A 115343-nucleotide genomic window follows, 5' to 3' on the forward strand; every position below is an offset into this window, starting at 1 on the left:
CTACCAAGCATACAGACAGCCGGGGTCATCCATTAAGCCGCTTCTCGATTACGGACCTTATATTGAACAGACAGGTGCGACAGCAAGCAGCACAATTGATGCCGGCAAATTTTGCAGCAGGGATTACTGTCCGCAAAACTACAATAACCGCACATACGGCACAGTGACGCTTGATACAGCGTTTAAAAACTCGTACAATACACCGGCCATCAGAATGCTGGACCGTGTAGGCATCCAAAAAGCATTCAGCTATATTGAACCGTATCATTTTTCAAAGCTTGTCAACAGCGACTATCTGCTGCCGGCGGCGCTTGGCGGATTTACACACGGCATGACGCCTCTCGAGATGACAAAGGCGTATACAACATTCGGCAACAGCGGCAGCTACACGCCGAGCCACGCGATTACAAAAGTGACGGATTTAAAAGGAAAAACGATTTATAAATGGAATGACAAAGCGACACAAATATTCAGCGTCCGCACAAACATGCAGCTGAAAAAACTGATGTCTTCCGTTGTCAAAAGCGGGACAGGGAAAAAAGCATATTTTAATGCGCCTTATATCGGCGGAAAAACGGGAACCTCAAATGATTATCATGATATGTGGTTCGTCGGCCTGACAGATACGTACACAATGGGTGTCTGGGTTGGAAAAGATACACCGAGCAGCGTTGAATACCTTCACAGTATCAGCCCTCAGCTTTCCATCTGGAAAGGAACGCTGCAAGCGGCTTATTAAAATCGGAGGGGATCTGCAGTGACATCAGAACAAATTCCAAATCGCGTATTACTGTTTGACGGTGTGTGCAATTTATGCAACGGGGCCGTTCAATTTATCATAAAACGTGATCCAAACGGTTTAATTTCATTTGCATCGCTTCAATCGGAAACAGGACAGAGCCTGCTGAAAAAAAGCGGGCTTCCGACTGAGCATTTTGACAGCTTTGTTTTTATTGAAGACGGCCAGGTTTACACTAAGTCAACTGCAGCCATAAAGGTTTTCAGGCATCTGCGGGGCCCATGGCGGCTCTTTGTCCTGTTTCTTGCAGTGCCGAAACCTGTCAGAGATATGCTCTATTCCGTTATCGCCAAAAACCGCTATAAGTGGTTCGGCAAAAAAAATGAATGTATGCTCCCCTCCCCTTCTATAAAAAATAGATTTTTACCATAAACGAAAAAATGGCTAGCTTACACAGGTAAGCTAGCCATTATGCTATTATAAAGCTTGATAAATATGAACAGAATACCGATAACAAAGGTAAACCAAAACAGCAGTTCCATTAGAATGAATCCGACCAATGACATGATAGAAAGTGTTGAATAAATCCTGTAAACAACGAACACAAAGTAAGCAAGTGTAACAACTGCAAACCAGATCACAATCCAGAAGACATTTTGCAATAGCACAAAGGATACGATCCCGCCGCCTAAATAAATGATAGAGCCCATTCTGATTGTTTTCAGGTTGTTTCCTTCAGGATCATTTGCGAAAAACAGCAGTGACAGCTCAGTCACGGTATTCGCAATTAATTTCAGAGCGGACAGAACCATAAAATATAAAAGCGCAAAAGCCGCAAATAACGCTAGTCTGATTCCTTTCTCTGAGAAGTAATCGAGCATTCCATCGTACATTCCAAATGAAGAAAGCATCTTCAATGCATAGAGTGAGGTTGAAATGGATAAAGACGAACTAAAAAGCAGGATCGCAATCAGCGGAAAGTATCCTGTCAAATAAGTATTTTTCATATAAAAAAGTCCCTTTCTATAATCTACCTCATTTATTATGGAGGACTTAAAACACATTGACAAGATAAATTATTCCATTTTTTCTCCTTTTTACGAATTACGGTCCCAAATCTTCACAAAGCGCCATTTTGAGAGTAAAGTAGTACGCAGGAATCATAAAACGTAAGGAAGTTTTATATGAAAAAAACATTAAAACTGCAAACCAGACTCACCATATTTGTCTGTATCGTTGTGTTAATCGCACTGCTCATCACCTTTTTTACCGTTGGTGCCCAAACCTCCAAAAGGATACGTGATCAGGAAAGAGACACAGCGCTGCAAACTGCTGAAATGGTTGCCGACGCACCGATCACTGCCTCCGCTTTGGAGAGCGGAAAAAAACAGAAGGAACTGCTCAGCTATACGCTGGACGTCCAGAAAATTACCGGCACAGAATTTGTCGTCGTCATGGATATGAACGGCATTCGCAGAACCCATCCGGATCGCAGCAAAATCGGAAAAAAATTCAGCGGCGGGGATGAAGCCGAAGTATTAAAAGGACATGTCCATATCAGCACCGCCTCAGGCACGCTTGGGAAATCGCAGAGAGCGTTTGTGCCTGTCTATGCCAAGAATGGAAAACAAGTCGGAGCCGTTGCGGTCGGCATCACAGTGAATGAAATTGACGAAGTCATCAGCCACAGCTTACGGCCGCTCTATTTTATTATTTGCGTCAGTATATTCGTCGGCGTCATCGGGGCTGTTATCGTCGCTCGCACGGTGAAAAATATCATGTACGGACTTGAACCATATGAAATCGCGACACTTCTTCAAGAACGGAGCGCCATGCTTGAATCAACGAAAGAAGGCATACTCGCTGTCGATGAGCACGGCAAAATCAAGCTTGCCAATGCGGAAGCGAAGCGTCTTTTCATTAAAATGGGCATAGAAACAAATCCCGTCGATCAGGATGTCAATGACATCCTGCCAAAAAGCCGTCTGAAAAATGTCATTGAGACCAGAAAACCTCTTCAAGACAGAGATGTGCGCATTAACGGATTAGAGCTTGTATTTAATGAAGTGCCTATCCAGCTGAAAGGACAAACCGTCGGAGCGATTGCGACATTCCGGGACAAAACCGAGGTAAAACATTTAGCTGAACAGCTTTCCGGTGTTAAAATGTATGCAAACGCACTGAGAGCGCAGTCTCATGAATTTATGAACAAACTGCATGTGATATTAGGTCTCGTCCAGCTGAAAGAGTATGACGATCTTGGAGATTATATTAAAGATATTGCCATTCAGCAAAAATCAGAAACAAGTGAAATCATAAATGATGTCAAAAGCTCCGTACTGGCCGGTTTTCTGTTGGGAAAGCAGAGTTACATACGAGAGCAGGGCGCAAATCTCGATATAGAATGCAGCGGGGTTATTCCAAATGCAGCAGATCCTTCAGTCATTCATGAACTGATTACGATTATCGGAAATCTGATCAACAATGCCTTAGATGCTGTTGCCAATATGCCGAAAAAACAAATCACGATGTCCATGCGTTTTCATGACAAAATATTGGACATCGAAATTACCGATACAGGAGCCGGCATGTCTGAAGAAGACCAAGTCAAGGTATTCGAACAAGGCTATTCAACAAAGGGCAAAAACCGGGGATTCGGCCTTTATTTCACCCAGCAAAGCATGGAGAATTTGAAGGGTCAAATGATTATCACCAGCGAAAAAAATGAAGGAACCACATTCAGTCTTCGAATCCCGTACGAACCGAAGGAGGAAAACCATGATTAATGTACTAATAGTTGAAGATGACCCCATGGTGGGTGAATTAAATAAACGATATTTAAGCCAAATAGAAGGCTTTCAGCTGAAAGGAATCGCCTCTTCCTTTCAAAGCGCTCTGCATATTTTAGGCGAGCATCACATCGACCTCATTTTGCTTGATATTTACATGCCGGGTAAAAACGGGCTTGAGCTGCTGACGGAATTAAGAGCCCAAAATGAAGCGGTTGACGTGATTGTTATCTCTGCGGCAAGCGAGCTGGACGTCATCAAAAAAACACTTCGTTACGGAGCTGTGGATTACTTAATCAAACCGTTTGAATTTGAACGTTTTCAGACTGCCCTTTCTGATTACAGACGAAAACAAAAAGTCTATTCCACCCACCGAAACATGAGCCAAAAAGAATTGGACGCGGAACTGTTTCATAAGAAGGAAGCGACAGAAAAAGTGCATCTGCCAAAAGGGCTGACAAAAAGCACGCTGAAGCTGATTTGGTCCAGCATACAATCCTTTGAAAACGAATCCTTTACGACAGAAGACCTGGCGAATCATACTGAAATATCTCAAGTATCCATCCGAAAATACTTAAAATTTCTTGAGGATATACAGGTTCTGAATGTCGAAATGGCGTACGGAACGATCGGGAGACCGGTGTTTCAGTACAATGTCAATACAGGAAACCTTAACGGAATTAAGCAATATTTATAAAAAAACGCACTGTTCATATCGAGCAGTGCGTTTTTCTCTGTCACATCTCTTGCCAAGCTGCTTGAACCTTTCGCCAATAAGCTATACAAAAATAATAAAGGACTTTTCGGCATATTTGAAATACAATTCTAAAAATACATATTTTTTAAAAAATTATGCGTAATTCTATTTATTTCTTGTAAGTAAAATGATAAATTATGATTGGTTAGTTGATCCCTAGACTAAGTCATAAGTCACACTTCAGAAAGAGATGTCACGGTTTTCCGCCCGGAACACCTTCCGCATCCTTCTCTTCCCCGCCTTTCGAAGGACACACCCACATCACACTTACTAAGGGAAGATCAGAACTGTCTCAGCTCATTCTAATTGTTATTATCTGAAAATTTTATCGATTCTAAGAATTGATTGAGGCATCCATCCCATGACTGACCGGATCAGCTCAGGCCAAATTTTTCTGGGGGGTTATATCTTGAAGAAACGCAAAATCGGATTGGCGATGTCACTTGTCATCGCAGCGGGCACCATTTTAGGAGCGTGCGGAAACAGCGAAAAAAGCAGCGGTAACAGTGAAGGCAAAAACAAATTCAGTGTGGCGATGGTCACCGACATTGGCGGGGTGGATGACAAATCTTTTAACCAATCAGCATGGGAAGGCATCCAAGCCTTCGGTAAAGATAATGGTCTGGAAAAAGGAAAAAACGGATACGACTACCTGCAATCTAAATCAGATGCAGATTATACAACAAACTTAAATAAATTAGCGCGTGAGCATTTCGACTTGATCTATGGCGTCGGCTACTTGATGGAAGATTCAATCAGTGAAATCGCTGATCAGCGCAAAAATACAAACTTTGCGATTATTGACGCAGTCGTCGATAAAGACAACGTCGCAAGCATTACGTTTAAAGAGCAGGAAGGCTCATTTCTTGTCGGAGTGGCCGCAGCCTTAACAAGCAAATCAGGAAAAATCGGATTTGTGGGCGGCATGGAATCCGAGTTAATCAAAAAATTCGAAGTCGGCTTCCGTGCAGGGGTTCAGGCCGTAAAACCTGACGCAACTGTCCAGGTGAAGTATGCGGGCGGATTCGATAAAGCGGACGTTGGAAAAGCAACCGCCGAGAGCATGTATAAGTCAGGCGTTGATGTGATTTACCACTCCGCAGGCGCCACCGGCACAGGTGTCTTTACAGAAGCCAAGAACCTGAAAAAAGAAGACCCGAAGCGTGATGTTTGGGTGATCGGAGTCGATAAAGATCAATACGCAGAAGGCCAAGTAGAAGGAACAGACGATAACGTCACCCTTACTTCCATGGTCAAAAAGGTTGATACAGCAGTTGAAGATTTAACGAAGAAAGCAAGCGAAGGCAAATTCCCCGGCGGAGAAACGCTTACATACGGGCTTGATCAAGACGGAGTCGGCATTTCTTCCTCTAAACAAAACCTATCGGATGATGTAATCAAAGCGGTTGATGATTGGAAGAAAAAAATTATCGGCGGACTAGAAGTGCCGGGAACAGAGAAAGAGCTGAAAAATTTCAAAGCTGAATAAGAATCGCGGGGATAAGGAGAAGAGCCCTTATCCCTTGTTTTTCTTTCAGAGCAAAGCTGCACATTTCCTTGCGGCTTTTCTATTGCCAGTCTCTAATTTAAAAGCATGAAAAAAAGGAGCGGTCAATTCTGTGGAATATGTCATTGAAATGCTCAATATACGCAAGGAGTTTCCCGGTATCGTCGCAAATGACAACATTAATCTTCAGGTCAAAAAAGGCGAAATCCACGCGCTGCTCGGTGAAAACGGAGCGGGCAAATCAACTTTGATGAACGTCCTGTTCGGGCTGTATCAACCAGAAAAGGGAGAAATTCGGGTCCGCGGTGAGAAGGTGCACATCAACAGCCCGAACAAAGCGAATGATCTCGGAATCGGCATGGTGCATCAGCATTTTATGCTTGTCGATACATTTACAGTTGCTGAAAATATTATTCTCGGGAAGGAGCCGAAAAAGCTCGGGCGGATTGACCGAAAACGGGCTGTCCGAGAGGTTCAGGACATTTCCGACCGATACGGACTTCAAATTAATCCCGAGGCAAAGGTAGCAGACATATCCGTCGGCATGCAGCAGCGTGCAGAAATATTAAAAACCCTCTACCGCGGGGCTGACATCCTGATTTTTGATGAACCGACAGCTGTGTTGACGCCTCATGAAATCAAAGAGCTCATTCAAATCATGAAGAACCTCGTCAATGAGGGAAAATCAATTATCTTAATCACCCATAAACTGAAAGAAATCATGGAGGTTTGTGACCGCGTTACCATTATCCGCAAAGGAAAAGGCATCAAAACACTGGATGTCCGGGATACACATCAAGACGAGCTCGCCAGTCTGATGGTCGGCCGCGAGGTATTGTTCAAAACAGAAAAAAAAGCGGCTCAGCCGGGATCTGCAGTGCTGGCGATTGACAGAATTACCGTAAAAGATACTCGCGGAGTAGAAGCTGTAAAGGATTTGTCGCTCTCTGTCAATGCCGGAGAAATTGTCGGCATAGCTGGCGTTGACGGAAACGGACAGTCAGAGCTGATTGAAGCGATTACAGGACTCCGAAAAACGGAGTCTGGAACCATTTCCCTAAACGGAAAACAGATACAAAACTTGACGCCGAGAAACGTAACGGAGTCCGGAATCGGGCATATTCCGCAGGACCGCCACAAACACGGTCTCGTCCTGGATTTTCCAATCGGTGAAAATATCTTGCTCCAAAGCTATTACAAAAAGCCTTATTCAGCATTCGGTGTTTTACATAAAGGCGAAATGTATAAGAAAGCCCGCAGCGTGATCAGCGAGTACGATGTCAGAACCCCCGATGAATATACTCACGCGCGGGCATTGTCAGGCGGAAACCAGCAAAAAGCAATTATCGGAAGGGAAATTGACCGAAATCCTGACTTGTTAATCGCAGCCCAGCCGACTCGCGGCCTTGATGTTGGAGCGATTGAATTTGTCCATAAAAAACTCATTGAACAGCGTGATGCCGGAAAAGCCGTTCTTCTTTTATCGTTTGAGCTTGATGAAATCATGAATCTCAGTGACAGAATCGCCGTCATTTTTGAAGGCAGCATTATATCCAGCGTTAATCCGCTGGATACCACTGAACAAGAGCTCGGCCTCTTGATGGCGGGAAGCACGCAAAGGGAAGCGGGGAAAACAAATGGTTAAACGACTCTCTCATTTACTCGTGCCGCTCATTGCGATCATGCTCGGCTTGCTGGCCGGCGCACTTATTATGCTTGCGAGCGGATACAGTGTGACCAGCGGCTATTCCGCTTTATGGAATGGGATATTTGGAGAAACCTATTACATCGGGGAAACCGTCCGGCAGATTACACCTTATATTTTATCCGGATTAGCTGTTGCTTTCGCATTCCGAACCGGACTTTTCAATATCGGGGTAGAGGGACAGCTGCTAGTGGGCTGGACAGCTGCCGTTTGGGTCGGAACGGCGTTTGACGGACCTGCTTATATTCATATGCCGCTTGCACTGCTCACAGCGGCTGCAGCAGGCGGTTTATGGGGATTTATTCCCGGCTTTTTAAAAGCACGGTTCTATGTTCACGAGGTCATTGTCACTATTATGATGAATTATATCGCACTGCATATGACCAATTATTTGATTTCAAAAGTCATGACAGTCAATCAGGATAAGACGGAAAAAATTCACGAATCCGCCTCACTTCGCTCGCCGTTTCTTGAGCAGATTACGGACTATTCAAGGCTTCACTGGGGGATCGTCATCGCCCTTCTCGCAGCTGTTGTTATGTGGTTTATGATTAACAAAACAACGAAAGGCTTTGAGCTTCGGGCAGTCGGATTCAATCAGCACGCGTCCCAGTACGCCGGTATGAGCGTGCGGAAGAATATTATGACCTCCATGCTCATTTCAGGAGCTTTTGCAGGCCTTGCAGGTGCCATGGAAGGTCTGGGAACATTTGAATACGCAGCTGTCAAAGGCGCATTTACCGGCGTCGGCTTTGACGGTATTGCCGTCGCTCTCCTGGGCGGGAACACTGCAGCCGGTGTTGTGCTTGCGGCAGCTTTGCTTGGCGGCCTCAAAATCGGAGCGTTAAATATGCCAATTGAATCAGGCGTACCTTCTGAGGTTGTCGATATTGTGATTGCCATTATCATTCTGTTTGTTGCTTCAAGCTATGCCATTCGTTTTGTCGCGGATAAGTTGAAGAAAAAGGGGGCGAACTAAGTGGACGTTCTGCAGATTTTATCAATCATTGTCCCGGCCACACTCGTATACGCAGCCCCGCTTATTTTAACTGCTCTCGGCGGCGTATTTTCCGAGAGATCAGGCGTTGTCAATATCGGTCTCGAAGGCCTCATGATTATCGGAGCATTCACCAGTGTTTTATCCAATTTATTTTTAGGCCCTGAATTGGGAGCCGCGGCGCCATGGCTCTCACTCGTTGCCGCCATGGCAGCCGGCGCGCTGTTTTCACTGATTCACGCGGCAGCGGCGATATCGTTTCGCGCAGATCAGACAGTCAGCGGCGTCGCCATTAATATGCTGGCGCTTGGGGCTACTTTATTTATCGTAAAGCTGATTTACGGAAAAGCGCAAACAGACAAAATTCCCGAGCCTTTTTATAAAACGAGTATTCCCGGCTTGAGCGACATCCCTGTATTGGGAAAAATCTTCTTTTCAGATGTCTATTATACGTCTATTCTCGCAATTGTCCTGGCCTTTATTTCGTGGTTTATCTTGTTTAAAACGCCGTTCGGCCTCCGTATTCGTTCCGTCGGAGAACATCCGATGGCGGCCGATACTATGGGGATCAATGTCTACAAAATGCGCTATATCGGCGTGATGATCAGCGGATTGTTCGGCGGACTCGGGGGCGGCGTATATGCGTCAACCATTGCGCTCGACTTTACGCATTCTACCATTTCCGGGCAAGGGTTTATCGCACTCGCGGCCCTTGTATTCGGGAAATGGCATCCGATCGGCGCACTCGGCGCCGCCCTGTTTTTCGGATTCGCCCAAAGCTTAAGCATCATCGGCTCTCTGCTCCCTCTTTTTAAGGACATACCGAATGTATATATGCTGATTGCCCCTTACGTATTAACCATTCTGGCCTTAACCGGCTTTATCGGACGCGCAGATGCACCAAAAGCAAACGGTGTGCCTTACATCAAAGGAAAACGGTAAGCACATCTCCCTGGGAAGCGGCTTCTCAGGGATTTTTTTCTGATCCAAAATACCCTCTTAATTTAGTTGTTTATTAATTATTTAACTTAAAAAAATATCCTTTGTTAGCGCTTTCTTGTAGACTGTAACAAACAATACATGGGGGTGTACGACAATGGGAGCAATTCACAAAACAGAGGAAGTTTTACCTGAGCACAAAGACACACAGGAGAAAAGCCTGTTTAAAAAAATATGGACCTGGGAAATCGGCGTGATTCCTCTCCCATTATATACAGCATTAGCTGTCATTATTATTCTTTCGGCTTATTACAACGAGCTGCCCGCAAACATGCTGGGCGGGTTTGCCATCATTATGATTTTAGGTGTCTTTCTTGGCGATATCGGCCAGCGGATCCCGATTTTGAAGGATATTGGCGGTCCTGCTATTCTATCTTTGTTTGTGCCATCTTTTTTAGTTTTTTATAATGTGTTGAATCCATCATCATTAGATGCTGTTACCAATTTAATGAAAACATCTAACTTTCTTTATTTCTATATCGCTTGTCTTGTTGTAGGAAGCATTCTTGGAATGAACAGAACTGTTTTAATACAGGGATTCATCAGAATGTTCGTTCCTTTAGTAGCGGGCACAATTGCGGCGGTTGCGGCTGGCGTGCTCGTCGGATTCATCTTCGGCTACAGTGCCTATGATTCCTTTTTCTTTGTTGTTGTGCCGATTATTGCCGGGGGAATAGGTGAAGGAATTTTGCCTCTCTCGATTGCTTATTCGCAAATATTGGGGTCTTCCGCTGATGTGTATGTGTCGCAGCTGGTTCCTGCCGCTATCATTGGAAACGTTTTCGCTATTATCTGTGCCGCTTTAATGAAAAAACTGGGCGAAAAACGTCCTGATCTAAACGGCAATGGGCGTCTCGTTAAATCTAAGAAAGCAAACGATATTTTCAATCAAAAAGAGGCTGAAGCTAAAATTGACTTTAAACTGATGGGAGCCGGAGTTCTGCTCGCCTGTACGTTCTTTATTTTCGGCGGTTTACTGGAGAAATTTATCTTCATCCCAGGCGCTATTTTAATGATTATTTCAGCAGCCGCAATCAAATATGCAAATATCCTTCCGAAAAAAATGGAGGATGGCGCATATCAGCTTTATAAGTTTATTTCATCAAGCTTTACATGGCCGCTTATGGTAGGCCTCGGGATTCTCTTTATCCCTTTAGATGACGTGGCATCTGTGATTTCTATACCGTTTGTCATCATTTGTATTTCAGTTGTCGTTGCCATGATTTCTTCCGGATATTTTGTAGGCAAACTGATGAACATGTACCCTGTTGAATCCGCAATCGTGACCTGCTGTCACAGCGGTCTCGGCGGAACGGGAGATGTCGCCATTTTGTCCGCTTCAGGAAGAATGGGCCTTATGCCATTCGCCCAAATTTCTACCCGCCTCGGCGGAGCAGGAACTGTCATTTGCGCGACGATTTTACTTCGCTTTTTCACTTCATAATCAGAAAAAGAGTTCCGTTTTAGACGGAACTCTTTTTTATTTGTTCACAATCCGCATATACTCCCTGGACCCAAACGGCCTATCCTTAGATTCCGCCTCACTCATGTTAGTTGACAGGTGGTGCTCCAATAAATACAGTTCCCAATCCTCATTGTCTGCCACACGGGCACGGCCGTCATACTGATTCAGCATGAATGCCCCTGCAAATATCGAGCAGAATAAACCTGAGCACATAAGGACCTTTCTCTTCACATGATCAGCTCCTTACATACAGCTTGATCAGGAGCGATTTTAAATATACAAATGATCTGATTTTTGTTAAACTTATTTTAAGGTCAAAAGAACTCGTAAAATTCAATCGCGGAAGGTTGAAGCATGGCGGCTTCCAAAAAAGTGCGATATAATTTGGACTGGGTCGTTTGACCGTATATTCTAATTATTTATACATAGAACAGGTTTCAACTAGAGAAAAGGAGGTCTTGTCATTGCAGCTCTTACATTTTGCTATTTTATCGCCTTTTGTATTTGCTTTTATCATTCCCTTTCTGGCAAAATACGCAAAAAGAGTGCATACGGGCTGGTTTGTTCTAATCCTGCCCGTCTTGCTGTTTATATACTTTCTTCCAATGATCAGAATGACTCAATCGGGAGAAACATTACGATCGGTATTGGAGTGGATTCCTTCATTAGGCATTAACTTTACCGTTTATGTAGACGGTCTCGGACTGCTATTCGCCTTATTGATAACAGGGATCGGCTCGTTGGTCACTCTTTACAGTATCTTTTATTTATCGAAAGAAAAAGAACAGCTTGGGCCTTTTTATGTCTATTTATTAATGTTCATGGGCGCCATGCTCGGTGTTGTTCTTGTTGACAACGTCATGGTTCTCTACATGTTTTGGGAGCTTACCAGCCTTTCGTCCTTTTTGCTGATTGGATATTGGTACAAGCGTGAAAAATCTCGCTACGGCGCCGCAAAATCGCTCTTGATTACGGTAAGCGGCGGACTGTGTATGCTGGGAGGATTCATACTCCTTTATCTGATCACAGATTCATTCAGTATCAGAGAAATGATCAATCAGGTTCAGTTGATTGCCGGCCATGATTTATTTATTCCGGCGATGATTTTGATTTTACTAGGCGCATTTACAAAGTCCGCCCAGTTTCCTTTTTACATTTGGCTGCCTGATGCCATGGAAGCGCCGACGCCTGTCAGCGCGTATCTCCATTCAGCCACGATGGTCAAAGCGGGAATTTATGTGATTGCACGATTCAGTCCGATTTTCGCCTTTTCAGCTCAGTGGTTTTGGATTGTTTCTCTCGTCGGGATTTTTACCATGGTTTGGGGTTCATTCCATGCCGTCAAACAAACCGACTTAAAATCCATTTTGGCGTTTTCAACGGTCAGCCAGCTCGGCATGATCATCTCGATGCTTGGTGTCAGCGCTGCAGCCCTGCATTACGGCCATACAGAGTATTACACAGTGGCCGCCATGGCTGCCATTTTCCATCTCATCAATCATGCTACCTTTAAAGGAAGCTTGTTTATGGCAGTCGGCATCATTGATCATGAAACAGGCACGCGGGATGTCAGAAAGCTCGGCGGACTGATGGCGATTATGCCGATTACGTTTACGATTTCCTTGATTGGCACATTTTCAATGGCTGGTCTCCCGCCGTTTAACGGATTTTTGAGTAAAGAAATGTTCTTCACCAGCATGCTTCGTGTGACACATGTCGATTTGTTCAACGTCCAGACGTGGGGAGCGCTGTTCCCTGTCCTCGCTTGGGCAGGAAGTGTGTTTACATTTATCTACAGCATGAAACTGCTGTTTAAAACATTTAAAGGCAATTACCAGCCTGAAAAACTCGAAAAACAGGCTCATGAAGCGCCGATTGGAATGCTCATATCACCTGTCATTCTTGTTGCGCTCGCTGTCAGTCTCTTCTTTTTCCCGAATATATTGTCCTACAGCTTGATAGAGCCTGCGATGAATTCGATCTATCCGACACTGCTGGACAGCCATGAGAAGTTTCATGTTCATATTTCGCAGTGGCATGGGTTTACAGCCGAAGTCCTGATGACACTGGGCATCATCGTTGTCGGTACGATCGGATACTTGACGATGAATAGGTGGAAAGCGATCTATAAGCTGTTTCCATCGAAACTCACGCTCAATCGGTTATATGAGAAGCTCCTGACCATCATGGAAAAAGGCTCTTATCGAGTGACAAAACAATATATGACCGGATTTTTACGGGATTATCTTCTGTATATCTTCGCTGGATTTATCATTCTGATGAGCGGGGCTCTCGTTTTGAAAGGCGGATTTTCCTTTACAACTGAGGGGATGGCGAAAATCGGCATATTCGAAATGATTCTGACACTTGTGATGATCAGCGCGACAGCGGCGACTGTATTTGCCAGATCCAGACTGACGGCGATTATTTCACTTGGTGTTGTCGGTTATACACTTGCATTGTTTTTTGTTATTTTCAGAGCGCCCGATTTGGCTTTGACCCAGCTGGTCATTGAGACGATTTCCGTCGCCCTGTTTCTGCTTTGTTTCTATCATTTGCCGAAACTGCGGCTGAAAAAGAAAACGAGAACGTTCCGAATGACAAACTTTATCATCGCTTTAGGAGTCGGCATGATTGTCACCCTGCTCGGTATCGCATCCTCAAGCCAGCGGACAAAAGACAGTATCGCCTCCTACTTTACAAAGCACAGCCATGATCTAGGCGGAGGAGATAATGTCGTCAATGTCATTCTCGTTGATTTCAGGGGTTTTGATACAATGTTTGAAATTACGGTATTAACGATTGCCGCTCTCGGCATCTTCAGCATGATTAAAACAAAAGTAAAAGAGGAGGGGAAAAGCGGTGAATGAACAAAAAACAAATGACCTTATTTTGCAGACCGTTACAAAGCTTGTATCCTTTATCATTTTGCTTTTCTCTTTCTATTTATTTTTATCAGGTCATAACGCGCCTGGAGGAGGATTTGTCGGCGGGCTGATCACATCCTCTTCCATCGTTTTGCTGCTGCTGGCTTATGATTTAAAAACCGTGCGTTCCATTTTGCCGGTTAATTTCATTTACGTCGCGGGAGCCGGTCTTCTGCTCGCTGTCTTAACAGGAGTTGGCTCCTTTGTCTTCGGGACGCCCTTCTTAACCCACACATTCGGTTACTTTCATCTGCCGATTTTAGGGAAAACGGAGCTTGCCACGGCGACGCTTTTTGATTTAGGCGTTTATCTAGTAGTCGTAGGCATTACGATGACCATTATTCAAACGATTGGAGAGGAAGAATAATGGAAATCTTAATGGCTGTTACGGCCGGTATTATATTTATGGCTGCTACCTATTTGCTGCTGTCTAAAAGCCTGCTTCGGGTCATTATCGGAACAGCGCTTTTAAGCCACGGCGTTCATTTAATGCTTTTAACTATGGGTGGATTAAAAAAAGGCGCCGCTCCGATTTTGAGCGAGCATGCCAAGTCATTTGTCGATCCGCTTCCGCAAGCCCTGATTTTGACCGCTATTGTCATTTCTTTTGGGGTTACATCCTTCATTCTCGTTATGGCGTTTCGGGCCTATCAGGAATTGAAATCGGACAATATGGATCAAATGAGGGGAAATGATCAACATGAATAATTTTGTTATATTGCCAATCCTGATCCCGCTGTTGTCGGCCATTCTGCTGATTTTCATGAACAAACACATCATGCTCATGCGGATCTTCAGCACTGCTGCATCCGCACTCGGGATTGTGATCAGTGCTTTACTCGTACAGACCGTTTTTACAAACGGCATTCAGACACTGAATTTGGGCGGCTGGAAAGCCCCCTACGGAATTGTGCTTGTTGCAGATCAATTTGCCAGCCTGCTCGTTCTCACAACGGCAGTTATCGGCTTATTGGTTGTGCTTTATTCCTTCCGTTCTATCGGTGAAAAACGGGAAAGCGCCTTTTATTACTCCGGCGTGCAGTTTTTGCTGGCCGGGGTAAGCGGAGCGTTTTTAACAGGCGATTTATTTAATATGTACGTATTTTTCGAGCTTCTGCTGATCGCTTCTTATATGCTGATTGTATTAGGCGGCACAAAAATTCAGCTCCGGGAATCAATTAAATACATTGTGTTTAATATCGTGTCATCAGCATTGTTTGTCATCGGCGTAGGCTTTTTATACGCTGTGACCGGCACCTTAAACATGGCGGATTTAAGTGTGAGAATCAGCGAATCCGGCCAAACTGGGCTGATTACTGTAATCGGTGTCCTGTTACTCATCGTGTTTGGTATGAAGGGCGGAATCTTCCCTCTCTACTTTTGGCTTCCCGGCTCTTATTACGCTCCTCCGGCAGCCATCTCCGCATTGTTCGGCGCATTGCTGACAAAGGTCGGATTATATGCGATCACAAGAGTGTTCACACTGATTTTCATTCACGATACAGCGTTTACCCACCAGCTGATGATATGGCTCGCGGCTCTCACTGTCATCTTCGGTGTCATCGGTTCACTTGCCTATCAGAATGTCATGAAAATCGTGATCTATAACATTATTACCGCTGTCGGCGTTATTTTGTTCGGTGTTGCAGTTCATACGCCTGCATCCATTCAAGGTGCGATTTACTATCTGATTCACGACATGCTGATTAAAGGCGCATTATTTATGCTGGCAGGCACGCTGATCGCTTTGACTGGAACAGCAAGCCTTCAACGAATGGGCGGGCTGATCAAGCGATACCCCATTCTTGGATGGATGTTCTTCATTTCGGCTATATCTCTTGCCGGCATCCCGCCTCTCAGCGGATTTGTAGGCAAATTTAAAATTGCGGAAGGCGGCTTCGCTGAGGGTGAATTTACGATTTCCATGCTGATCCTGCTTTCAAGCCTGCTCGTCCTGTATTCCGTGTTGAGGATCTTTATTCATGCGTTTTGGGGCGAAGAAAAAGAAACACCAAAGCAAAATCTTAGAACAGCTAAAGGACTTCTATATCCGGCAGCTATTTTTCTCTTCCTGTCTCTTCTCTTCGGATTGGGTACAGAATGGGTGTCACCGTACGTTGATCAAGCGGCCGAGACTTTGCTGAATCCGGAAAAATATATTGAAGCTGTTTTGAAGGAGTAGATCGCATGGCATTTCAACTTTTATTAAATGTGTTTCTTGCTTTTTGCTGGATGTTCCTGAGCAATGATGGAAGCGCCGCCGGATTCATTACAGGCTTTATCCTGGGAATGATCTCCCTCTTTTTCTTCCGGCGCTTCCTTGTTCATCCGTTTTATCTCTGGAAAATGTTTTCGATTATCAAACTTTTTTTGATCTTTATAAGGGAATTATACCTTGCCAACGTCAGTGTGCTGAAAACAGTCCTATCGCCAAAACTGGATATCAAACCAGGCATATTCGCATTTAAAACGGAACTGACAACGGATTGGGAAATTACCCTGCTTTCACTGCTTATTACATTAACACCGGGAACATTGGTAATGGATATTTCCGATGACCGGACCATTCTCTATATTCACGCGATGGATATTGAGGATGCGGAAAAAGCGATTTTTGATATTCGTGAGTCATTTGAAAAAGCCATACAGGAGGTGAGCCGCTGATGTTTACGTTAATCCTTCAAATCGCGCTCGGCATTATGGCGGTGTCCACCCTGTTGTATGTCGTTCGCGTCATCAAAGGGCCGACTGTTCCTGACCGCGTTGTGGCTCTGGATGCAATCGGCATTAATCTGATAGCGATGACAGCGCTTGTCTCCATCCTGCTGAATACGAGTATTTTTCTTGATATCATATTATTGCTGGGTATTTTGTCTTTTATCGGAACCATTGCATTTTCTAAATTCTTAGAGAAAGGAGAGATTATCGAAAATGATCGTGATCGCTAAAATAGCAGTGGCAATATTGATCCTAATGGGGGCGCTAATTTGTCTTGTGGCTTCCTTTGGGACGCTTCGCCTTCCCGATATGTACACACGCTCTCACGCTGCTTCTAAAGGCTCAACGTTAGGCGTCAATATGATTCTGCTCGGTGTCTTCTTCTTTTTGTGGTTTATAACAGGAGAGATATCGGCAAAAATTCTGCTCGGAATTTTCTTTATCTTTATTACGTCGCCGGTCGGGGGACACTTGATCTGCCGAGCTGCATACAACTCTGGCGTCAAGCTGGATGAAAGAAGTGTACAGGATGACTATAACGGAATCAGAAACTTTGTGATTAAACGAAAAGAGGATTCTTACCTATAAAAATGAGCAGCCGGACAGGCAGAGTTCCGGCTGTTTTTTTATTTTGTGATGACAGCCAGCGTGCATCTGGATATACAGATCAGCCTTTCTTGCTCGTCATAAATGTGAATCTGATACACAATGGTCGTTCTGCCTTTATGAACGGGCTCGGCTACGGCCTTTACCGTCCCTTCCTTGACAGATTTCAGATGATTGGCGTTGATCTCCAAACCGAAACATACTTGTGTACTAGAATCGATTAGATGCTGCGCACCCACACTCGCCGCAGTTTCCGCAAGAGCCACTGAAGCGCCTCCATGCAAATAACCAAAGGGCTGGACTGTCCGGTGATCCACCGGCATCACTGCCACGCAGCGTTCCGCTGTGCTTTCTACAATTTCAATTCCCAGCGCGCCAAGCAATGTATGTTTCATATCCATAGTTTACACTCCTTATTTAAAGCACACCGTCTGATTTTGCAATCAACACCGCTTCCGTCCGGGAACCGACATTAAGCTTGTTGAAAATCGACGTCAGGCTGTATTCAATGGACCGCTTGCTTAAATGAAGCGCATCTGCAATTTCTTGGTTGGTAAAACCTTTTTCAACTTCTTGAAGAATCAGGCATTCTCTTGGTGTGAGCACATCTTGTTCTTTTTGAGAGGAAGGGGCCGGCTTTGTTTTTTGCTGAGTCATCAGCTGTTTAAAGTAAGCGAAATCGACTAAAATTTCTCCGTTGAGCACGTGATATATGTATTGGGTGATCTTTTCCTTTGATTCGGTTTTGCTGATGGCGCCGTGCAGACCCGCACGAATCGCTTCCTCAAAATAATCCTCGACCTCATAACCGGTATATACGATAATTTTACAATGAGGATTCTCTTGTAAAATCTGTTTAGAAAGCTCCATCCCATTGACATCGCCGCCTAAGTTCAAATCCATTAAAATGAGATCATATGATGAGAAATCATGCTGGCGTATGAACTGTTCGCTGGGTTCAGGACTGAGACAATCAACAGACAAATTCGAATCCGTTTCCAAAATTGTCTTGGTGCCTTCCATGACAGCCGGATGGTCATCAATCACTAGTATCTTTTTCATGTTTTCCTCCCTTTTACTCACTCATTTCCATTTTATAAAAAAGACTTGGCTTATGCCAAGTCGTTTCCGTTATAAAACCATTACAATTCCATTTCAATATCGGCCTTAAAGCCCTTTCCTTCACTTGTTTCGATTCGAAGGCGTCCATCTAAAGCCCTGACTCGCTCCTTAATGCCAGAAAGACCCATACTCATGGAATGTTCGTTGGTTTTCTCTTGATCAAATCCCACACCATCGTCCTCATAATGAAGAACAATTTTGTTTTGAATGCTAATCAGCATAATAAGCACTTCCGTCGCCTGAGAGTGTTTCACTGCATTCGATAAAAACTCTTGAATGATCCGGTACAAATTCAGCTGCGAATCCAAATCAAGCGACGCCGTAAATCTGCCGGTATTTAAGCGAATATGAAACGGAACCCGCTCCTGCTGCTGCGCCACCAGCTTGGACAACGCCTTCACAAGCTGCGGCCGCAGCTCATGACACGTCTCCCTCGTCATCGAAATCACATCAGACATCTGCTCATTCATCTGCACGAGCTTGTCCTGCACCTCTTCACGGCATGGATCATCATCCTTCTTAAAATCAGCCAAAAACAGCTCACACTGCCGTTTTAATGAAATCAAATCCTGAAGAACGGAATCGTGGAGATCTCGGGCGAGATCAGAGCGTTGTTTTTCTTCGATCGTGTACATGAGTTTTTTGAGCCAGACGGGGTTAGCATCTTCCCTTTTTAAAGCTTGTAAATGATCCATAAGTTCTTCAATTTGCACAACGTTTTCCATGGATACACTAGTATAAAACGATAATGTTTTCAGCCATGAAACTTCATCTCTTGTCAACCTCGGTGTGTTGATACTAGATAAACAAAGCAATACATAAGAACTTGTACCTTTTTCCCCTACCTTGATCAAAAACCCTTGATTAACCTCAACAATTTTCCCTATTTCTTTAGTGACCTTTTCAAATTCTGTTTTATATAGCTTCCAATTGGGTTCAACACTCTGTTTGTCAAAGTATATAATTTCTCTATCAGTACCAACTTCAAAGGTGTATGCTTTACTTACGGGTAGAACTTCTAGTATTGTTGTTTTTAAGTTCTTAAATACTTGATCTAAAGCTGATACACCTTTAATTAATTGCGTATATTTAAAAATACTGTCTTGATAATTATATTTTTCCGAAAATCGTTTTAACCGAAATTTATAGTCTAATAATTCTTTAATATAAAAGACCGACAGAAAAATTATGAACGTACATAACGTAATTAAGATGACATTAAAATCCGCTCTTTTACTATCGAATACAATTGACAACCAAACTATACCAATTGTCGGAATGATAGACAAGAAACTATAATATCTAATTCTTCCTAGGATAAAGTCAATATCATAAATTTTATTTACAACGAATTGATAAACCAATGCTAATGGGATAATAATTAAGAACGGCGCAGTCACTATTGCTGAATAAATATATTGCCCAAATAAAACTTCCGGCAAGATATATAAGACCGAAAAAGGAAAAAAAGCAACAGTATTCGAAATCAATAATACCTTCAATAAATAGTAATGATCCTTTTTTCTATAAATTATCCCATAATAGATTATACAAAAATAAACAACTGTAATCTCTATTAAGAAAGTTACTAAGTTTATATTACTAATATTCGTAGTAATCCCCGATGGAAGATATTTCTCAGTGAACTCTATTATTACATTAATGATTGGTAGCATGTATAACATGTTCACGTTATAACGTGATGAAAATTTGATGCTTAATTCTTTGAAATATTGATATAGAAAATGCAAATACAAGACAGGTACATTTAAAAAGGTAAAAAGATTAATATATCTATTTATTTCATATCCTCTAGTAACGCCTCCAGCACTTAAATATGCTATCGATATAAACAGCAAAAAATTAATCAAAATATAAGCCGAGTACGTATTTTTCACTCGATTGACCCTATAAATATAAAAAGCACATAACAGACTCAAAGCAAAAAATATACAAGGGATAATATAAATGAAAAAGCTATAAGAATTATTTAAAGAGATATACTCCATATTATGTAATTGAATTTCATGATTATCCCTTTTAACTTTTAAATGTTCAGCTTTTGCTAAATAATTTCTTTTAATATTTTCGCTTGTAGGTTTCTTCCCACTTACTTCGAGTATTAAGTCGCCTTCTTTTAATCCCATATATTTTCCATATGTGGATTTAGTCATTTTTTCAACTTTTAACTCATGATTGGCTGTTTCAGAAACATAAGTACCAACTAAAATACCATTCTGAGTGAAATAAACAATATAAGCAAAATATAAGAGACTAAATAATACTAGCACTATAGAAAAATTTCTTTTAAAGTTTTTCAATAGACCACTTCTCTCTGAATTATTGCTCCCAGAAAATTCCCTTGCATTTCTTTGAGAGAGTCATTTTTTTATTGAAAATATCTACAATTGAAGGGATTAGTTTATCTGGAATTCCTATTAAGCTTGCCTCTCCATTTTCTAATTTAGTTAAAACTTGAGGATTCTTCATTAAGTAATCAATCATATCTTGTTTCATAGGTATACCTCTCTTTATAACTTTATATTTATGTTTAATTGATTCATGCTTGCTGTGATTTCTTCCTCATAAAACTTTATCAACATAGATACATATTGATTAAGCCCCGCTTCAAATAATAATTCATCAAATTTAGAGTGATCAGCTATAAGACTATGATAACTTGGTTGGGAATTTATTAACTTTAATATCTTTTCAGAAGCCTCATTAAATTTGCGGTTTAAAAATAAATAAATTAAAGTCTTTCTTTTCTTTCTTATGTCGCTACGCTGATCATTAACTAAACCATAATAGTCATTTTCCAATTGCTTTATTATTCCTATTTTATAAGCATAATCCTCAATAGTTTGATTAAACTCTCCATTTGCAAGCATGGCAGCTAAAACGGCAGACATAGCTGTAAGAGAACCTGATTTTTGTTTCATCATTTGAATGCATTCTTCTTCTGTCTCTGGAAAGTTTATTAAATCGTCATGTTGCCCCTGCATAGCATTTAAAGCATATTTTAAAGTGAGCCGCTGATATTCAGCCTTATCGCTAATAGAACAAATGGTTTCTAACCCTAAAGTATAAAGGGTAGTTGCAGCATTTAGAGAGAGAGAAGAATCTATTTCCATCCATTTTTTTTCAAAGTTGTCCTCATCCTCTAAATCATCAAATATATCGAAGGCTATGATTAAAAGCTCAATTCCTCCAGCCAACGTTAAAATATGCAAATAACTGTTACCTCTTAATGCTACGTAATGCTTATAAGCCAGGATACCAAAAGAAAAGTGGTTTTTCTCATCGATAAAGTTGATTAAATACTTTTTCAAATCCAAATTTCGAATTTTTTCGTGTACAATCTCCTTCATCTTTTTTTTAATCGAAATTTCATCTAAACACATTTCCTTACTAATATTCTTCACCCTCCCATTCCATTTTACTAAATGGGACATTTAAAGGACAGCAGGTTTTTCGTTTTTTAACAATCATATAATACTTTATCCATTTATTGTACGGGAAGAACGAAAAAAAAGACTTGTTTCCAAGTCTTTTTTACGAAATTTTCATTGCGTATGTGAATTTATCGAGCTGATCAATGCTTTTGTTAATGTTTCGTAATGAATCTGTCGTTTCTTTAATATCAAGTTCGAGTCGGAATAACAATTGTTTTACTTCTTCAAGTTTCTTTTCCATCGTTTCCACACTCCTTTTTTTGAAAGATCAATGAATTGTGTATGGTGAACGAGTCCTAGGTATTTGATCTGTTACTAATAGTGTATCTGGTTTCGAGTTATTTTTCACCGAAAAGTATACAAAAAGATCCTGCGTGACACCGCAAATATCAATAGGTCTTTATGCTTAAAGGGATCACAATGAGAACAGGACTATTTTTCTACGTGTGAAAACGGTGATTTCGGATGGAATTGAGAAAGATTCTTAATTCCTTTGATTTTATTGTATTTAACTGTTTCACCAAGTAAGACTATAGTCCCCCTTGCTGCTTTTTCAAAGTTTAATACGCGATTCTTGGCGTATCGTGACCGACAAACACCGAAAAGACCGCAACGCAAAGTTGTGGCCTTTTCGCTTTGTCATATTCGGCACCTGAGTGATCTATACATATAGACATATCCCCTTTTTGCGAGGTGCTTCCATGAGATATCCTTATCCTTGGCTCTACGTCTATCCGTACGACATACGCCGCCCGCCCGCTCCTGCCGCCAATACAGCGACCTTTATCCGTTCCGCACAGGATGCCGCCGGGCTGCTTGCTGATGCTCAGCTTGTACTTAGGCGCATTGCGGGGTCACAGGAGCTTTCGCGCCGCATCATGACCGCAGCGGAGCAGTCAGATAAACAGACAGTAAAACGTCTGATCAAACAGACAGGCGTCCGGCATGATGTGGATTCGGTCTTTAATCCCGATGGCATATACATCAGCCTAATCAGCACGCAAAGCCGAATCATCGTGGCGTTGCGGTGGTCAGAAGACCGCAATTACTTTTCGCCCATGAGCTTATGACACCACTCCAAGGCTTCCAAATAACAGTCGTACGCTTCTTCCTTGTCCAATTCTTTTGCTAATTCTCCGCAAGTGTCCCAATTGTTGGTTTCGATTAACTTCACAAGCTCAAGCATTTGGTAATAGTCATTTTGATGACCTAATAACGCTTGACCTACTTCATCTATTAAAGGCAATTCTTGAATAATCTCTTCTATTTCTCTGTGCAAAAGGGTGTCTATGAGAGAAAACATCCCGATCAGCATATACGAGGCCGGCTGCGGGCGCGCTGTTTTTCTTGCCAACAGTTCACATAGTTTTGCTCTCATTAAAGAAATTTTTATGATTTCGTGTTTGCTGGAATTCCCTTTTCTGCTTAAATCCTTAAAGGATAGGATGTATATCCACCGTTTGATTTCGTTAAACCCAAGAAGCATGATAGCCTGCTTAATGCTGTCGATCTTTTGGGTTAAGCGGTTATGAGAAGAGTTTAAGAATTTTAAAATTTGATATGAAAGCGATAAATCACGTTCTATGTACTCAGTTACACGCTGGATGTTAGGCTGCTCTTTGCTTAATTCGTTGAGCAATTCATAGTAAGAATAAAAATGGGTTGACAGATCATGGCCGCTGATGATACGCGGTTCGCTGAAAAAGTAGCCTTGAAATAACTGAAAGCCATCTTGCACCGCCTGTTCATATTCTTTGCGTGTTTCTACTTTCTCAGCTAAAAAAATCAGGCCGCAGCTGTTGTAGGTTTGCAAAATTTTTCGGCGTTCCATTCGGGTGGTTTTAAGAAAATCAATTTTCAATATATCAATATAGCTCATGAGCTTTTCCAATAATTTTTCATTTTTCGGGTTTATCGCGTAAAAATCATCGAGTGCCAGCGTATACCCCATTTTTTTCAGCTCTCTGCACCTTGAGACGAGAGCCGGAGTGATCGGTATATCTTCAAGGATTTCAATCACAAGCTGTTTTGGATTGAAGGAGGTGGGGAGATCCGAAAACATCAGGCTTTCAGTGAAATTGACAAAACAGCGTTTTCCTTCCGTCAGCTTCTCGATTCCGATGTTTAAAAAGCTGTTAATCACCAAATCTGTTGTAGCCTGATCGCCGTCTGCAGCGGAATACACATTCTCTTCGCTCTCTCTATATAAAAGTTCATAAGCGACAACCTGTTCTTTTCGATTAAATATAGGCTGTCTTGCAACAAACACCCTCATTGATTTATCCTCCTTACAAAACACGCGGCTTTCCACCCTAAGTATATCAAATAATTTGACGAAATTTGTCTAAACATGAAAAATATTATTCCCACAAAAAAACTGGCCTCTTCGCGAACGAAAGGCCAGTTTGCTTTATTCTTCGAGCTCTTCTTCAAGTCTGCTTTTCACTTCATGGATCCGCTGCATTTTGTTGCTCCAGCAGTCCTCGCTTAAATCAACCGGGTATTCTTCAGGTTTGCTGATTCTCTTATATTCCTCCCACAGAAGGCTGAGGTTGTCTTGTACGTATTGCTGAATGTCAGAAATCTCAGGGTTCTGGTAGCATAGGATGCCTTTTTCAAAAATCAGCTCGTGAAGATCCTTCGCATAGAAATTCGTGACGAATTTGCTGATGAAGGTATGAACCGGGTGGAACATTCTCAGCCGCTTCTGGTCATTCACCTGCTCGTCATAAAGCGCAATGTAATCACCTTCAGAATGATGATTTAACTGATTAATAATTCGGTACACTTTCTTTCTGCCAGGTGTCGTCACTTTGTCAGGGTTGGATGAAATTTTGATCGTGTCGACCATTTCTCCGTTTTCTTCGATGGCGACGAGCTTATAAACTGCACCGAGAGCAGGCTGGTCATAGGCTGTAATCAACTTCGTGCCGACACCCCAGACATCTATGCGCGCTCCCTGAGCCTTTAAATTCATAATGGTATGCTCATCCAAGTCACTCGATGCAATGACTTTCGCGTCTGTAAACCCTGCTTCATCAAGCATTTTCCGGGCTTTTTTTGACAGGTACGCCAAATCGCCGCTATCCAGGCGGATGCCAATGAAGTTGATGCGGTCTCCGAATTCCTTGGCCACTTTAATCGCATTCGGCATGCCTGAACGGAGCGTATCATACGTGTCGACTAAGAAGACGCAATCCTTATGCGTTTCCGCGTATTTTTTGAACGCTGTATATTCATCGCGGTAGGCCTGCACAAGCGCATGTGCATGTGTGCCTGATACCGGGATATTAAAACGCTTTCCGGCTCTTACATTGCTTGTCGCGCTGAAGCCGCCGATTAAGGCTGCTCTCGCTCCCCACATAGCCGCATCCATTTCATGCGCCCGTCTTGTTCCGAATTCAAGTGCAATTTCGTCGCCAATGACGCCCTTGATGCGAGCCGCTTTTGTCGCGATTAATGTTTGGTAATTCACAATGTTAAGCAAAGCTGTTTCAATAAGCTGCGCTTCTACAAGGGGAGCTTCCACCCTCATAATCGGCTCATTGTTAAAAACCAGCTCTCCTTCTTTCATGGAATAAAGAGAACCTGTAAAAGATAAACCGCTCAAATAATCAATAAAATCTTCATGATAACCAAGCTCATCTCGTAAATAAGTCAGGTCACTATCGGTAAACTTGAAGTTTTCCAGATATTCAATGGCTTTTTCCAAGCCCGCAAAAACCGCATAGCCATTCTCAAACGGAAGCTTTCTGAAAAAAAGCTCAAAAATCGCTTTCTTTTCATGAATGCCGTCTCTCCAGTAAGTTTCCGCCATATTGATTTGATAAAGGTCTGTATGTAATGACAGGCTGTCATCTTTAAAACCGTACTCTAACACTGTTTTTCCCCTTCCTTACTCTGCCACTTGCGCTCCGATGCTGTTTGCAAAATGGGAAAGAGCCCACGTATGCCCCTCCTGATTAAAGCTGGCAACAGCCTGTTTATGCACAACAATCCGGAAACCTTTGTTGTATGCATCAACCGCTGTATGCAAGACACAGATATCTGTGCAGACGCCGGCTAAATGCAGCTCGTCAATCTGCCGCTCTCTGAGCTTCAGCTCTAAATCAGTACCCGCAAAAGCAGAATATCTCGTTTTTTCCATGTAATATACATTATGATCATGTGCATGTTTCTGATATAGAGGCAAAAGCTTTCCGTACAGGTCTTTTCCTTCCGTACCCTTGATATTATGCGGTGGAAACAGACGGGTTTCAGGGTGATATTGATCCCCTTCATTGTGAGAATCTACTGCAAATACGACGTAATCACCGTTTGTGATAAAGTGTTCTGTCAAATTGACGATCGCCTCTTCAATCATTCTGCCGGGCTCCCCGCAGGTCAATTTTCCGTCACTCGCCACAAAATCATTCGTATAATCAATACAAATAAGTGCTTTTTTCATAGCCGGCCTCCCCGCCATCAGTATGAGAACATTATATCTTATCTCCCGTTGTAAGGGAATTGCCATGAATAAAAAGACAAACGGTCCGTTTGTCTCTTAAGATTTCAGCACCGACCGATTAAAAATGTCGTCCTGAATATATATAGATTCATGATTTACCGCACTGTCCCCCGCAATGACAAGGCCTAAAGGCGTCTGAAACTGAAGATCAGATACGACTTTAAAAGGCACTCCATTTCGGTTCGCCATTTTTACATAAGGGGAATAAGACTGATACTGAAGCTCTCCATTGATAAGAAGAGAGATATGTTTATTACGTTTAAACGTCTGCTCCGCTTCGTCATATGGTTTGCTTCTGAGCACCTGCCCTTTTGTCAGTGCCAAAAGCACTCTTTCCCGCAATGAGCCTAAAAACAAGTGGCGCTCGTCAGGTTTTGTTTCCAGCGGCCCGTACATTCCTTGCTGTAAATAGAGATCCAGCGTTTCATCACTCAAAAGCTCGTCCTCCCGTCTTGTTTGTCTTCATTATCGCCTGATCCTGCGGGGGCTAAACTTTCAACGGCTGTTACATTTCCGTTACCCAGTGAATGATTTTTTTTGCCAGCTCACCAGCAGGCTCTTCCTCTGTATGCCGGCGCAAAGAAGCCTCCAGCCGTTCTGGCAGCGATGATTTTTCTTCCTCGTATGAAATTATCGTGCTCCACTCCAGCTGCGGAACGGCTACGAGCGTATGCAGCTCTTTTCTGTTTTCATGCAGATATACATCAGTGATCATTCCTGTTTGTGTGCTGATATTTGCTTTTCTGATTTTCATAACATGACCTCGCTATTTAAAAGACTATCCATATTATACAATAAAAAAGCAACAGCCTCTCTAGAAAAGGCTGTTACCCGTTAAACGAAACGGTATCATCAATGATATCGGCATCGTTAAAATTTGTTTTACTATATTCGTTATTGATCTTCACAAAATCCCCAAGCTGAAATGTGCCAGACCCAGCACCTGTGTGATCAACGCTTTTCGGCGCAATCGCAAACACATCTCCAAAGCTGGCTGCAGCATCACCTGATATAGACATAATATATATTGGCCCTACAATCGCAGGCATTTCCCCACCTCCGCACTGATTTACAGCATCATATGCGGAAAGGAGCCAATGGTGCCCGCCTATTCAGCAGGACGTTCGTTTTCTTCAAGGCGTGACCGCTGGCGCAGCTTGATCAGCCGCACGATATTCAAGAAAAACGCCTTGACTACCGCATACACCGGCACAGCTAATATCATGCCGAGAATGCCGCCGAAGCTTCCGGCTCCGATCAACAGCAAAATGATGGTAAGCGGGTGCGTATTCAAACGTTTTCCGATAACGAGCGGAGAAAGCAGATTTCCGTCGAGCTGCTGAACGATCACAACCACGATGATCGCAAAAAGCGCTTTGGCCGGTGAATCCATAAAGCCGATAATGACAGCCGGCGCAGCGCCGAGAAAAGGTCCGACATATGGAATGATATTTGTAATGGCCATGACAATTCCAAGAATCAGCGCATATGGCAGCCCTGTTATCAAGTATCCGATAAAGCACGCTGTCCCTACAAAAAGACAGATTAACAGCTGTCCCTGAAAATACGCAGCAAGTGTGTCGGTTAAATCTTTAAAGATTTTTAGACCTTCTGTCCGGTATGAAGCCGGAAGTATTTTGACTGCCAGGTGCGGAAAGCGGTGTCCATCCTTCAGCATATAAAAGAGGATAAACGGAACAGTGATAATGACAAGTGTGATATTAGTCACGACACCAAACACCGCGGATAAACTGGATGTAATATTTTGCGGCAGGTTTTGGAGAAAGCTTGTCAGAGACTGTTCAATTTTTGATATGGATACATAATCCTGTGTCATCATCCAGGTAAACCATTGAGAGTGAGATAAATCCTTTGTCAATGCCTGAATCTGTTTTATATATTCAGGAAGATTGTTAAACAGCCCGGTCACCTGCGATGTAATGACAGGCCCGACTGCCGCAGAAACAAAGGCAAGCAAACCGATAAATACTAAATAGATGAGCAGAATCGATAATGTCCGCGGCATTTTTTTCTCAAGCAGGCGGACGACCGGATTAAAAATAAAATACAGAATTCCTGCGATCAGCATCGGGAAAAACAATGTCGTGATAAACACGATAAACGGCTGAAACACAAATGAAACTTTTGTTGCTACGAAAATAATCAGCAAAACAAATAAAATTTGCAATGTCCAAAAATGGACTTTTGATTTCAACAAGCTTGTTCCTCCTAGTTTTTCTTTGTCTTACAGATAAAAGAACTTGCACCCCATTATTGTAACAAAAATGAACTGATATCAGAACTTTTAATCAGTGAATGGACTGTTGATTATGCAGACTGTGACATACGGCAGGGACGCCGGACTGACTTATGTACATAAGGTGTCTCTGTTTTCAACTATGACGGGGCGTTTCTACAGCGCTTAACTGAAAAATAGGACGTCCCGGTGTACGCCTATTTTTCAAACGCAAGCACTGTTACACCCGTTCACTGTAATCTGGCGTGACGGAAACCATGTGCTGGATACTGATTAAAAAAACAGAATTTCGGGCTGCTTCAATGATGATATGGTCTGGTTTTACATCAATCAGTCTGCCTCTGACCGTGTCTCGTACTGTTTGAATAATGAATTTTGAGCCGATGAGCTTTTTAATGGTCTGATAGACATAAGGATCGACTAATGAGACCAGTTGCGGACTACCTTGGTTGGCCATACTTCAATCCCCTTTATATGTTTTATCTCAGCTTATGCCACGGGTAAGGATAATGACACAGGCTTACCGGATAACACTAGGGGATGCGGAGACGATTGGGGAGTGTGATTCACGAGGGTGTAAGGAAAGGTGATGAAACGGAGACAGCGAAGAAAACAGACGCTGTTCCGAATACAGGCGGGATCTATACAGGCTTTTTGATAGAAGACTGGGCTTGGTCGATTAAGCGGTCCAGCTTTTCTATTTTTTTCAGTGCGATTGCTTCGTCAATTTGTCGGTAATGGTGATGGCCGCCAGGTTCTTCATCAAGTTCGTCCGCTTTTTTGACAATCTGCTGCAGCGTATTTTTATCGAGTTCACCTTCAGGCAGATAGGAATCGGTATGAAGCAAAATGGCAAGGGCAATCTCTTTTGCCGCTTTCGGTTCTTCACCAAGACGAATCAAGAGCTTATGCGCCCGTTCCGCCCCTTTAATGGCATGGATGTCATTTCTTCTGTATTTTTCATAATCCCACTTTCCGTCTGTATACCATTCATAATGGCCGATGTCATGCAGCAATGCCGCTTTTGTGGCTAAATCAGGGCTGATATCAGCCTTTACAGACAGCCTGTATGCATGATAGGCGCAGGCAATCGCATGAGCCACGCCTGAACGCTGTAAATATTTTTGTGCAATTGGATGGGTGAAGACATCCATTAATGTAACCTTTCTCATGGAAACCCCTCCTTTAGATATTTTTAGAATCCTAACATAATTTGAGGAGAAACTCAATTCTTATGTCATATCATTTTCGTTTCGTTTTCATGTTTGTTATACCCTAAAAGCAGAGTTTCAGTCAGTATATGCAGCCGGACTCCAGAACGCTTAAGCTATCGCCTTTTTATATAAAAAAAGAGCAGGTTCACTCTGCTCTATAAAAACTCTTTTATATCATATATGCGCCCGTTTTCCGCGCCTGTCTCTAATAAAGAAAGCAGCGTGCCGGCAATAAAGGCCGGACTGCGAAGGCTTCCTGTTTCATTCAATTTCCGGAACCGCTCGATGTCGTGAAAATCCTTTTTCGATGATGCACGGATGACGGCCTGCATGTCAGTGTCCATGACACCCGGTGAGAAAGAAATCATGTTCATCGGCCGTTCTTCGTCCTCCTGTTCAAATCCGAACGTTCTCGTAAACATATCAAGTCCGGCTTTTGAGCTGCAATACGCGCTCCACCCCTTGTATGGGTTTTTGGCCGCGCCAGAGGTAATATTGACGATTGTTTTTCTGCCGCTGTACAGAGCAAACTGTTTTGTAAACAGCTGGCTTAGGAGCACGGGCGCGGTCAGATTAAGCTGATAATGGTGCTGCAGCTCTTCTAGAGACGCTTCTCCGGCGCGTTTGATCGGCGTTACCATTCCGGCGTTATTGATCAGTGTGATGGCTGAATAATCAGCTGGATTGATGGATGAAAGCAATGTTTTGAATTGCTGTTCAGCCTCTGTGAGATTGATCAGGTCAATCTGATGCTGTGTCAGTTTCTCATGTGAAACATCTGTTGTTGTTCTGGACAGGGCATGGACTTCATGGCCTTTTTCTAAAGCCTGTAATGCAATGGCTTTCCCCAGTCCTTTTGACGCCCCGGTGATGATATAAAGTTCCATTGGAAACCTCCTCCTTCCGTTCTTATTGTACGGACCGCTTTTAAGCAAAACAAGCGCGGGCGCTTACGCCTTTTTATTATCCTGCACGATAACCTTTGGTATGAGAAAAACAATGCCTGCGATTCCCAGCAGAATCAGCACAATATAGATGATCGGAAGCAGGAGTGAAGATGATTCTTTTTCTTCCATTTCCGTTGATGACGCTTTTGTGATCGGTTTCTCGGAAAATGTAATCCCCAGCTGTTTAGATTGAGCCGCGATGGTGTTGGAGCCCTCGGCATCTGTTGTTGTAAACAAATCCTTTATCAGCTCGGCATCCCGATCCTTCGGTTTTTCAAAGGTGATGTCCTTTTGTTCCTCAGGCAGTTCTGTTTTCTCCTCATAGGAAGAATCTTCATGCAAATAATTCGTATCGATTTCAATGTCTTTCTTCTCATATTGGTTTGGCGCGACATCCGTATTTTCTTCGGTTTCGGCAGCAGCGGCAGAGGGTATGAAAAGGGAAAAGGAGAGCATACATATCAAGATCCCCTTTTCCAAGCTGCGATTACGCTTCATACGTTTCATCGCTTTCCGCTGTTTTTTCTGCTATCAAGCGAATGACAAGCGGCAGAGCCGCTGCAATCAACGTAATGATCAGCAGAACCGATATTCCCATTGTAAACAAATGCCCTGTTCCGTACTGGATGTCGATATATACCTTCGACACCGGATCTTCAAATGTGAAGTTCGGCATAATCAAGTCAATAAGCGGCGCAACATAGAATAAAATCATTGCCGCTGAAGCAACCCATCCAGGAATTGATCCGAATCGGAATGCCGCCCGAATAAAGGCAGAGCTTGCGACCAGCAATAATATCGTAAACACAGACCACTTAATCGTCTGATCGTCCGGCAGTGAATAAATATTCAAACCGAACAAGCTGATCATCAATCCCACAAGGATATTCAAAATTCCGAAAAGCGCTCCTTTGACGAGCAGCGGCGCATTCTGGTAATACGAGCTGAAATATCCGATTAACAGACTGCTGATCAAAATAATAACCAGGATGACAACCGGCGGCACCGTCTGAATTTTTTCTTCCGGAACCTGACCGCTGATTTTAAGCGGGTTTGCCAAGTAATCATATACATAGCCGTTGTTTTGGCCATCTACTAATGTATTGCCCAGAATGCCGTATACGTCACTGCGTACAAGCTTCGTGGAGGCAACATTTTTACCCCAGTTGTTATTTAATGTGTCAGCTTTCGTCTGTACATCATTTACGCTTTGCTGCATGTTGGTTGTGTAATCAATAATGCCTGACTGGCGTTCCGATAATGAGCCCATCATGTCTGACATTTGCAGCACTTCCTGGCCGACCGTATCTTGCACGCTCAGTGCCATTGTGCCTGACAGCCCATCATTATTGAACGTTGCAGATTCCTGCGCTGCACCGGTTACAAGCTGTTCTGACGCTTTAGACGCACTCTCAGAGATTTTCGTCAGTTCATCGAGAACACCGGCTTGAGAATCACGGATATAGCTGCCGTAGTTGTCTGCAAACTCGGTCATGCCATTGATGAAATTGTCGATGTCTTCATCGGTTTGCATCGTGTTGTTTTTGAGATCTTCCCAGCTTGCTGATTCTTCCGGTTTGATGGCTAGGACTGATTTGATGTTGCCCTGCTGGCCGTCAATGGCAAAGTTTTTTGCAGTGCTGTCTATCGTTCCGGATAATACAGAGTCATACACAGATAAATATTTATAGTATCTCATTAAATCGGAGATGCTTTCTGTGTTGATTTCCCCCGGGAATTGAAGCTGATCTTTATTCTCCAGCTCGCGAATCGCTCTGTAAATCCCTTCGAACTCCCTCTTCCGTTTCGCTTCAAGATTTTCAAGTTTACCTTCTAGCTTTTTTACTTGGTCTTTCAAGTCATCAATTTCATCATTAAGACCATCCATTTGCTCTTTTAGTTCTTCTAATTTCTTTTTCAGCTCTTCATTATGGGCAGTTTCTTTTTCTTTGAGCTCTTCTTCAATTTGCTTGATTCGCTCAGACGCTTTGCTGAGCTGTTCTTTTGCTTTTGCGATATCAGAAATGTCGTCATTTCCTGGTTGATCTTCATTTCCGGGCTCTGTTGTGTCTCCGACGCTTCCGGTTCCGTCTTCATTTGCCAGCTGGATAAATTGAAGGGCTGAGTCAGATGAAGCAGTCTGTTCGGCAGATGTGCCCGTTTCGGTTTGTCCGCTGTCTGACTTACCATTGGAGGCATCTCCGTTCTGCTCCTGACCGTCTGTTCCCTGCTGCTGGTCTTGATCCTGAGTATTGCCGTCCGTTTGCCCGTCATTCCCGGTATCACTGCTGTTATCATCGTTTCCGGTGTCTCCCTGTGTATCATCGGGAATGGTGCTGCCTCCGTCATCTGGATGATCCGGCTTGTCAGTGGACGGCTCGTCTGTTCCCGGTTTTTCAGTTCCCGGGTCCTCCGGTGTCGGATCCTCTTTTTCAGGCTCCTTCAGATTGTCTGAAATATCTTGAATGTCAGCGGCAATGTTTTTCAATTCTTCACGCTGTTTTTCAAGATCGATTTTCAGTTCTTCAGGATTTTCTTCGTTCGGGTCTTTATCTTCATCATCTGAACCATCATCTCCATCAGGCTGCGGGTCAGCTTTCGCAACAGTGAGCGCCTCGCGCGCTTCAACAAGCAGTCCGTATACTTGGTTTAAAGCTGCCTGTCTTGATGCGGTCTGGTATTGGTTAATTAAATCGCTTTGTATCTTCGCCATACCAAGTTCCTGCTGAGGCACTTGGCCTTCCCTGATTTGCTGGGCGGCTGCCAGAACTGTGCTGGTTTGTCCAAGCTGTGTTTTCACTTGGCTGATACCTGTTGACAGGCCGCTCATCTGCTCGCTGAACTGATTGGCCTTTTGCTGTGCTGAAATGGCATCCAATCCTGTCTGGATTTGCTGCTGAGTTGAATCCTGGGCTGCCAATAGCAGCTTCTTTTGATTTTCTTGATATTCTTTGTATCGTTCCACAGTATCAACGAAGTCTTTCAGGGTGTTTTTTGCTTCCTCCGCTGTCGAAGCTTTTTCTTTTGTCGTGCCTTGGGCTTCATTCATTGATTTCTTCAGCTCATCGATTAGGTCTTTCTGGCGTTTGATTTCACCTGCTAAATCGTTAGAGCTTGGTTTGTAGAAATTGTACATGACATTTTGGAATTCAGATTCTTTATTGACGATTTTGTCAAACTCTCCTCTGATATTGTCCACTTTTTGTGAGACAAAGTTCCAATATAAGGCCGACATTTTTTTGTTCATTGTTTTTTGGGCATCTTCAAGCTCACGCTGCACTTTTTCTTTGTTGACCGCATTCAGGTTATCTTGAATGCTGAACTCAAGCGTGGCTTTTTGAGGACGCTCTTTGTCGTAACTCAAAATATTTTTTGAGAAATCTGAGGGAATGTAGACGATCGCATCGTATTTTTTCGATTTTAGGCCTGTTTCCGCTGCACTTCGGTTCACGACCGTCCAAGAATAATCAGGACGTTCCCCCAGAACGGCAGCTACTTCCTTACCGAACTGGGCGGATTGATCATCTTCATCGTCCGCTTTCACCTCATCACTCAATACGCCTGTGTCTTCATTCACCACTGCAATTTGCCGCGTGGAATTGGCTGCTTTTTTCGTCGGATCTTCCCCGATAAATCGGAAAAACAAAACCGGCAGCAGCAAAATAATGATGACGGCGGATATTAACTTGATTAAGTTTTTTCGTTGTTCTGTCATCTAGCACTCTCCCTTTCAGCAGAACATAAAGGAATTTGAACTTTTTGCTCCTTCCCGTTTTCCACAACATATCCGAAGCCCGGCTGAATCTCCGGCTCCTGTCTTTGGTACGGAAGAGGAATGACATTTTGTTCAGATTTTTTCATCAGCAGGATAGCGTGTCTGATTTGCTTCATCTCAGTCGTCAGGGAATCATAGCCTTTGGAGAACTCACTGTGATTGCCTGCCGGAATAAAGCTGAAGCCAAGATGCGCGTAAGATTTCATAAAGTTCGCCAAGCGGTCTTGAATTCTCGTATCGATCGTCTGTTGGAATCTCGTAATTCCGTCAATCATTAGAACCACTTGAGAGAATCGCAGGCTTTGTGCGTCTCCCTGGCGAACGGCTTCTACATACATTGCTTCTCTTGTTTTAAAAATGTCTTCTGCTGTTTCAATCCACTGCTCAATATCATCTTTTGTTTCCAGATATGCGACATCTGTTTCTTTTGCATATTTGGATAAACCGCGGTCGATCGAGTCAAACAAACCGATCATTTCCGTTTCATCATCAAGCAGATGCTCGAGCATCACTTTTAAGACGTTTGTTTTTCCTCGCTGTGTCTGCCCTAATATCAGGCAATGCTTGTATTTAGCCAAGTCAAAGTACACCGGGCTGACGGTTTCTTCATGAAGCCCGATCGGCACAGATAAAAGCTTGCGTTCCAGCTTGAAGCGGAGAGAAAACTCTCTCGTCGACAGGCTTTCCGGCAGCATCGGAATCGGAGCCGGCTGTTGAAGTGAAGCGTAGCGATCCTGAAGAACCTGCACTTCTGCTTTCAGCTCGTTGAACATGCCAATATCATCCTCTGCTTCAACAGGCAGGAACATTTGGGCGAAATAAAGCTCTTCTTTTTGAATGATCACGCGCCCCGGGATCGGCTCAAGGCTGAACTTCGGCCGTCCGTAAATGGAATATCCCTCGGATTGATCCATCAGGTAATGGACAACCTTTGTTTTCAGGTTGTTCAAGAGCGACTGGCGGACAGCATTTACGCGCGTCGCCGTCAGCATGAAGTAAATCCCCAAGCTTTGTCCGTCTCTGGAAAGCTGGACAAATTCCGATTCAAGCTCATGCATCTCATCCTTGACGATATCAAAGTTGTCGATTGTGATGAAAATGAATGGAAGCTCTTCTTCGCTCAGCGCATTGTACATTTTGATATGGCTGATTTCTTTTTCACGGAACAGACGTTTTCGGCGGTCAATTTCCTCTTTGATCCGGATCATGAACTTTTCAATTTTTCTCGACTGATCCATCAGGAAGTAATCCGCCGTGTGCGGCAGCTTCGCTAATGGCAGAAGCGTTCCGTTCCCGAAATCAAAGATATAGACATGAAGCTCTTCAGGCGTGTAGACGTCTGCAAAGCTCATCAGGAATGTTGCCGCTGCAATCGATTTTCCATAGCCTGAGGAGCCGAAAATGCCGATATTTCCGTCTTCCATCATTTTATAAGCAATCGGTGCCTGTCTTTGCAGATCAGGTTCATCAACATAAGCAAAGTGGAAATGGTCCTTTTCTTCTGATGGGAAAAGGGTGCGCGGGATACGTTCCGCAAGCGGCGGCAGCCAAGGACTCGGCAGCTTCTCGATTCCCATTTCCTCTTGAATGCGTTCGATTTCGTCAACCACTGCTTCGATTTCTGATTGAACTTCTTTTTTCGCCATTTCTTCGGTGTCGACCTCAGAAAGCGGGATCAGGCCGGTATCGGTGACAATTGCGATTTCATCCTCTGTTCCGTAAACTTCCTCTAAGTAAGGGGCCCCGCTCCAGGCGGATTGGAACAGCTCGTACACTTCATTGTTTCCGACCTGCAAATAACCGCGTCCGGTAACAGTGATGTTCGCGGCATCGCTGTTTTTCAAAATCTCTTTACTATCAGTAGCATCCTGAACTTTAAGCGCTACTTTAAAGCGCGAGTTACTCCAGATTTGGTCGTCTATGATACCGCCCGGCTTCTGTGTAGCCAAAATCAAATGTACACCGAGGCTTCGGCCGATACGTGCGGCACTGACAAGCTCTCTGATAAAATCAGGCTCTTCGCTTTTCAGCTCTGCAAATTCATCGGAAATTAAGAATAAGTGCGGCATTGCTACTTCTGCTTTCCCCTGCTTGTACAGCTTTGTATAGTCATTGATGTGATTGACTTGATATTGATCAAACAGACGCTGCCTTTTTTTCAGCTCGCTTTTAATCGAAGCAAGCGCACGCATACTGAAGTTTTGGCTGCCTTCAATATTGGTGATTGTGCCGAGCAGGTGGGGAATATTGCGGAACGGCTGCGCCATTCCTCCGCCTTTATAGTCAATTAATAAGAAAGCCGCCTCATGCGGGTGAAAGTGCACCGCAAGTGACAGGATGTAAGTCTGGAGAAATTCACTTTTCCCCGAACCTGTTGTCCCCGCGAGCAAACCGTGCGGCCCGTGGGCTTTTTCGTGAAGGTTCAAATGTACAATGTCATCCTTCCCTTTATAGCCGATCGGCACCGACAGCGATTTCGACGATTCACTCGTCAGCCATCTTTGCTGGATTCCGATTTCTTTTACTTCCTTCGCATGGAAAAGCTCTAGGAACGAGACCATTTCCGGAATGGAGTTCGTAATGCCCACCTGGTGGTTCAGCGTGCGAAGCGTGCGTGAAAACCGTTCGTTGTCCTCGCGCTGATGTTGATCGAGCCTGAACGGGATTCTTACTGCTTTTTTCTTTTGTATTAAAATGTCGCCTTCATTTTCGTTGATATAGCGGACAAGGGTCGTAATGTTTTCTGATAAACTTTCCTTTGTGTCCGCAGCGACAATGGTAGAGATACCCAGATGCTCATACTGTCCTTCCAGATATTCAAGAATGACGTGCTCTGAAATCAGCTGCTGATTTGTAATGACAAAAACAAAATGCGGTTTAAACTGCACTTTTTCTTTGTCCTCTTCCAAGTCACGCTCTCTTATCAATTCGTAAAGAGAAGACAGGAGCTGGTCACGGGTCTGTTCATTATAAATAAAGCCTTTTGCATAAATATGGGGCATTTGAAATTGCGGAAGCCACTTCATCCACTCCCAGTCTTTATACTCTTCTTCATGAAAAATAAAAACGAAACGCAAATCGTGATAGCTGTTAAAGAACGACAGCTGGCCGATCAGCTGGTGAATCTCATTCTTAACAATCTGAGATTTCCCGACAAGGCCCATCGGCCCCTCCGCCAAATCCACCGTAACCGGCGCATTGCGGATGTCCTTATAGACACGCTGCATGTGCTGCGATTTCTCCATAAGGTCATCAATATCACGGTTCGCCAGGTCTCCGCCGCTCATATTGATTTCATAGCTTGCAGGAACTGTTCCGGTCCCGAGCCGAATCTGGAGATAATCCTTGCTTTCGAGTGATTTTTCCCAAATTCGGTCACTGATTTCACTTGTTAAGTATTTCATTTGTTCAAAAGAAGGAAAATGAAAGTCAAGAACCTGCTTTTGCTTTTCAGCAAGTGCCTGAAGCTCTTTTCTCTTATTATCTAAGTAAAGCTTATACACGCGCTCCCGCTTTTCCTCGCGTTTTTTCCGCTGGTTTTTATCCCGGAAATATTGAACGGTCGAGGTAATAAGGGTCATCATAAACATCGCCAAAGAAACGAGTATAAATATGCCGCGCGGCTGGATGATGGCGACAACGCCCATCACAATCAGCATCACAAGCGGCGGCAGGATGACGAGCCACAGCCCTCTATTGGTTTGATCGCTCTCCTGAGAGGGAAAACTGAAGGACACACGGTCATCTGGCAGGTCGTACACCATCCGCGGCGTTCTTCTGTACTGCGGATATTTTTTCTGCATTTCTGTGCTTGGTTTGACCGTTTTGGTTAACACTGTTTCAAGCGGTGTGTAATGAACGATTTCTAAGAGGTCTTGTTCAGTTACTCTCATTAGCGTAAAATTCCAGAATATTTCATCTCCCGGTTTGAGCGGTGCAGCACTTATTACCTTCTCGCCGTTCAAGAACACATTCCCGCTTTCTGGGAGAATCGACCATTTCTTGCTGATATGCAGTAACGAAAATGTGCTTTGCTCCGCAAAGGCAAAATCATTCGGGTTCAAATAGATATCTGCTTCTGTCTTTTCTGAGGAACATGTCATTTCGTCTCTGTTTCCTGTAAAATAAACGGATTTTTCAGGCTTGCCGGCAATTAAAAACAGACGGATATCCTGCTTGTCCGTTTGAAGAGAAAATGATGCATCAGTTTCAAGACTGCCCAGGCAATCATTTCCCAGGAAAACATCGTACTGGCTGCCGGATTCCTTCCTCTGAAGAGAAATTACTCCGTTCTCAAACGGAATGGTGCCGATGGTAATGGAATCCTTCACATCTGGCCCTATGGTCACCGGCTGGGACGCAGGGAGGTCAGACAGTTTTAGTTTTTGGACGTTTTGCTGGTAGAAAACCCATAATAGACTCAAATGGCGAACCCCCTAACGGCCGAAATACGGCGTGCGATGACCTGAACTTCATGTTTCACTTTATTTGTCATCTTTTTTTTTCTCATCTTTCTTTTCTTTCTCTTTTTTCTCTTGTTCTTCTTTTTTCGCTTTTTCCTCGGCTGCGGCCTTTTCTTCTGCCGCTTTCTCTTCAGCTTGCTGTTTTTCTTTGTCTGATTGTTCTTCAGCGGCTTGGCTGGCTGTATCAGTTTCTGCCGTGTCTGTTATCGCTTCTTCTTTTTGTTCTTTCATTTGTTTGGTAATTTGATCGATCTCGCTTTGTACCGTATCCAGTTCTTTTTGCTTTTCATCATCTTTCATACTGTCATCTGCTAATATTTCAGCCTTATATCGAATCAGCCCCAGCCCTATGTACGGGTTATACTCCAGCTTTCTTCCGATACTAACGGCTTCTTTATTCTTGCCTCTCCCTATGTCTATCCAATAAAGAAAGTGCTGTGGATCTGATTGCAGCGTGACCAAATTATTTTCAATTTGTTTCTTTTGAGTGTCGCCTAATTTTTCAACCTCAACATAAGACATTGCAAGCTGATACTGCACTGAATCAGGCAGGCTTTCCGCATCATATTTAGCCAGCGTGCTGATAACCTCACTGTACTGCTTGTTTAAGAAAGCACGGTTGCTTTCCACAATCGCCTGATGCTTTGGCTGCGCGAAAAATAAAGCATACATCGAATAGATCAGAGCCGGCACAAGCAACACAATGAGTCCCAGGCCGATATATCTTTGGATGTTCCATTTCTTTTTCGGGATATGTATGTATGTTTTGGCTTTGGCTTCGAGCTCATCGATATGTGTCTGAATCAGCTCGAGCAGTTCATCATAGGACTTCGCATCCAATATCGCTTTTGTCTCCGGAGAGAATGTCAGCGTTTCATTGAATTTCAAGTAGTCCTCAAATGCAAAAGCGCCGTCAACTGCCAAAGCCGCTGCAGCTTTCAGTTCCTGCCAGACTCTCTCCTCATCATGCTCGTAAGGAGGAATGCTTTCTTTTACGCCGTAATGAAGAAAATATGGGGTCAGCCCTTTATCGAATACAATGTTTTCCGGGGCCACAATCAAATGCAGCCTTGATAACTTGTGCTGCTGTACAGCCTGAACAAGCTGATAGGCAAACTGCCATTTGCTTTTTTTATCTTTAGCTTTTATCAAGCGAAATTCTTTATAGGAGGGAGGAGGTTGGATTGTGATGATCACTTCGTCTTCCGTCACATCGATCTCTTTATGAAAAAATGGATTTACATCCTTGATCACGTTCGCTTCGAGACCGTCCAGAAGCTTTATTTTTTCCCGTTGAAAGGTAAATGTAAAGCCGTCTTCCGTTTTCTGAGCAGCAGCTTCTAATTGGTTTTCTAAATATGATCTTTGTTCACCTGACATTCAACCAGATCCTTTCATAATATTTCAAGCCGGTCTCCGCTTGTAATGCCGCAATCAGATAGCTTGCATTCTCCGGAAAACACCGTATCCTTATTAACCACTCTGATCCAGTGCCCTTCGCGCGGAGGTATGGAAACGCTTTGGGCCTGCCAAGCGATGTCAATGACTTTTTTCACCGGGTGGTAATCTGACAATCTGAGATCGAAGACACTTCCGTTATAATGTTTCAAATCTATCGTAATATCAATATACATGTTTATTCACCCTTACATAGAAAGAGCGCCGTCTTCTGGTGAATCAGGCGCTCCTTCCCTTTCATACTGTTATCCGCGGATTTGATTTGCGATGTCTTGGTCAGTAGACTCAAGAGTATTTGCTGTTTGATCAAGCTGCTGGTTAACATCTTGAAGCAAATCTGACATTTTGATAAATGAAGGTTTGAGCTGCTCGTATTGATCTGCGAACGCTTCGCTAGAAGCACCTTCCCACATGCTTTTTAAATCAGAGATCATTCGGTTTAAACGATCAACCTGATTTAATACTTCTTGGCTTTCAACGCCATATTGCTTCGCCATCGCTCTTAGCTCTTCGGGTGTGACACGAATTAATCCTGCCATATTCCTCATTACCTCCTGTGCCATCAGCCTAAATATGGGCTAATTCACTTATTTTTAGAACGTAATTATTATAAAAACAGTTTTTCGGTACAGTCAAACAAATATGTTTTAATTTTACAAAATGAGTCCAATGGTTTACCTCTCGCCTCTTAAAAATTACATATTTTGTTAAACAAATAGGTTTATTTTCTCAATCCACGTCGCCTTCTTGGAATAATCCAAAAGACCCAAATGATTCTCTAACTCCCAATTAAAACCTTTCAGAAAATTTGATGCTACAGCACCATCTCTGAAAAGGTTCAGTTTTTCTGAAACACTCATCAGCCTGTTTCTCGCCCAAGACAGAACATGTATCTCATTATATTTAAAAAGTGTTTTTTGACTTTGTTCACTTCTATTATACTGTCATTCTTTGTTGTTGATTTTCACAAACAAGAACAATCATAATAAAAGCAAGACGATTTGATGTCAAAGAGAACAAAGAATACAAGGATGGAAAAGTAGGGATAATGATGACCATGCCAAAGGATCCGTTTAAATACAGTTTTGACAGACTGGAAGATGTGGCTGATCATATCAGTGAAGTGCTGCAATGTCCGATCACCATTGAAGATGTGAACCACAAACTGCTAGCCTACAGCACCCACAGCGATTGTACTGATCCTGCCCGGACGTCTACGATCATTGGCAGAAGAGTGCCGGAGAAGGTTATTAATAAATTGTGGAAAGACGGGACGATTCCCGCGCTGCTAAAAACAGACCAGCCGATCAGAGTGAAGGAAATTGACGAAGTCGGACTAAGCAACCGCGTCGCGATTTCGATTTGGAAGAACAACCAGGTGCTGGGGTTTATTTGGGCGCTTGAAATTCAAAAAACATTGTCGGATGATGATCTGCTGACATTAAAAATGGCGGCTAATGCAGTAAGAAATAAGCTGCTTAAGCTCCAAATCAGAAAAACGAAAAATGAGGAACGCAGCCAAGAGTTTTTCTGGAAAATGCTTACTGGACACATCTATCAAGAACAGGACATGACGGATGGGTTTAACAAGCTTGGAATGGTCGTTCCCTCTGAATTTTCCGTGATGATCATCCGGGTAAACGGCGAGCTGACCGAAAAAACAGAACAGCAGCTTCATTATCTGCAGGAAACGACCCAGCAGGTTCATGCTCTGCTGACGACCGTTGATTCCAATGAACTTATCATTTTAACCGCGCCAAAAACGGATCGTCCTTTTCAAGATTTAAAACAGTTCGCTTTCAGCACGCAAAGACAGCTGAGGGAACGTTATAAAATAGAAGATGCTTCTATTGCATTTGGCGGAATATACAACTCGATTTCGTTTGTCTGCCGTTCATATCAGGAAGCACTGTCCGTATTGAAAGCAAAGGAACGGTTTGCTGAAGAAACCAAGCATCTTTTCAGTTTTTCAGAATTAGGCATTTATCAATACTTGGACGTGTTAGATGAGAAACGGAAGCAAACGGGATATTTCAACTACTCCCTTTCAAAACTCGAGCAGTACGACCGGGATCACCAGTCCAATATGGTCGAAACGCTCGAACGTTTTATTGAAGCCGACAGCAATGTGAATACCGCCTCTAAGGTCTTGAATATTCACGTTAATACATTGAATTACCGGCTGAAGCGAATCAGCCAGATCGCTGGGATCGATTTAAAAAATGTGAATCAAAAGTTTACTATATATTTGGATATCAAACTTCGAAACATGGGTTTGTGAAATTTCACAAACCCATGTTTTTTTATTTTCTGTTTCAAACAAAGAATTTTCCAAAAAATCAAGCTACACTAAACATATCACATATACGGGAGGAAATAGATATGATCATTGGGGTTCCTAAAGAGATAAAAAACAATGAAAACCGTGTCGCTTTGACGCCTGGGGGCGTTTCTCAGCTCGTTTCAAACGGTCACCGCGTGCTGGTTGAATCAGGCGCAGGCCTTGGAAGCGGCTTTGAAAATGAAGCCTATGAGTCAGCAGGAGCGGAAATCATTGCTGATCCGAAACAGGTCTGGGACGCTGAAATGGTCATGAAGGTCAAAGAACCGCTTCCGGAAGAATATGCATACTTCCGAAAAGGGCTTGTACTGTTTACTTACCTCCACTTAGCGGCTGAACCGGAGCTTGCACAGGCACTGAAGGATAAAGGCGTCACAGCGATCGCGTATGAAACGGTAAGTGAGGGACGGGCATTGCCTCTGCTTACACCGATGTCCGAGGTGGCAGGCAGAATGGCAGCGCAGATCGGAGCCCAGTTCCTAGAGAAACCTAAAGGCGGAAAAGGAATCCTCCTTGCCGGAGTGCCTGGCGTTGCCCGAGGAAAAGTAACCATTATCGGTGGGGGCGTAGTCGGAACCAATGCGGCAAAAATGGCTGTCGGCCTAGGTGCAGATGTGACGATCATCGACTTAAACGCGGATCGCCTGCGTCAGCTTGATGATATATTCGGCCATCAAATTAAAACGTTAATTTCTAACCCTGTCAATATCGCCGATTCGGTAGCCGAAGCGGACCTTCTCATTTGCGCCGTGTTAATCCCTGGTGCTAAAGCGCCGACGCTTGTCACAGAGGAAATGGTGAAACAAATGAAGCCTGGTTCAGTGATTGTGGATGTTGCAATTGACCAAGGCGGCATCGTCGAAACTGTCGACCACATTACGACACACGATCAGCCGACATATGAAAAACACGGCGTCGTTCACTATGCTGTTGCGAACATGCCGGGCGCTGTGCCTCGCACTTCAACAATTGCGTTAACGAACGTTACGGTTCCATATGCACTGCAAATCGCAAACAAAGGGGCAGCAAAAGCACTCGAAGACAATGCGGCACTAAGAGCGGGATTAAACACAGCAAACGGCCACGTGACTTATGAGGCTGTTGCCAAAGATTTAGGATACGAATATGTCCCTGCCGAGAAAGCCTTACAGGATGAATCATCTGTGGCCGGCGCTTAATTCATATTGAGCTTGCAGAAAAATTTCTGCAGGCTTTTTTTATCTTTTAAAAAGGAAAAAGGAAATGACGTCTCGAATTAAAACGAAGAACTTGATCATAAAGGAGGATTCATATGGCTGTTCAGCAATATGGCGTGTTAAAAGGCGTTGTCTTAGATATGAAGCGGGAAACAGATGATGACAGTCCTCATTTCCAAGTCAAGATGCTAGGTGAAGAGAATACGTATTACAGGTGCGCCATCAATGTCATGTCCAGTTCCGAGGAATCTGAAGTATTGTATTTGGCAGACGATCAGTTTGATTCGAGCTCCATTACCATCCTTCCGAACATGCCGTATGGATATACGAAGATCAATGACGAAAACCGTGAAGTAGCACTGGATTATGTGCGGGGCAATCTTTTTGATTCACGGGAAATGAAGCCTTTGCCTCATGAAATCACGGGGCCTGATAATGATTTAAATGACTTTATTGAAACGTATATGAAGAAAGCGAAAGAAGAGAAAGCGCCGGTTTATATATTCGGGTCAAAATTTGGACCGGAACAGGCGGCAGATAAAATATTCGGCTTTACCCCGACAAACGGTATGCACAACATCCACATGAATCAAGGCAATGCACTGGATACCCGCTGGAAAAAAGACAACGGCTCTTGGCATGACGGAGGCATTCTGATTCAATTTGCCGATCAGTGGGCCGCTGTGTTTTTGGCGTTTTTATCCCAGTCATGGTGTACGGATGAAAACGGGAACCCCGTCAGAGATTGCGATCATACCCAAACGTCTGCGTAAGATAGAAAAAGAGACTGCCTGCTGCAGTCTCTTTTTTTTACCGTCAATGCATTTAGACATTTTCGACAGGCTTTAAGCTGTTCGGCCTCATATCGCTCCAATGCGATTGGATGTAGTCCAGACAAGCCTCACGCCCTTTTTGTTCATGAACGACTGTCCAGCCGCTCGGCACATCGATAAAGCCGGGCCACAAGGAATATTGGCCCTCTTCATTGATGAGAACAAGGTATATGCCATCCGCATTTTCAAAAGGATTTGCCATTGCTTTTCCTCCTTCATTGATTCATTTCTTCCAATTTAGCTGCCAGAACCCGGCCAATGACTGCGAGCGGTTCCGGCTGACAGAGATCTTTATGGCGGCAGTCAATGTCGATTTGTTCAATTTGTCCATCAATATAAGGCTTCCACGAATCAGGTTCAATCGGGTCAAACCATTCAGGAATGATAGTTGATCTGAAAAACAGAACATTTCCGCGGAAGGTTTTCGGCTTATATGAGCCTAAAATGCCGACAGAATTGACATACGTATTCTTCAGATTTAAAATGACCGATTCATCCAAGCTCGCAAGCGCGCTGCCGTCACGGCGAAGAATCTCGATCGCTGTTTCAAAATCAAGCGGCTTGTCCCCTAAGCTGTCTGGGTCGTACCCGCCTAACGCGAGAAGGGCAATAAGCGCTTCTTCATCATCTGGTGCCTCTTTTATAGGAAGGAAGTGGTTTGGATAGGCGTCCAGCATAACCAATAGGGATACTTCTTCTCCTTGCTTTTGCAGCTGGGTGGCCATCGCTTGAACGACATTCCCGCCTAGGGACCAGCCTAGCAAATGGTACGGGCCTTTCGGCTGGATTGTTCTGATTTGTTCAATATAATCGGCAGCCATTTCGTCAAGTGTTTTTGGAAGCTCATCCCGCTGTCCGATTCCGCGTGCTTGCAAGCCGTAGATCGGATAATCTGTTCCTAAATTGGTCATCAAACCAGCATAGCACCAGCTGAGTCCGCCTGCGGGATGTACACAGAATAAAGGAAGCTTGTCTCCGCTTGTTCGGAGCGGCAGCAAAACATCAAGAGCGCTTTGGCTTGAACCCATCTCTAGTCTTTCGGCAAGCCCTGCCACAGTCGGCGCTTCAAATAGATTGCCAATGCTGAGTTCAACCCCGAGTGCTTCACGTATGCGGCTCATCAGCTGAACTGCAAGCAGGGAATGTCCGCCCAAATCGAAGAAACGGTCATCAATACCGACACGCGGCAAATGAAGCACTTCCATAAACAAGTCACAAAGGATTTCTTCCTGCGGGGTTCTCGGCCCGCGACCTGTCACCGCAGCAGCAAAATCTGGAGCAGGCAGCGCTTTACGGTCAAGCTTTCCATTCGGCGTCAGCGGCAATTCTTTCATCGTCACAAAGGCTGAAGGCACCATGTAATCCGGCAGTCTCTCGGCAGCATACCTCCGCAGTTCCGCCGTATCAAACGTTTCCTCCGAGGAAGGTATGACATAAGCTGCCAAACGTTTATCTCCCGGCTGATCCTCACGGACGATCACTGCCGCATCTTCCAGCTGTGAATGCTGAACAAGCGCGGCTTCAATTTCACCCAGTTCAATTCGGAAGCCCCGGATTTTCACTTGATGATCGGCACGGCCGACATAATCGAGAGAACCGTCAGCACGCCTGCGGGCTACATCTCCCGTGCGGTACATCCGTGTGCCCGGTGGTCCGAATGGGTCAGCGATGAAGCGTTCCGCCGTTAAACCGGGCCGTCCTAAATAGCCTCGGGCCAATCCGGCTCCTGACACATACAGTTCTCCAGCCACACCCGGCGGAACGGGCTGTAAACGCTCATCCAGCACATACACGCCTAGATCGGGAATTCCGCAGCCGATCAGGCTGTTTGCTCTTATAGCTGCAATATTCCGGTCTAATTCGATATAGCTGACATGCACTGTTGTTTCGGTAATACCATACATATTGATCAGTTTTGGCGCCTGTTCAGGATGGCGATGATACCAATCCTCTAAACGGCTGAGTTCAAGCGCTTCTCCGCCAAAAACAACATATCGAAGGCTGAGCGCCTGTCCAAGATCAGGCTGCTCCCTTTCCGCCTGCATAAACTGATAGAACGCTGATGGTGTCTGGTTCAAAATGGTCACACCCTCTTTTACCAGCAGACGCAGAAACGCTTCTGGAGATCTGCTAATGTCATGAGGCACGATAACAAGCCGTCCGCCGTGCATCAAAGGTCCCCAAATCTCCCAAACAGAAAAGTCAAACGCGTAGGAATGGAACATTGTCCACACATCGTCTGAACCGAAACGGAACCAGTGATCGGTCGCTCCAAACAACCTCGTCACATTTTGGTGAGGAATCATGACGCCTTTTGGAACGCCTGTTGAACCGGATGTATAAATAACATAAGCCGTGTTGAAAGGTGACAGCGGGCGAATTCTGTCCGTATGATCAGGATTCAGAGGACTATATGTTTTTAGTTTCTCGCATAATTCCGGATCATCCAGTACAATTTTCGGCACATTTTCTGCAGGCGGGATTTGATTTTCCACCTGTGAGCTCGTGATGATAATCGCAGGCCGGGCATCGTTCAGCATAAAAGCGATTCGGTCAGCCGGATAGTCCGGATCAAGCGGCAGGTATGCAGCTCCCGCTTTCAGTACCGCTAACAGTCCGACAGTCATATCCAAAGAGCGAGGCAATGCTAATGCCACAAATTGCTCCGATCCGACGCCTTTGCTAATCAGCAGCCGGGCAAGCCGGTTCGCCCTCTCATTCAGCTCCGTATAGCTCATCGCCTTATCTTTATACACGACAGCAATGGAATCAGGGCTCATCGCAGCTTGTTTCTCAAACAGCTCCGGGAGACACGCTTGCGGAATCTTTTCAGAAACACTTTGCCAATCCGTCGCCGTGATGCTGCGCTCCTCTGGTGCTAGAATATCCAGACTTCCGATTTTCTGGTCAGGAGCAGCCTCGGCAGCCTCAAGCAGCCGCAGAAGGCGATCAGCGAGAGCTTGAACAGTCTCACGTTTAAAAAGATCGGTGCTGTACTCAAGCAATCCTTCCAGTCCATTTGGTGTCCCGTCATCAAGACGGCTTTCACTGATTTCTAACGTTACATCAAATTTGGCAGATCCTACGCTATGAATGTGCAGGCTGCTTTCTGTACCAGGCAGGTTCAGCTCTGCGTCAGGCGTATTCTGGAACGCGAGCATGACTTGGAATAATGGATGCGTCGCCCGGGAGCGAACAGGATTGAGCACCTCTACAAGTCTCTCAAACGGCAGATCCTGATTTTCATAGGCTGCCAGATTCACTTCCCGCACTCTGTCCAGAAGCTCACGGAAACTCGGATCACCAGAGGTGTCTGTTCTGAGCACCAATGTATTGATAAACAGTCCCACAAGATCACCAAGCGCATCGTCATTCCGCCCTGCGATCGGGCTTCCAATCGGAATATCCGTTCCAGCTCCGAGCCTCGTCAGCAAGGCGGCAAGCCCTGATTGAAGCACCATAAACAGACTTACTCTATTGGCACGCGCCAGCTCCAGCAAGCGGCTGTGAAGCTCTGAGTCTATACGGAAATGGATTGTATCTCCCTGATGACTCGGCTCAGCCGGACGTGAATAATCAGTTGGCAGTTCGAGCTGATCGGGCAGGTCTTCCAGTCTCTCTTTCCAGAAAGCTAGCTGACCGGCAATCAAACTGTCTGGATCATGCTCGCTTCCGAGCAGACTTTGCTGCCAGAGCGCATAATCCGCATACTGCACAGCAAGCGGTGTCCATTCGGGGGCTCTCCCGTGACAACGGGCGGTATAAGCAGCAGCCAGATCACGAGTCAGAGGGGTCAATGACCATCCGTCTCCGACAATATGGTGCACGAGCAGCAGCAGCACGTACTCATCGGGACCGATAACAAAGAGCTCGGCACGGAAAGCAGGCTCAGCTGCAAGGTCAAAGCTGTAGCGAGCAGCAGCGGCAAGCCTCTTAGAAAGCTCCTCCTTCTTTATTTCTGTAACATATAAATCAGGACGGGCTTGATCGGCGTCTAAAATATGCTGATAAGATGTCCCCTGTGATTCAGGGAAAATGGTCCGAAGGCTTTCATGGCGGCTGATGAGATCATACAGTGCCGCTTGCAGCGCTTCTTTGTTCAGTTCACCTGAAAGACGGACGGCAACCGGGATATTATAAGTAGGACTTGGCCCTTCCAGACAATGGAGGAACCATAGCCGGCGCTGTGCAAAAGAAAGCGGAATGTTCTCGGGACGTTCAGCTCTTTGCAAAGCGGGACGGACACTCTGCGCCTGGTCAAGATGTGCAGCAAGTCCGGCAACTGTCGGTTCGTCAAAGAGCTTGGCGATGCCCAGCTCAGCTCCCATCGTCTCACGAATTCGGCTCATCAAACGGGCGGCAAGGAGAGAATGGCCGCCCAGCTCGAAGAAACTGTCATCAATACCTACGCGTGCAAGACCTAGAACCTCTGCAAACAGATCACACAGTATCTCTTCTTGAGGCGTTCGAGGTCCCCGGTCAGTGACAGATGCGCTAAAATCGGGTGCCGGCAATGCTTTCCGGTCTAGCTTGCCATTAGGTGTTAATGGCAGTTCATCGATCTCCACAAATGCCGCAGGCACCATATAATCAGGCAGACTGGCACCAACATAACGGCGAAGCTCAGCAATATCTAGAGCTGAAGAAACAACCAGATACGCCACTAATCGTCTATCTCCCGGCTGATCCTCTCGAACGACAACCGCAGCCTGTTCAATTTGCGGATGTTTAGCAAGCACGGCATCAATTTCTCCAAGCTCAATGCGGAAACCGCGAATCTTGATTTGATGATCGGCCCGCCCAATGTAATCCAGAGACCCATCCGCACGCCAGCGGGCCTGATCTCCGGTCCGGTACATCCGTGTGCCCGGCGGTCCGTACGGATCAGCAACAAAGCGCTCCGCCGTTAAATCAGGGCGTCCTAAATATCCGCGGGCCAAGCCGGTTCCGGCAATATAGAGCTCCCCAACAATGCCTGGCGGAACGGGCTGCAAACTATTATCGAGCACATATACCTGTGTATTCCAAATCGGCTTTCCGATCGGAGGCACACCCTGCACACCTTTTTCGAGAAAAGCTGCCGCAGACCAAATGGTTGTTTCAGTAGGCCCGTATAAATTAGTTACTGGACAATCAAGTGCCTGCAAGGCCTGCAAAAGTCCGCTTGGAAGCGCCTCTCCCCCGACAAGCACCCTGAGCTCCCGAAGTTTCTCAGGTTCGTTTGTGACCAACGCATGCCACAGGGTCGGCGTGGCCTGCATAATCGTTATATCAAAATATTCAATCATTTTAGCTAATGCCTGCGGCTCGCGGATTGTTTCTTTTTGAGCAACAACAATACTCGCTCCGCTGATAAGCGGGAGGAACAATTCCAAAGCAGAAATATCAAAAGCGACGGTCGTCACAGCCAGCAGCCTGTCTTGTTTATTGAGAGAAAATCTCTCCTGCATAGACAGCAGAAAATTACTTAAACTTTTCAGCGTGACAACAACACCCTTTGGCCTTCCTGTTGATCCTGATGTATAGATGATATACGCCGGATGAACAAGAGATACATGTACATTTGGATTGTCGGCAGAATAACGCTTCACAATTTCTTTTGTCACAGGCTGATCCAGCACAAGCTGCGGCGCCGTTATATCATCAGGCAAAGTGGCTGCTATTTCCTCAGTCGTTATCATGCATGATGGCTTCGCATCCTTCAGCATGTATGAAATTCTGTCGGCTGGAAACTCCGGATCAAGCGGAAGATAAGCAGCGCCAGTCTTTAGTACGGCAAGCATTGCAGCTACCATCTCGGAAGACCGCGGCAGAGCCAAGGCGACAAACTGCTCCGGGCCAAGACCTTTTTCTATCAAAAGATGCGCAAGGCGGTTTGCTTGTTCATTCAGCTCTTGATAGCTTAATTGAATGTGATCGCAAATCAGGGCGATACGTTCAGGCGAACGTTTTGCCTGCTCCTCAAACATATCCGGAAGGCTGAGCAGCTGCTCGGGTTTTGCTGTCTCATTCCATTCGCTTATGACCCGTGCTTTTTCTGCCGGCAAAAGAAATTCCATTTGCCCAATCAGCATGTCCTCACCGGCTGATGCCATTTGTAAAAGCTGTAAGATCCGCTGTTGATGCACCTTTATTTCTGACTCGCTGTACACTTCAGGATTGGCATCCACATCAATTCGCAGCCCGCTTCCGTCTGTCCTGTCATAGACATTTATCGACAAATCATCAACAGGACCGGCTGAAAGATTGTGCGTGGTCCCACGGGCTCCGGCAAAGTCGAGACCGTAATCAAAAGGCATCAAATTAATTTGCGGGCCAAATAATCTATGATTTTCTCCTATTAGTTTCAGATCCCGCCGCAGTTCCTCATGGCGGTATTTATGATGCTGCCGGATACTGCGGATTTCCCGGGAAATCTGCAGCACAAGCTCAGAAAAGCTCATCGAAGGACTCACAGACAGCCTCAGCGGGAGAAGATTCATCACCATAGCCGGAACATTCAAGGATGCCGATCCCATCCGTCCCATCATGGGCAGTCCGAGCACAACATCCTCAGAGCCGGTCATGCGGTGTACATAAGCAGCTGATACCGCAATCACGACTTCATGCCAGCTTCCGGCATAATAGCGCGCCGCTTCTTTCAATGCGTTTACATCTGATGGCGGCAAATAAACAGTCTGGCGCAGAAAGCTTTTTGAGGTTCTCGGCGCCCGTTCTGCCAAACTGACAACTTCAGGCCTGTCCGCAAAACGATTCAGCCAGAATTGACGATCCTCTTCATATGTATCAGACGAGCGGTACTCTGCGTCCTCCGCCAAAATATCCTGCAAAGAGCCGAAGGAACGATCATCAGCGTACCGCCCTCCTGCAAGTGCAGTATAGGCATGTGCAACCCGCTGGGCGATCAGAGAAAATCCAAAGCCGTCGATCGCAATATGGTGAATGCGCTGATACCAAAAGAAACGCTGAGGCCCGGCTTTAAACAAAGCTTCGCGGAACAACGGGTCATGCTGTAAATCGACCGGCTTTGCCAAGTCAGCTTTCATCCAGTTTAAAGCGGTCTTTTCCGGATTAGGTTCAGAGCTGACGTCAATGACATGGAGCTGTACATCCGGTGATGGATTCATCATCTGCCAAGGCCCGTCCATATCTTCACCAAAGCGGACATGAAGTGATTCCGCTTCTTTTATGACGTGCCGTAAAGCTTTTTCAAAAAGAGAAATATCGATTGGGCCGTTGATTTCTATATATTCGGCTGTATTGTAGATTGGATTGTCCGGATCAAGCTGCTGAGCAAACCAAATACCGCTTTGCTCTCCGGTTAAAGAATATTGAAGATCTTTTGTATCAGGCATCCGTCTTTTTACCTCCTTTTATAAATAGTCCGCGTTTGGCAACACTCTCTCAATGCGGATTGAAAGCAATTTCTGCCATTCTTCTATCGTCGGCCGTTCAGCCAGTTCGACGAATGTCACCTCGGCTCCTTCACGGCGCCATTGTTCCACTAATGTCATGATCCTTACAGAATCAAGTCCCCTATTCAGTAAGTCCTCATTATCTGCAATGTCATCAGGAGATTCTTGTAGAAGCTCAGCAATTTGTGTGCGAATACTCTCGCAGGTAAATCTATCTTTTTCAGCTTTTTCTGATGGCTTCTGAGCCGCAGAAGGCGTATGTTTCAGCTGATCAAGCAAGCTGTCGGTCATCACCGTAAACGCACAGCGCCCAGCCGCATAATTAAGCGCCATTTTATGCTTGTCCTCAGAAAAATCCGCAACTGCATCAGCAACAAAAAATGCTTCGATGTCTTCCATAAACGCTTCACATGCTGTAACGAGACAGCCAATATGAGCATAAATCCCAGAGATGATCAGCTGATCACGCCCCTGTTCACGCATGATCTCAAGCAGATTCGTTCTCTTAAATGCGCTGTATCTCCATTTTGTCAATACGAGATCATCGTCTTCCGGTGCAAGCTCGGCCACAATTTTTTCCTCGTAAGGACCGCTGCTTAATCCAGGTCCCCAAAAATCAGTCAGCAACGCCCGGTCCTCCGGATTTTGACTGCCGGGCTGCGCTGTGTAGACAACAGGTATTCCGAGCTGAACACATTGATCCTTCAGCTTGCGTATATTTGCTGAAAGCTCTGTTATCGGAGACGCTCCTGCTGTAAACGCGTCGACAAAATAGTTTTGCATATCGTGTATTAAGAAGACTGCCCGATTTGGATCAGGCACCCATGATACTTTGTTTGTTGGCATATCAGACGCTGTCGGCATTTGATACGGCTGAATGGCAGGAATAGCCATTTGAACACTCCCTTTCAAATCGTTTCTATTTTTTTGAACCTGCAAGAAGTTTTTCGGCGATCGTTTCGCGAAGCGCCTTTTTGCTTACCTTTCCTACCCCTGTCTGCGGGAAGGTCTCAACAAATTCAATCCGGTCTGGAATTTTATACGCTGCAAGCCCGCGTTCTCTTAGAAAAGCTTTGAGCTCTGCGGCTTTCGGCGCTTGATCCCGGGGAATAATGAACACACAAGATCTTTCACCAAGAAATTGGTCAGGCATTGATACCATCGCCGCATCATGCACAGCCGGATGCGCCAGAAGATGATTTTCAACCTCTTCCGCCGCCACTTTTTCTCCGCCGCGGTTGATTTGATCCTTTGCCCGTCCTTCCACGACAATATAGCCATCGGGTGTCAATCTCACTAGATCGCCAGTGCGGTAAAAACCGTCGTCGGTAAACGAAGCCGCATTGTGCTCATCAGCCTTATAGTAACCCCTGATCGTATACGGTCCCCGTGTCAGCAGGTGACCCGTTTCACCAGGTTTCACGTCACGATCCTGATCATCCCACACACGTATTTCATCGTAAGAAGACATCGGCTTACCCTGGGTATTGACAATAACTTCCTCTGGGTCATCAAGCCTTGTGTAATTAACGAGCCCTTCTGCCATTCCGAAGACCTGCTGCAAGGTGCAGCCGAATACAGATTTCACTTTGCGCGCGGCTTCAGCGCTAAATTTCGCGCCGCCTACCTGCAGCACTTGAAGGCTTGATAAATCGTCATCTCGTGAGGCAGCAGCGTCCATCCATACCATTGCAAGCGGCGGGACAAGAGCTGTCATTGTTACCTGTTCCCGTTCAATCAAAGGGAACGAGTCGTCCGGACTCGGAGAAGGAGATAAAACCACTTTTCCTCCAGCGTATAATACGCCTAGCACCCCTGGTGAGCTCAGCGGGTAATTGTGCGCCATCGGCAATGCGGCCAAGTACACAGTGCTGTGATCAAGCCAGCAAACCTCCGCGCTCATCCGCAGGCTGTATATGTAATCATCATGGGTTCGCGGTATCAGTTTCGATAAGCCGGTGCTTCCTCCAGAAAGCTGTAGGAACGCCACATCCGAAGATTTTACTTCAGGCAGCTCGCCAGGTTCTGTATGCAATGCCTCAAGCGGCTGGAATTCCTCCGCCTCACCTGCGACAATGACGTGTTTCAAGGACGGCAGCTTGCTTCGAACCTGTCTGGCAAGTGTACGGTAGTCAAATCCCGAATGGGAATCGGGGATAATATAAGCCTCCGCTTCAGCAAACTCGCAAAAATATGTAATCTCACTGCTTCGATGAGAAGGCAGTGCAAAGACCGGGAGCGCTCCCAGCCGAAAAAGTGCAAAGATGACTTCAAAAAACTCCGCGATATTCGGCAGCTGCACGACTACACGATCCATTGGTTTAATACCGAGCTTTTGCAATCCGGCTGCCAGACGGTCAGCCCTTGTGTCAAGCTCTTGATAGCTCCAATGGGTGTCCCCGCATGTAATCGCGATTCGATCGCCATGTTTGGCAGCCCGGTCTCTTAACATGTCTCCAAAAGTCTCACCGGCCCAGCAACCGTTCTCCCGGTACTTTTCCGCAAACTCCTTAGGCCACGGCGTAAATCCATTCAGCATGCTGTTTCCCTCCTGCAATTATTTCTGATCATATGTGATTGACACCCATTGCGCGAAGCATCGTCCGAAACTTTGCGGATGTCTCCTGAAGCTCGTCCTCTGCTTTTGATCCGGCTACAACACCGGCCCCTGCAAAAAGACGAAGTGAGCGTTCTTCAGCCTCTGCACACCGAATCGTAACGATCCATTCGCCATCGCCTGCATCGTCACACCAGCCTACCATGCCAGTGAAGAAACCGCGGTCAAAAGGTTCAATTTCACGGATGGCTTCTCTTGCAAGGTCAGTCGGTGTACCGCAGACTGCCGGCGTAGGATGAAGCGCGGCGGCTAGCTCCAGCGAGGTTACAGTCGGGTCAGAAAGCTCTCCTTTAATGACACTGGACAAATGCCACATCGTCTCCGTTTGGATCAGCGAAGGCTTTTCCGGAACGTCCAGCGTCCGGCAAAAAGGCCGCAGCCCGGCGGCAACCGCATCAGCCACAACAGCATGCTCATGAAGATCCTTTGCGGAAGAAAGCAATTCATCGGCCCGGCGCTGGTCCTCAACAGGATCATCACTGCGAGGTCTAGATCCCGCTAACGGATTGGATACCACCTGAGTTCCCATTCTCGAAACGAGAAGCTCCGGACTTGCACCGAGTAATGTCCGATGGGAAGATGAATCATCTTGGCCGGATACATCGGCTGCAAAAGTATAACCATGCGTATTATGCCGCGCCAGATGGTGAAGCAGTTCACCCGTTTGAATCGCTTCAGGTGATGTCAGATGCAGCGATCTGGACAGGACGATTTTGCTGAGTGTGCCGTCAGCAATGCTTGCCAATCCTTGTTCTACACCTTTTTTATAGTCCTCCGGTGCAGGAACAGGCTGTATATGATATGTATGTTCCGGCTGCTGTTCCATCTTGGCATCACCGAATTGAAGCGGTCCCGACCACCGTACCTCCTCCGGAACGACGAGCCGGGGCGGTTTTAAATAATCAAATGGAACAGCTCCCACAACAACCGGACGGCTTTGCCCCAATTGCTTTGCTTTGTTTAGCGCCTCAGCAATGCGGCCGGGTAAGGTTTCTAATTGGTTTTGGCCGTCTGCATCCGGCACGGCTTCACTTATTCCTTTTCCAAGCAACACACGATGAGGGGAAGCCAAGAAAAAAGCGCCCGGCTGATACTCATGAAGCAAATGCTCCGCCTTCGTTTCAGATATAACGTTTTGTTCCAACATCTTCATAAACCTCCTTTGAGTTAACTTATACGCCTAAGGTCGCGCCGCCATCTACACATAAATTATGCATCGTAATATGGCCTGCCTGCTCAGAAACCAAAAAGAGCACGGCATCCGCAATATCCGAGGGCTGGGCCAGTTTTTTGAGCGGAATTCCCGTTTTAAATGTATCAAGCGATCCTTTGATGACTTGTTCTGCCCCATTTTCATCAGCCCATAAAGACCACTGCATGTCTGTTTCCGTTGATCCGGGAGAAACAATATTGCAGCGAATGTTGTATTCTGCAAGCTCAAGGCCAAGGCACTTTGTAAACATCACGGCCGCTGCCTTTGATGAGGCGTATGCCGCCATAGATGTCCTTGGCACACCGGCTGCATTTGATCCTACTGTTACAATCGAACCGGATCTGCGGTTCATCATATATTTGCTGACTGAGCGCGACGCGTTAAAAACACCAGTCGAATTCACTGAGAAAGTGGCCTCCCATTCCTCATCACTGAGAGAATGAATCAGCCCGGGCCGAAGCACGCCCGCTACGTTCACCAATATGTCAATCGGGCCCATGTCACGTTCGATTCGAGCCGTGATATCGTCAATCGCCGCACTGTCTCTCACATCCGCCGGAAAGGCTTCGGCACGGCATCCCTCCGCTTTGAGGCTGTTCACGACTTTTTCAAGCTTTTCTGGATTGTAATCAACCGCAGCAATGTGTGCTCCTTGACCGGCAAGCGTCCGCGCTACAGCTTCACCTATTCCTTGGGCGGCCCCTGTAATCAATGCGATCTTGCCTTCTATACCTCTTACCTTCATTTCATCATTTCCTTTCTTCGCTTTTAACGCCAAAAAGGGCATGTCGCGAAAAAGACTGCTTCACCTTACTATTAACCGCAATCTATTGATAATGATTATCATTATCAATTATAAAAATAATCATATCCAAATGTCATCCGACAGTCAAATATAATTTTTGTGACAAATATGGGAGCTGAGGCAATGCTCAGCTCATTGAAATGTGCGGGCCGTCAGGGTGAAGCGCGAAACGCAAAGCCCTGCTGGCCAAAACAGGAAGAACCGAAATATGTCCTTCTCCTGAAAACTCGCAAAATTCTGTCCGTACGCCTTTTTCAGCCAAAGCGGACAGCCGCTCGTAAAGCTCCTTCGCGTTATCGTTCATTCGGCATTTATGATGCTTTTCCAATTCTCCTGCCGCTAGCAGAATATTGACAGGCTGCTCGTTTTTCTTTAAACAGGAAGCGAAACGCTCAGCTTCCTTTTCAATAAATGGTTTGTTCCAATGAATGGACGGACTGCCTGCGATATACGTTTGGAATGCATCCGGTTTCGTTAAGAGCACCTGCAAAACGAAGAGCCCGCCAAGAGAGTGGCCAAAGATTGTTTGTCTGTTTCTGTCAATCTCATAATCTTGTTCAATCTCTGGTTTGAGGTCCTCTTCAATAAATCTTAAAAAGTCCCCCGCTCCTCCATGCTCCGGCCATTCTTTGCCGTCAGGCCTTACCGGCAGCTCCGAGGAAGACGTAGGCATTGTAAAATCCCGGTGGCGCGCAGAAGAAAACGGTTCTATTGTGTCATAGCCAATACCGACAATCACAGCGGGAATTACCCCTGTTTTCTCAGGACGGCGCCCCTGTACCCGAACAGCTTCCGACATTGTACCGAAGATAGAATTGGCGTCGAGCAGATAAATAACCGGATAACCAGAAGGCGGCGGCTCCGTGCTCGGCTTTGAGATAAAGATTTGATAGCCGCGGCTGCCATTGCGTGAAGACATTTTACGCACTTCCGTTCCCGGAATGGTAAATGCGTTGCAGGTCCCGCCTTTAGCCCCATCTGTATTTTTCTCAATCATGCAGTACGACATTCCTCTCTGTTAAAGCTGGCTGCATTTATGATAATGATTTTCACTATCAACTAGACAACTCAAATAATAGGTTTTCTGGCAAACAAAGTCAACTTTTTCCTTAATAAAAAAGGCACCTTCTCTAAATAAGGTACCTGATGACTAGCAATATGGAAATAAAAACCTGAAAAAGGTGCTGATTATACCGCATTCACTAGAACTTTAATCCCATGTAAATCTCTGATTCTTCCAAGGGTCGCCTCTCATATGATAGCCGTTCTGCTCCCAAAAACCGGGATGATTTTCTTTCGTAAATTGGATGCCGCGCAGCCACTTAGCGCTTTTCCAAAAATACAAATGAGGAAACACTCCCCGCAGCGGGAAGCCGTGTTCAGGCGTTAAAGGTTCGCCGTTATGCGCATAAGCGAGCAGTGATGTTTCAGCCAAAAAGTCATCAAGCGGCAGATTTGTCGTCCAGCCCTCTTCCGCGTGTAAAATGACATAGCCCGCCTCTTCTTTTACACCGGCTTTCTCCGCAATATCCCGTGTACTTACCCCCTGCCAAACGTTATCAAGCCGCGACCAGCCGGTTACGCAATGGATGTCATTTTCCGATTCGCACTGAGGAAAGGCTTTTATATCTTCAAAGCTTAAAAGCATCGGATGATCAACCAATCCGTATACTTGCAAATTCCACTTCGTCATATCCTCATAATACGGAACGTTTCCCGTATGAAGCACAGGAAACGAAGTCGTCACATTTTGATTGGGCGGCACTCTTCCTGACTGATCGGCCTGTTTTATTCTTCCGAAATACACGTAAACCCTCCTTTTGTTAACCTAAATGATATTCATGTTGACAATCATTCGGATCTTTATTACTCTATGATTGTGTATGTAAACCTAAGGGGGAACAACGATGAAACAACATAAACTTCGTGCGGGTGATATGGCGCTGATCGGCATGTTCGCCGCACTTATGGCTGTCGGCGCCAACATTACATCAGTCGCGCCCTTTTTGCAAGTTGCCGGCATTCCGCTGTCGATGCAGCCGTTTTTCTGCCTCTTGGCGGCTCTGCTTCTCGGCAGCAAACGCGCTGCTATCGCAATGCTTGTATATGCGCTTGTCGGATTGGCCGGGGCACCAGTGTTCGCTCAGTTTTCCGCGGGCTTCGCACCATTTGCAGGTAAAAGCGGCGGCTTCATTATCTCATACATTCCGGCAGCATTTGCAGCTGGATGGTTAGTAGAACGCAAAATCCAGCCAAGTAAGATCCGTTTTCTGCTTGCTTCTTTTACCGGAACGGCCATTATGTATATCATCGGCACCACCTATATGTATCTTGCGCTGAAGCTGTGGATTCATACACCGATGAGCTACAGCACGGTTTGGGGCTTTATGACTTGGTTTATGGTAAAAGACACGGTGCTGGCTGTGCTGCTGTCGTTTATCGCACCTGCGATCTACCGCTCTATACATAAAGCAACCGGCTTTAACAGACATCAAATATCGTCCACTTAAAAACCGTTCCAATGAGCGGTTTTTTAAAATGATAAACGAAAAAGGCTCTCCCGTTAAGGAGAGCCTTTTTTCTATAAGACAAGCGCCGCAATCCAGCCAAAAATAACAAGCGGAATGTTATAAAAGATAAATGTCGGCACACAAGTGTCCCAAATGTGGTGATGCTGTCCGTCCGCACTCAGACCTGAAGTCGGCCCAAGTGTACTGTCGCTGGCAGGTGAACCGGCATCACCAAGCGCGGCAGCCGCTCCGATAATCGCAATCGTTGCCATCGGGCTGAATCCGAGCTGCATACATAGAGGCACAAAGATCGTTGTGATCACCGGAATCGTTGCAAAAGATGAGCCGATTCCCATAGTAATCAGCAATCCGACAATCAGCATCAGCAATGCGCCCATTGACTGGCTGTGCCCAATAATACCAGCTGATGTTTTGACCAATGACTCGACATCTCCAGTTTTTGTCAAGACATTTGAGAATCCGGCTGCAACAAGCATAACAAATCCGATAAAGGCCATTAATACCATACCGTCAGTAATCAATGAATCCGCCTCGTCACGTTTCATTACACCGCTGACAAACAGGATAATCAGGCCGGCCAGCGCCCCCATAATCATCCCTTCTACTCCCAAGGTCTGCGATAAATAAAGCTGGACGCCGAGTGACACTACAATGGCGAGAACCGCGATTCCCAGACTTTTTTTCGTATATGGAGATGGTTTCACACCTGAGATTTCTTTTGTTTCATACACTTTTGGTTTGCGATAAACGATTACTGATAAAATCAAACCGACAACCATGCCTGCAACCGGTATGATCAGCGCGTACGGAATATCGCCAAGCGGAACGTTTAAACCCGCATCAGCCATGTTGTCCTTCAGCATGCCTTGGAAAATCTGGCCGAAGCCGACAGGCAGCAAAATATAAGGAGCCGTTAAGCCGAACGTAATCACACATGCAATCAGCCTGCGGTCCATTTCAAGCTCATTAAAGATTTTCAAAAGCGGCGGTATCAGCACAGGAATAAATGCGATGTGAACCGGTACCACGTTTTGCGAAAAACAAGCTACGATTAAAATAATCAGTACAATGAGCACTTTAGACAGTGCCTTTTTTCGTGTATCTTCTTTATTTCCAATTAATTTCACAGAAGCTTCCACCATAGCATCCGGAAGACCTGTTTTCGTTAAAGCCGCAGCAAACGCACCTAGCATAGCGTAGCTGACTGCAACGGTGGCATTTCCGCCGAGCCCCTCTGTAAAGGCTTTAACCGTTTCACCAAGGCCGAGTCCTCCTGTTAAGCCGCCGGCCAAGGCACCTATGATTAAAGCAATAACTATATTGACACGCAGAAGGCTTAAGACAAGCATAAGCAGTACTGCGATGACGACTGCATTCATGATACCCCTCCAAAAATCCTTTAGTTTGCTAATGTAGTAGATAAATAAAGTACGAACGTATCGTATCATATCATAACACTTTAGTCAACTAAAGATTTTGGAGGAGAAAAACCCTGCCGCGAAATCGCAGCAGGGCTGTATTTGTTATGCTTTTGTGTGTTCTTCCGCTGTAAATCTTTCTGCCAGCGTAGCCAGTGTCCTTGCCATGACGCCGGTTGCACCGGACGGACCGAAGCAGCTTGTTTTACTTGAAGTTGCTGTGCCTGCAATATCAAGATGGACCCAAGGTGTCGTTTCAGCAAACTCACCAAGAAACGTTCCTGCCATAATCGCATGGCCTTCTCGTCCCGGTGAATTGTTTAAATCTGCCATTTGGCTGTTTTTCACACGTTTTTTATCCTTTTCTGTAATCGGCAGCTGCCAGATGGCCTCACCACACTCTTCCGCAGCTTCAGCCACCTGCTGATAAAAGCTCTCGTTATTTGTCATGGCGCCGGTTGTTTCTGTGCCCAATGCCACAACAACGCCGCCAGTGAGTGTTGCCACATCAACAAGAACAGACGCGCCATGCTGTTTCGCATATGTAAGGCCGTCTGCAAGCACAAGCCTTCCTTCTGCATCCGTATTAAGGATTTCAATCGTTTTTCCGCTTAATGACACGATGACATCGTCAGGCTTCATCGCCCCGCCTGAAATCATGTTGTCGGTTGACGGAATGACAGCCAGCACATTTTGCTCTGGACGAAGTTCGCCGATCGTTTCCATAGCACCAAGGACCGCTGCCGCTCCTCCCATATCGGATTTCATGCCGACAATTCCTGTTTTGGTTTTAATAGAGTAACCGCCTGTGTCAAAGGTAATTCCTTTTCCGACAAGTCCGATAACATTTTCCCATTCCTTTTTGCCCTGATACTTCAAGACAATCATTTTGGGCGGTTCGGCAGAGCCTTGGTTTACCGCAAGGATTCCGCCCATACCGAGCTCTTCCATATCCGATTTCTCCAATATTTCACACTCAAAATCATATTTCGCCGCAAGCTCGGACGCATATGAAGCCAGGTCAGTTGCTGTCAGCATATTTCCCGGCATATTCACAAGCGTTCTTGCCGAATTTGTGCCCTGCCCGTATGCCTGGCCGACAAGAAGCCCGGCCTGCACTTCTTGTGTATCTTCATCTGTGACGACATAGATGGATTCAAGCTGTTTATCCGGCTCATTTGATTTGTGCTTATAATCCTGCACCTCATAAGAAGCAAGCAGGCAGCTCTCAGCTAATGCGTGAGCGGCATCCGCTGCGGGCACTTCTTCACAAATAAATGTGTCAAGCAGTACGGCAGCCTCTTGTTTCCTGTCTTTATGAATGGCTTGAAAAACATGGGCAAAGCTTTCCTTCGCCTCTTCAAATGAATAATTCGCCTCCCTTCCCAAACCGACAAAATAAATACGTTTCATACCAGCGGAGGACGGAGGGAATACTTTTGATACTTGATTCCGTTTGGCAGAGACATCACCGTCTTTCAGAAGCTGAGTCAGATGGCCTTCCAGTTTTTCATCAATTTCCTTTGCTTTGCCTGTCAGCTGACTTTTTTGAAAAAGTCCGACCACTAGGGTTTCAGTATGCTCTAATTGTTGAACCGCATAAAACATAAGGCTTACACTCCTAACGTAATGGGTATTTGTAATGAACAATGGTATAATAGGAAATACATTCTTTCCTTACATTTATTTTATCAAACAACAGACGAAGACCTGCTTTTTTCTTTTGTAACACGAAAGATTTTCATATAGAAAGGATGTCGCCTATGGAATTTTTTATGAATTTTCCTTTATTATCAAGCCTTGCTGCCATTATCTTTGCACAAGTCATTAAAGTGCCGATACAATTTATCGTATCCAGAAAACTGGACTGGTCGCTGGTGACAAGTACAGGCGGCATGCCGAGTTCCCATTCCGCGGCTGTGACGGCGCTTTCTACAGGCGTAGCCTTAGAGCATGGATTAGGTTCCTCTCTCTTTGCGGTTTCAGCCATTTTTGCAGTCATTACCATGTTTGACGCAACCGGCGTCAGACGTCATGCCGGCGAGCAGGCAACAGTCATTAATAAGCTTGTGATTGATTTTAACCGTTTTGTGAATGAAGCAAAAGATTTCCCGAAAGCTGAAGAGAAAGAAAAACAAAAAAAGCTGAAAGAGCTTCTCGGCCATCAGCCAATCGAGGTCTTTTTTGGCGGATTGACAGGAATATTATTAACACTGGCACTGGCATATTTTTTTCTGTAAAAAAACAACGCTTCAGCCGCAGCTGGAGCGTTTTATTCTTTCACGGTTTTGTATTGATTTCTGAACACCTGCAATGATTTTGTTTCATTAAGCTTTACCAGTTCATCCTCAGTGACTTTTCCGGTGCCCTTCTTAATTACATACACATCTAGGGTTTTTTTGCCCCATTCATTGTAGACATCATGAACCGTTTCAAAGTACAAATCAATGCGGTTTCCCTTGATGGCCGATCCTGTGTCCGCAACGACGCCCAAACCGTAGTTCGGGATGAATAAAATGGTGCCGATCGGAAAAACGGATGGATCGGCGGCAACCGTAGAGTATAAATCTCTTTTCACTTTAACACCTGAATATGTAAGCCCGTATAATGGATCTCCAGGCTTTTTACCCGTCGATTCGACTCCCGCTGTGTAGCCTGTAGCCGTTACTTTCCGTGCCGGATATTCGTCCCAGTCAAAGGCTTTTTCCAATGATTTGTCTTTTGCTTTGTCTGCAGCGGACATCGTTTTTTCGTGTTTCTGCTGCAATGCTTTTAACGTCAGTCCAGTATTCTTCGAGTGCTTCTCATTATTTTCTTGCACCCATTTTGATAAGTCCTTCGCCTCTACTCCTGATACGGCTAAATATGTCGTGGCAAACGCGAGCAGAAATAAACAGGTCATCAGCAAACGTCTGAGCATTTTCAACATTATTCACCTCTCCTCCGAATCATTGTTCCCACATAGCGGGAACAATATTCAAAATGGTGAATGTGCTGAAGGCACAAAAAAAGCTTTCTTTAGAAAGAAAGCCGCATTAAAACATCTGATATCCTCTTTTTCTGAGCATGTTGATCGCTATACCTGATACAATGGCGCCGGCCAGACCGCTGGCTAAAATCAATACATCTGCAGCAGCTAACGATACGACTCTCTGAAACAGGCCGGCAAAGGATTCGCCTGGTGATTGAATATAGCTGATCAGCTTTTCCTTACTGATAATGAAAAGGCATACAATTGGATAAATCACAGCCATAATCCAGGACATTCTCAGCAGCATGTTTAATAAGAAACCGATTCCAAAAAACAAAACAAAAAATAAAACAATTGAGATGATAACGACTGGCAGACTAATCAAAACCCCACCCCCTGCGTTACTTTTAGTGTACCGCGGGGGCTTTTAAAAAGTCAACGGCTGGAAAATGAAGGACTGTCTTTACCTGTCCCCTGACATGACGGACAAGTTTCTGAACCGCCGAGGATTAATTGAAAATACCCTTTCCCTGAGCAAAACGGGCATGCCTGTGAAGTGGTTGTCGTTGCGGTTTTCATCTTAGCATCACCTTTTTCTTAATTTTCAGATAATAATACCATATCAAGCTGTCAATGATAAAGTCAGATCATGTGACAAATCTTTTGATGTAAGCGGAAACATTTTTATTTTGCTCTTGTTCTCTTTTTATTTTGGCGTTTTTTAATAAAACAAAACCCGCGGAGCGCGGGTTTTTAGAAAAACTTAAATTTGCCTTTTTTCAGTGTGAGTCCGAGTCCGCCGATTAAAAACAGCGAACGGTTATCGATGACTTTTTTCATAAAAGAAGCCGGGGTGCCTTTCAGTTTTCTTCCGTACACGACTCCGACCGCATTATGCTCGCCGAGAGAAGCCACCGTTCCTTTTATGTCAGGTTTGAATTCTTCAAGCTCGCCGCCCTTAATGAGTTTTGCAATGTTTTTAGCGACCGTAGTTCCCTGCTGCATCGCGATTTGGGCGGTCGGCGGATAAGGACGGTCAGTGTCTTCATTGATAAACAGCGAGCTGTCGCCGAGAATAAACACGTTGTCATGTCCGGGCGCGCGAAGATCAGGATTGACTTTCACCCGGCCGCGCATATTTTCAAAGCCGGCTTCTTCAACAATCGGATGTCCGCGGACACCTGCTGCCCACACCACTGTTTGCGATTTGATTTGCTCTGGTTCCTCATCTTTTTTGCCGACTGTGACTCCTTCTGCAGTACACTCTTGAACCGCCGTGCCGATTTTAAACTCAACGCCATTCTCCTCAAGATAGTGAACAGCATAATCGACAAGCTCGGGATCAAAGCCCGGCAATACGGTCGGCGCTGCTTCTACACAGATAATGCGTACAAGACTTCTGTCAACGTCATACTCCTTGCAGAGCTCCGGCACACGGGCAGCCAGTTCGCCAAGGAATTCAATACCCGTAAATCCGGCTCCTCCGACAACGATTGTTAACCTGTCCGGCCGTTTTTCAGCTTCAATGTTGTAAGTCGCAAATTGCAGCTCAATATGTTCCCGTAGCACACGAGATGTATTGATATTGGCGATCGGAAACGCAAATTCTTTTAAGCCTTTAATGCCGAACGTTTCAGGTACCGCTCCGAGGCCGATAACTAAATAATCGTACTGCAGCTCCCCATTGGCAAGCACCACTTTCTTCTCGTCTATTTTGATTGCCTTCACGGTATCCTGTACAAAATTGACACGTGACTGGTTAATTACATCTTTTATCTGATAACGGCAGCGGTCATGATGGAGCGTGCCGGCGCTCGCTTCGTGCATCCATGTTGTTTCATAATGATAATTGTGTTTATTCACAAGCGTAATATCAGCATCATTCGGACCGACATGCTTCGTCAGCCTTGTCACTGTCATCAATCCGCCATAACCTGCACCTAAAATCACGATTTTGGGCTTATTCAATGCCATCACATCCACCTTCTCTTTTTTTTGCTGTTAGACGCATATAAAAATCATCATTTGTGTTATCTTCAGCTTATTGGCAGGATTTTATGAAATATATTGAAAAGTTTTTTTGTGAAGTCCACACCCATAGCACTACTATCATGTTTATCCGGCTGGTTCATGAAACATTCAGAAAAAAGATGAATTCATTTTTTTCTTATCGTATCGGCCTGCGGGCATATGATCAAGAATGAATGCGCATACAATGTACCGCGAATTTTTCTGCTGACTCGTCAATTTTAAGAGCAATATGGTATAATTAATAACAATTTTCATTTAGGAGGCAATTTTCGTATGCGAGAGGATACAAAGGTTTATGATATTACCATTATAGGCGGGGGACCGGTCGGCTTATTCACCGCTTTTTACGGAGGCATGAGACAGGCAAGCGTCAAAATTATCGAAAGCCTGCCTCAGCTTGGCGGACAGCTTAGCGCCCTGTACCCTGAGAAATATATATATGACGTAGCAGGATTCCCGAAAATCCGCGCCCAAGAGCTAGTGAACAACTTAAAAGAGCAAATGGCGAAATTCGACCAAACCATTTGTTTAGAGCAGGCGGTTGAATCTGTTGAAAAACAAGCAGACGGCGTGTTTAAGCTTGTGACAAACGAAGAAACCCATTACTCTAAAACGGTCATCATCACTGCAGGAAACGGCGCATTCAAACCAAGAAAGCTCGAGCTTGAAACAGCTGAACAATACGAAGGCAAAAACCTTCACTACTTCGTTGATGATTTACAAAAATTCGCCGGCCGACGCGTTGCGATTCTGGGCGGAGGAGATTCAGCGGTTGACTGGGCACTTATGCTTGAGCCAATTGCAAAAGAAGTTTCCATCGTTCACCGCCGCGATAAATTCCGCGCGCATGAGCACAGTGTGGAAAACCTTCACGCATCTAAGGTGAATGTCCTGACACCATTTGTTCCGGCGGAGCTCATCGGAGAAGACAAAATCGAGCAGCTTGTGCTTGAGGAAGTGAAAGGCGAGCGCAAAGAGATTTTAGAAATCGACGACTTAATCGTCAACTACGGCTTCGTCTCATCTCTTGGACCGATCAAAAACTGGGGACTTGAAATTGAGAAAAACTCCATTGTTGTCAAATCTACAATGGAAACAAACATCGAAGGCTTCTTCGCAGCAGGTGACATTTGCACATACGAAGGAAAAGTCAATCTGATTGCAAGCGGCTTCGGCGAAGCACCGACAGCTGTTAACAACGCGAAAGCTTATATGGATCCGAAAGCTCGCGTACAGCCGCTGCACTCTACAAGTCTTTTTGAAAATAAGTAATAAAAAAAGGAGTTTGTGTCAATGTGACACAGCTCCTTTTTTATTTAAAGATATTGATATAATTCATCGCAGTTCCAATAACCAGCGCAATCACAAGAGCTGCTACAATCCAGATCGTAGTCATGATAATGCGGTCTTGGATCTTTTGGGACTTCGGTGGTTTTTCTTCGCTTTGAGTCATCTCCATTCGCTCCTTTCACATGTCCATGTCATAAAGAAAGCCTGGTGCTGAAAGACCAAGCTTTGCTGAACGTATATAATTTCGTTTTTATCCGCATTCTAAGTCCACTCAATTAAAACTATCATACCCAAACTCACAGTGCATGACAAGCTTCGGCACTTGCACTCACCTGTAAGCGAATAAAACGTTTGACATCCTAAATAAAACAGAGTACATTATACAAGGCGAACATTTAATATATTTTTATTATAAATATTCGTATTTAGGAGTGGATTCTATGGAAAACGTGTTTGATTACGAAGATATTCAGCTAATTCCTACAAAATGCATTGTGAACAGCCGTTCTGAGTGTGACACATCCGTACGGTTAGGCGGACGTACATTTAAATTGCCCGTCGTTCCTGCCAATATGCAGACGATCATAGATGAGAAACTTGCGGTTTCATTAGCCGAAAACGGCTACTTTTATGTGATGCACCGCTTTGAACCTGAAAAACGGATTGATTTTATAAAGGACATGAACGCACGCGGATTATTCTCTTCTATCAGCGTCGGGGTCAAAGATGAGGAATATGAATTTGTCCGTCACCTGGCAGAACAAAATCTGGCACCTGACTACGTGACCATCGACATCGCTCACGGACATTCCAATGCCGTCATTGAGATGATTCAGCACCTCAAAAAGCATCTTCCGGACAGCTTTGTCATCGCGGGTAATGTCGGAACACCGGAAGCGGTTAGAGAGCTCGAAAATGCCGGAGCGGATGCCACAAAAGTCGGTATTGGACCGGGAAAAGTATGTATAACGAAAATTAAAACCGGCTTCGGCACAGGCGGATGGCAATTAGCCGCGCTGCGCTGGTGCGCAAAAGCCGCCAGCAAACCGATTATTGCTGATGGCGGAATCCGCACCCATGGCGACATCGCAAAATCAATCCGATTCGGCGCCACCATGGTCATGATCGGCTCACTATTTGCCGGACACGAGGAATCACCGGGACAAACCATTGAAAAAGACGGAAAGCTCTACAAAGAATACTTTGGCTCAGCCTCTGAATATCAAAAAGGCGAAAAGAAAAATGTCGAAGGCAAAAAAATGCACGTGGAGCATAAAGGCGCAATCATGGATACGCTGACTGAAATGGAACAGGATCTTCAATCTTCTATTTCTTATGCTGGCGGAACTAAGCTGGAGGCTATCCGCAATGTGGATTATGTCATTGTGAAGAATTCGATTTTTAATGGAGATAAGTATTAAAAAAAGCCAAGTCAGCGGTTCGCCGCTTGACTTGGCTTTTTTCTATCATTAGCACTCTTCTGGTTTACCTGCATTCGTCGCTGTTCTGAAAGAAGAACCGCAGCCGCATGAGGCGATGGCGTTTGGATTATCGATGGTAAAGCCGCCGCCAAGCATGGATTGCTTAAAGTCTATAATAGTGCCGTTCATGATATCAAGGCTTTCTTTGTCAACGAGAACAGTAATGCCGTGCTCCTCAAACATACTGTCTGCTTCGCTTTTTTCATGCTCAAAGCCCATTCCGTATGAAAGGCCGCTGCAGCCGCCGCCTTTAACGCCGACGCGCAGAAACGCGTTTTCTTCTTCATGCTCTTTCATCATATCTTTTATATGCAAAGCTGCTGCTTCTGTAATTGTTACAGGGTTGCTCATTATGGTGAACCTCCTTTTAAAAACCGGATGTTGTCTTATATTATAAACTTGATGGGCTCATTTCTCAAACTAGCTGTTTTATAAAAAATAGACGCCCTCACAAACAGTCTCCGCCGGACCTGTCATCATCACATGGCCATTCTCTTTCCAGTTAATGACCAGATCTCCGCCCGCCAAATGAACCGTAATGTCTTCATTTTGTTTTGATACACCGTTTAAAACAGATGCGACAGCTGCTGCACATGCGCCTGTACCGCATGCCTGTGTGATGCCTGATCCCCGTTCCCACACGCGGAAGTGCAGTTCATGTTCATTCACGGTTTCCACAAACTCGACATTCACACCTTCCGGAAATCTAGGATCTTTCTCAATCACCGGCCCCAGTGTCGTCAGCGGTGCCTGTTCAATATCGGCAATCGGAAAAACAATATGCGGATTGCCCATGGAAACCGCGGTGCCTTTTAGTTCAGCTTCGCCAAATGTCATTGCTTCATTAATGGTTTGCTCCTCACCGCCGCCAAGCATCGGAAGCTCGGCTTTTGTCAGACGAGGTTCACCCATATCGACAGTGACAACATTCACCTTTCCGTTTTCAACTTGAACCTCCGCTTTCACAAGTCCGGAGAGGGTTTCAATCAGAAATGATGTTTCCTCAACCAGCTTATGCTCATACGCGTATTTTGCAACGCAGCGCAGGCCGTTGCCGCAGTTTTTCCCTTCGGATCCGTCATTATTAAAAATCCGCATTTTGACAGGCGCTTGATCTGAAGGGCATATGAGGATCATTCCGTCGGAGCCGATCCCTGTATAAACGGAAGACACCTGAATCGCTATTTCAGACAGTTGTTCTTCCGGCAGTTGTTCTTCAAATTGATTCACGTATATATAGCTGTTTCCAAGACCGTGCATTTTGGTAAATCGAAATGAGTTCATAGATGCCTCCAACTTTTTCTCTTTTTCTTAGTATAAAAGCTATTATAAACGGACACAATACAATTATCCCCCGTTTTTCATACATAAAAGCTCCTTGCAATGACGCAAGGAGCTTTTATCTTTTATATGAACATGCCGGCAATAGCCGCGCTCAGCAGATTGGCTAATGTTCCCGCTAGAACCGCCTTCAACCCAAGGCGTGCGATATCTGAGCGGCGGCTTGGCGCTAAACCGCCAAGCGTACCGAGCATAATCGCAATCGAGGAGAAATTTGCGAATCCGCATAACGCAAAGCTGATAATCGTAGCGGTTTTTTTAGAAAACTCGCCGATGTGCGGACCGAAGTTAGAATAAGCGACAAACTCATTCAGCACTAATTTCTGGCCGACAAAGCTTCCAGCATGCAACGCTTCATGCCATGGCACACCAATCAAAAAGGCGATTGGAGAAAACACATAGCCGAGAAGAGATTCTAATGTGACATCTTTTAAACCGAACAAGCCGAAAACACCGCCGAGAATACCGTTGACCACGGCGATTAATGCCACGAAGGCAAGCAGCATCGCACCAACGTTCAGCGCAATTTGCAGACCTGTTGACGCACCCTTTGCAGCCGCGTCAATTACATTGGCCGCTCCTTCGCCTTCATCCATTTTGAAATCGCCTTTTACTGTTTGCGGCGTTTCCGTTTCAGGAATGATTAATTTCCCGAAAACCAGACCCGCGGGAGCAGCCATGAAGCTCGCCGCAAGCAAGTATTCAATCGGAATACCGAGAAGGGCGTAGCCAAACAAAGTCGAACCCGCAACAGCCGATAGACCGCTCGTCATAATTGTAAACAGTTCAGAGCGCGTCAGCCCTGCAATGAGGGGCCTGATCACCAAAGGAGATTCCGATTGCCCTACAAAAATATTAGCAGCAGCCGCAAGAGATTCCGTCTTGCTTGTCCCAAGAAGCTTCGACAATCCGCCGCCGATCACACGAAAAATGAGCTGCATGATTTTTAAATGATATAAAACTGCGATCAGTGCTGAAAAAAAGATGATGACAGGCAGTACACTTAAAGCAAACGCCGGGCTCTCGCCGACTTTTAAAAGCGGCCCAAATATGAAACTGATGCCTTCATTCGCATAATCAATCAGAAGCTGTACACGGCTTGAAAACCATAAAAAAACAGCGCGTCCCGCTTCCCATTTCAACACGATGTATCCAAACGCCACCTGTATACATAAACCAACGATGACGGTTCTTATTCTAATATTGCTTTTCTTTTCTGAAAATAAAAACGCGATGGCGATTATTCCAACTGCGCCAAGCAGTCCCCACAGAACATTCATGAATACACCTACACCTCTTAAAATTTATTTAAAACAAATCTTTTATACGATAACAATAATATTTTTTGATGTCTACACATTTTTTCAGTCCTTTTGTACAGCAAAATAAAAAAGGGCCTGTCTCAGGCCCTTTTCTTCAAAACATTGGGTTTTCTTCAATAAATGTATATATATTCTCAACAAGCTCAGCAGGTGTTTCACCCGTAACGACTTCTCCGTTTACTAAAGCGAATAGTGATTCCATACATTTCCCGCAATAGCTTAAACAGCCGTATTCAAGAACATCCAGATTCGGATCTTTCTCTAAAATCGCTCGGGCTTCCTGAGAGCCGTGAGCCAGATTGCTGACACAAAATTCAATCATTGGATTCATGCGATTTCACCTCACATATGAACATTATCGCGAATTTTTCACTATTCGTCAAAGACAACGAACACTTCAAAATTTATTATCGTAACATATCATTTCTTAAATAACGTTTTACTAATTTGCGTTTTAAGGCTAATTTGTAGGTTATTTTGAAACTAATATTGTGATTTTAGATCAAATTCGATATAATTCTAGATGTTATTTTACAAAGTTCGTATTTTCCATCAATGTATCTATCATACTCTTCGGGTTAAAGGGGAATTCAAATGAAAAAATTGGTCTTGATCGGCGGAGGTTACGGAAACATGCGTGTTCTTCATCGCTTATTGCCCAACCAGCTGCCTCATGATGTTTCAATCACGTTAATTGACAGAAATCCTTATCACTGCTTAAAAACAGAATATTATGCCCTTGCCGCAGGCACAATTTCTGACCACCATATCAGAGTGACGTTCCCAGAGCACCCTCGCCTGGATGTCGAGTACGGCGATATTTCTTCAATTGATATTGCACAAAAACAAGTGCTGTTCCATGACCGCGAACCGATTTCTTACGATGACGCAGTGATCGGGCTCGGCTGCGAGGATAAATATCATAACGTGCCGGGAGCGCCTGAATTCACCTACAGCATTCAAACCATCGATCAGTCCCGCGAAACCTATCAAAAGCTGAATAACTTAAGCGCCGAAGCGACTGTTGCCATTGTCGGAGCAGGCCTAAGCGGCGTTGAACTTGCAAGTGAGTTAAGAGAAAGCCGTGACGATCTGAACATTATTTTGTTTGACCGCGGAGATCTCATTTTATCAAGCTTTCCCGAACGTTTGAGCAAATATGTGCAAAAATGGTTCGAAGAGCACGGTGTCCGCATTATTAACAGGGCAAATATCACAAGAGTAGAAGAAGGCGTTGTATATAACCACGATGACGCAATTTCCGCAGACGCCATCGTATGGACAGCCGGCATACAGCCGAATAAAGTCGTCAGAGACTTGGATGTGGAAAAGGACGCACAAGGCCGTGTCGTGTTAACGCCTCATCACAATGTCCCGGGTGATGAACATCTGTATGTTGTCGGAGATTGCGCCAGCCTTCCTCACGCACCGAGTGCCCAGCTGGCAGAAGCTCAAGCAGAACAGATTGTCCAAATATTGCAAAAACGCTGGAATGGTGAAGCCCTTCCTGAATCAATGCCTCAATTTAAGCTGAAAGGCGTTTTAGGTTCACTCGGGAAAAAAGCCGGCTTCGGACTTGTTGCTGACCGTCCGCTGATCGGCCGTGTTCCGCGTTTGCTGAAATCCGGCTTGCTCTGGATGTACAAACACCATAACGGATAATAGCAGAACCGCTGATGAAGTCAGCGGTTTTCTGTGTAACCGTATCTCTCCATTTCCTCATATACATCCTTCAACTTTGGATTGCCTTCTCCGACAATTTTATTCTCTACGAGGACGAGCGGATAAAAATATTCGTCATTTCTGATTTTTTCCGCAAGCTGTTTTACGTTTTCGACATCTGGCGGCTCGTAAATGTCGATGTATTGCATTTCAAAAGGCTGATTCGGATATTTTCTTTTCAGCGCAGCCTCAAGCCATTCATATGTATCTTTAGCTGTCGGCATATTGACACAGCTTGCACAAACGGTTTCTGCCCCGTATACGCTGAGCATGACTGTTTTTGTCATTGATAAGTGCCCCCATTTCTCTGTGTTACATTCTTTCTATTAAGTATACAGAGACAAAAGACGTTTTTATAGAAAAAAACCGTTTTTGTGTTCAAGTCTGAATGTGCTATAATAATGGAAGCAATTCTGCAAACCAAACAATAGATTTTTATTGTTACACTGAATATAATGGTTTTATGACGATGAAAGGAGCGAATGTCATGACTGAAGTTGAAATGAAAGAACAGGTGCAGGAAGTACTGGACAAACTTCGTCCGTTTTTACTTCGTGACGGCGGTGACTGTGAGCTTGTAGACGTTGATGAAGGTATTGTTAAGCTTCGTCTTCTAGGCGCGTGCGGCAGCTGCCCAAGTTCAACAATTACGCTGAAAGCCGGAATTGAACGCGCTCTTCTTGAAGAAGTGCCGGGTGTAATTGAAGTAGAACAAGTCTTTTAATAAAGCAGCCAGGCTGATATTTGATCAGCCTGGCTTTTTTTATGAGAGATATTGGTCAAACCATGAGCTTATATAGGCCAGGCGCTTGATCCGCTGTCCCGGGTGTCCGCTGCGTGACAGATTATGCGACGCTTTCGGAAAACGGACCAGCACAGTTTCCTTGTCCATTTTTTTTAAGGCAATAAAAAGCTGTTCAGCCTGTTCAATCGGACACCGGTCATCACGTTCGCCATGGAGAATTAAAAGAGGCGTCTCCACGTTTGCCGCATATTTTAAAGGGGAACGGTCCCACAGCTTTTCTGTATCAGTAAACATGTCATGCTCAAGCTGCCAGTCCGTGAAAAAATAGCCGATATCACTAACGCCGTGAAAGCTGAGCCAGTTTGAAATCGAACGCTGGGTGACAGCTGCTTTAAAACGATTTGTATGCCCCACGATCCAGTTGGTCATAAAGCCTCCGTAGCTTCCGCCTGTGACGCCTATCCGCTCGGCATCAATCTGCGGGTCTCTTGTAATCGCCTCATCCACTGCCTGCATCACATCCAGATAGTCTTTACCGCCGTAATCCCCTCTGACTGCATTCACAAATTCCTGTCCGTAGCCATGACTTCCTCTTGGATTTACATAAACCACTGCATATCCTTTCGCCGCCAGCACCTGTAATTCGTGAAAATATGTATGCCCGTACATCATATGCGGACCGCCATGTATATTGAGAATAAGCGGATATTGTTTGCCCTCTGCAGCCTGAGCAGGTTTCATCAGCCAGCCGTTCACTGTCATCCCGTCTTCTGTCACATATTGAATGTCTTCAGGTAACGAAATGAGGTGCTCATCAACAAACTTGTCATTCGCATCAGTCAGCCGTTTTTCTTCCTGTCCAAGCGGAATGCTGTATAACTCACTAGGTCTGTCGGGCTTTGTCACACTGGCAATAAAGCTTTCTTCGTCAGGGTGCATGGAAAAGCTGTTGATATATTCTTTTTCTAACCGAATCGGGTATACGAGTCCTTCTATAGAAACATAATAGATTCCCGTGCTGCCTTGTTCTGTACCGATGACATAAAACCCTTGGCTGTCTTTCGTCCAAACCGGACGCTGTTCAGCACCTCCGATCAATGAATCCCCAATCAGCGCATCGGCTAAGTGAACGTCCAGCATATCAGTGAGACACAACAGGCGGTCTTGTTCTAGATCATAAAGCCACGCTTTTTCTAGCGTTGCATTCCGATATTCCTGTTCATGTCCAAGCAAAGCAAGATACCTTCCGTCCGGTGAAAATGAGCTTGGTCCGAATGAGCCGCGATGAGAGGTAATCAGCTTGAGATCTTCAGTCTCCAGCGACAACATGCAAACATCATGAGGTTTTCTGGCATCATCCGTTTCAGTCATATTAGCCGAAAAAACGAGAGATTTGCCGTCAGGAGAAAAAGCCGGGTCGAAGTGATCAGCTTTTTCGTTAGTCAGCTGTTTGACCTCACCAGACTTCACGCTGACAAGCACAAGCTGTGCATACGCGCCTCTCGTCAGCCCTTTTCCGTCCCGTTTATAGGCTAAACCATGCACTTCAACCGGTTCAAAGCTGTCGGGTTCCGTTTTCTCTTGATCATAAACACTTTCACCATCTCCAAGACTGACCGTGACAAGAACTGACTCTCCATCCGGAGACCATACCGGCTGAGAGACGCCATACGGAATATCAGTCAGTTTTTTGGCCTCACCGCCTTCAGCGCTCATCATATAAAGCTGAGACACATCGCCATCACGGTCAGAAACAAATGCAATCTGGCGTCCGTCTGGAGACCATCTAGGATCAGTGCTCCGCTTTTCTCCGTATGTCCAAGGGGAGGACGTCCCGCTATCCGCATCATATACCCATATATTTGAAGTATATGAGTCTTTCTCTTTGTTTGCTTGTGACTTCACATAAGCCACACGCTTGCCGCCCGGAGCGTATTGAGGGTCCGTCACCGAGACAATGGCTGTCATATCTTCGGCGGTCATCAGTTTTTTCATATCATTCTCCTCCTTTTTACATGTATTTCGTTTTTCTAAATAAAAATCCCTTTATATCATGAAGAAAAAAAGCGTTCCTCTGCTGACGCTGAGGAACGCTTGGAATGCTCTATACACTTTTCATTTGATAGAAAGGATTTCGCTCTATTATACTTCCCTCTTTCGGAACGGTCAAAGCATCGACTTCACAATGCGGGAAATGAAGTGCGAGCTGCTCTTTCAGCGCATCCCCTTTTCCTTTTTCGGTCATGACGAGAATCGTCGGGCCCGCTCCGCTGAGAGCAGTTCCATAAGCGCCTTTCATCTCGGCAACATGCTCCACTTTAGACAACTCTGGGACTAGCATCGCCCGATACGGCTGATGGAACATATCTTTTCTCATGATTTTTCCGACGAGCGGCCAATCCTTTGACATGATGGCCGCGATGAGAATGTTGCTGACAGCACTGGCTTTTACAGCGTCCGCATAGAGAAACTCTGTCGGAAGCACGTCTCGCGCGTCTCTTGTCAGCACCTCGTAAAAAGGAATGACAACCACAACATCAATGTCGGCATCCGGCACACGGATCATTTGTGTCTCGTCGTCTTCATGCAGCCCGATCACAAGCCCGCCGACGAGAGAAGCGCCTGCATTGTCCGGATGTCCTTCTTCAAGGCTGGCTAAATGCAGCTTGTCCGCTTCGGAGAGCTTTAACCCGCATAATTCGTCAGCCAGTTCTATAGCCGCCACTATAGCCGCAGCACTGCTGCCAAGACCACGTGCAAGCGGGATGTCGCTCCACACTTTCACATGTACAGGTGGCATTTCTTTTCCGTACATATCTGCCGTCCGTTTAGCCACTTGATAGATCATATTATCTGTACCCGCCGGAATTCCGGCGACTGTTTCTGTTTCAGCTTCAAAAGACCATTGATCGCTTTCAAAGACGGTCAGCTTTAAATATCTGCTGAGCGCCATTCCGACTGAATCAAAGCCGGGGCCTAGGTTAGCTGTGCTTCCGGGAACAGTGACAGAGAACAGCATGTCGGCATCGTTCATACACGAGCCGCTCCTTTTAAGTATTCGAGGATGCTGTCTTCATCAGTCGGCAGGGTGACCGGCTTCATTTCAGAAATGTCGACCGCTGTGTTCGGGTCTTTCAGCCCGTTCCCTGTTAACACAGCCACAACCTTGCTGCCTTTCGGAATTTCTCCGGATTTTACTTGTTTCAGCACACCTGCAATAGATGCGCAGGAGCCCGGTTCTGCAAACACGCCTTCTTCACGGGCAATCAGCTGATACGCATGAAGAATTTCATCGTCAGTGACTTCGTCAATTTTTCCATTGGACTCCTCAGCCGCTTTTACAGCTTTATCCCAGCTTGCTGGGTTTCCGATACGAATCGCTGTTGCCACTGTTTCCGGATTTTCAATGACTTCGTTGCGGACGATCGCAGCTGCCCCTTCCGCTTCAAAACCGCGCATTTTCGGAAGGCCAGTGCCGTTTTTCTCATGATATTCTTTGAAGCCCTTCCAGTACGCTGTGATGTTTCCCGCGTTTCCGACCGGAATCGCCAAAACGTCCGGGGCTTCGCCCAGCTGTTCGCACACTTCGAAGGCAGCTGTTTTTTGGCCTTCAATACGGTAAGGGTTGACCGAGTTGACAAGCGCGATCGGTGATTTTTCGCAAATTGAGCGGACAATTTTAAGCGCATCGTCAAAGTTGCCATCGATCGCAATGATTTCAGCTCCGTACATGACTGCCTGAGCAAGCTTGCCAAACGCGATTTTTCCGTTCGGGATGATGACAATACATTTCATATTGGCGCGGGCTGCATAAGCAGCCGCAGCCGCTGATGTATTTCCGGTTGACGCACACATAATCGTGTCGTTGCCTCCTTCTTTCGCCTTTGCCACCGCCATAACCATCCCGCGGTCTTTAAAAGATCCAGTAGGGTTTACGCCTTCTGTTTTGACATGAAGCTCAATCCCGAGCTGTTCAGAAAGCTTCGGCAAATGAATGAGCGGCGTATTGCCTTCATGTAACGTAAGCGCCGGTGTTTGATCCGTTACAGGTAAAAACTCTTTATATTGATGGATAAGTCCTTTCCACATTAGCTTCAACCGTTCCCTTCTACACGATATGTGCTTTTTACTTCTTGAACGACTTCCAAATCATTTAAGTTTTGCAGGATATCACTGAAATCAGCTTCTGATGTATGATGTGTGACGATGACGATTTCTGCTAGCTCATCATGCCCCTTAATCGGCAGCTGAAGGATTTTTTCAAAGCTGACGCCCCGTTCTGAGAACACAGACGTGATTTTCGAGAATGAGCCTACCTCATCCTTCACGTGAATTCTCAAAAATTGCTGTGCGTAAATGTCGGACGGCGACTTCATGTTTTTCTCGTATTGCGGCGCAACAAAGCTGTTGCCGGTTACGCCGAGACGCATGTTTTTCATGACAGCGACCAGGTCAGACACAACTGATGTGGCTGTCGGCATGCTTCCCGCTCCCGGGCCATAGAACATCGTCTCTCCGACAGCTTCGCCATATACGTAGACGGCGTTAAATTCATTATGCACGGCAGAAAGCGGATGATGGTCTGGAAGCAGCGTCGGCTGAACGCTGACTTCAATTTTGCTGCCGTCACGCTGGGCAATCCCGATCAGCTTCATTGTGTAGCCGAGGCGTTTGCTGAAGCTGATATCCTCGTCTGTAATCTGGGAGATCCCCTTCACTTTGACATCTTCCAGATCGACGTTCATTGAGAAGCCGAGACGCGCCAATATTGCCATTTTCCGCGCGGCGTCAAGCCCTTCAACATCTGAAGTCGGGTCAGCTTCGGCAAACCCCAGATCCTGCGCTTCCTTAAGCACATCCTCGTAAGGGCTTTTCTCTTTAATCATTTTTGTTAAGATAAAGTTCGTTGTTCCGTTTACGATTCCCATCATTTTAGTAATCCTGTCTGATGAGAGGCCTTCCTCTAATGTGCGAAGAATTGGAATTCCGCCGGCAACGCTGGCTTCGAAGTAAATGTCACAGCCATTTTCCTTTGCTTCTGCGAGCAGTTCAGAACCGTACACGGCCATTAAATCTTTGTTCGCCGTGACAACGTGTTTTTTCGATCTCAAAGCGTCGAGCAAATATTGTTTTGTCTGCTCAACACCGCCGATGACCTCGATGATGACATCAACATCAGGGTCGTCGATCACATCATATACTTCTGTCGTGAGCGTTTCCTTCGGCAAATCTACTTCTCTTTTTTTCTCTAAATCTTTTACAAGCACTTTTTTTATCGTAATGGGACAGCCAACCTGATGCATCAGCTTATCCTGATGGTCTTGAATAATTTTAACGACACCGCTTCCGACGGTACCTAAGCCCAAAAGCCCTACACGAATTGCTTTCAAAAAAACTCCACCCTTCTTCAGATTGTCCTCTCAAGAGAGACAATTGTTAACTCAACACAGACATATAAGTTACAAATATTATATAAGCCCACTCCTGTTTTGACAAGACAACAATCTGCTGAATTTTGTGAATGTAAACGCTTAATCAATTGATATGACAAGATTCTTTATTTTCTAATTATTTTTGTCAGATTTTCTCCTTCCTTACAAGCCTCCCTTTCCGAGCCAGCTGACAGGGGGAACAAACATATTCTGCGCTCTCATGTTCATAAACTCCTGGGCGGCATTCAGAAATTGTTCATAGCCCGAATCACTGAGAATGTAGTCGAGCTGCTCTTCATAATAGTGCTTTTCCGACTCTGAAGAAATATAGTAGCCTTCCACGATTTCATAGTAATGAAGCGGAAAAAGGAGACGGCTGTACAAAAGACGCTTCGAAAATGAAGACAGCGGTGTGATTTGCTCGTATTCCTGCAAAAAGCGAAAGCCCTGCCGGTTAAAATCATCACGGTGATGCAAAAATGAGTGTCTCATATATTCGGCTAAATCGCGTGCAGCGTGGTCAAATACCCAGTCAGCCGGAATCCTGATAAGGGATTCAGGAGACCACGTATTTCTTTCCATCCGCTGATGGCATATCGTTCCTGAATCAGTTGCTTGCGGTTTGTCATCGAGCTCAGTATCAACTAAATATTGAATCGCGTTTTCTGACAGCCCTAAATAGTATGGAAACGATTCAATCATTTTTTTATCAAAAGGCTCGTGCGGAGGGGTATGAACCTTTCGCTGCCAAAACGCTTCAAGCTGATCAATGCGTTTCCCCCACAGGTCTTTCCACTGCCCGATTCTCCCTGCCTCCTTCACTTCATACGGGTATCCTCTGCCCTTTCGATGAAACTCCGCCAGTTCTGTCCCTATGGAAAATGCACGATTTGAAAAAGGAGGAGCCGCCTTCAGCAGGGCGTACGTTTTTCCCTCATGTTCAAAGGTCAGTTCACCTTCTTTTGTAAAGATAAAAACGGAAACGTATGGGTCACTTTGTTCTTGTAAATACTGACTCATGTAATAAAGCTCCGCCAGCTCCGCATCTGAAAAATGGGAAACGGGAACAATCAAAAAGAAGGAATTCGGTGTTTGAAAGCATTGATACGTATGCTGATACATGGAAAGCTGCCTGATATGAATGCCGTATTTTTCTTTTATTGTGCCTTTCACAATGATCACCTGCCTGTTGAATTAGGGCTCATCACATCGTAGTCATACACAGCCGGAATTATGAATACATATTTTAATCCGACGAAGGAGCAAGAAAAAGTCGTAAACATCTCATACGTTTTGTATAAACTAGTAAAAAAAGATTGGGTGAAGTTGATGTCAGATAAAGAACAAATCAGTCAGATGGAAGCTAAAGCAAGAGAACGGATGAAGGAGCGCGGCGTTGAGGTATCCGATATTGCCGAGCTTGTCTTTTTTCTGCAGAAAAAATATCATCCGGATTTAACCATGGATGAATGCACGTTGAATGTGAATCGGGTCCTCGCAAAACGCGAGGTGCAAAACGCGATTTTAACGGGCATTGAATTGGACGTTCTTGCTGAGCAGAAAAAACTGTCTGAACCGCTGCAAACAATGCTGGAGATAGATGAAAGCCTATATGGAGTAGATGAAGTTCTGGCATTTTCCATCGTGAATATTTACGGGTCCATCGGGTTTACAAACTATGGCTACATCGACAAAGAAAAACCCGGTATCCTCGGCCGTTTGAATGATAAATCAACCGGCGAATGCCATACATTTCTTGATGACATTGTCGGCGCCATTTCCGCTGCGGCCTCCAGCAGGCTCGCACACCGCGCACGGCATACAGAATAAAGGGCACCCTTTTGGGGCGCCCTTTTTTATATATGTTGAATCCACTCAGTCAGAGAATCAATAGCGTGAGTCGGTTTTTCCATATCGTCTGTCATATGCTCTCTTTTCGTTACGCCTGTGTGGACAAGCAGTGTATCCATCCCTGCATTCATGCCTGCCATAATGTCAGTCGCGTAGTTGTCGCCGACCATAAGTGTTTCGGATACATCAGTGCCGAGAACACGCATCGCCTGCTCCATGATGATGGATTCCGGCTTGCCGATAAATACCGGCTGCACGCCTGTGGATACCGTTAACACAGAGGTCAGTGAACCATTGCCCGGCAGGAGGCCTCTTTCAGTCGGTATAGCAATGTCACCGTTTGTGGAAATAAAGCGGGCGCCATTTCTGATTGCGAGGCAGCCAATGGCAAGTTTTTCGTATGTAATCCCGCGGTCAATTCCGACAACAACAAAGTCCGCATCTTCCTCTGCAAAGGTCAGGCCGTTCTCTTCAATCGCCTGGCGAATGCCTTCTTCCCCGATCACATACACAGACGCGTCTTTTTTCTGCTGGGCGATATGCTGGGCAGTCGCCATGCTTGTCGTAAAGACCTGCTCCTCTGTTGCCGGAATGTCAAAAGAGACTAGCTTGTCCGCGACCTGCTTCGGTGTACGGGAAGAGTTGTTTGTTACAAAAAGATAAGGAATGCCGCGGTCTTTCAGCGTTCTGACAAATTCACACGCTTCCTCAATTTTTTCTGTGCCGTTGTACATCGTTCCGTCTAAATCAATTAAATACCCTTTATATGTTTTCATTTTTAACACTCCTGTGGCTTTCCTGTCGTTATTTAAACGCGGAAACAGGGCCCAGCTCTGTTTCCAAGTAGATTCTGATTCGTTTCGGAAAGGCTTGAAGGACCGCTAGATGCGCGGTGATCAGCTTGTAAAGCTCTGCGCTGTCAGCGAGCTGGTATTGCTGAACCAATGTTTTTCGGTACGCAATCAATTGCTTCAGCTGTGCTCCCTCTTCTTCCGTTACGACTTTTTCATCAACCAGTATGTCCATGATATCATCATAGCTGCCCGGGTCCCGCATAATAAAACCGTCGATCATGTCATTTCCTGTATCTAGAATGCATTCGATTAACAGGTGGCCGATGCGTTCAAGCGCGAGCCCCTCGATCTTGGATTTCCAGTCTGTTTGCGAATGAAACAGCGCCAGCTGACGCTCAAAGAACCCGAGTGTATGTTCTATCTTGTTTCTGTCAACAAAATACATGACAGCATCCCCTTTGTGAAATAATTATTTTCTGATCCGTTTTAAGACAAAATACGCACAGCCGAAATTACAGTATTCATAAATGTATTCGTCCAATGTGCTGATTTTCGTTTCAAAGGTCGCCTTTTGATTCTGGTCATCAAAGAAGCCCTTGAGCCTGAGCTGGCCGTATCCCCAGTCTCCCACAATGTAATCGTATTTATTTAAAATATCGGAATAACGAGCTTTAAAAGCCTCTTCGTTGAAGCCGTCTTTGAAATTGTGCACCAACTCAAATTCGGCATTTTGAATAAGAATCATGATCTCACCTCTTTTTCACTCATTCCTATCATAATTCATTGCCCCTTCCCCATCAATTGCTAAAGAATAATTCGTGTGATTTGGCTACCCTACACATGAGGAGGGATTACAAATGAAACGAACTGCTGTCAGCCTCTGCCTGATGACCGGGCTTTTATCCGGATGCGGAGGCGCAGGATTCAATAACGCTGAGCAGAATGTCCAGCATCAAAATGAAACCAAGCCCATTCATGTATCTGACCGCGATGAGGCTTTTAATAGGCATGATAAGAATGAACAATTTGGTTATGTTCGTTATCAAAAAGAACAAATTGACGGCGAACAGCAGGAGACACCGGCGCCAGACCGTGAAGAAACCGCTCACATCATATCAAGCTTAACGGTTCAGCTCCCTCGTATTCAAGATGCCGCAGTGCTCGTAACTGACCAAGAAGCGCTTGTCGTGTACAAAACCGATTCGAGAAACCGTGAACTGACAGCTGATCAAGTGAAAAAAACGGCGGTTTCGGTGATTCCGCGTTACTATCATGTGTACATTTCCGACAATCCGAATCACATGCAGGCCATCAAAAATTACAGCAATCTGGGCTCCGGTTCAAGAGATGTCAGAGACATCATGTCAGGGACGATACAAGAAATGAAAAACTCCCCGCAAGGAAGCCCTGTCTCGGAAAACGAAAATGCCAATGGAGAAACACGCCAGGACAAGGAAACGAATAGGAATGACAAAAACGCCAGATGATCTGGCGTTTTGGCATTATGCTTGCGCTTGGCGTTTTTTTGATGCTTCGTTAACCTGTTCATCCGCATGGTAGGAGGAACGGACAAGCGGACCGGCTTCACAGTGACTGAAGCCTTTTTGCATCGCGATTTCCTTCAATTCTGCAAATTCATCAGGATGATAATATTTTTGGACTTTTAAGTGCTTCTTCGACGGCTGCAGGTATTGGCCGATTGCCATAATATCAACATTGTTTGCCAAGAGGTCGTCCATCACTTCAATAATTTCTTCTTTCGTTTCACCGAGTCCGATCATGATGCTTGATTTTGTGGGAATGTCTGGCTGCATTTCTTTCGCGCGGCGCAAAAATTCCAATGAACGGTCGTATGTCGCACGCGCGCGGACTCTTGGCGTCAGGCGGCGAACCGTTTCGATATTGTGATTCAGGATGTCAGGGCGCGTATCCATTAACGTTTTTAAGTTATCATAGTTTCCGCCCATATCTGACGGAAGCACCTCAATAGTCGTAAACGGGCTTTTTCTGCGGATTGCACGGACAGTTTCCGCGAAGATACCCGCACCGCCGTCTTTTTGGTCATCACGCGCAACAGCTGTGATAACCGCGTGTTTCAGATTCATCAGAGCGACAGAATCTGCTACGCGTTCCGGCTCTTGCAGGTCAAGCTCAGTCGGAAGGCCCGTTTTGACAGCGCAGAAACGGCACGCTCTCGTACAAACAGATCCTAAAATCATAAATGTCGCTGTACGTCTCACTGCCCAGCATTCATGAATATTCGGACATTTTGCTTCTTCACATACGGTGTGCAGATTGTTTTCCCGCATGAGTTTTTTGAGCCCTGTATAATTTTCATTTGTATTTAATTTGATTTTGAGCCATTCGGGCTTTCTGAGGTGTTCGTCTTTCTTTGCCAATTCCCATCATCTCCAATATCCAATATACTCAATTTCTGACACGAAACATTCTGAAAACGAGATAGGTGCAGTTCTTTCATTTCTGCAACAAAAATAATGTTTTTCTAACTAAAGAAAGTCTTTTCTTTAGACACTTTAACATAGGAAAAATTTCTCGACAAGGGAAGATGATTACTGACATTTTCTCGCCGGGTTGCCGCAAACTATGTGTATTCAATATTGAAAGGAGATTATTTTGTGAAAGTTGTGTTATCTGCCCTTCTTCTCCTTTTGTTTGCATTTGAACCTTTTGCGTCTGGAAAAGAGCTTTCAGATCCGGTGCTTTCTAAACGGATGGAATTATATCATAAAGTCGAAGCTGTGACGCAGATTCCTTGGTATGCGCTAGCCGCTGTTGATCAATACGAGGAGAATGTGCGGAGCAACAGAAAGGATCTGCCTGACAAAACGGGAATCATCAGCATCTATGTACCGGATGAAATCTGGAGCGGACCAGAAAACCCGAATCCGAAAGACGATGCGCCGTTAAGCATAAAAGTGTTTGACGGAATCGGAATGGACGGTGACGGCGATGGGAAAGCCGAGGTCAGCAATGACGAAGACATTTTGTATACATTCGCACAATATCTGCTGTCGTACGGCACAGATGAGGAAAATATCCGCATCGGGCTCTGGAATTACTACCGCCGTGATCAAACAGTGGGAATCATATCCGAGTTCATGAAGCTGTTTAAGGCATACGGTCATATTGATTTGGGCGAGCATGCGTTTCCGCTTCCAATCAGAACAGATTACAGCTATCGCAGCACGTGGGGGGACGCCCGCGGCTTTGGAGGAAGGCGGATTCATGAAGGAACGGATATCTTTGCCCATTATGGCCTTCCTGTTAAATCCACCTGTTACGGCGTCATTGAAATGAAAGGCTGGAACCGCTTTGGAGGATGGAGAATCGGCATCAGAGATATTAACAATACGTATCATTATTTCGCCCACCTCAATGGGTTTGCGAAAGGCATTAAACCAGGGCAGATCGTTGAGCCCGGCCAAGTGATCGGGTCAGTCGGCAGCTCAGGATACGGCCCGCCTGGCACAGCCGGAAAATTTCCGCCGCACCTGCACTATGGCATGTATAAGGATAATGGAAAAACGGAATGGTCGTTTGATCCTTATCCTCATTTGAGAGCGTGGGAGCGCTATGAGTACAAGAAAAAGAAATGACGAAAGCCGCCTCATGAAAAGGCGGCTTTATTTTTTGTTTTTTTCATTTTTTGAATCATGGCTTTCTTCTTCTTTGCTGCTTGGAAGCTGGACAGAAGGCGTAACACCTGAACCGCCGCTTCCGTTATAAAATTGCGGGACTTCGCCCTGCACTGCTTTAATTGATACAGGAACATTATTGGTGACCACGGCCGTTTTGCTTGCGAACGGGATGATGACCTTCACTTTAATTTCTACAAAGATGCTGATATCAATCAGTGCGTTATTAATGCCGTATGGCTTTATTTTTGTTTTGACGTCCGTAAAGGCGTCACCGATCAAATTGAACCGGACCGGAATTTTCGGGCCGAGGTTTCCAAGAAGGCTGTTTCCTGTCACCTGTCCCAATGGGATGTTAATCATAATATTTTCACTGGCACCGCTGTGTCCCGTGTGGGTTTCCATCTCTTTCAAATGAGACTGAAGCTGCTTTGTCACCTTTGTTTTCACACTGTTTATAACCTGTGTATTAAAATCGATTGTCGTTAAATTTCCGTTTTCATCAGAATTCATTTGAAACATATCTTTCATATTTTCGCTGTCAGACATATAATCCTCAATGGAATCCTGAATCACCTCTGTTGCCACACGCTTCGTTTCCATTTCACCGATGCTCATTAATACCGGTTTAATAGAGCCGTTGATCATCCAAAGGCTGACTGTTGTCGATATAATAAAAAATACGAGTGACAGCAACAGCACGTACCGGAAAGGCAAAGGTCCTCTCTTGCGAAGAGGGCCGCGATATCTTGGCAAGAAAATCCCCCCTTACATATCACAATGTATGCTTGTAAGGGGGGACATAGTAATAGCCGGGCCAATTTATTTTATTTCACCATTTTTAAAAGCGCTTCTCTGCCGCTCATGCCGGCATGAATGCCAAGATCCTCTGCGGCATAGGTGACGGATTCTAAAGGGGCGTCTAACAGCTGGTCAATTGTTCGTACACCAACCGCCCGTCCCGCCACAATTCCACGCTCCTTTAATTTTTCATTCAGCAGCGCCACATCAAGCGCGCCGCACATAATATATCCGTGATCATTGGAGACTGCCATGAAATTTGTTTTTGGAAGTTTTACTGTCACAGCTGTAAAAGGCTGTCCTTCTATCATAATCGGTGTCAGATTTACCACGTCAACCAACTCCCTTCATTTATCACTTTATGATGAAGGGCACGGCTTGTTGTGGGCTGACTTCCTTATTGTGCAAGCTTCCAGGCAAGCAGATCCCGCAAAAATTCCGGCATAAAATATTCTTTTTCTGCGGCGTCGCGGATGATCGGAAACATCCTGCCGAGCGTAAACATGTCGAGAACCGCAACGGAGTATTGTTTATGTTTTTCAATCTCTTCCCCGTTCAGCGTGATCCGTGTGACATGCGTGATTCCGTCATCCAAGCGTTTCGTTTCGACATCGACACCCGCGTACACCATTTTCCCCATCACTTCTCCCCGGAAGCCCAATCCTTTAATTCGAAGCTGCTCCACCTGTTCTGAAGCAGCATGGAGAATCGTTTCTTTCAGTTCCTCTCCCGTCAGGCGGACAGTAACCGGGTTGATGGGGTGAGGACAGATGCGGTGCAGGTCAAGCTTCGTCACCGGACCGGCTTTAAGCGGTCCTAGGATGACGCCTGAATTCACCATGCTGATGTCGGCTCCGCACCATTCCTTTAACGCATATGCCAAAAGTAAAGGCAGCTCGGATTCTTCAAACCACTTGACTTCAGCATCTTGCGCAAGCTCCGCAACGGCAACGGACAGCTTTTCCTCGGCTTCACGTTCTTTTTCCTCAAGAAATGCTTTGGTTTCCGCCGATTCCCCTGTCCATTCCGCCACATTTTGAACAGACGCTGTTTTGCTGATGATTTTTCGCTTTTCGCTGTCAAACGTGATGTCTACACAGCCGACATAGTTTCCGTATTTCTCAGCGCTGGCAAGCAATACACCGTTGACCATCTGTCCATTTTCAAGCAGGTGGTGAGTATGAGACTCGAGGATTACGTCAATCTCCGGAACTCCTTCAGCAACCGCTTGATCGTCAAGAATTCCCAAATGCGACAGGAGAACGATGATATCAGCCTGCCCTTTCACTTCCTGTATGGTTTCTTTTATACTTTCGAGCGCATCAGTAACAGTCCATTCCAGCTTGTCATAGACAGGATAATACGGCACCGTTACGCCTAACAAAGCGATGGTCATGCCGTTTCTCAATGTTTTGATATGGTAAGGAACCGCCCAGGACGGGCGGTTTCCGTTTTTGTCATACAGATTAGAGACGATAACGGGAAACTCAGCATGATCATATAAAGAAGCAAGCTCTTCATGAGGAAGCGTAATTCCCTCGTTATTGCCGATAGCCGCTCCATCAATTTGAAGACGGTTTAAGAGGTCTACATTCGCTTTTCCGAATGTTGCCTCAGTCACAAAATGAAAACGATCAATATGATCACCAATATCAAAAACGAGCGTCTCTTCGCTGTGCAGCTGATGTTCTTTTCTTTTATGCTCAATATAATCTGTTATTTTTGGCCAATTTTCAAAATGGCTGTGCAAATCATTTGTGTGATATAAGCGGAGCTTCTCTTTCATACCATTCTCTCCTAATCGTTCAGCTGAAAATGCCTTCATAAATGAGCTGGCAGCCGATCAAAATTAATACGATCCGCATGATCATGACGATCGTTTTCGTCTGCATTTTTCGGTTGATGGCGGCTCCAAGCTTTCCGCCGAACCAAGCGCCGGGCACAAGCGCGAGGGCGTACAGCCAATTCACATGCCCGGACATAATATGTGATACAGATCCTGTCATAGAAGACAGGAAAATAATGAACATGGACGTTGCCACCGCAACCTTTGGCGGGAACAGGAATAACAGCATCATGGCCGGAACCATCAGCGAGCCGCCGCCTATTCCAAAGAGCCCGCCTAAAAAGCCGACAACAAAGGCGATGGCAATCCCGACAGACGCCTGATACGAGTAAGTATAGGGCTCTCCGGCATCATCCTGAAAAGTCCGTATTATTCCTCTGTGCTCTTTGTTTACCGGCCGCGCCTTCGCTTTCAGCATTAAGGATAATGAAATAAGAATCATAAATATGCCAAACCAAATAGAAAACGAGCTGGAATTAAAAAGCTTTGATACATAGGCCCCGATTATGCTGCCGGGACCTGAACCGATAAAGAAAATGAGCCCGCTTTTATAGTCAACCGTTTTATATTTAATATAAGCCAAAGTTGAGGAAAGACCCGTAAAAATAATGACCAGAAGCGAAGTCCCGATGGCGACCTGCGGCGTCACATCTTGAAAATACGGGGTCACCGCGCTTAAAAACATCATGGCCGGAACGATGACAATCCCGCCGCCGAGTCCAATCAAACTTCCTACCGTACCCGCAATAAATCCCAGTACGGCCAAAATCACAAACGACATCAATCAAAACCTCTTTTCTAAAATAAACCGAGCTGTCTCGGAGAAAGTCCGGAGTACTCGATATCTAGCAGTTCAAGCATTTGCTTGCTGTTATCCGCGGCGTCTCCGCCGGAATTGTTGTTGAAGAGGACAAATACATCTTTACATTGCTGCTGCAATGCGTTCAGATGCTTTTTCCAGTCTTCCAGCTCCTGTTTGTTATAGCGGTATAAATATCTGACCTCACGCCAGTTCTTCCCGCCATCGGGCTTCATCCAGCCCTGCTTGTTGCGTCCGTGAAACCTGACGAGCGTTTTGTTTTCATCGGTCGCCCGCAAAACAGTCGGAACGCTTCCCTCGCCGATTTGCGGTTCGTCACAGACACTGTGAATCCAGCCTTCCGCTTTCATAAAGGATAGCGTCTGCTCATAAAATGGCGGTGAAAACCAGGAGCGGTTTCTGAACTCAAGCGCGCAAGGAATATCACCCATTTGATTTTTGCACCATCTTAAATAAGCGACATTTTCTTTCTTGCAGTCAAACCACGGCGGAAATTGAAACAGCACCATGGCGAGCTTATTGCTATGTAAATATGGCGTTAAGGACAGCTTAAAAGCATCAAACATTTCCTCTTTGGAGTCAAACGGAATGTCGCCGCGCTGATGCCCCGTCATGCCCTGGTACGCTTTAATGATAAATTGGAAGGTTTCCGGTGTTTCCTTCACCCACTTTTCATTGTTGCGCGCCGGCTGAATCGCGTAAAAGCTCACGTCTACTTCCACGATCGGAAAATGGGAGGAATAGGCCTGCAATTTTTTCTGGCTGGGCGTTTTCGGCGGATAAATGCTGTCATGATCCCCCCATCCCGTCAGTCCGATATAAATCACAATCATTCACCTCTCTTCCAGTTTATCACACGCGTTTTCAGGTTTCCTCGGAAATGCTGTTCATATTGCGGAAAAACGCTGAGCGCAGATGCTGATATTGTTCCTCATTGGTATCCAAAAACGCCTCCTCTCTTGAGGAAGGGATATTTTGGTACACAATAGGCTCCTGAAACTGTTCACTCGTAAAGTCATACACAGCCCCATTTATGCTGTTATAAAAGTGCCAGCTCTCACCGACCTTTGTTTTGAAAATATCGCCCCCGAATTGCCCCTGTACCACCAATGCCGTCACGCCGCATTGGCCGCATGCCGGGCATTCTTTCGTCCATTTAGAACTCGTATGCAGCGACCATGATTGGTTTAGTATGTGTTTGACGTGTTCCATCATCGCAGCCCCCTTTTTAAAAAGATACCACGATGCTTGATTTTTAAAAACCAAAGTCACTGACATAAAAAAAACCCGCAGATTTCAATCTGCCGGGTTTACGAAGGAACGACCAGCGCTCCCTCAATTCCGCTGTCTGCTTTCTCCCCATCACTGTACACGCACCGTCCTCTGCTGTAGGTGGATGAGATGCGGCAGGGGAAGGTATGTCCTTCATAAATGCTCTGCTTATGCTTTGCAAACATCGTCTCTGTTGTGACTGTGTACGGCTCCATGCTGACGAGAACGACATCCGCGTCCCGTCCCTCTTCAAGCCGCCCTTTTTGCTGAAGGCCGAATCGCTTCGCGGGTGCCCCCGCTGTCCATTCAGCAATGGTTTCAAATGGAATGTCCCGCTCAAGGGCCAGTTCAAGCATGGCCAATAAAGTAAACTGCCCGCCGCTGATTCCGCCCCATGACAAAAACATATTATCCTCCCGCTTCAGAGAAGGACGGCAAGGGGAGTGGTCCGAGGACACCATGTCAATATCCCCTGCGATCAGCGTATCAATTAACGCCTCTTTTGATGGCTGCGATCTGAGCGGAGGGGCGCATTTTGCGACAGAGCCCTTTTCCCGTAAATCGTCATGGCTGAACAAAACATAATGCGGGCATGTTTCGACCGAAACATCAAGCCCTTCCCGTTTCGCCTCTCTGATCAGCCGGACCGCTTTCGCCGTGCTGATATGGACAAAATGAACTGGACAGCCTGTCACCTTCGCATACTGAATCGTGCGATACACTGCCTCAGCTTCGGCTTCCTCCGGGCGGGAGGCCGCATACGCATCCGCATTGACTTTCCCTTTATTCGCCCATTCCATCTGCAAAAAGCTTGTGATCGCATCGCTTTCTGCGTGAAGAGCAAGGATTTTTCCTGCGGCCGCGATTTCTTTCATGCCTTTAAGCAAGGTCCGTTCATCAACAGAGCGAAACTCCTCTGTGCCTGATTTTGATAAAAATGCTTTAAATCCTATCGCACCCGCTTCAGCCATTGGATGTATGTCATCAATATGACCGGGCACAAGGCCGCCCCATAACGCAAAATCCACCGCCGATTTTCGCCTGCCGATTTCTGCTTTTGCGAGAAGGTTTTCAGCCGTCACCGTGGATGGAATGCAGTTCAGCGGCATATCAAAATAAGTGGTGCAGCCGCCTGCAGCCATCATCCGTGAGCCCGTTTCAAACCCTTCCCAATCCTCTCTGCCGGGTTCGTTGAAATGAACATGACAATCGACCGCACCCGGAAAAACATATTGACCGCTAGCCTCCACAACCGGTGCTCCCTCTGCTTCAATTGCAGAACCGATCTTGGCAATGATCCCGTTTTTCATTGCAATATCAGCTTCTTTAACACCGTCCGGCGTGACTGCCTTCGCTCCTTTTATCACCAAATCGTAAGCCATACTGATCCCTCCCCTGTATGATGATGAATTTTTATGTCAGTTTATGTAACACATTCAGTCTATTTTCAACATTTTACTGTTACTATGATCGTATTACATCAGCAAAACAGCTAGAATTAATAATGAAATTTATTCATCTTAACCAATGATTATTTTTTGCAAGAAAAGGAGAATGAGCTATGAATATTTTTGATGTGATGAAAATACCGGCTTACGAAAATGCAGTTTTCATTGCGGGAAAAGCGGGGGGAGAAAGAGAGGTTCAGCATGTCAACATGATGGATGCTCCTGATATCGCGGATTTTTTGCATAAAGACGAGCTGCTCGTCACCACCGCATATCACCTGAAGGACAATCCTCACCAGCTATCAGAGCTGATTCAGCAAATGGCAAAACGCGGCTGTGCCGGTCTCGGCATTAAAACAAAACGCTACCTGGAGGATATCCCGAAAGAGATCATCGACCTGGCCGATTCACACGCATTTCCGATTATCGAGCTCCCTGAGCATATACGCCTCGGAGACATTGTCAATGCCACGCTGAGCCGCATTCTTGACATGCGTTCAAACGAGCTTCAGCAAGCCATTTACGCACATAAAAAGTTCACAAACCACATTATGAGCGGCAAGGGGCTGCAATCTCTGCTCAAAAAGGTATCAGACCTCCTTCATCTTCCCGTGCTGCTCCTTGACCAGCATGCCAAAATGCTTTCTGCCTCTCATCAGATGTCAGTTGAAACCGAAAAGCTCAAGAGCACGCTGCACACCGTGTCCGGACCGTTTTTCACTTGTTTCTCTTCGATCTCGAATCAGAAAACATATTCTGTCCTTCCTATCTATAATCACGAAAAAAGCTGCGGCTACCTGCTGATACCGGAAATGATCCAAGCCGCTGATAAAGGATTGATACTCACCATTGAACAGGCTGCGAACGTGATTTCCTTTGAGCTGCTGAAGGAAAACGCGCTGAAGCAATACAGCCGGCGGGCGCGGAATGAATTTTTCAGTAATTTTATCGAGCGGTCGTTCTCTTCAGACGACGAAATCAAAAACCGGGCAAAAGAATTTAAGCTCAGCTGGGATCAAAAATATATGTGCATCGCCGGAAAGCTCGACCGGAATGACAGATCGATCAGCTTTACTGAAAATCAGCTGGCCTCTGACAGCGTCTTTGAATTTCTCGAAGGCGAATTGTCTGCCTTCCCATTTCCGCCTCACCTCTTTATTAAAGGAAATGTCGGCATTTTGCTGATCGAAGCGACAGACAGCTGGAGTGAAATGCACGCTTCGGTGATCAGCTTTTTAGAACAGTTTCAGGCACAGGTTAAAAACCAATTTAAACGGACATTGTCCTTTGGCATCAGCAACATTTGCCAAAAGCTGATCGATGTTCCGGACGCTTTCACAGAAGCGTCTGACGCTCTCCAATCAGGGCATTTATCAAGAAGCACAGAGTTTATCCAAGTGTACCACGCGAAAGATGTACCTGAGCTTCTCCGCCTGCTCCCGGTTGAGGATTTGAAGAAGTTTTACAATTCCACTCTTCAAAGCCTGGCTGAAAAGCAGCAGGAGGATCAAAGCCTGCTTCACACACTGTCTGTCTATCTAGAGACACACTGCCAGATTTCCGAGACGGCAAAACGCTTGTACGTGCATCGCAATACGGTCATCTACCGCCTCGAAAAATGTGAAGAATTACTGGGCAAAAGCTTAAAAGATCCCGAAACGACCATGCGGTTGCGGCTTGCCTTGCGGATGCAGCGGCTGATCAGCTAGCATTTGTCACATTATGTTACAAAAGAAATGGCTTTTCGTTACTTTCAGCAATAACGCTCCTATTTTTCAGCTACTGTACCCAATGACATCTGGCAAACGGCACGCTATCATATTACTAAAGTTCACATGTAAAAGGAGGAGCTATAGTGAAACAAAAACCGTTTGCGGTGTTCACTCTTGGCCTGCAGCATGTGCTGGCCATGTACGCAGGTGCGATTTTGGTGCCTCTGCTTGTCGGCAGAGCGCTGAATGTAACGTCGGAACAGCTGTCCTACCTATTGGCGATTGACCTGTTAACATGCGGAGCCGCAACGCTTTTGCAGACCTGGCGAGGAGCTTACATCGGCATCGGCCTTCCCGTCATGCTCGGCAGCTCGTTTGTGGCCGTCACCCCGATGATTGCAATTGGTGCAAATTACGGCATTTCAGCGATTTACGGTTCAATCATTGCAACCGGTGTCTTGATCTTCTTGTGTGCCCGTTTCTTCGGCAAGCTGACCGTGTTATTCCCTCCTGTCGTAACAGGAACTGTTGTGACCTTGATTGGTCTTTCTCTTGTTCCGACAGGTGTGAAAAATATGGCTGGTGGAGAAAAAGTAAACGGCAGCGCCAATCCCGAATACGGTTCGCTCGAAAACCTTCTTCTTTCTGTCGGCGTCCTTATCCTGATCTTAGTCCTCAACCGCTTTCTCAAAGGGTTTGCCCGAACACTTTCCGTTCTGATCGGGATTGCTGCGGGCACTGCGGCGGCTGCCGTCATGGGCAAGGTCAGCTTTTCATCTGTATCTGAAGCCCCATTCTTCCAAATCCCGAAGCCGTTTTACTTCGGCGCTCCATCTTTTGAAATCGGTCCAATCATCACGATGCTGATCGTCGGAATTGTCATTATTGTTGAATCAACCGGCGTTTTTTACGCCATCGGAAAGATATGCGGCCGGCCTCTAACTGAAAAAGACCTGGTCAAAGGCTACCGGGCAGAGGGAATCGCCATTATGATAGGCGGGCTGTTCAACGCCTTTCCCTATAATACATTTGCACAAAACGCCGGATTATTGCAGCTGACAAAGGTGAAAACGAGAAATGTCGTCGTCACCGCGGGCTGTATCCTTCTATTCCTTGGTCTGATTCCTAAGTTTGCCGCTCTTGCTTCCTCCGTTCCCGCGGCTGTACTCGGCGGCGCGACTGTTGTCATGTTCGGCATGGTTATCGCCTCCGGAGTAAAAATGCTCAGTACAGTGGATCTGAAAAACCAATATCATCTGCTGACCATCGCCTGCTCAATCGCACTCGGTATCGGCGCCAGCACAGTACCGGCGATTTTCACAGAGTTTCCCGCTCCGATCCGCATTCTGGTCAGTGACGGCATGATCACAGGAAGCCTGACTGCAATCTTTTTAAACCTATTCTTCAGTTTGCGCGCCAAACAGGAAAAAATCGTTCAGAAGGAAGAACTGCCCGTATTAGAAAACAAACTTGTTTTAGAAAAAGAGGTGTAAATAGAGATGAAGGAACAGCAAAATTCCTTTCAGCTTTTGATGCTTGGGCTTCAGCATATGCTGGCGATGTATGCGGGAGCCATTCTCGTCCCTCTGATCGTCGGAGCTGCGATCGGGCTGAATGCGGGCCAGCTGACATATTTAATTGCCATTGATTTGTTTATGTGCGGGGCAGCCACTCTTTTACAGCTCTGGAAAAACCGCTATTTCGGCATCGGCCTCCCCGTTGTCCTCGGCTGTACGTTTACTGCAGTCGGCCCGATGATTTCCATTGGCAGCATATACGGTGTTTCAGCGATTTACGGTGCGATTATCGCAGCCGGGCTGATAGTCGTTTTAGCCGCGGGATTCTTTGGAAAGCTTGTCCGTTTTTTCCCGCCGGTCGTAACCGGCTCAGTCGTTATGATTATCGGCATCAGCCTGATTCCGACGGCGATGAATAACCTGGCCGGCGGTGAAGGCAGCAAAGACTTCGGCTCACTAGGCAACGTGCTGCTTGGCTTTGCCGTTACAGCCTTTATTTTAGTGCTGTTTTATTTCTTTAAAGGGTTCATCCGCTCCATTGCGATTTTACTCGGCCTTGCAGCTGGAACGGCAGCCGCTTTCTTTATGGGAAAAGTCGATCTTTCTGAGGTTGCGGAGGCGTCCTGGGTTCATGTTCCTTCTATATTTTATTTCGGCACACCAACCTTTGAGCTGCCTGCCATTCTCACCATGCTATTGGTTGCGATTGTCAGCCTTGTTGAATCAACGGGTGTTTACTTTGCTCTTTCCGATATGACAAACCGGAAACTAACAGAGAAAGATCTTGGGAAAGGCTACCGTGCGGAAGGGCTTGCAATTGTGCTGGGCGGCTTGTTTAACGCGTTTCCGTATACGGCTTTCTCGCAAAACGTCGGCATCGTTCAGCTTTCAAAAATTAAAAGCATCCATGTCATTGCCATCACTGGATTTATGCTGATGGCAATCGGGCTGATGCCAAAAGCCGCGGCATTGACGACCGTGATCCCGAATGCAGTTCTCGGCGGCGCGATGATCGTTATGTTTGGCATGGTCATTTCTTACGGTATTAAAATGCTTTCTGGCGTCGATTTTGAAACACAGGGCAATCTGCTGATCATTGCTTCTTCTGTCAGCTTAGGGCTTGGCGCCACCACGGTGCCCGCCTTGTTTTCCTCTCTCCCGGGAGCAGCTTCCGTGTTGACCGGAAGCGGCATTGTCATTGGCAGCTTAACCGCGATTGCATTGAACACTTTTTTTCAATGCAAACAGCCCCATGGCGCGGAAATCAATACGTAAAGGGGAGATGGCTCATGTTCACAATTGACGACCTGAATCAAATGGATAGACAAACACTGACTGACACACTCGGATCTATTTTTGAGCACTCTGCTTGGGTTGCGGAGGAAGCCGCGGCACTGCGCCCCTTCTCCTCTCTTTCTGATTTGCATCAAAAAATGTCCCGCTTTGTAAAAGCTGCCGACCGCAAGACACAGCTTGAGCTCATCTGCAAACACCCTCGTCTCGGCACCAAGAAAACAATGAGCGCTTCCTCAGTAAAAGAGCAGCAACACGCAGGGCTCAGTAAGCTTGAACAGCAGGAATACGAGGAGTTTCTCAAACTAAATGAAGACTACTCTCAAAACTTCGGTTTTCCTTTTATTTTAGCGGTAAAGGAAAAAACGAAACAGGAGATCCGCGAAGCTCTGCTGACAAGACTGAAGAACAAACCGGAAACAGAATTCCAGCAGGCTCTTGAGGAAATATACCGCATCGCCCGCTTTCGTTTAGAGGACATCATAACAGAAAAAGGAGAGATTCAAATGAAAAGAACTATGTCTTACGGCAAAGGAAATGTGTTTGCATACCGAACGTTTTTAAAACCGCTCACAGGCATAAAGAAAATCCCTGAGTCTTCTTTTACAGGGAGAACCAATACAGTTGTTGGCATTGATGTGACATGCGAAATTGGCGGAGATGCCTTTTTGCCGTCATTTACAGACGGAGATAATACGCTTATCGTGGCTACGGATTCGATGAAAAACTTTATTCAGCGCCACCTCGCTTCCTATGAGGGAACAACCACCGAGGGCTTCTTGCATTATGTGGCTCACAGATTTTTAGACACCTATTCTCATATGGATACGATCACTCTGACAGGTGAAGACATTCCGTTTGAAGCGATGCCTGCATACGAGGATGAAGAGCTCGGTATAAGCCAGCTTGTCTTCAGAAGATCGCGCAATGAACGCGCCCGGTCGGTGCTCAAAGCAGAACGAACTGGGGATACGATAACGATGAAGGAGCAATACAGCGAAATCACGGATCTCCAGCTTGTCAAAGTGAGCGGAAACTCCTTCGTCGGCTTTATCAGAGACGAATATACGACTCTTCCTGAAGATGGCAATCGTCCGCTCTTTGTCTATTTAAACATCAGCTGGCGTTATGAACATGAGGAGGATGCATACGCCGCCGATCCAGCCCGTTACGTGGCGGCTGAACAAATCCGTGACTTAGCGAGCACTGTATTTCACGAGCTCGAAACTCCTTCCATTCAAAACTTAATCTATCATATCGGATGCCGAATATTAATGAGGTTCCCTCAGCTCACGAATGTCAGCTTCCAATCTCAAAATCACACATGGGATACAGTCGTCGAAGAGATTCCGGGCACAAAAGGAAAAGTCTACACAGAACCGCGCCCGCCATTCGGTTTCCAGCGTTTCACCGTGACGAGAGAAGACGCCGAGAAAGTAAAACGGAATGCTGGGGAAGCATTAGGGAGCCTGAATGCCTGATGGGGAGGCTGACAACACATATCTTGGATTTAACCTGCGGCAAACCCGCGGCAAACGTCAAAATCGAATTGAAGCGGTTGTACGAAGACAAAAGTCTTATTCTTATCAAAGGGGCTTTTACGAATAAAGACGGCCGAGTCGATGCTCCGCTCCTTGCGGGAGAAGAGCTGAAGTCGGGGGAGTATGTGATGGAGTTCCATGCAGGGGATTACTTTGCGGGAAAGAAAACGAACACGGCTGAGCCGTTTTTAACGATTGTAACAGTTCGTTTCCATCTTTCTGATCCGGAAGCTGATTATCATATCCCGCTTTTACTGTCGCCGTTTGGTTATCAGGTGTATAGAGGGAGTTAAGAAGGAGGAAGCCCGCTGGTGAGGCGGGCTCCGCATATGTTTAGGGGCTTACTGGATCACTGCATAAATAAAAGACCTTCTCTATTGTGAGAAGGTTCCTGCGAATTATGTTTGAGCCTGTTTCGATTTGGCCAAACAGATCTTTTTCTATATCATCCATGAAATCAAATAAGATTGATTCATATTCACCATTACCCATAGAGTTTTTATGCCCTTTTGGGCTGCGCCGCCTTTATTCCCTTTTGCATTTTGAATGCCTTGTGGAGCACCCGGACGAAAAGAAGCGCTCCCTTTCAATTTTTCCTTCCCAATCATCGTTTGCCATCCATTTGTGAACAGTGTTGCTTGTGACGCCTAATATCTCGGCAATGTCTTTAACTTCTTGCTTCCGCCGCTCTCTTCCCACAAACGAAAAGCTTCGTCTCTGCGTGGATCTCGTGGTCTTGGCATTACATCTCACCCGCCCCGGACCTCGTATTTGAGTTTGTTATTAATTTTTCGTTCTCTATTTCTACTTAGACTAAAAAATCATTTAAAATTTACTAAACTAGCGTCACTATCAAGTTATCTCCATCAGCATATCATGTACTATCCTCTTTTAAGGGAGGTGAAGTTATGAGGTCATTCCCTTTGATCGTGGTGCTATTCATCCTATTAATCATCGTTGGTACTTCTTTCTTCGGTGGCTATTAAGAACTCACCTTACCCCATATCCGTAAGACGCCATAAGAAACCTTTATGGCGTTTGTTTTGCTATAGCGACAAGGTTTTGAGCAGGGAAATATAACACTTGCTACAGATCCTTATCTTTCTGAAGCTCTATGAGCTTTGTTAAATCTTCTACAGTATTCACCTAAATATGGCCACTTTGAAAATCCTTGACCCACTGGGCGATACCTGCTTGAATGATTTTCCGATATTTCTCTTTTGATTGACTGATGTTCTCTGACAACTCGGCACTATGCAGGAGAAGGAGATTTTCTTTTTCATCATAGAAAGGGAACTTATGTCTCTATTTTCTATTACCATACTCTCTGTCCTCCATTACAATATGAGATGAGAGCGTGATGTTTTCCCACAACGCGGCCGTTCCCCAAAAAGAATCATTTGATTTTTTCAATCGATTTAACAGGTACTTCCGGTGGATTAAGTATTAAGTCAATCCGTTGAACAGTGACAAAGACGACAGAAAAAATCAAGGAACAAAGAAAGGCTAGTAAAAGTATTTTCCACCAATTGAAGTTATTCATCATCTCTCCCTCTTTTCTAGATTGATAATATTATCTATTTCCAGTTTTAAACACAACTAGGTGAAAAGCACAAGGGGCAAAGGGAACATTTTGTTAAAATCCTTGAAGTGTATAGGTCAAAAAGATAAACACTACAATTATTGTTACGACAACAACTGCTTCTTTAAAATCATTTTTGTCTTCTTTCTAATTTCTTCATCTATATTTTTGTTGAACTTCTCTCTTCTTATCATTCGTATTCATGATTAAACCCCTCTGAATCCATTTTTATTTAGATTCATTATTCCATCCCCCCTTTTAATTCATTGCAATTTTTACGGTCAACAATTAAGTACATCAGTGTAAAAAACCTTGGCTATTATCCGAGCTAAGGCTCACTCACTTTGTAGATCTTTGACGTCTCAGGAAAAAACAGCCCTTAGATTATTCCAAGGACTGTTGCAATGGCATTGATAGCATGCTTCTTTAACATATAAAATTGATCCGATATTATGCCAAGCTCCATATAGATATCAGTATTCGTTCTTTGCTTAGCTTTCAGCTCATTATATCCGGTGCTTTGCTGTAGCTGCGGGAAAAGTCCAATGACTCCCTTTTCCCGCAGCTCAACTCTTTTCTAATCCTGCAAGCCGACCGCATAATCCCTCCATAACCGGTACACCGGCACAAATTGCCCGCCAGCCCTTCTTCAATATCTTCGTCAGTAGGTTGCGGGTTTTCCTGAAACAGAGCTTTAAGTGCAATCGTCATCCCGGGTGTGCAATATCCGCATTGGAAGCCTCCTTCCTCCAGTAAAGCGGTTTGGCAGATATCCAGTTCTTCTTTTTGAAGCCCCTCAATGGTTGTGATCGAATGGCCGGCCGCTTGATAGGCCATGGTCATACACGCATTGGCGAGCGTGCCGTCTAGCAGGACAGAACATGCTCCGCAACGGCCGATTCCGCAGGAAATCTTTGTTCCGGTCAGCTGGAATTCCGTCCGCAGAAGGTCACTCAAGCGAGCTGCAGGAACCGCATCAACCTCCTGGGCTATTCCATTCACAGTCATTCGGAACCGCTGCTTTCTTTCTGAGAAAGATCCTGCTTCTTTTACGTCCATTGTTTTATCCCCTTTCTGTCTATCGCATCAAGCAGCTCTTCACGCGAAATCGGCAGCTTGTTCACCCAGCAGCCGACTGCATCATGTACGGCCTTTACAATCGCCGGGGTGATGGCGATCGTCCCTATTTCTCCGACACCGCGCGGGCCATATGGGTCACCATCCATCAGCTCTTCTATCGCGGTCAGTTTCATTGCCGGAACATCTTTGATTCCCGGAATGACATACTGATCCAAATTCTCCGCTGCGTAACGGCCGTCCGTCATTTTTGCTTCCTCCATCAGCGTATAGCCGAGCGCCATAGCAGCGCCGCCTTCGATTTGTCCCAAATAACCCTGCGGACTGACAACCGGACCTGCCGCAATGGCGTGCTCACAATCTATCACTCTGACATCGCCTGTTAAAAGATCAACCTCCACCTCCACAGCAGCCGCTCCAAATGAGTAGAGAAAATGGCCGCCGACCACAGGATCAGGCGTTGTCGGAAAATCGAATGCTGTTTCCTCTGTCAAAGGGCCTTTTTCAGCCAGCTCTCTATACGTCACCACAAGCTCTTTTGTGTATAGATCACGTAAGCCTGCGGAGCCGAGCGTAAGGTTTTCCGCTGAACAACCGCTCCATTCTGCGGCCCGTTTTTTCAGCTGAGCTAGAAACGGTTTCTTCAAACGCTGGATCGCGTGCCACACCATGCTCGTGCCGCGGGATGCTGTGGAGGAGCCTGACTTTGGCACTTTTGCGGTATCTCCGATGATAATGGAAATATCCTCAGCCGCGCAGCCCAGCTCTTTGGTGACAATATGTTCAATCGCGGCGAGTATGCCCTGCCCGCACTCTTCAAATCCAAATGAAGCCGTGATGTTGCCGCCACTTGAAAGGGAAAGACGCCCTCCTGCGGCATCCATCCGGCCATAGCCAAGCCCGCCGCCATGCATGGTAATCGCGGCTCCGACACCTCTTCGTTTATAACGAGACGTCTGATGTTTTCTTTTGAGAATAGGAGATGCAGAAATGACTTTCAACACCTGCGCCGCTCCGTTAGTGGGCGCAATCCGATGCTCAAGCGGCCCCGGGTCATGCGGTTTTCTGATATTTTTTCTTCGCAGCTCCAGCGGGTCGATGCGGAGCATGTTGCTGAGGCGATCAAGATGGGTTTCAAGCGCAAATGTGATTTGATTGCCGCCAAAGCCTCGGAATTCTCCCGCCACCCCATTGTTCGTAAACACAGAGATCCCTTCAGTGCGGATATTAGGGATTCGGTACGGACCCGCGGCATGCTCAGCAGAAAAGTCCAGGACTGCCGGTCCCAGCGTGGCGTAAGCGCCTGTATCGGCAATGATTTTCACATCATGAGCCAGAAGCTTTCCTGTTTGATCAGCCCCTGTTTTGATCGTGATTTTCATCGGGTGGCGTTTGATTCCTGAGCGTACAGATTCCTGCCTCGTCTGATGAATTTTGACCGGGTATCCGCTTTTACGGGCCAAAAGCGCGGCATACGGCTGAATATTCAGCTCATCCTTTCCGCCAAATGAGCCGCCCATCGGACTCGACACAACCCGAATCTTCTCTTCAGGAATACCAAAAATGCGGGCAAGCTGAAAACGGTCCTTGTAGCCGTGCTGAGTGCCAGCGTACATTTTAAAACCCCCGTCACGTTCCGGAACAGCTACGCCCCCTTCCGCTTCCATATACGTATGCATCTGCCGCGGCAGTTCGTAGGTTTCTTCAAGAATCGTGTGACACGATTGGAACCCCGCTTCCACATCGCCGTGCGAGAAAAATGCGCGATGAAGGATGTTCCCGTCCGGGTGCAGCATATGCGCATCTGGTTCGAGCGCTTTTTCCGGAGAATCAATGACCGTCAGCTTCCTGTACACCACGTGAATCAGCTCCAGCGCAGCTTCAGCAATGTCTTCCGTTTCTGCTGCGACGGCCGCCACTGCATCTCCGACATAACGTACTCTATCCTCGCATAGAACCGGCTGGTCAGGAATGACAATCCCAAAACGGTTTAAACCTGGAACGTCCTTATGGGTGACGACCGCTCGCACACCTTCCATTTCTTCAGCCTTTTTTGTGCAAATCGACACGATTTCCGCATGAGGATAAGCGCTTCTCAGGATTTTGCCATACAGCATCCCCGGAAAGGTGAGATCAGTCATATACTTCAATTCACCCGTGACCTTTCCCCTTCCATCCGGCCTTATTCTTGACGGTTTGCTTATGCCCATTTATTCCCCTCCCTCAATCAAAAGCTCGGACATGATGACGTTGGCAGCCGCCTTTTTTCTGTATGCCGCTGACACGAAAGCATCGGCTGAAAACGGCAGCTCCTTGATAAGTGTTTCGTACAGTTCATGTGCCTCCCATTCAGGCTCCATCCATTTCCCTTCGCTCTCTATTAATCTTTTCGGCCTGATATCGGCATGGCCCGCTGCGAGGCGAATGTCACTGTCTTTCAGTAAACGTCCTGCCGTCACAGCAACCGCTCCGGTAAATGCCTGCCTCCTTCCCAGCTTGCGGAAAAACACACGATCTCCCTCTGGACGCGGGATGATCACACGGGTCACGATTCCATGTGGATACGCTTCACTGGAGATCCATTCAGCAAGCGGCAGCCTGACAAGCTCCTTCTGATAAACGATGAGCTCCGCATCAAGCACAAGCAGGAGCGGAATCAAATCCCCTATTTTACTCGCTATGTTACCGCCAATTGTGGCCCGGCTTCGGATCCCCGGCGCTGCAACAGCAGAAACTGCTTCACATAAGCAAGCCAGCTCCTGCTTGATGAGGCTGTTTTTTCTGCATTCATTCAGCGTGGTGAGCGCCCCGATCGACACGTGGGTGTCATCAGCGGTAATGCCTTTCATTTCTACGATGGCTTCAAGGCTGATGAGATGCGTTTTTGGAAGAATTCCTTTGTCCCATTGGAGCTGGAGCAGCGTGCTGCCCGATGCTGCACACACATTTGGCGCAAACTGCTCCAATAGAGAAAATGCCTCATCAAGCGCTGCCGGCCTCCATAATTGAATGTTCATCCGCGCTTGTGTCACTTGTCCGTTCATGAATTCGCCTCCTAACAGTGTCATATTCCTCCGGTGTATCAATATCTTCCAGTTCCTCGCAATCTTTCACTACCACTACCGTTCCAATGCCAAGCTGTCCGTTTTTGAGCAGCCTGCGGGCACCCTCATCTCCCTTTAACTCCTTTACATATGGAAAACAGGCGGATGAGAAATAAATAGGCGGACTGAGCGTACGCAAAGACGCTGACACGGCAAACAATCCGTGAGCCCTTGATATCAGGGCATTTACATGGTCGACGGAAAGCTCCGGCTGGTCACCCAACAGAATGACGACTCCGTCTGCCCCCATGCTTTCCGCTTTTCTCACCCCGCTGCTGACAGAATGCCCTTGGCCCTTTTCCGCTTCTTTACAGACATGCAGGCTCCAGCGATCCAGAAAAGGCGGTGAATAATATTGCTCCCCGATCCACTCAAGTGAAGCATGTTCTGTCCTCTCGACAATCAGCACATGGTCAAGACGGGATAATAGAGCTGCTTTTAATGAAGCCGATCCGATCGTTTCTCCTTTTAGCGGCAATGCCAGCTTGTTTGTGCCCATTCTCTCGCTTTTTCCGGCCGCAAGAAATACACCAATAATATTCATATAACCGCCAGCCGTTTTCGTGTTTGAAGGATTTCCGCAATGATGCTGACGGCAATTTCCTCTGGGCCTTCCGCGCCGATTTTCAACCCGACCGGACTGTAAAAATGAGCGGGCGGCTGTTTTCCATTCAGCAGCCGTTTCGTGCGGTTTTCAGAGCCTAGAAGCCCGATATAATGAAGGTCTCGAGATAATAAGGATTCAACGATGACTTGATCGTGCTGAAAATGGTGAGTCGCTACAACAGCGAAATCCTGAGGCGAAAATTCAAATTCACTCAGCATCTGCTCCGGAAATTCAGTAATCAGCTGATCTGCTTTTGGAAAATGAGAGGCTGTGCAATACGCGGGCCGCCAATCTGTCACAATGACAGAAAATCCGGTCTCAGCCGCCAAATTGGCGAGCGGTCTCATATCTGGGCCCGCCCCAAACAGAATGAGACGCGGCTTTGGCTCAATACGCTGAATAAAAATGTTTGATGATCGTTCAAAATGCGGCAAATGAAACGTTGAAGCAGTGCGTTGAATGTCTTGAAGCGGCGCATCCGGCCAGTGCCCAAAATGCCCGGTCTCTGACAAAAACAGATAACGCCCTGACTGTGAGGATTCAATCTGTGTAGCAGCTGTTACGGCTTTTCCTGCATAAAGGCAGTCTCTTACTCTTTCATAGTGCCGCTTTTTTTCCTGAGAGATTCGTTCCGCATAGATATGAATAACGCCATTGCAGCCGACTCCCATTCCCCATGAAAGATCGTCTTCAGCCCGCATGTCATAGGATATAAGCGCTGTAGGCAGATGATCGCCGAGCTCACCGATTCTTTGGGATAAATCCTCTTCCAGACACCCGCCGCTGAGCAAGCCAATTCTTTCTCCATTTTTCTTAAAGAGCATGGTGGCGCCCGCTTTTCGATATGCGGAGCCTTCAACTTGAACAATGGTCGCCAGCACAGCCTCATCCTGATCTTCCAGAAGCGCATCTAAAATCATGTGAAAATACTCCAATGCCGCATCCTCCTCTCAAAAAATGCCGTAAGAAATAAAACGTCATTTAATAGGGCCGTGTATAAAGAATAGATGAAAAAAGATAAAATGACTCATGCCCCGTCAGAAAATGCAACACAGAGAAAACGGATTTGTAAAAAGAGTCAAACAGAGAAAATCAGATTGGAGAAAGAGCGAAAAAAAAGCGTGCGGAATTCCGCACGCTTTTTCTTTAAATCGCCGTCTGGCTTTTAGCATCTTCATATACATCAAGCGCGGCCTGAAGTGCTTTTCCCGCTTCAATCACAGCGCCGTGTCTGAGAAGCACAGCTTCTAATCCGGCAAGCACAAACAGTACGTTTTCCCGCCTGCAGCTGTAGCCCATCGTACCAATTCTCCAAATCTTCCCGGCTAAAGGGCCGAATGAGCTGGCGATTTCGATTCCGAACTGTGCCAAAAGCATATGGCGGACTGACTCTCCATCTACGCCGTCCGGGATTTGCACACAGGTGACAACAGGCATTTTGCAGCTCTCATCCCCAAACAGCTTCAGCCCCATCGCTTTAATCCCGGCTATTAACGCGGCCTCATGGTGCTGATGCCGCTCGAAACGTGCTTTAAGGCCTTCATCAAGCACCAGTCTTACGCCCTCACGCAAGGCATAAAGCATCGTTGTCGCTTCTGTATGATGATTGAGCCGCCGTTCGCTCCAATAATCCTCGAGCTGGCTCAAATCAAAATAATTGCTTACGATCGGGCGATTTCCGGAAAGCTTCGCCTTGTCTGCCTGGGTCGCAATTCCGCGTTCCACCTTTTTGCGCGCCGCAATAATATCTGCCACCCGTTCATTATATGTAATCGGTGCCATCCCAGACGGAACAGACAGACACTTTTGCGTACCGCCGATAGCTGCGTCAATGTTCCATTCATCCACTTTCACCTCGCAGCCCCCAATTGTCGCTACCGCATCGACAATAAACAGTACATCCCGAGCACGGCACGCTTCTCCAATCGCTTTCAGCGGATGGATTCGGCCAGATGATGTTTCCCCGTGCACCATCGCCACAATTTTCGGCTTCACCTTTTTCATTTCCCGTATAATTTCGTCAGGGTCAAATACCGTTCCCCACTCACACTCAATCGTATGAACATTCGCCCCGTACCGCTCAGCGATTTCAGTCAGCAAAAAGCCGAAGCGTCCGTATATCGGAATTAGCACGTCATCTCCCGGTTCAATGACACTCGCTAACACCGCTTCAATTCCCGCCCGTGATGTGCCGTCAATCGGATACGCCCAGCGGTTTTTCGTTTGAAACAATTCTCGGAGCATCTCCATCGTTTCATTCATGATATCGGTAAACGCCGGGTCAAATTGGCCGACAACCGGCGTGCTCATCACTCTTAATACACGCGGATCGACCTCTACAGGCCCCGGTGTCATAATCGTTCTTAACGGTGTACATAATTCTTTTCTGCCTGACACAGCCATTCCTCCTTCATCAGTAAGCCAGTTTATATAATAAATGAGTCAATGTGCGGACGCCGATCTCAAGCTGACGTGCAGAAGTAAATTCCTCCGGGGAATGGCTGATGCCGCCTCTGCTCGGCACAAACAGCATACAAGCAGGACAGCTCCTTCCGATCATTTGCGCATCATGCCCTGCCCCGCTCACCATTTCTTCACAGCTGATACCGTTTTCTGCCGCTGTCTCAAGAGCCTTGGCAGAAAGCGTTTCGTCCATCGGCACAGGCTCTATTCGCATATATTCATCAATCATGGCGTGAATCCCTTTTTCGTCACAAATACCGTTGATGACAGCTGTCATTTCTTCATGAAAATGCTCCAGCACACGCTGATGCTGATGTCGAATATCGATTGAAAACTGCACCCGTCCAGGTATGACATTAGCCACATTGGGCTCCACCGTCATTTTTCCGCATGTCAGGCGAAGCTCATCAGGCTGTTCTTCAGCACGAAGCAGCAGTTCATGAATCATTCGGCTGCTGGCTGCGAGCGGGTCCTTGCGCCATTTCATGGAGGTGGTCCCTGCGTGGTTGCATTCTCCCTCAAGCGTAATCAAATATCTTCTCTGCCCGACTATACTTGTCACCACACCGAGATCTCGTCCTGACATTTCGAGCGTCTGTCCTTGTTCAATGTGAATTTCTATAAAAGCGTTGATATCTGTCCTGTGCGCTGACGGATACACGCCTCTGCCAAAACCGTTGTCATGCATCGCCTCTTGTAATGAAACACCAGATCCGTCCCTCGGTACTTCCGCATGCTTCAATGACAAAGCACCCATCATATTCCCTGATCCCCAGTATGTCATCGGAAAACGGCTGCCCTCTTCCTCACATAAAGACACAGCCTCAAGCGTTTTTTTCGGCGCTCCGTATGTTTCTTTGAGCTGCTTTAAAGCAAGCATTGCCGCAAGCACGCCATATGAGCCATCATACTTTCCCCCATTGATCACAGTATCGATATGTGAGCCGGCTAAAATCACTTCATCCGGAGACTGGGTGCCCTGAAGCCTTCCAAAGACATTGCCGACATCGTCAAATCTGGCGTCAAGCCCAAATGCCGACATCTCCGCTTTCACGGCGAGCTGCGCGTCCATCCACTCTTTGGTGTACAAAAGTCTCGTTACCCCGCCATCAGCAGACACGCCGAATTGGGCAAGCCAATCAATGTAATCAGCAATGCCGCTTTTTACTGAAAGCCTCTGCTTTTCCATGTGCTTCCTCCTCTGGCCGTTATGGTGACTTCATTATAGAGGGAGGAAGACATTAGTTCATCAGCACATAAACCAAAAAAATGTTTGTTTTTTAGTCATCATAACCAGTCTGCCATTCCATTTTAGAAAAAGCAGCCAGTAAGGAAGAGAGTCAATAAGCAGCAATGAATTAAAAAAACAGCAAGAGGAAAAAAAGGGGATGAACTAGCGAGATTCACGGGAAGAAAATATTTCAGTGAAGCAAGCAATGTGCAGACCTCAGCGTTTTTACAAGCGAATGAAGCAGCACTCAATCAAGGAAAAACGCAGACTAAAGATCCTGAAACAATAGAGTTCCGCCTCCTCCAAAGGTACTAATTTACAATTTTAATGAAAAATATACAAAATGACACTTCTAACCTTTCATTCAATTTTAGATAATAGACATGATCTGATCTAAAGGAGGGCAAGTGATGACAACAAAAGCAAGGTTTCTGCCGCTCGTCTGTGTATTACTGATTTCCGGATGGTTTGCGCCCTCTGCTTCAGCAAGCGCGCAAACCGGATTGAACCTGAATGACCGTGCAGCTACTTCTCCCGCAGTCTCCGGAGGCATTCTCTCATTGGTCTCTCCCGCTGCACCATACACCGACACAGACACCTATTATGAAGGTGCTGAAGGAAAAAGCGGAGAGGCGTTAAAAAGCGCGCTGCACCGCATCATCAGCGGACATACGATGCTGTCTTACAGCGAGGTATGGAACGCGCTGAAAGAAACGGATGCAGATCCGGCAAATCCGAATAACGTCATCCTGCTCTATACGAATGAATCGCGGTCGAAAAACCTAAACGGCGGCAATGTCGGCGATTGGAACCGCGAGCACGTCTGGGCAAAATCCCATGGCGATTTTGGTACAAGCATGGGGCCTGGCACCGACATTCACCATTTGCGCCCGGCTGATGTTCAAGTCAACAGCGCCAGAGGCAACTTGGACTTTGACAACGGCGGCAACGAGTATGCGAAAGCACCCGGAAATTATTATGACGGAGATTCTTGGGAGCCCCGCGATGATGTGAAAGGCGATGTCGCCCGCATGCTGTTTTACATGGCTGTCCGTTACGAAGGAGATGACGGCTACCCTGACCTTGAGCTCAATGATAGGACAGGAAACGGCTCTGCTCCTTATCATGGAAAACAATCCGCCTTGCTTGAATGGAATAGGCAGGACCCTGTTGATGCCCGCGAAAGAAAAAGAAATGAAATCATTTATGAAAAATATCAGCACAACCGAAATCCATTTATCGATCACCCTGAATGGGCAGACGACATTTGGCCGTAAGAAAAAGGTGCTCCCCGAAGGGAGCACCTTTTCTAATACACAGCCTGTTCCGTTTCAGCATCGAAAAAGACGGCGTGATCCATTTTCACCGCCAGCTGAATCGAGTCGCCCGCGGCGATTCGATTGCTGCCGTCCAGCCTTACCGTAAGCCGCTCGTTCCCGGCGCTGACATGCACAATCAGCTCAGATCCCAAATTTTCATTCACTTCCACTGTCGCTTTCAACATGGAATCAAACATCCGGTCATTTCCAGTCATTTGTGCGATGTGCTCCGGCCGTACACCGAGTGTCATCGGTTGTCCGGCATAGCCTTTTTTCTTCAGCCGTTTTGCCTTTTCTTCAGGAATATGAAGCCGGATCGAAGAGTTTGTGAAAAACAGCTCGCCATGCTGCTCTTCAATCATGCCTTTGAAAAAATTCATTCCGGGAGAGCCAATAAACCCGGCCACGAACAGGTTTGCCGGATAATGATAGATATCATGAGGCTTGGCCACTTGCTGAATTTTACCTTCATTCATGACGACAATCCGATCGCCCATCGTCATCGCTTCAGTCTGATCATGGGTGACATAGATAATGGTTGCTTCTAGCCGCTGGTGAAGCTTGCTGATTTCTGTCCGCATTGTCACTCTCAGCTTCGCATCCAGATTAGAAAGCGGCTCGTCCATTAAAAAGACCTTTGGTTCCCGCACAATTGATCTGCCAAGCGCCACCCTTTGCCGCTGGCCGCCGGAAAGTGCCTTCGGTTTTCTCTTCAGCAAATGCTCAATCTCCAAAATGTTTGCAGCTGCATGCACCCGCTCGGCAATTTCTTGTTTCGGCATTTTTCTGAGCTTCAGTCCAAACGCCATGTTATCGAAAACAGTCATATGCGGATACAGCGCGTAGTTTTGGAACACCATCGCGATATCACGCTCCTTCGGCGGAAGATCATTGACCCGTTCCCCATCGATAAAGAGGCTTCCTTCAGAAATGCTTTCCAGCCCCGCCACCATCCGCAGGGTTGTCGATTTGCCGCAGCCTGACGGCCCCACCAGCACCAAAAGCTCCTTATCTTTTACATCTAAATCAAAGTCTTTCACCGTTAATTGTGAATGATATGATTTTTTGACATGTTCAAATGTTAATGAAGCCATCAGAAAACGCCCCCTGTCTTTTTTCTCCGTTATTTCGTCACTGGAAACAACTCGGTCTTTCTGTTATTTTTAGAGTAATCAATTCCCATATTTGCTATATTTCTAAAATAAAAAACGCAAATTTGTATTATAACGTCATAATACATTATAATATAAATAATAGCTTAAAAGGAGGCTACCCCTTGTTAAACAACGGAAGTTCAACACCTTTATACATTCAGCTAAAACAAATCATAACAGATGACATTAAAAAGGGCTTGTATTCCCCGGCTGCCAAGCTGCCCACAGAAAACGAGCTTTGCAGCAAGTATAATGTCAGCCGCATTACCGTCAGAAAAGCCATTCTCGATCTGGTCGAAGAAGGCTATCTGATCAGGCAGCAGGGAAAAGGAACGTTCGTTAAAAGCCCTAAATTGAAGAGAGAGCTGATTGCAGTAAACGGCTACTCTGAATTTATGGAATCAACCGGAAAAAAGCCGAAGCACCAGGTTCTGTCCCATGAAATCATTTCAGCATCGAAACCGATTGCCGAAAAGCTTCATATTAAAACCGAGAGCCCTGTCGTTGAATTAAAACGGATTTTATATAATGATGATCAGCCGCTCACCTTTGAAATCACGCATTATCCGCTGGAGCTGTTTCCTGCCATCAATACGTTTATTGCGGACGGCGTATCTATGCATGATATTTTGAAGCAGCAATACCAAGTCGTTCCCACTCACAATACGAAACTATTAAACGTTGTATATGCCCAGCAGGAGGAAAGCAAATACTTGGATTGCGATATTGGAGATGCACTGTTTGAAATCGATAAAACCGCATTTACCTCAAACGATCAGCCGATCTACTGCTCACTGTTTTTAATGCACACAAACCGTGTCACTTTTACAATCAACAGCCCCTACACATAACAGGCATAAAAAACGAGACACTGCTTATAGTATTCTCGTTTTTTCACTGCTTCCCCCTTCCTCCAGGCGGTAGGGATAGCCGTAGCCGAATGCCCCGTACACTCCGCATGTTTTCGCAGCTGTTTCCGCTCCTTGGCGCAAAGCGTCTGGCATATCCTGCTTCTCACAGAAGGCAGTTAAAAATCCCGCGATAAATGAATCTCCTGCTCCGAGTGTATCAATTATATCAGCTTCCACAATCGGCTGATGATAGATTCGGTCTCCCGCAGACAGGATCGCCCCTTGCCCGCCGCGGGTCATACATACGATTTTTGCTCCGTACTCATGTGCCTTTTCGGCAAGCTGGCCGCACTCCGTCTCACTCAGATCGCTTCCTGAAAAGAACGCGTACGTCACATAAGGACAGACCTTTTTCAAATACTCATCCTCTCGATTTGTGGAAAAATCAAAAGAGACCGGAATCAGACCGCACAGCTGCGGCAAATCGTTCTCAAGCCTGCTGTACACACTGGTATGCAGCAGATCATGCCCGCTGATAAAAGATAAGTCCTTTTCCTGAAACACAAGACGGAGACGCGACTGGATGCCCCCCTTATTCGATCGGACAAAGATCCGGTCCCCCTGTTCATCAAGGGTAACGATTGCCATTCCGTTTTCCCCATGCGCCTGGCGAATAAAATCCGCGTTAACCTTCTCCAATTTCAGCACATTCAGCAGATGAGCCGCGGCTTCGTCATTGCCGACGATTCCGATATAAGAAGCCTCATGTCCAAGCCGTTTTGCAAGCACTGCGACATTTAAAGCGTTACCTCCCGGGTAGAATGTTTCTTGATCCTGATAGTAGTCTACAACATTGTCTCCAACAGCAATTAATTTCATTGTGCTTCCTCCTTTATCCTTTTACGCTTCCGCTTGCAATCCCGCGGACAAAATATTTCTGCATAAATAAAAATAGAATAATAATCGGCGCAGCAGAAATCGTTAATCCCGCCAGCAAGACGCCCCAATCCGTCTGCAGTGCATCTCGGAACTGCATCAGCCCCGCCGGAATGGTCCGCAAATTCTCGTCATCTATGAAAATAATCGCAAACATAAACTCATTCCACGTATGGTAAGCCGTCAAAATGCCCGACGTCACTAAAATAGGCACACTCATTGGTAAGAAAATTCTGAAAAATACTCCAAAACTCGTACACCCATCTAAATAAGCCGCCTCTTCCAATTCTTTAGAAATAGAAAGAAAATAAGAGCGGATCAAAATGATGGTAAACGGAATCCGATAAGCCGCATAAGGCAATATCAAAGCCCAATACGTATTGTAAAGCCCCAGCGACTGAATAATGGAATAAAGCGGTACAAGACTGACCTGAGGTGTCAGCATCAAACCGCCAAGACAAAGCACCAAAAAGAACCCTTTTCCTTTAAACTCGAACCTCGAAAGCCCGTACGCTCCCCATGCGCTGATAAAGACAGTGATTACACATGTCAGCGCCGTCACGATCACACTGTTCATAAAATAAGAAGAAATTCCCTGATTCCAGGCGGACACAAAATTCTCCGGATGCCACGAAGACGGCAGCGACCAGCTGTTCTCAAAAATATCATCCGAGCTTTTAAAGGCGCTCATGACCATCCATAAAAGCGGATAAGCAATCGCGATAAGATAGAGAAACAGAAAAACCCACACAGACGTTTCTCCGATATACCATTTTCGCCTCGGCTTTCTCTTCACCTCGATGTGCCGGTCAGGCACAGGCTCTAATCTGAATGAATCTGTCTTCTTTTGAGGCAGCATCTGTTAGTCCTCCTTTCCGGTTTTAAAGAACTTCATTTGCATGAGCGACAAAGCAAGCGTAATGATTAACACAACAGTGGCAATCGCTGAAGCATAGCCCATCATATCCTTTGTAAAGGCGCTTTTATATAAGAACGTGCTTAATACCTCAGAAGCGTTTCCCGGTCCGCCGCCTGTCAAAATGTACGGTTCATTAAATACCGTAAAGGCGCCGGTCAGCGTCATGACCACCGCAACAAAAGACATCTCTTTCGTCTGGGGAATGGTAATGTGAAAAAACTGCTGAATTTTTCCCGCGCCGTCAAGACGCGCCGCTTCATACAGTTCATCCGGTATTTTTTGAATCGACACAATGTACAGCATTGCGATATAACCCACAGACTGCCACTGAGATACAAAAATGACAGAAAGCATAGCCGTGCTGTCATCCCCGAGCCATGCCCTCGTCAGCTGATCAAGACCAACCGCCTGAAGCAGCTGATTCAAAAGCCCCGTCTCAGGGTTGTAAATAAAATCAAACAAAAGCGCGATAACCGTCATCGAGATGACAACCGGCAAAAAGAAAACGGTACGAAAAAAAGGCGACCATTTTCTGACCAGCTTATCCTCAAGCACCGCCGCCAAAATTAAACCGCCAAACACCTGGCATACAATTGAGATCACTGCGTAGAGCACGTTATTCGTGAGGGCTTGATAAAAGACAGGATCACGAAATAATTCAACATAGTTCTTCAATCCGATAAACGTTTTTTCCGGAGAAAAAGAGCTCCATTGAAACAGACTGAGAAAGACATTCTCAAAAATCGGGATATAAACGAAAAGTAAAAAAACAAGAGCCGGCAGCAAAAACAAATAGGGGATTATTCTATTTTGATTGACCAAGGATAACTCATCTCCTTTATAAAAAGAAAAGGTGCGTCGCTTCACCTTTTCTTTGATTTATTCAGCTGACGCCCGCACTTGCTTGGCTGCTTTTTGAACGGCTTTCATGACCTGCTTCGGTGTCATGTCGCCGCCAAGCATTTGCTGGACGCTTGTTAAGTACACATCTGCGATTTCAACATCAACATCCATGTCGAACCACGGAACCATTGATTTGGCATCTACGATATGCTGAACGGCTTCACGCTGTATGGCTGTAGAATTTTCTTCGGTTGCCGTCCCTTGCACCGCACTGTATTTGCCGACGTCTTTGACGAGCTTTTCACCCATTTTTTTCGACGTCAGAAATTGCAAAAATTCCACTGCTTCCTTTGGATGTTTTGTTTTCGAGGAAATCATAAATCCTTCAGGCGCCCCCGTTAACGCTTCTGAAGATCCTTTTTGCCCGCTGATTTCAGGGAATGAGAACATCCCTAGATTCACTGGCTCAACCAGTTTGATTTCAGCGGTTTCCGCATATATCATCGCCGACTTTCCGCTCTTAAATTGCTGCCTCACATATTCATGGTCGACGGAGTTTACATGTTTATTGAAGTAAGGCATCAGTTCCTGCAGCTTTTCAAGTGCTTTCACATAGCCTTCATCGGTAAATTCACCCGTTTTGGCGTTATAGTCCTTTTCTCTTGTTTTTTCATCGACCATCCGCTGATTCAGCGTGCCGATATAATGTGAGATTGTCCAAGTCGCTTTTGTTCCGAAACTGATCGGTGTATAGCCATTTTCTTTCAGCTTCTTCGAGACATCGATGAGTTCATCCCAAGTCGCCGGGGGCTCTAGATTGAGCTTTTTAAATATGTCTTTATTATAGAAAAATGATTTAGCGTCCATTTGCCACGGCACGCCATATTGTTGGTTTTCATACGTAAATGGTGTAACTTGCGATTGAACGAGCTGTGATGACCAATCTGTATCTTCTTTGTAGTAGGACGAGAGATCAAGTGCTTTCTTTCCTCTGATAAATTTAAAAGCAAACTCGTCACTCCATGAGAAGTAAATATCAGGAGGGCTGCTGGTTCCCAGCATCACTTTAATTTTATCTTTATAGGAGTCATTCAAAACCGCTTCAGTTTGAATGTCGATATCCGGATGCTCTTTTTCAAATTCCTTTACAACCTCTTCAAAATACCTTTTTTCCGGCTCCTTCGGCCATCTGTGGAAAAATTTCAATGTCACCATTCCATCTGCTGAACTGCCCTGGCTCGAACAGCCCGCAATGGTGAGCATACTGACAGCTGCAATGATCAAAAATAATAACATTTTCTTCAAAGGGTTGGCCTCCTCTGGACATTAGACTATAATGTTATATAACATTATAGTCTAATGCATAATGGTTCCTCTTTTTCAGATCAATACTCAACTTTCCACATGTATCTTCTATGAGATAAAGGATGATTTCTCGCTTCTGCCAAAGCGTCCGCATAGCTTCTCAGCACACGGTTAAGAACGAGCGGAGCAAGATAGCCTTTTACTGAATCGTCAATTGCAGTGAAGTCGTAAGATGCGGCATCGAGCACAGTCAGCTTTTTGCCATATTTTTTCGAGAAGGTAAGCGCCCG

The 115343-nt window shown here is 45.7% G+C and carries 110 protein-coding genes and 1 pseudogene (2 of these 111 cut by a window edge); 37 read left to right on the forward strand and 74 right to left on the reverse strand.

The genetic code is table 11. The annotated features are described in order from the left end of the window. A protein-coding gene (locus tag LJF29_RS13565) for a transglycosylase domain-containing protein (RefSeq protein ID WP_168748634.1) crosses the window boundary here: on the forward strand, nt 1-739 show its 3' portion. Its footprint begins 1136 nt before the window's first position; 739 of the gene's 1875 nt are visible here — the last part of the coding sequence; the start codon falls outside the window, past its left edge; the stop codon is at nt 737-739. A gap of 18 nt (nt 740-757) precedes the next feature. After that, nucleotides 758-1171: a thiol-disulfide oxidoreductase DCC family protein gene (locus LJF29_RS13570; RefSeq protein ID WP_229149077.1), complete on the forward strand. Its 414-nt coding sequence runs from the start codon at nt 758-760 to the stop codon at nt 1169-1171. Nucleotides 1172-1188: 17 nt separating this feature from the next. On the opposite strand, the gene LJF29_RS13575 is transcribed toward LJF29_RS13570, so the two are convergent. Further along, nucleotides 1189-1746, reverse strand: coding sequence for a YufK family protein (locus tag LJF29_RS13575; RefSeq protein WP_010331673.1), 558 nt, complete (start codon nt 1744-1746; stop codon nt 1189-1191). A 177-nt stretch (nt 1747-1923) separates the two neighbouring features. Between LJF29_RS13575 and maeL the strand changes: the two genes are divergently transcribed. The 7 genes from maeL to maeN all read left to right on the forward strand — a co-directional run bounded on the left by maeL (nt 1924) and on the right by maeN (nt 10937). After that, on the forward strand, nt 1924-3525 hold the full coding sequence (gene maeL / locus LJF29_RS13580; RefSeq protein ID WP_029441167.1) for a two-component system sensor histidine kinase MaeL: 1602 nt from the start codon (nt 1924-1926) through the stop codon (nt 3523-3525). Continuing rightward, complete coding sequence (gene maeM / locus LJF29_RS13585) at nt 3518-4225, forward strand: two-component system response regulator MaeM (RefSeq protein WP_024122665.1); 708 nt, start codon at nt 3518-3520, stop codon at nt 4223-4225. Before maeL ends, maeM begins: the two co-directional genes overlap by 8 nt. Before the next feature lie 469 nt (nt 4226-4694). Further along, nucleotides 4695-5774 carry a guanosine ABC transporter substrate-binding protein NupN gene (gene nupN, locus LJF29_RS13590; protein ID WP_229149078.1) on the forward strand — a complete coding sequence of 360 codons (1080 nt, stop codon included), beginning with the start codon at nt 4695-4697 and terminating at the stop codon, nt 5772-5774. A 130-nt stretch (nt 5775-5904) separates the two neighbouring features. After that, nucleotides 5905-7437 carry an ABC transporter ATP-binding protein gene (locus tag LJF29_RS13595; RefSeq protein ID WP_229149079.1) on the forward strand — a complete coding sequence of 511 codons (1533 nt, stop codon included), beginning with the start codon at nt 5905-5907 and terminating at the stop codon, nt 7435-7437. Beyond that, nucleotides 7430-8476 (forward strand): ABC transporter permease, encoded by a 1047-nt coding sequence (locus LJF29_RS13600; protein WP_229149080.1) that lies wholly within the window; start codon nt 7430-7432, stop codon nt 8474-8476. The genes LJF29_RS13595 and LJF29_RS13600 overlap by 8 nt, the downstream gene beginning before the upstream one ends. Beyond that, complete coding sequence (nupQ, locus tag LJF29_RS13605) at nt 8477-9436, forward strand: ABC transporter permease (protein WP_229149081.1); 960 nt, start codon at nt 8477-8479, stop codon at nt 9434-9436. It begins immediately after the preceding gene. Nucleotides 9437-9590: 154 nt separating this feature from the next. After that, entirely contained in the window at nt 9591-10937 is a 1347-nt protein-coding gene (gene maeN, locus LJF29_RS13610) for a sodium/malate symporter MaeN (protein WP_229149082.1), read from the forward strand. A 36-nt stretch (nt 10938-10973) separates the two neighbouring features. Here the strand turns inward: maeN and LJF29_RS13615 are convergent, their stop codons facing one another. After that, nucleotides 10974-11189, reverse strand: coding sequence for a hypothetical protein (locus LJF29_RS13615; RefSeq protein WP_229149084.1), 216 nt, complete (start codon nt 11187-11189; stop codon nt 10974-10976). A gap of 233 nt (nt 11190-11422) precedes the next feature. Between LJF29_RS13615 and LJF29_RS13620 the strand changes: the two genes are divergently transcribed. From LJF29_RS13620 to mnhG, 7 genes are read left to right on the forward strand one after another with little or no spacing between them, the layout of a single operon-like run. After that, entirely contained in the window at nt 11423-13828 is a 2406-nt protein-coding gene (locus tag LJF29_RS13620) for a Na+/H+ antiporter subunit A (RefSeq protein ID WP_229149085.1), read from the forward strand. Then, nucleotides 13821-14252 (forward strand): Na(+)/H(+) antiporter subunit B, encoded by a 432-nt coding sequence (locus LJF29_RS13625; protein ID WP_229149086.1) that lies wholly within the window; start codon nt 13821-13823, stop codon nt 14250-14252. The genes LJF29_RS13620 and LJF29_RS13625 overlap by 8 nt, the downstream gene beginning before the upstream one ends. Further along, nucleotides 14252-14593 carry a Na(+)/H(+) antiporter subunit C gene (locus LJF29_RS13630; RefSeq protein ID WP_010331684.1) on the forward strand — a complete coding sequence of 114 codons (342 nt, stop codon included), beginning with the start codon at nt 14252-14254 and terminating at the stop codon, nt 14591-14593. The genes LJF29_RS13625 and LJF29_RS13630 overlap by 1 nt, the downstream gene beginning before the upstream one ends. Beyond that, on the forward strand, nt 14586-16067 hold the full coding sequence (locus LJF29_RS13635; protein WP_229149087.1) for a Na+/H+ antiporter subunit D: 1482 nt from the start codon (nt 14586-14588) through the stop codon (nt 16065-16067). The genes LJF29_RS13630 and LJF29_RS13635 overlap by 8 nt, the downstream gene beginning before the upstream one ends. A gap of 5 nt (nt 16068-16072) precedes the next feature. Next, nucleotides 16073-16549: a Na+/H+ antiporter subunit E gene (locus LJF29_RS13640; RefSeq protein WP_229149089.1), complete on the forward strand. Its 477-nt coding sequence runs from the start codon at nt 16073-16075 to the stop codon at nt 16547-16549. Further along, nucleotides 16549-16833 (forward strand): Na(+)/H(+) antiporter subunit F1, encoded by a 285-nt coding sequence (locus LJF29_RS13645; RefSeq protein ID WP_024122677.1) that lies wholly within the window; start codon nt 16549-16551, stop codon nt 16831-16833. The genes LJF29_RS13640 and LJF29_RS13645 overlap by 1 nt, the downstream gene beginning before the upstream one ends. Next, entirely contained in the window at nt 16817-17191 is a 375-nt protein-coding gene (gene mnhG / locus LJF29_RS13650) for a monovalent cation/H(+) antiporter subunit G (RefSeq protein ID WP_010331688.1), read from the forward strand. Before LJF29_RS13645 ends, mnhG begins: the two co-directional genes overlap by 17 nt. A 38-nt stretch (nt 17192-17229) precedes the next feature. Here the strand turns inward: mnhG and LJF29_RS13655 are convergent, their stop codons facing one another. The 6 genes from LJF29_RS13655 to degQ all read right to left on the reverse strand — a co-directional run bounded on the left by LJF29_RS13655 (nt 17230) and on the right by degQ (nt 22027). After that, the gene (locus LJF29_RS13655) at nt 17230-17610 is read right to left on the reverse strand and encodes a hotdog fold thioesterase (protein WP_229149090.1); all 381 of its coding nucleotides are present in this window, start codon (nt 17608-17610) and stop codon (nt 17230-17232) included. A 16-nt stretch (nt 17611-17626) separates the two neighbouring features. After that, entirely contained in the window at nt 17627-18271 is a 645-nt protein-coding gene (gene comA, locus LJF29_RS13660) for a two-component system response regulator ComA (protein WP_010331690.1), read from the reverse strand. A gap of 80 nt (nt 18272-18351) precedes the next feature. Next, complete coding sequence (locus LJF29_RS13665; RefSeq protein ID WP_229149091.1) at nt 18352-20652, reverse strand: sensor histidine kinase; 2301 nt, start codon at nt 20650-20652, stop codon at nt 18352-18354. A gap of 19 nt (nt 20653-20671) precedes the next feature. Then, nucleotides 20672-20848: a competence pheromone ComX gene (gene comX, locus LJF29_RS13670; RefSeq protein WP_041906074.1), complete on the reverse strand. Its 177-nt coding sequence runs from the start codon at nt 20846-20848 to the stop codon at nt 20672-20674. Between the two features lie 14 nt (nt 20849-20862). Beyond that, nucleotides 20863-21756 carry a polyprenyl synthetase family protein gene (locus LJF29_RS13675; protein ID WP_324255119.1) on the reverse strand — a complete coding sequence of 298 codons (894 nt, stop codon included), beginning with the start codon at nt 21754-21756 and terminating at the stop codon, nt 20863-20865. Between the two features lie 130 nt (nt 21757-21886). Next, nucleotides 21887-22027 (reverse strand): degradation enzyme regulation protein DegQ, encoded by a 141-nt coding sequence (gene degQ / locus LJF29_RS13680; protein ID WP_010331694.1) that lies wholly within the window; start codon nt 22025-22027, stop codon nt 21887-21889. 460 nt (nt 22028-22487) lie between these two features. Here degQ and LJF29_RS13685 point away from each other — a divergent pair, with 460 nt between their 5' ends. Further along, nucleotides 22488-22856 carry a hypothetical protein gene (locus tag LJF29_RS13685; RefSeq protein ID WP_010331695.1) on the forward strand — a complete coding sequence of 123 codons (369 nt, stop codon included), beginning with the start codon at nt 22488-22490 and terminating at the stop codon, nt 22854-22856. On the opposite strand, the gene LJF29_RS13690 is transcribed toward LJF29_RS13685, so the two are convergent. From LJF29_RS13690 to LJF29_RS13765, 16 genes are all read right to left on the reverse strand, one after another. Beyond that, nucleotides 22832-24061: an EAL and HDOD domain-containing protein gene (locus LJF29_RS13690; protein ID WP_168748643.1), complete on the reverse strand. Its 1230-nt coding sequence runs from the start codon at nt 24059-24061 to the stop codon at nt 22832-22834. The genes LJF29_RS13685 and LJF29_RS13690 overlap by 25 nt on opposite strands. A gap of 135 nt (nt 24062-24196) precedes the next feature. Then, nucleotides 24197-25666 carry a nicotinate phosphoribosyltransferase gene (locus LJF29_RS13695; RefSeq protein ID WP_229149092.1) on the reverse strand — a complete coding sequence of 490 codons (1470 nt, stop codon included), beginning with the start codon at nt 25664-25666 and terminating at the stop codon, nt 24197-24199. 15 nt (nt 25667-25681) lie between these two features. Then, nucleotides 25682-26233, reverse strand: a complete 552-nt coding sequence (locus tag LJF29_RS13700; protein ID WP_044158950.1) for a cysteine hydrolase family protein — start codon at nt 26231-26233, stop codon at nt 25682-25684. A gap of 96 nt (nt 26234-26329) precedes the next feature. After that, a complete protein-coding gene (locus LJF29_RS13705) occupies nt 26330-26728 on the reverse strand; it encodes a YueI family protein (protein ID WP_229149094.1) in 399 nt (132 codons plus the stop codon). Nucleotides 26729-26798: 70 nt separating this feature from the next. Then, on the reverse strand, nt 26799-27047 hold the full coding sequence (locus LJF29_RS13710) for a YueH family protein (protein WP_010331700.1): 249 nt from the start codon (nt 27045-27047) through the stop codon (nt 26799-26801). A 73-nt stretch (nt 27048-27120) separates the two neighbouring features. After that, nucleotides 27121-27342 (reverse strand): spore germination protein, encoded by a 222-nt coding sequence (locus LJF29_RS13715; RefSeq protein ID WP_010331701.1) that lies wholly within the window; start codon nt 27340-27342, stop codon nt 27121-27123. A gap of 59 nt (nt 27343-27401) precedes the next feature. Further along, entirely contained in the window at nt 27402-28511 is a 1110-nt protein-coding gene (locus LJF29_RS13720) for an AI-2E family transporter (RefSeq protein WP_229149095.1), read from the reverse strand. Nucleotides 28512-28770: 259 nt separating this feature from the next. Next, on the reverse strand, nt 28771-29007 hold the full coding sequence (locus tag LJF29_RS13725) for a YuzF family protein (RefSeq protein WP_010331703.1): 237 nt from the start codon (nt 29005-29007) through the stop codon (nt 28771-28773). 184 nt (nt 29008-29191) lie between these two features. Beyond that, nucleotides 29192-29722 carry an HD domain-containing protein gene (locus tag LJF29_RS13730; protein WP_010331704.1) on the reverse strand — a complete coding sequence of 177 codons (531 nt, stop codon included), beginning with the start codon at nt 29720-29722 and terminating at the stop codon, nt 29192-29194. A 197-nt stretch (nt 29723-29919) separates the two neighbouring features. Further along, on the reverse strand, nt 29920-30651 hold the full coding sequence (locus LJF29_RS13735) for a (S)-benzoin forming benzil reductase (RefSeq protein WP_229149099.1): 732 nt from the start codon (nt 30649-30651) through the stop codon (nt 29920-29922). Between the two features lie 63 nt (nt 30652-30714). Further along, nucleotides 30715-31167 (reverse strand): type VII secretion protein EssA, encoded by a 453-nt coding sequence (essA, locus tag LJF29_RS13740; protein ID WP_229149100.1) that lies wholly within the window; start codon nt 31165-31167, stop codon nt 30715-30717. A 31-nt stretch (nt 31168-31198) separates the two neighbouring features. Continuing rightward, the gene (gene esaA, locus LJF29_RS13745; RefSeq protein ID WP_229149101.1) at nt 31199-34426 is read right to left on the reverse strand and encodes a type VII secretion protein EsaA; all 3228 of its coding nucleotides are present in this window, start codon (nt 34424-34426) and stop codon (nt 31199-31201) included. Continuing rightward, nucleotides 34423-38910, reverse strand: coding sequence for a type VII secretion protein EssC (essC, locus tag LJF29_RS13750; protein WP_229149103.1), 4488 nt, complete (start codon nt 38908-38910; stop codon nt 34423-34425). The genes esaA and essC overlap by 4 nt, the downstream gene beginning before the upstream one ends. A gap of 60 nt (nt 38911-38970) precedes the next feature. After that, entirely contained in the window at nt 38971-40329 is a 1359-nt protein-coding gene (essB, locus tag LJF29_RS13755; RefSeq protein ID WP_229149104.1) for a type VII secretion protein EssB, read from the reverse strand. Between the two features lie 14 nt (nt 40330-40343). Further along, nucleotides 40344-40583, reverse strand: a complete 240-nt coding sequence (gene yukD, locus LJF29_RS13760) for an ESX secretion system protein YukD (RefSeq protein WP_010331710.1) — start codon at nt 40581-40583, stop codon at nt 40344-40346. 69 nt (nt 40584-40652) lie between these two features. Further along, entirely contained in the window at nt 40653-40946 is a 294-nt protein-coding gene (locus LJF29_RS13765; RefSeq protein WP_003220661.1) for a WXG100 family type VII secretion target, read from the reverse strand. Nucleotides 40947-41464: 518 nt separating this feature from the next. Between LJF29_RS13765 and LJF29_RS13770 the strand changes: the two genes are divergently transcribed. The 3 genes from LJF29_RS13770 (at nt 41465) to LJF29_RS13780 (ending at nt 44717) form a co-directional block, all read left to right on the forward strand. Beyond that, complete coding sequence (locus LJF29_RS13770) at nt 41465-42688, forward strand: PucR family transcriptional regulator (RefSeq protein ID WP_229149205.1); 1224 nt, start codon at nt 41465-41467, stop codon at nt 42686-42688. A gap of 101 nt (nt 42689-42789) precedes the next feature. Next, on the forward strand, nt 42790-43926 hold the full coding sequence (gene ald, locus LJF29_RS13775; protein ID WP_010331712.1) for an alanine dehydrogenase: 1137 nt from the start codon (nt 42790-42792) through the stop codon (nt 43924-43926). A 113-nt stretch (nt 43927-44039) separates the two neighbouring features. Continuing rightward, nucleotides 44040-44717, forward strand: a complete 678-nt coding sequence (locus LJF29_RS13780) for a YukJ family protein (protein WP_010331713.1) — start codon at nt 44040-44042, stop codon at nt 44715-44717. 52 nt (nt 44718-44769) lie between these two features. On the opposite strand, the gene LJF29_RS13785 is transcribed toward LJF29_RS13780, so the two are convergent. From LJF29_RS13785 to LJF29_RS13820, 8 genes are all read right to left on the reverse strand, one after another. Next, nucleotides 44770-44979 (reverse strand): MbtH family protein, encoded by a 210-nt coding sequence (locus LJF29_RS13785; protein ID WP_044158967.1) that lies wholly within the window; start codon nt 44977-44979, stop codon nt 44770-44772. 13 nt (nt 44980-44992) lie between these two features. Beyond that, nucleotides 44993-52132 (reverse strand): amino acid adenylation domain-containing protein, encoded by a 7140-nt coding sequence (locus LJF29_RS13790; RefSeq protein WP_229149105.1) that lies wholly within the window; start codon nt 52130-52132, stop codon nt 44993-44995. A gap of 18 nt (nt 52133-52150) precedes the next feature. Beyond that, nucleotides 52151-53086 carry an isochorismatase gene (locus LJF29_RS13795; RefSeq protein WP_229149106.1) on the reverse strand — a complete coding sequence of 312 codons (936 nt, stop codon included), beginning with the start codon at nt 53084-53086 and terminating at the stop codon, nt 52151-52153. 25 nt (nt 53087-53111) lie between these two features. Further along, nucleotides 53112-54731 (reverse strand): (2,3-dihydroxybenzoyl)adenylate synthase, encoded by a 1620-nt coding sequence (locus LJF29_RS13800; RefSeq protein ID WP_010331717.1) that lies wholly within the window; start codon nt 54729-54731, stop codon nt 53112-53114. 28 nt (nt 54732-54759) lie between these two features. Further along, the gene (gene dhbC, locus LJF29_RS13805) at nt 54760-55956 is read right to left on the reverse strand and encodes an isochorismate synthase DhbC (RefSeq protein WP_229149107.1); all 1197 of its coding nucleotides are present in this window, start codon (nt 55954-55956) and stop codon (nt 54760-54762) included. A gap of 25 nt (nt 55957-55981) precedes the next feature. Further along, nucleotides 55982-56767, reverse strand: coding sequence for a 2,3-dihydro-2,3-dihydroxybenzoate dehydrogenase (locus LJF29_RS13810; protein WP_229149108.1), 786 nt, complete (start codon nt 56765-56767; stop codon nt 55982-55984). A 187-nt stretch (nt 56768-56954) separates the two neighbouring features. Next, nucleotides 56955-57824 carry a ferri-bacillibactin esterase BesA gene (gene besA / locus LJF29_RS13815; protein ID WP_229149112.1) on the reverse strand — a complete coding sequence of 290 codons (870 nt, stop codon included), beginning with the start codon at nt 57822-57824 and terminating at the stop codon, nt 56955-56957. A 213-nt stretch (nt 57825-58037) separates the two neighbouring features. Continuing rightward, nucleotides 58038-58634, reverse strand: a complete 597-nt coding sequence (locus LJF29_RS13820; RefSeq protein WP_229149113.1) for a sulfite oxidase-like oxidoreductase — start codon at nt 58632-58634, stop codon at nt 58038-58040. A 100-nt stretch (nt 58635-58734) separates the two neighbouring features. Between LJF29_RS13820 and LJF29_RS13825 the strand changes: the two genes are divergently transcribed. Then, entirely contained in the window at nt 58735-59337 is a 603-nt protein-coding gene (locus LJF29_RS13825; protein WP_229149114.1) for a biotin transporter BioY, read from the forward strand. Between the two features lie 71 nt (nt 59338-59408). Here the strand turns inward: LJF29_RS13825 and LJF29_RS13830 are convergent, their stop codons facing one another. Beyond that, nucleotides 59409-60737 (reverse strand): Na+/H+ antiporter family protein, encoded by a 1329-nt coding sequence (locus LJF29_RS13830; RefSeq protein ID WP_010331723.1) that lies wholly within the window; start codon nt 60735-60737, stop codon nt 59409-59411. A 144-nt stretch (nt 60738-60881) separates the two neighbouring features. After that, the gene (locus tag LJF29_RS13835) at nt 60882-62384 is read right to left on the reverse strand and encodes a leucyl aminopeptidase (protein ID WP_229149115.1); all 1503 of its coding nucleotides are present in this window, start codon (nt 62382-62384) and stop codon (nt 60882-60884) included. A gap of 155 nt (nt 62385-62539) precedes the next feature. Between LJF29_RS13835 and LJF29_RS13840 the strand changes: the two genes are divergently transcribed. Next, complete coding sequence (locus LJF29_RS13840; RefSeq protein WP_229149116.1) at nt 62540-63016, forward strand: divergent PAP2 family protein; 477 nt, start codon at nt 62540-62542, stop codon at nt 63014-63016. A gap of 32 nt (nt 63017-63048) precedes the next feature. Here the strand turns inward: LJF29_RS13840 and LJF29_RS13845 are convergent, their stop codons facing one another. The 4 genes from LJF29_RS13845 to LJF29_RS13860 all read right to left on the reverse strand — a co-directional run bounded on the left by LJF29_RS13845 (nt 63049) and on the right by LJF29_RS13860 (nt 65721). Then, nucleotides 63049-63708: a 3D domain-containing protein gene (locus LJF29_RS13845; protein WP_229149206.1), complete on the reverse strand. Its 660-nt coding sequence runs from the start codon at nt 63706-63708 to the stop codon at nt 63049-63051. Between the two features lie 103 nt (nt 63709-63811). Beyond that, complete coding sequence (locus tag LJF29_RS13850) at nt 63812-64132, reverse strand: YuiB family protein (RefSeq protein WP_010331727.1); 321 nt, start codon at nt 64130-64132, stop codon at nt 63812-63814. A gap of 50 nt (nt 64133-64182) precedes the next feature. Continuing rightward, complete coding sequence (locus tag LJF29_RS13855) at nt 64183-64326, reverse strand: YuiA family protein (protein WP_229149117.1); 144 nt, start codon at nt 64324-64326, stop codon at nt 64183-64185. 174 nt (nt 64327-64500) lie between these two features. Continuing rightward, nucleotides 64501-65721, reverse strand: coding sequence for an NAD(P)/FAD-dependent oxidoreductase (locus tag LJF29_RS13860; protein ID WP_029441137.1), 1221 nt, complete (start codon nt 65719-65721; stop codon nt 64501-64503). A gap of 330 nt (nt 65722-66051) precedes the next feature. Between LJF29_RS13860 and yumC the strand changes: the two genes are divergently transcribed. Next, nucleotides 66052-67050, forward strand: a complete 999-nt coding sequence (yumC, locus tag LJF29_RS13865) for a ferredoxin--NADP reductase 2 (RefSeq protein ID WP_010331730.1) — start codon at nt 66052-66054, stop codon at nt 67048-67050. Nucleotides 67051-67090: 40 nt separating this feature from the next. Here the strand turns inward: yumC and LJF29_RS13870 are convergent, their stop codons facing one another. Further along, a complete protein-coding gene (locus tag LJF29_RS13870) occupies nt 67091-67231 on the reverse strand; it encodes a hypothetical protein (RefSeq protein ID WP_010331731.1) in 141 nt (46 codons plus the stop codon). Between the two features lie 277 nt (nt 67232-67508). On the opposite strand from LJF29_RS13870, the gene guaC reads away from it, so the two are divergent. Continuing rightward, the gene (guaC, locus tag LJF29_RS13875) at nt 67509-68489 is read left to right on the forward strand and encodes a GMP reductase (RefSeq protein WP_229149118.1); all 981 of its coding nucleotides are present in this window, start codon (nt 67509-67511) and stop codon (nt 68487-68489) included. A 48-nt stretch (nt 68490-68537) separates the two neighbouring features. On the opposite strand, the gene LJF29_RS13880 is transcribed toward guaC, so the two are convergent. The 4 genes from LJF29_RS13880 to LJF29_RS13895 form a co-directional block, all read right to left on the reverse strand. Next, nucleotides 68538-68900 (reverse strand): HesB/IscA family protein, encoded by a 363-nt coding sequence (locus LJF29_RS13880; RefSeq protein ID WP_010331733.1) that lies wholly within the window; start codon nt 68898-68900, stop codon nt 68538-68540. Between the two features lie 78 nt (nt 68901-68978). Continuing rightward, a complete protein-coding gene (dapF, locus tag LJF29_RS13885; protein ID WP_229149119.1) occupies nt 68979-69833 on the reverse strand; it encodes a diaminopimelate epimerase in 855 nt (284 codons plus the stop codon). Nucleotides 69834-69955: 122 nt separating this feature from the next. Beyond that, nucleotides 69956-71170 carry a NupC/NupG family nucleoside CNT transporter gene (locus LJF29_RS13890; protein ID WP_229149120.1) on the reverse strand — a complete coding sequence of 405 codons (1215 nt, stop codon included), beginning with the start codon at nt 71168-71170 and terminating at the stop codon, nt 69956-69958. A 136-nt stretch (nt 71171-71306) separates the two neighbouring features. Then, entirely contained in the window at nt 71307-71543 is a 237-nt protein-coding gene (locus LJF29_RS13895) for a YuzB family protein (protein WP_010331736.1), read from the reverse strand. Nucleotides 71544-71806: 263 nt separating this feature from the next. On the opposite strand from LJF29_RS13895, the gene LJF29_RS13900 reads away from it, so the two are divergent. Continuing rightward, entirely contained in the window at nt 71807-72874 is a 1068-nt protein-coding gene (locus LJF29_RS13900) for an NAD(P)/FAD-dependent oxidoreductase (protein WP_010331737.1), read from the forward strand. A gap of 20 nt (nt 72875-72894) precedes the next feature. On the opposite strand, the gene LJF29_RS13905 is transcribed toward LJF29_RS13900, so the two are convergent. Next, nucleotides 72895-73221: a YuzD family protein gene (locus tag LJF29_RS13905; protein WP_010331738.1), complete on the reverse strand. Its 327-nt coding sequence runs from the start codon at nt 73219-73221 to the stop codon at nt 72895-72897. Nucleotides 73222-73322: 101 nt separating this feature from the next. On the opposite strand from LJF29_RS13905, the gene LJF29_RS13910 reads away from it, so the two are divergent. Continuing rightward, nucleotides 73323-73658: a NifU family protein gene (locus tag LJF29_RS13910; protein ID WP_173400510.1), complete on the forward strand. Its 336-nt coding sequence runs from the start codon at nt 73323-73325 to the stop codon at nt 73656-73658. 39 nt (nt 73659-73697) lie between these two features. On the opposite strand, the gene LJF29_RS13915 is transcribed toward LJF29_RS13910, so the two are convergent. The 5 genes from LJF29_RS13915 to yutH all read right to left on the reverse strand — a co-directional run bounded on the left by LJF29_RS13915 (nt 73698) and on the right by yutH (nt 80287). After that, complete coding sequence (locus LJF29_RS13915; RefSeq protein ID WP_229149121.1) at nt 73698-75674, reverse strand: alpha/beta hydrolase family protein; 1977 nt, start codon at nt 75672-75674, stop codon at nt 73698-73700. A gap of 109 nt (nt 75675-75783) precedes the next feature. Then, complete coding sequence (gene thrB / locus LJF29_RS13920; RefSeq protein ID WP_229149122.1) at nt 75784-76713, reverse strand: homoserine kinase; 930 nt, start codon at nt 76711-76713, stop codon at nt 75784-75786. Further along, entirely contained in the window at nt 76710-77768 is a 1059-nt protein-coding gene (gene thrC, locus LJF29_RS13925) for a threonine synthase (RefSeq protein WP_229149208.1), read from the reverse strand. The genes thrB and thrC overlap by 4 nt, the downstream gene beginning before the upstream one ends. A 5-nt stretch (nt 77769-77773) precedes the next feature. Beyond that, nucleotides 77774-79069: a homoserine dehydrogenase gene (locus LJF29_RS13930; protein ID WP_229149123.1), complete on the reverse strand. Its 1296-nt coding sequence runs from the start codon at nt 79067-79069 to the stop codon at nt 77774-77776. A 204-nt stretch (nt 79070-79273) separates the two neighbouring features. Continuing rightward, entirely contained in the window at nt 79274-80287 is a 1014-nt protein-coding gene (gene yutH, locus LJF29_RS13935) for a spore coat putative kinase YutH (RefSeq protein ID WP_029441126.1), read from the reverse strand. Nucleotides 80288-80440: 153 nt separating this feature from the next. Between yutH and LJF29_RS13940 the strand changes: the two genes are divergently transcribed. After that, nucleotides 80441-80941, forward strand: a complete 501-nt coding sequence (locus LJF29_RS13940; RefSeq protein WP_024122730.1) for a phosphatidylglycerophosphatase A — start codon at nt 80441-80443, stop codon at nt 80939-80941. A gap of 26 nt (nt 80942-80967) precedes the next feature. On the opposite strand, the gene nucF is transcribed toward LJF29_RS13940, so the two are convergent. From nucF to LJF29_RS13955, 3 genes are read right to left on the reverse strand one after another with little or no spacing between them, the layout of a single operon-like run. Beyond that, the gene (gene nucF, locus LJF29_RS13945) at nt 80968-81738 is read right to left on the reverse strand and encodes a 5' nucleotidase NucF (protein WP_168748664.1); all 771 of its coding nucleotides are present in this window, start codon (nt 81736-81738) and stop codon (nt 80968-80970) included. A gap of 28 nt (nt 81739-81766) precedes the next feature. Continuing rightward, complete coding sequence (locus LJF29_RS13950) at nt 81767-82201, reverse strand: DUF86 domain-containing protein (protein WP_229149124.1); 435 nt, start codon at nt 82199-82201, stop codon at nt 81767-81769. Nucleotides 82202-82225: 24 nt separating this feature from the next. Beyond that, the gene (locus tag LJF29_RS13955) at nt 82226-82501 is read right to left on the reverse strand and encodes a YutD family protein (RefSeq protein WP_003228682.1); all 276 of its coding nucleotides are present in this window, start codon (nt 82499-82501) and stop codon (nt 82226-82228) included. Nucleotides 82502-82613: 112 nt separating this feature from the next. Between LJF29_RS13955 and LJF29_RS13960 the strand changes: the two genes are divergently transcribed. Beyond that, nucleotides 82614-83243 (forward strand): YhcN/YlaJ family sporulation lipoprotein, encoded by a 630-nt coding sequence (locus LJF29_RS13960; protein WP_229149125.1) that lies wholly within the window; start codon nt 82614-82616, stop codon nt 83241-83243. A 15-nt stretch (nt 83244-83258) separates the two neighbouring features. Here the strand turns inward: LJF29_RS13960 and lipA are convergent, their stop codons facing one another. Next, entirely contained in the window at nt 83259-84155 is an 897-nt protein-coding gene (lipA, locus tag LJF29_RS13965) for a lipoyl synthase (RefSeq protein WP_010331747.1), read from the reverse strand. Nucleotides 84156-84392: 237 nt separating this feature from the next. On the opposite strand from lipA, the gene lytH reads away from it, so the two are divergent. Then, nucleotides 84393-85373 (forward strand): L-Ala--D-Glu endopeptidase, encoded by a 981-nt coding sequence (gene lytH / locus LJF29_RS13970; RefSeq protein WP_229149126.1) that lies wholly within the window; start codon nt 84393-84395, stop codon nt 85371-85373. A 27-nt stretch (nt 85374-85400) separates the two neighbouring features. Here the strand turns inward: lytH and yunB are convergent, their stop codons facing one another. From yunB to LJF29_RS14005, 7 genes are all read right to left on the reverse strand, one after another. Next, nucleotides 85401-86168 (reverse strand): sporulation protein YunB, encoded by a 768-nt coding sequence (gene yunB / locus LJF29_RS13975; RefSeq protein ID WP_010331749.1) that lies wholly within the window; start codon nt 86166-86168, stop codon nt 85401-85403. A 71-nt stretch (nt 86169-86239) separates the two neighbouring features. Beyond that, a complete protein-coding gene (locus LJF29_RS13980) occupies nt 86240-86545 on the reverse strand; it encodes a YunC family protein (RefSeq protein ID WP_010331750.1) in 306 nt (101 codons plus the stop codon). 65 nt (nt 86546-86610) lie between these two features. Next, nucleotides 86611-87999 (reverse strand): bifunctional metallophosphatase/5'-nucleotidase, encoded by a 1389-nt coding sequence (locus LJF29_RS13985; protein ID WP_229149127.1) that lies wholly within the window; start codon nt 87997-87999, stop codon nt 86611-86613. A gap of 19 nt (nt 88000-88018) precedes the next feature. Continuing rightward, nucleotides 88019-88840 carry a sulfite exporter TauE/SafE family protein gene (locus tag LJF29_RS13990; RefSeq protein ID WP_229149128.1) on the reverse strand — a complete coding sequence of 274 codons (822 nt, stop codon included), beginning with the start codon at nt 88838-88840 and terminating at the stop codon, nt 88019-88021. Between the two features lie 17 nt (nt 88841-88857). After that, complete coding sequence (locus LJF29_RS13995) at nt 88858-89706, reverse strand: DUF72 domain-containing protein (protein WP_229149209.1); 849 nt, start codon at nt 89704-89706, stop codon at nt 88858-88860. Nucleotides 89707-89743: 37 nt separating this feature from the next. Beyond that, the gene (locus LJF29_RS14000) at nt 89744-90091 is read right to left on the reverse strand and encodes a YunG family protein (RefSeq protein WP_229149129.1); all 348 of its coding nucleotides are present in this window, start codon (nt 90089-90091) and stop codon (nt 89744-89746) included. Between the two features lie 98 nt (nt 90092-90189). Then, entirely contained in the window at nt 90190-91533 is a 1344-nt protein-coding gene (locus LJF29_RS14005; protein WP_168748669.1) for an allantoinase, read from the reverse strand. A 179-nt stretch (nt 91534-91712) separates the two neighbouring features. On the opposite strand from LJF29_RS14005, the gene LJF29_RS14010 reads away from it, so the two are divergent. The 5 genes from LJF29_RS14010 to uraH all read left to right on the forward strand — a co-directional run bounded on the left by LJF29_RS14010 (nt 91713) and on the right by uraH (nt 97955). Continuing rightward, nucleotides 91713-93308 carry a PucR family transcriptional regulator gene (locus LJF29_RS14010; protein WP_229149130.1) on the forward strand — a complete coding sequence of 532 codons (1596 nt, stop codon included), beginning with the start codon at nt 91713-91715 and terminating at the stop codon, nt 93306-93308. A gap of 200 nt (nt 93309-93508) precedes the next feature. Then, entirely contained in the window at nt 93509-94804 is a 1296-nt protein-coding gene (locus LJF29_RS14015; RefSeq protein WP_267496065.1) for a nucleobase:cation symporter-2 family protein, read from the forward strand. Nucleotides 94805-94810: 6 nt separating this feature from the next. Further along, nucleotides 94811-96103, forward strand: a complete 1293-nt coding sequence (locus LJF29_RS14020) for a nucleobase:cation symporter-2 family protein (protein WP_168748672.1) — start codon at nt 94811-94813, stop codon at nt 96101-96103. A gap of 14 nt (nt 96104-96117) precedes the next feature. Further along, nucleotides 96118-97602: a factor-independent urate hydroxylase gene (gene pucL / locus LJF29_RS14025; protein ID WP_168748673.1), complete on the forward strand. Its 1485-nt coding sequence runs from the start codon at nt 96118-96120 to the stop codon at nt 97600-97602. Continuing rightward, nucleotides 97602-97955, forward strand: coding sequence for a hydroxyisourate hydrolase (gene uraH / locus LJF29_RS14030; RefSeq protein ID WP_168748674.1), 354 nt, complete (start codon nt 97602-97604; stop codon nt 97953-97955). The genes pucL and uraH overlap by 1 nt, the downstream gene beginning before the upstream one ends. Before the next feature lie 118 nt (nt 97956-98073). On the opposite strand, the pseudogene terS reads toward uraH, so the two are convergent. Continuing rightward, nucleotides 98074-98405, reverse strand: a pseudogene (terS, locus tag LJF29_RS21245) (phage terminase small subunit); the annotation flags it as partial. Nucleotides 98406-98570: 165 nt separating this feature from the next. On the opposite strand from terS, the gene LJF29_RS14045 reads away from it, so the two are divergent. Next, nucleotides 98571-98648 carry a YjcZ family sporulation protein gene (locus tag LJF29_RS14045; RefSeq protein WP_072175780.1) on the forward strand — a complete coding sequence of 26 codons (78 nt, stop codon included), beginning with the start codon at nt 98571-98573 and terminating at the stop codon, nt 98646-98648. 1094 nt (nt 98649-99742) lie between these two features. Here the strand turns inward: LJF29_RS14045 and pucE are convergent. The 7 genes from pucE to allC form a co-directional block, all read right to left on the reverse strand. Beyond that, complete coding sequence (gene pucE / locus LJF29_RS14055) at nt 99743-100303, reverse strand: xanthine dehydrogenase subunit E (protein WP_229149133.1); 561 nt, start codon at nt 100301-100303, stop codon at nt 99743-99745. Further along, a complete protein-coding gene (pucD, locus tag LJF29_RS14060) occupies nt 100294-102531 on the reverse strand; it encodes a xanthine dehydrogenase subunit D (protein ID WP_229149134.1) in 2238 nt (745 codons plus the stop codon). The genes pucE and pucD overlap by 10 nt, the downstream gene beginning before the upstream one ends. Beyond that, nucleotides 102532-103365 (reverse strand): xanthine dehydrogenase subunit C, encoded by an 834-nt coding sequence (pucC, locus tag LJF29_RS14065; protein WP_229149135.1) that lies wholly within the window; start codon nt 103363-103365, stop codon nt 102532-102534. Then, entirely contained in the window at nt 103304-103969 is a 666-nt protein-coding gene (gene pucB / locus LJF29_RS14070; RefSeq protein ID WP_229149136.1) for a xanthine dehydrogenase accessory protein PucB, read from the reverse strand. The genes pucC and pucB overlap by 62 nt, the downstream gene beginning before the upstream one ends. Continuing rightward, nucleotides 103966-104952: an XdhC family protein gene (locus LJF29_RS14075; RefSeq protein ID WP_420709704.1), complete on the reverse strand. Its 987-nt coding sequence runs from the start codon at nt 104950-104952 to the stop codon at nt 103966-103968. The genes pucB and LJF29_RS14075 overlap by 4 nt, the downstream gene beginning before the upstream one ends. Nucleotides 104953-105178: 226 nt before the next feature. After that, nucleotides 105179-106429: a pyridoxal-phosphate-dependent aminotransferase family protein gene (locus tag LJF29_RS14080; protein ID WP_229149138.1), complete on the reverse strand. Its 1251-nt coding sequence runs from the start codon at nt 106427-106429 to the stop codon at nt 105179-105181. 16 nt (nt 106430-106445) lie between these two features. Then, nucleotides 106446-107684, reverse strand: coding sequence for an allantoate deiminase (allC, locus tag LJF29_RS14085; protein WP_229149139.1), 1239 nt, complete (start codon nt 107682-107684; stop codon nt 106446-106448). Nucleotides 107685-108136: 452 nt separating this feature from the next. On the opposite strand from allC, the gene LJF29_RS14090 reads away from it, so the two are divergent. Beyond that, nucleotides 108137-109003, forward strand: coding sequence for an endonuclease I family protein (locus LJF29_RS14090; protein WP_229149140.1), 867 nt, complete (start codon nt 108137-108139; stop codon nt 109001-109003). 32 nt (nt 109004-109035) lie between these two features. Here the strand turns inward: LJF29_RS14090 and LJF29_RS14095 are convergent, their stop codons facing one another. Next, on the reverse strand, nt 109036-110139 hold the full coding sequence (locus LJF29_RS14095; RefSeq protein ID WP_229149141.1) for an ABC transporter ATP-binding protein: 1104 nt from the start codon (nt 110137-110139) through the stop codon (nt 109036-109038). Nucleotides 110140-110321: 182 nt separating this feature from the next. Between LJF29_RS14095 and frlR the strand changes: the two genes are divergently transcribed. Beyond that, nucleotides 110322-111050, forward strand: a complete 729-nt coding sequence (frlR, locus tag LJF29_RS14100; protein ID WP_229149142.1) for a transcriptional regulator FrlR — start codon at nt 110322-110324, stop codon at nt 111048-111050. Nucleotides 111051-111074: 24 nt separating this feature from the next. Here frlR and LJF29_RS14105 read toward each other — a convergent pair whose 3' ends face one another. The 5 genes from LJF29_RS14105 to frlB form a co-directional block, all read right to left on the reverse strand. Further along, the gene (locus LJF29_RS14105; protein ID WP_229149143.1) at nt 111075-111929 is read right to left on the reverse strand and encodes a fructoselysine 6-kinase; all 855 of its coding nucleotides are present in this window, start codon (nt 111927-111929) and stop codon (nt 111075-111077) included. A 13-nt stretch (nt 111930-111942) separates the two neighbouring features. Next, nucleotides 111943-112845 carry a carbohydrate ABC transporter permease gene (locus tag LJF29_RS14110; protein ID WP_010331773.1) on the reverse strand — a complete coding sequence of 301 codons (903 nt, stop codon included), beginning with the start codon at nt 112843-112845 and terminating at the stop codon, nt 111943-111945. 3 nt (nt 112846-112848) lie between these two features. Then, the gene (locus LJF29_RS14115) at nt 112849-113727 is read right to left on the reverse strand and encodes a carbohydrate ABC transporter permease (protein ID WP_168748687.1); all 879 of its coding nucleotides are present in this window, start codon (nt 113725-113727) and stop codon (nt 112849-112851) included. Nucleotides 113728-113784: 57 nt separating this feature from the next. Next, nucleotides 113785-115053: an ABC transporter substrate-binding protein gene (locus LJF29_RS14120; RefSeq protein ID WP_229149144.1), complete on the reverse strand. Its 1269-nt coding sequence runs from the start codon at nt 115051-115053 to the stop codon at nt 113785-113787. Nucleotides 115054-115133: 80 nt separating this feature from the next. Then, on the reverse strand, nt 115134-115343 hold the end of the coding sequence (gene frlB / locus LJF29_RS14125; RefSeq protein WP_229149145.1) for a fructosamine deglycase FrlB. The gene runs 777 nt beyond the window's last position; the window shows 210 of its 987 coding nt (coding positions 778-987); the start codon falls outside the window, past its right edge; it ends in the stop codon at nt 115134-115136.

Origin of the sequence: Bacillus sp. LBG-1-113, from assembly GCF_020708615.1 — a bacterium.
In the GTDB taxonomy this organism is placed as follows: Bacteria; Bacillota; Bacilli; order Bacillales; family Bacillaceae; genus Bacillus; species Bacillus mojavensis.

Bases quoted from the DNA above. Each gene is read 5' to 3' on its own strand.
- LJF29_RS13835 (WP_229149115.1), bottom strand. From the start codon at position 62,384: ATGTTTTATGCGGTTCAACAATTAGAGCATACTGAAACCCTAGTGGTC.
- LJF29_RS13780 (WP_010331713.1), top strand. From the start codon at position 44,040: ATGGCTGTTCAGCAATATGGCGTGTTAAAAGGCGTTGTCTTAGATATG.
- LJF29_RS13940 (WP_024122730.1), top strand. From the start codon at position 80,441: ATGTCAGATAAAGAACAAATCAGTCAGATGGAAGCTAAAGCAAGAGAA.
- comX (WP_041906074.1), bottom strand. From the start codon at position 20,848: ATGAAACAAGATATGATTGATTACTTAATGAAGAATCCTCAAGTTTTA.
- yukD (WP_010331710.1), bottom strand. From the start codon at position 40,583: ATGTATATTGATATTACGATAGATTTGAAACATTATAACGGAAGTGTC.
- LJF29_RS13900 (WP_010331737.1), top strand. From the start codon at position 71,807: ATGAAAAAATTGGTCTTGATCGGCGGAGGTTACGGAAACATGCGTGTT.
- LJF29_RS13600 (WP_229149080.1), top strand. From the start codon at position 7,430: ATGGTTAAACGACTCTCTCATTTACTCGTGCCGCTCATTGCGATCATG.
- LJF29_RS13685 (WP_010331695.1), top strand. From the start codon at position 22,488: ATGAGATATCCTTATCCTTGGCTCTACGTCTATCCGTACGACATACGC.
- LJF29_RS14010 (WP_229149130.1), top strand. From the start codon at position 91,713: ATGAATATTTTTGATGTGATGAAAATACCGGCTTACGAAAATGCAGTT.
- LJF29_RS13890 (WP_229149120.1), bottom strand. From the start codon at position 71,170: ATGAATGTTCTGTGGGGACTGCTTGGCGCAGTTGGAATAATCGCCATC.
- besA (WP_229149112.1), bottom strand. From the start codon at position 57,824: ATGATTGAGAAAAATACAGATGGGGCTAAAGGCGGGACCTGCAACGCA.
- guaC (WP_229149118.1), top strand. From the start codon at position 67,509: ATGGAAAACGTGTTTGATTACGAAGATATTCAGCTAATTCCTACAAAA.
- LJF29_RS13735 (WP_229149099.1), bottom strand. From the start codon at position 30,651: ATGGAACTTTATATCATCACCGGGGCGTCAAAAGGACTGGGGAAAGCC.
- yumC (WP_010331730.1), top strand. From the start codon at position 66,052: ATGCGAGAGGATACAAAGGTTTATGATATTACCATTATAGGCGGGGGA.
- thrB (WP_229149122.1), bottom strand. From the start codon at position 76,713: ATGAACGATGCCGACATGCTGTTCTCTGTCACTGTTCCCGGAAGCACA.
- LJF29_RS13915 (WP_229149121.1), bottom strand. From the start codon at position 75,674: ATGAAAAAACTGATGACCGCCGAAGATATGACAGCCATTGTCTCGGTG.
- LJF29_RS13655 (WP_229149090.1), bottom strand. From the start codon at position 17,610: ATGGATATGAAACATACATTGCTTGGCGCGCTGGGAATTGAAATTGTA.
- dapF (WP_229149119.1), bottom strand. From the start codon at position 69,833: ATGAACTCATTTCGATTTACCAAAATGCACGGTCTTGGAAACAGCTAT.
- essB (WP_229149104.1), bottom strand. From the start codon at position 40,329: ATGTCAGGTGAACAAAGATCATATTTAGAAAACCAATTAGAAGCTGCT.
- thrC (WP_229149208.1), bottom strand. From the start codon at position 77,768: ATGTGGAAAGGACTTATCCATCAATATAAAGAGTTTTTACCTGTAACG.
- LJF29_RS13690 (WP_168748643.1), bottom strand. From the start codon at position 24,061: ATGAGGGTGTTTGTTGCAAGACAGCCTATATTTAATCGAAAAGAACAG.
- LJF29_RS14000 (WP_229149129.1), bottom strand. From the start codon at position 90,091: ATGGAACACGTCAAACACATACTAAACCAATCATGGTCGCTGCATACG.
- pucB (WP_229149136.1), bottom strand. From the start codon at position 103,969: ATGAATATTATTGGTGTATTTCTTGCGGCCGGAAAAAGCGAGAGAATG.
- LJF29_RS14015 (WP_267496065.1), top strand. From the start codon at position 93,509: ATGTACGCAGGTGCGATTTTGGTGCCTCTGCTTGTCGGCAGAGCGCTG.
- LJF29_RS14075 (WP_420709704.1), bottom strand. From the start codon at position 104,952: ATGATTTTAGATGCGCTTCTGGAAGATCAGGATGAGGCTGTGCTGGCG.
- LJF29_RS13645 (WP_024122677.1), top strand. From the start codon at position 16,549: ATGTTTACGTTAATCCTTCAAATCGCGCTCGGCATTATGGCGGTGTCC.
- LJF29_RS13635 (WP_229149087.1), top strand. From the start codon at position 14,586: ATGAATAATTTTGTTATATTGCCAATCCTGATCCCGCTGTTGTCGGCC.
- allC (WP_229149139.1), bottom strand. From the start codon at position 107,684: ATGGAAAAGCAGAGGCTTTCAGTAAAAAGCGGCATTGCTGATTACATT.
- LJF29_RS14105 (WP_229149143.1), bottom strand. From the start codon at position 111,929: ATGAAATTAATTGCTGTTGGAGACAATGTTGTAGACTACTATCAGGAT.
- pucE (WP_229149133.1), bottom strand. From the start codon at position 100,303: ATGGACGTAAAAGAAGCAGGATCTTTCTCAGAAAGAAAGCAGCGGTTC.
- pucD (WP_229149134.1), bottom strand. From the start codon at position 102,531: ATGGGCATAAGCAAACCGTCAAGAATAAGGCCGGATGGAAGGGGAAAG.
- LJF29_RS13575 (WP_010331673.1), bottom strand. From the start codon at position 1,746: ATGAAAAATACTTATTTGACAGGATACTTTCCGCTGATTGCGATCCTG.
- pucC (WP_229149135.1), bottom strand. From the start codon at position 103,365: ATGAACGGACAAGTGACACAAGCGCGGATGAACATTCAATTATGGAGG.
- pucL (WP_168748673.1), top strand. From the start codon at position 96,118: ATGTTCACAATTGACGACCTGAATCAAATGGATAGACAAACACTGACT.
- LJF29_RS13630 (WP_010331684.1), top strand. From the start codon at position 14,252: ATGGAAATCTTAATGGCTGTTACGGCCGGTATTATATTTATGGCTGCT.
- LJF29_RS13860 (WP_029441137.1), bottom strand. From the start codon at position 65,721: ATGGCATTGAATAAGCCCAAAATCGTGATTTTAGGTGCAGGTTATGGC.
- LJF29_RS13725 (WP_010331703.1), bottom strand. From the start codon at position 29,007: ATGGCCAACCAAGGTAGTCCGCAACTGGTCTCATTAGTCGATCCTTAT.
- LJF29_RS13830 (WP_010331723.1), bottom strand. From the start codon at position 60,737: ATGAATGCAGTCGTCATCGCAGTACTGCTTATGCTTGTCTTAAGCCTT.
- LJF29_RS13715 (WP_010331701.1), bottom strand. From the start codon at position 27,342: ATGCCTGCGATTGTAGGGCCAATATATATTATGTCTATATCAGGTGAT.
- LJF29_RS13985 (WP_229149127.1), bottom strand. From the start codon at position 87,999: ATGAAAGAGAAGCTCCGCTTATATCACACAAATGATTTGCACAGCCAT.
- maeM (WP_024122665.1), top strand. From the start codon at position 3,518: ATGATTAATGTACTAATAGTTGAAGATGACCCCATGGTGGGTGAATTA.
- LJF29_RS13730 (WP_010331704.1), bottom strand. From the start codon at position 29,722: ATGAGAAAGGTTACATTAATGGATGTCTTCACCCATCCAATTGCACAA.
- LJF29_RS13700 (WP_044158950.1), bottom strand. From the start codon at position 26,233: ATGAAAAAAGCACTTATTTGTATTGATTATACGAATGATTTTGTGGCG.
- LJF29_RS14020 (WP_168748672.1), top strand. From the start codon at position 94,811: ATGAAGGAACAGCAAAATTCCTTTCAGCTTTTGATGCTTGGGCTTCAG.
- maeN (WP_229149082.1), top strand. From the start codon at position 9,591: ATGGGAGCAATTCACAAAACAGAGGAAGTTTTACCTGAGCACAAAGAC.
- mnhG (WP_010331688.1), top strand. From the start codon at position 16,817: ATGATCGTGATCGCTAAAATAGCAGTGGCAATATTGATCCTAATGGGG.
- LJF29_RS13795 (WP_229149106.1), bottom strand. From the start codon at position 53,086: ATGGCTATTCCTGCCATTCAGCCGTATCAAATGCCGACAGCGTCTGAT.
- LJF29_RS13790 (WP_229149105.1), bottom strand. From the start codon at position 52,132: ATGCCTGATACAAAAGATCTTCAATATTCTTTAACCGGAGAGCAAAGC.
- LJF29_RS13855 (WP_229149117.1), bottom strand. From the start codon at position 64,326: ATGAAAACCGCAACGACAACCACTTCACAGGCATGCCCGTTTTGCTCA.
- LJF29_RS13960 (WP_229149125.1), top strand. From the start codon at position 82,614: ATGAAACGAACTGCTGTCAGCCTCTGCCTGATGACCGGGCTTTTATCC.
- LJF29_RS13905 (WP_010331738.1), bottom strand. From the start codon at position 73,221: ATGACAAAAACAGTCATGCTCAGCGTATACGGGGCAGAAACCGTTTGT.
- LJF29_RS13800 (WP_010331717.1), bottom strand. From the start codon at position 54,731: ATGCTGAATGGATTTACGCCGTGGCCTAAGGAGTTTGCGGAAAAGTAC.
- LJF29_RS13785 (WP_044158967.1), bottom strand. From the start codon at position 44,979: ATGGCAAATCCTTTTGAAAATGCGGATGGCATATACCTTGTTCTCATC.
- LJF29_RS13895 (WP_010331736.1), bottom strand. From the start codon at position 71,543: ATGAATCCAATGATTGAATTTTGTGTCAGCAATCTGGCTCACGGCTCT.
- degQ (WP_010331694.1), bottom strand. From the start codon at position 22,027: ATGGAAAAGAAACTTGAAGAAGTAAAACAATTGTTATTCCGACTCGAA.
- LJF29_RS14090 (WP_229149140.1), top strand. From the start codon at position 108,137: ATGACAACAAAAGCAAGGTTTCTGCCGCTCGTCTGTGTATTACTGATT.
- LJF29_RS13990 (WP_229149128.1), bottom strand. From the start codon at position 88,840: ATGTCGTTTGTGATTTTGGCCGTACTGGGATTTATTGCGGGTACGGTA.
- LJF29_RS14045 (WP_072175780.1), top strand. From the start codon at position 98,571: ATGAGGTCATTCCCTTTGATCGTGGTGCTATTCATCCTATTAATCATC.
- LJF29_RS13955 (WP_003228682.1), bottom strand. From the start codon at position 82,501: ATGATTCTTATTCAAAATGCCGAATTTGAGTTGGTGCACAATTTCAAA.
- LJF29_RS13765 (WP_003220661.1), bottom strand. From the start codon at position 40,946: ATGGCAGGATTAATTCGTGTCACACCCGAAGAGCTAAGAGCGATGGCG.
- maeL (WP_029441167.1), top strand. From the start codon at position 1,924: ATGAAAAAAACATTAAAACTGCAAACCAGACTCACCATATTTGTCTGT.
- esaA (WP_229149101.1), bottom strand. From the start codon at position 34,426: ATGACAGAACAACGAAAAAACTTAATCAAGTTAATATCCGCCGTCATC.
- LJF29_RS13640 (WP_229149089.1), top strand. From the start codon at position 16,073: ATGGCATTTCAACTTTTATTAAATGTGTTTCTTGCTTTTTGCTGGATG.
- LJF29_RS14095 (WP_229149141.1), bottom strand. From the start codon at position 110,139: ATGGCTTCATTAACATTTGAACATGTCAAAAAATCATATCATTCACAA.
- LJF29_RS13710 (WP_010331700.1), bottom strand. From the start codon at position 27,047: ATGAAAATCAGAAAAGCAAATATCAGCACACAAACAGGAATGATCACT.
- LJF29_RS13880 (WP_010331733.1), bottom strand. From the start codon at position 68,900: ATGAGCAACCCTGTAACAATTACAGAAGCAGCAGCTTTGCATATAAAA.
- essA (WP_229149100.1), bottom strand. From the start codon at position 31,167: ATGCTCTCCTTTTCCCTTTTCATACCCTCTGCCGCTGCTGCCGAAACC.
- LJF29_RS13825 (WP_229149114.1), top strand. From the start codon at position 58,735: ATGAAACAACATAAACTTCGTGCGGGTGATATGGCGCTGATCGGCATG.
- LJF29_RS14005 (WP_168748669.1), bottom strand. From the start codon at position 91,533: ATGGCTTACGATTTGGTGATAAAAGGAGCGAAGGCAGTCACGCCGGAC.
- LJF29_RS13870 (WP_010331731.1), bottom strand. From the start codon at position 67,231: ATGACTCAAAGCGAAGAAAAACCACCGAAGTCCCAAAAGATCCAAGAC.
- LJF29_RS13950 (WP_229149124.1), bottom strand. From the start codon at position 82,201: ATGTATTTTGTTGACAGAAACAAGATAGAACATACACTCGGGTTCTTT.
- dhbC (WP_229149107.1), bottom strand. From the start codon at position 55,956: ATGTTGGAACAAAACGTTATATCTGAAACGAAGGCGGAGCATTTGCTT.
- uraH (WP_168748674.1), top strand. From the start codon at position 97,602: ATGGGGAGGCTGACAACACATATCTTGGATTTAACCTGCGGCAAACCC.
- LJF29_RS13770 (WP_229149205.1), top strand. From the start codon at position 41,465: ATGCCAAAGGATCCGTTTAAATACAGTTTTGACAGACTGGAAGATGTG.
- ald (WP_010331712.1), top strand. From the start codon at position 42,790: ATGATCATTGGGGTTCCTAAAGAGATAAAAAACAATGAAAACCGTGTC.
- LJF29_RS14110 (WP_010331773.1), bottom strand. From the start codon at position 112,845: ATGCTGCCTCAAAAGAAGACAGATTCATTCAGATTAGAGCCTGTGCCT.
- nucF (WP_168748664.1), bottom strand. From the start codon at position 81,738: ATGAAAACATATAAAGGGTATTTAATTGATTTAGACGGAACGATGTAC.
- comA (WP_010331690.1), bottom strand. From the start codon at position 18,271: ATGAAAAAGATACTAGTGATTGATGACCATCCGGCTGTCATGGAAGGC.
- LJF29_RS13810 (WP_229149108.1), bottom strand. From the start codon at position 56,767: ATGAAGGTAAGAGGTATAGAAGGCAAGATCGCATTGATTACAGGGGCC.
- LJF29_RS13840 (WP_229149116.1), top strand. From the start codon at position 62,540: ATGGAATTTTTTATGAATTTTCCTTTATTATCAAGCCTTGCTGCCATT.
- LJF29_RS13910 (WP_173400510.1), top strand. From the start codon at position 73,323: ATGTGCTATAATAATGGAAGCAATTCTGCAAACCAAACAATAGATTTT.